The sequence below is a fragment of the Sphingobium cupriresistens genome (genome assembly GCF_004152865.1).
GTDB lineage: Bacteria > Pseudomonadota > Alphaproteobacteria > Sphingomonadales > Sphingomonadaceae > Sphingobium > Sphingobium cupriresistens.
In genome coordinates this window covers 1-97,553 of the sequence record NZ_SEOO01000016.1, presented here as the reverse complement: position 1 = coordinate 97,553, position 97,553 = coordinate 1, and the positions used below count along the sequence as shown (strand labels likewise).

The following is a 97,553-nucleotide window of genomic DNA, read 5'->3' as shown; positions in this document are numbered from 1 at the left end:
GCCTCCGGCTCCACTGCGCGGCACCCAGTCGCGCAAGGAATAGTCAGTGAGGGCGATGTCCTGTAGGGAGCATTTACGTGAGGCAATGGCTATGCCGCTCGGGAACATCGCTTAATGAGGCAACACGACCGGACTCCGTAATCGTCGCGCTACACGCACCGCACGAGTGTTCAACCCGTCTGCCTTGGCGATCATGCCCGCCAGATCCAGGCCCGGTCGATCGTCGCGTGCTCCCGATGCCTTATCAGTATGCAAATTACGCGGATCGACACCCGCCGCGACCAGAGCGTCGCGCTGAAGATCGACAGTTTGGCGATCATCGGCCGATGACACTCGCATATATCCGACCAGCATGTACGACAAACTCTCAAAACCACTTTGTCGTACACTACGTCAAAGCGACAGGGTTTGTCGACTATTCAGGCGCAGGATTGCCGACCAAAGCCGAGGGATCACCCAAGGGTTTCCGAAAACATGTGATTGACGACAGCAAGCGACTTACGAGCTACCGGCAGCAATCGACCAGAGGCCAACCATTGCATGCATCCACCAGAATTGCGGATCGGCGAAGCGATCCCACATCTGCGCTTGCGCCGCGAAACGGCCTTCGAGCTTGTGGAAAGCCGCGAGCCTGTCAGTTGGCGGATGCGCGGCGCGAATGGACGGCATCACCACGAGTGTCACAAACGCCACGCTGCCGATCCAGAGCAGAACCGCGAGAACATGGATCGCCCGAGCTATGGTGATGTCGTCCATAACGTCTCCCGTCAGGCTGCCAGAAGTTCGTCCGCCGGGCCGAAGAACTCGTAGTGAATTCGGTCGGACGGCACACCGGCGAGCGACAGGGTCGAAACCGCATGACGCAGGAACGGGCGCGGTCCGCAAATATAGTAGTCGGCCTCACCGACCGGCGTGTTGGCGACGAGCCACTCATCGGTGATGATGCCGGAGACATCATAGTCCTGGCCCTGCGTTTCGCCTTCCAGCGGAGTTTGATGGAAATCGGTAACCGACACCGCCCTGCCCTGCCCAGCTACGGTGCGGACATGATCGCGCATCGCATGGGTGTCGCGATCATGGGTTCCGTGAATATAGTGAACGGGCACATCGGCGCCGCTCTGCGTAAGCGCCTCGAGCATCGCCACCATTGGCGTCAGGCCCACACCGCCGGAGAGGAGGACCACGGGACGTTCGACGTGATCGGAAAGGAAGAACTCGCCCGCCGGCGCGGCGACCTTCAACACGGTTCCGGGCTTCACCTCGTCATGAAGCCATCCCGAAGCCAGGCCCTGCGATTCGCGTTTCACCGAAATGCGATAGGTTTCGCCATTGGCAGCCGCCGAAATCGAGTAGTTGCGCTTGACCGGCGGATGTCCGGGAATCTCGAGCCAGAAAGTCAGGTACTGCCCCGGCTTGTGGTGCATGACAGGTCCGCCATCGACCGGGCGGAGAACGAAAGAATTGATGACGGTGCTCTCACGCACGACGTCCTCGACGCGGAAGTCACGCCAGCCATTCCATCCGCCGTCCGCGTCTTTCTGCTCCGTGTAAACGCGCTGCTCTCGGGCGATCAGGATATTGGCGAGGAACCAGTAAGCCTCGCCCCACGCGGCAAGGATTTCGTCGGTCGCCGCGTCGCCCAGTACCGCCTTGATCGCGCCAAGGAGCGCTTCGGCAACGTGTGGATAGTGCTCGGGCAGAATCTGTAGACCCACATGCTTTTGCGCGATCCGCTCGACCGCTGGCGCAAGCGCACCTAGATTTTCAATGTTGCTGGCATAGGCGAGAATGGCGCCCGTGAGCGCACGGGGCTGCGAACCCGTGTCCCCATGATGCGACTGATTGAAAAGATCGCGGATTTCCGGGTTCTGAAACATCCGGGAATACATTTCGTGTACGATATCCAGACCGTGCGCTTCCAGCGCGGGAACGGTCGCCTTAACGAGCGCGATGGTCTGATCGTTCAGAGGCTGCGACATGAACTTCTCCTTTTGAAATGTGCTGGAATTTCCGAAATGTCAGCGCGCGGGAGGTTGATCGTAAAAATCGACCTGCATCTTCATGGGCCCCATCGGCGTCACGAAATGCGGCTGCTGCGGCAGAACCAGTCCTGGCTGATCCGCTGTCAGCACGATCTCCGATGGAGGATCGAGGTAGGTGAGCTTGAGCTCGCCCTCCAGAACACGGATGAGGCCCCACACACCAGCCTTGGTATCGTGCCGCGTCCGCAAGGCAGCCGGTAGCGTATCCTGGTCGAACACCGGCGTGGAACGATAGGGAAGGATATCAGGCATAGCTTCGCACTCTCCGCCGTGGGTAATCCATTGTATCGGAATTGGTCGCCGAGCCTTCCGCGCCTTGCCGATCGAGCCTAAAAAACATGGCGAGCTGCAGACTTTCGGCGATCCGCTTCGCTTTCGCCTGCAAAGCGGCGGCGGCTTCGGGCGACATCATTTCGCTGGTCGTCTCAGCCCAAAGCATTAGCCATCGCTCGAATAGCGCCGGCGTAATTCGCGACTTGTGCTTCAAATGAGCTGGCACTGGTTGGCCTTTATATCGGCCACTGGTGAGCATCACCGACGACCAGAATGCCGCTAGCTTTTCGAGATGTTCGGGCCAATCGGCGATCGCGTTGTTGAAGATCGGCCCCAGCTCGGCATCCTCGCGGACCCGCGCATAGAACTGCGTTACCAGACGGTTCAGCCCTTCCTCATCAATCTGCCTGTCGCCACCCATTGAACGACTCCAAATCATGTATGCTACATGTATCATTGACTTGGAAACATGCAACAAAAATGCATATATTAATGCAGCGTCGATCGGGCGCTGTGACCGGGAAGCGACATGAAGCTGACGCGCTACACCGACTATGCCCTTAGGGTGCTGCTTTACCTTGGAGCGCGGCCTGATCGACTATGCTCGATTTCCGAGATGGCGGGTGCGTATGCGATCTCGCAGAATCATTTGATGAAGGTGGTTCACGACCTCGGTAAAGCCGGTTTTGTGGCGAGCGTTCGGGGGCGTCTTGGCGGAATCCGGCTCGCGCGGCCGCCGGGCGAGATAATCATCGGATCGGTTGTGCGGCACACAGAGGATGGATTCGATCTGGTCGATTGCGGGAGCTGCATCATCGCGCCGGCGTGCGGCGTGACGGGGGTTCTTAGCGAGGCGCTTGTCGCATTCATGGCCGTGCTTGACGGCTACACGCTCGACGACATGTTGGCGAAGCGGGTCGATATGCTCAGTCTCTTTGCACCCGAAGCGGCATAGATTGTCTGTCGATGGAGAAGGAGTGCGCCCGTTATCGTTGTGAGGGAGATGATGGCTCCCCAATCACCGTTCTGGAGTTTCATCACTTCGATCGAGCCGAAACGAACGCCGGTCGACGCCACTACCCAGGCGCGCGGCGCCTAGCTCTCTCCACCGGAGAGCCTGTCCGGTATATCGACCCCGCCACTTTTGAGGTTATCGGTACCGGGGAGTTGCTCCGGCGATGCGACCGGCGCTGAGATCCGCGCCGCCCTTTGCCGGTTTTCTCGGCGAACCAGCTCCTCATAGCGGCAGAGCGGAATCGATTCCGGATCGTCGTTCATGCGCCGAACCCCTTCTCCAGACCAGCGACCAGATCATCCAAATGCTCAAGTCCAATTGAAAGCCGTAGCAGGCCATCGCTAATGCCGGCCATTTGCCGCGCCTCAACGCCCATGTCGGCATGCGTCATTGTCGCCGGGTGAGAGATAAGGCTTTCGACGCCTCCCAGCGATTCTGCGAGCGTAAAGGTGCCGATCGCGGTAATAAAGCGGCGCACCGCCTCGACCCCGCCCTCCAACTCAAAGCTCAGCATGGCGCCGAAACCGTGCTGTTGGGATGTGGCAATGGCATGGCCTGGATGGGAAGCGAGACCAGGATAGTGAACAGCACACACTCGGGCGTGCTGTTCCAGATATTCGGCAATCGCGGCGGTGGTCTGCTGCTGCCGCTCGATGCGTGGGAACAGCGTCCTCAACCCTCGTAACGTCAGCCATGCATCATAGGGTGCGCCTGTCACTCCAATGACATTCGCCCAAGCAGCGAGCTTCAGGGCTTCGTCGGCATCGGCCGCGATAACGGCGCCGCCGATCACGTCCGAATGGCCGTTGAGATACTTGGTGGTGGAGTGGATCACATAATCCGCCCCGAGTTCGAGCGGCCTTTGCAGCGCTGGCGAGAGGAAGGTGTTATCGACCGCAACTCGCGCGCCGGCGGCCTTGGCGAGCGCGCAGATCCCGCGAATATCGATGACCCGCATCAGCGGATTGCTCGGGGTCTCCACCAAGACTAGCGTCGGCTTGTCGGAGAAAGCAACGGCGAGCGCATCCCCATCCGATTGATCGATAAATGTTACCCGGAATTGCCGTTTTGCGGCTCGCGCCAGCAGGAGGCGGCGGGTTCCGCCGTAGCAGTCGTGAGGTGCCAACACGAGATCGTCGGAATCGATCTGCGCCAGAAGCAGATCGACAGCGGCCATGCCGCTTGCCGTAATGACCGCACCCGCGCCATGTTCGAGGCGAGCAAGCGCTTCGGCGAGCATCGCCCGCGTCGGGTTTCCCGCGCGGCCATAATCAAATTCGCGCGGCTGCTCGAAGCTCTCGAAAGTGAAGGTGCTTGTCAGATAGATCGGCGGAGCCACTGCCCCAAATGCCGCATCGGTTGCCACGCCGTACGTTGCGGCAATCGTCTCGGGTGCTTGTTCTTTCGTCATCAGGGCCTCTTAATACACTGCAGGATCGCACTCAAACCTTCGACCGTGTTATTTGGCCTCGGGTATTTCACCAATCCGTGTCGTCCACGCCAGATTTTTCGGCGCTCGTTTCGTGTCGGACTTTGCATGCTGGAGCGCCATTCTCAGATCCCCTTCGAGACAGTCTTATACAATCCTATCCGACAACGCGCGAACGGCGTGGAAGTCACCGGTGCCACTGAACACACCAGCACGCGCTGCCAGCAGGTAAACCCTTGGAACGGATGCCCAGAAACGCCCGTTACTCTGGAGAGCGAGGACCGTATGGCGCAATACTCCACAGGCGACCATGTAAGCTGGAATTCCGAAGCCGGCCATGCGAGCGGCAGGATCATCAAGCTGCATGAACGGGATTTCGATTACAAAGGCCACCGGCATCGCGCCTCGAAGGAGGCGCCCCAGTACGAGATCGCCAGCGACAAGACCGACCACATCGCGGCGCACAAGGAAGACGCGCTGAAAACGATCGACTGATGGCGGCGGCCTTCACCACCATCGGTCACCCGCAATGACCGCTCTCGGCAGAAGCCTCCGTTCGGGACAGTAGCTTGAATGCCTCCTTTGCCCCAAACCCCGCCATTTCTAACGGACGCACGACAAACAGGTGTTTCCCGACGCCCTCAGGCCTTAGACCCAATGACTGCCTGAGCCATGAGGGCTTTGATCTGCGATGCTTCACCTGCGGAGGGTCAGCAACGGAGATGATTGATGGCAAAGAGATTGAAGTACATCGGGCTGGACGTGCACAAGGAGACGATCGCGGTGGCCGTGGCGGAGGGCGAACGCGGCGGCGAGGTTCGCTTTCATGGCACGATCCCGAATGAAGACGATGCCGTACGCGGTATGGTCAAGCGTCTGGCTGGACCTGGCATCACCCTTGATTTTTGTTACGAGGCGGGACCTTGCGGCTACGGCCTGCAGCGCCTTCTGACCCGACAGGGGCAACCCTGCATTGTCATTTCCCCCTCAATGATGCCGAGACGTCCTGGTGACCAGATCAAGACCGATCGGCGCGATGCAATGACGCTGGCGCGCCTGCTCCGCGCCGGAGAGCTGGCCCCGATCTGGGTGCCGGATGAAGCTCATGAGGCAATCCGCGATCTCATCCGTGCGCGGCGGTCGGCGCAGGAAGACACTTCGGCTGCCAAGCAATCGGTGCGCAGCTTCCTGCTTCGCCATGATCGCAGATTTTCCGGAAAGTCGGCATGGACCAAAACCTACTGGCGCTGGCTGTCGGAGCAACGTTTCGATTTCGCGCATCAGCAACTGGCTTTCGAGGAGGCCAAGCGTCGTGTCCTGGAGGCGCAGGCACGAACTGCACGCCTCGAGGCGGCGCTCGTCGAAGCGGTCGATGGCTGGCGGTTCGCACCGCTGGTTCGCAGTTTGCAGGCCCTTCGCGGTGTTCGCCTGATTGTCGCGGCAATCCTGGTCGCGGAGGTCGGCGACTTGACGAGGTTTCAGAACCCCAAGCAGTTGATGGCTTACCTCGGGCTGGTCCCGTCGGAATATTCGAGTGGCGCGCGAGTTCAGCGTGGCCGGATCACGCGCGCCGGAAACGCTCATGCCCGCACCATGCTGGTCGAGGCGGGATGGACCTATCGACTTCCTGCCCGCGAAGAGCGACGTTACCGGGATCGCGTTGCGGATCTTCCCGAAGATATTCAGGCGATCGGTTGGAAGGCTCAGGTGCGGCTATGCCAGCGGTTCCGCCGCCTCTCGGCGACAGGCAAGCCGCAACCCAAGGTCAACACGGCGATCGCCCGTGAACTTGTGGGTTTCGCCTGGGACATCGCCCGTCGCGTGCAACCGGTGGTGGCGGTCTGACCCGCCAGGGGTAGAGCTTCGGCTCTGGCCTTTGGCGACATAGGCATGGCCGGTGTGTCGCGGGCGCCCGACTGTGATGGGCAATCCTCGGTGTACGTTGGGGCAGGCAAGTCCGATGCCCGTGCTTAGAGTGAGGAAGGTCCAGCGACGGAAACGGGTATTGCGGTAATCAATCCGCGGATGAGAGCGTGATCAATCGTCGTCGATCAGGAGCCCGCGGCACTCCGGCCATGCCAAATTCACCGCTAGCCCAAAGGCCAGCGAACGCGTAAACTCGCCTTGTAACGCAGATGGCAGTCATGAGAGCGTATATCTGTGCCCGTTTTATGTGACGCCCCCGATTATGCCCTGCGCGTGCTCATGACCCTTGCGACCGCCGACCGGCACCTGTCGGTCGACGAGATTGCCCAGCGCTTCCGGATTTCGCGCAACCACCTCGCCAAGGTGGTGCAGGGCCTGCAGGCCGCCGGGCTGGTCGAGACCTTTCGCGGCCGCGGCGGCGGGATGCGTCTGGCGCGGCCGGCGGAGACCATCACCGTGGGCGAGGTGGTGCGCCGGTTCGAGAACCTCGACGCCTTCGTGTCCTGCTTTGCCGCCGGATCGGGCTGCGTCATCAACGGCATGTGCGGATTGAAGCCGCTGCTGAGCGAGGCGATGGAGGATTTTCTCGCGCGGCTCGATCAGCGCCGTATCAGTGAACTTGTGCCCGATGTGAGGGCTTTCCGCGAGCGCCTGTTGCGCGAGCCGCAGCCGAGCCCCGCCTGACCCGCCAACGCCCCGCACATCTGCACCGAGGAGGACAGCCAATGGCCCTGCATCATGCCAGTTCAGGCGAAGTGATCGATCTTGCCGCATCGGCTGACCAGCCCGGCACCAGGGCCATCGTCAAGACCGACCGGTTCGAAGCCATCCGCCTGGCGCTGGGGCAAGGGGATACCATTCCCGCTCACCGGCTCGCATCGCAGATTACGCTGCACTGCCTCGAAGGCTCGGTGAGCGTGAAGGTCGCGGGCGGCATGCTGACGCTCGGAACCGGCCAATGGGTGTTCTTCGATGAAAACGCGGTGCACGGGATCGATGCCGTGACCGACAGCGTGCTGCTGATAACCATCATGTTGCCAATAGACACGCCCACCTAGACCGTTGGCGTGACTGCGCCCGCCAGCACGGTCTGATGCGCCAGCACGGCCAGCAGATCCGAGCGGGTAACGATGCCCATCAACCGGTTGCCATCCACCACCGGAGCGGCCTGCACCCCGCCATCGGCGAGCAGTTGAACCAGCACCCCCACACCGTCATTCGGCGCGACGGTCTTCAGCCGCGTCGTCATGATGTCGCTTGCGCAAAGCGCGCGGTTCGCCGGATCGACCATACCGCGGAGGCTCCCGACGAACCCGCCCGCAGTCGGCAGCGCCAGCGTGCGGGCGCGCTGGATCAGGTCGTTCTGGGATATGATCCCTTCAAGCCGCCCCCCATCGCCCACGACCGGCAGGGTCTTGAAATGGTGCTTGCGAAACAGATCGGCCACAATGCCCAGCTCGGCCTCCGGTCCGACCGAGACAATATCGCGCGACATGACCCCGCCGCAGGTCAGTCCGCCAAAGTGGCGGCGCGCCGCCTCGGCCTCGGCTGCGGCGAGGATGCGGCCAAAATCCTCGGCACCGATATTCGCCCCGAGATTGAAGCGCTCGAGCACGCGCTCCAACTCGTCGGGCGTCAGGCCGAGCCGCCGGTCGGGCGCGGCATCGCCGGTCTTATGCCCGCCTTCTTCCCCCGGCTGCCGAAACGGATAATGGCGACCGGTCAGGCGATTGTAGCCAATCGCCAGCAGCACCAGCAACGCCGTATCGAGCAACACCGGCGACAGGGCGAAACCGATACCGATGTCGCCGCCCTCGAGCGCGAACAGCACCGTTGCCAGCGCCACCGCACCACCGGGCGGGTGCATCGCGCGCAGGCTCGCCATGGCGATGATCGCGCCGCCCACCGCCAATCCCACACTGATTTCCGCAGGCAGGACGAATTGCAGCACCGCTAAAGCCGCCAGGGCCGAAGCCGTGTTGCCGACGACTGCCGACCATGGCTGGGCCAGCGGGGAATTGGGGATGGCAAACAGCAGAAACGCGCTCGCGCCGAGCGGGGCGATTAACAAGAAGCTCGCAAGATCGCCGCGCCAGGCACTGAGCACCACGAGCAGCCCGGCACTAAGCGAGAGCGCCAGCCCCGCACCCAAAGCCGCCCGCAGCGCCTGGCGCAGGCGCACATGCACGCGCATCTGGCCGGAAAGCGACAGCGGAGCCGAAGCGTCGCCTTTTTGAAGCAAGGCGTTACTGCCGGTCGGACTGGGTGTTTTCGGCGCCATCGGCGTTCTTTCTGGCATCATGAGCGGCAATTCGCCTGCCGTTCAGGCATAACGCACGAGGCACGATCGCGCACCGGACAAAGCCGATAGAAATTCTTTGCTGGCGAGCAGCGCGTAAGCAATCCCCCCGCTCACTCCAAAGTTCAGGGCGCGTTACCGATCACAGGATCGGACTGACCCCGAACAACAGCGGATGGATCAGAATCAAAACAAGGTAAAGCGCCCCGCCCGCTACCAGACGCAGCGGCTGTCCGAACATCACCGCCCCCGGCCCGGGCCGCACGATCACACGGTGCAGCCGCTGCCACTCGGGCCCCATCTCGCGCTGACGGCGACGGTCAATCAGCCGTCCTCCAAGCAGCGCGAAGGCGGCGAAAATGCCGAACATGACGACATGGGCGAGTGTCCCGTTGGCGAAGGCATGCGCCCCCGCCCACAGCGCGAGCGCGGCCAGCAAGGGGTGGCGCATCCAACCGACGATACCCGGCCGAGCGGGGTCGAACGCGGCAGCGTTCGCGCCGCCGAAGGAAAACGGATTGGGTCTGCCTATGGCGAGCACAAGGATCAGGCAGACAACTGCCATTACCGCCAGCACCAGATGGTTGTGCCAAGGCTCCCAAGCCCACAGCATGACAAAGGGCGCCCGGCCAGCCGCCGTAATCAACCAGGCCAGCAGCGCCAGCGACAACAGCGAATAGGCGATGCTAAAGCCGCGCTGACCCACCAGGCCTACCAGCCAGGGCTTGACCGGGGCGCGCACCGGAACGGCATGCGAAAGAAGGAACACGCCGAGCGCGGCAATGAACTCGGTCCAGGCCATGGCTAACCCGCCGCCTGACGCGGGCGCAGGAGCATCGGGCCATAAAGCGCCGCGAAGCCGGCAAACGCCCCGATCCAGCCCATGCCGGACAGGCTGTGCAATGCGTCCGCAGCCTCGGGCCAGGCGCCGGCCGCAATCCGTGCCAACACCGCAACGACTACCGCCGCATAGATGGCCATTGTCCCGCGCCCCGCGGTCAAGGCGCGGCCCGTGTGGCCCAAAGTCGCACGCGTCATCACCGCCAGCGTCATCAATCCCAAGCCACCCGCCGTCCACAAATGCTGCGCGCTGCCTGGGCCAATCCAGCTATATCCGAGAATCTCCACCGCCCCCACCAGCGCCCCCAGCGGCACAAAGGCATAGCCGACATGCAGCACCGTAACGAGCGGCTCGGCGAAGGTGCGATCCCCCGCCCAACGCGCCATACGCGCCAAATGCAGGCCCCCGGCAAGCGCCAGCGCCATGCCGGTGAAGGCCGCGACGGGCAGCACCACCCATGCCAGCAGTGCCGCCAGCAGCACGCCGAGCGCGGCCAGATCGAAGCGCTGCATCGGCGGTGTCGGCAGGCGGCCCTCGCCCTGTTTGGCAAGCCAGTTGCGCGTGAAGGACGGCACGATCCGCCCGCCGATCACCGCGATCATCATCAGCACCGCGGCGAGGCCGAGGCGCAGCCCCATGCCCTGCGCGGCATAGGCACCGGTCGCCGCCTCCCAGTGGAACAGCGCATTGGCGCAGCCGAACACCGCCAGCAAGCCCACCACCGGAAGGTTGCGCCAGTTCTTGCCGACCACGATCTCGCGGCCCAGCAGGAAGGCCAGCAGAGCCACCAGCGCCAGATCGGCCGCCGCAACCGCGAGCGGAGGCAGCCCTTGCGAGACACTCACCGCCGCCCGCCCTGCCAGCCATGCCGCGACTAGCCCGGCCAGCGGCCAACCGGTCACCGGCAAACCTCCCGTCCAGTTGGGAACGGCGGTCAGCAGGAACCCGGCAATGATCGCCCCGAGATAGCCGAACAGGAATTCGTGCGCGTGCCATGACACGGGATCGAAGGCGGTCGGGAGCGTCAGTCTGCCCGCCAGCATTGCCACCCACAGCCCCATCGCCAGCGCCGCCCACAGCGCGCCCAGCAGGAAGAACGGCCGGAACCCGAAGCTCAGCAGCGCCGGACCGCGCCAGGCGCGCTGGCGCTCCATCGTGGTGGCGGCGGCGTTCATGGGCGGTCTCCTCGAGGACGAACGGGCTGTCTGCGGCAGACGGGTTTGCAAGCGCGGCGATGCCGAGTAGGGCGGCGGCAACCACAAACCCGGATGTGCCCCTTCGCATGATCGCCCCGCCCGCCCCCGCTATCGTCATCGCCGCCGGGGGGGAAGGCCAGCGGATCGGCGGGGGCAAGCCGCTGCGCCTGCTCGGCGGCCAGCCGCTGCTGGCTCATGCGATCGCGAACGCCGCGGCGCAGTCGGACTGCATGGCGGTGGCGGTGCGCGAACAGGGCCGGATCGATGCGGGCGGGTTGCCGCTGCTGTGCGATGCCGTTCCGGGACGCGGGCCGATCAGCGCGCTTGCCAGCGCCTTTAGCTTTGCCGCCGCGCAGGGCCGGCCCGAGGTGCTGCTGATCGGCTGCGACCAGCCCTTCCTGCCGCGCGATCTCGCGGCGCGGCTCGGTGCGGCGCTGGGCGCGAACAAGGTCGCCATGCCGGTCAGCCGCGGCAAGTATCAACCCCTGGCGGCGCTGTGGCGTGTGGATGAGGCGGCGCTGGCCGATTACATCGCGGCAGGCGGTGCGTCGCTGTGGCGCTTCGCCGCCGTGCAGGGCGTGGTTCATGTCGCATGGCCCGAGACCGGCGCGCTCGATCCCTTCGCCAATATCAACGATCCCGATGCTCTGGCCGAGGCGGAGACACATCTCAGCCGCCTTGCTCGAAAGCCAGCGCGCTGACCGACGCACCTGCCGCTAGGGCAGGTGCGTCGGGCGCGCGGCGGATCAACCAATCCGCTCGGGCGAGCGGGCCTTGCGCGCCGCTGTCCTGATTGGTGAGCGGCACCAGCCCCTCATTCTCCCAAGCCGCGCGCACGAAGCTTTCCCGCCCGCCATTCGCAGGCAAGGGCGCGGCCAGCGGCAGGCGCCGCCAGCGCAACACGTCGCGGATCGACTGGCCTTGCAGAGCGCCGAGCAGCGGCGTCAGGAACAATCGCGCCGTGACCATCGCCGAGGTCGGATTGCCCGGCAGGCCTAGAACCCATTTTCCCTGCGCCAGCCCCAGCCATACCGGCTTGCCGGGCTTGATCGCGACCTTGGAAAACACCAGGTCGAGCCCGTGGCATTCGAACATCGGCTTGGCGAGATCGTGCTCCCCGACCGAGGCGCCGCCGGTGACGATCACGAGGTCGGCCTCCGCCAGGGCCGCTCCTGCAAGCTTTTCCAGATCGGGCAGGCAATCCCCGCCGATCGCCTGCCGCACGATCCGCGCCCCGGCCTGTTCGGCCATCGCCGCCACGCCGAAGCTGACGCTTTCGGGAACCCTGCCAGAGTGGAGATACGCTGCGCCTGGCACCGCCAGTTCGTCCCCAGTGGCGATGATCGCCACCTGCGGTCGCCGAATGACCGTGACTTGCGCAAGATCAGCGGCAGCCGCCGCGACCATCGCCCGCGCGCCAAGCCGGGCGCCCGCTTCGAGCAGGACATCTCCGGCGGCGAAATCGCTGGCCGCCGTGCGCACGTGCCAACCCGGGCCGTACCCTTCGGCAAAGCGCACGCCATCGCCCTCGCGCTGCGCATATTCCTGCATGATGCAGCGGTCAGCGCCGATCGGCAAAGCTGCGCCGGTGAAGATCCGCACTGCCTCGCCCGCGCCCAGCAAGCCGGAAAAGGCGGCACCCGCCCTCGCCTCACCGATCACCATCAGCGATTCTCCCGGCCGGGTCGAAGCGTCCAGCACCGCATAGCCATCCATTGCCGCCACCGGGACACGCGGGCTGTCGCTTCGCGCAGTGATTCTTGCAGCCAGCACCCGGCCCGCTGCCCCGGCAAGCGGCACCGCTTCCGCCCCGAGCGTCCGGACCACGCTCTCAAGCAGCGCCAAAGCCTCGTCGAACGTGATCACGCACACACATCCCTCAGACGCGGCAGTGCGCCCGCGATCGAACACGGCTTGTGGCGACTGTCGAACTCCAGCTCCAGCAGGCCGTCCCATGCATCACGGCACGCGCCGGTCGATCCCGGAACGCAGAAGATAAAGGCATCCCCTGCCTGCCCGGCAAAGGCCCGCGACTGCATCGAGGCAACCCCGACGCTGGTGAGGCTTTTCTGGTGAAAGGCGACAGAAAACCCGTCCATCTCGCGCCGCAGCAGCGGTTTGACCGCTTCGGGCGTGTTGTCACGCGGGGAAAAGCCGGTGCCGCCGGTGGTGAGGATGATCTCGATCTCGGGCCGCGCGAGCCACGCCTGCAACTGCGCGCGAATCTCGGCGATCTCGTCACGCACGATGGCGCGGTCGTGCAGGTGGTGCCCGGCTCCCTGCAACCGCTCGCACAGCAATGCGCCCGAGGTATCGGTTTCAAGGTTGCGGGTATCCGAGATGGTCAGCACCGCCATGCCCAGCGGGTAAAAGGTCAGGCTTTGGTCAATTCCCGGCATTGTCATTCACCTTGTCGCGCCAACGCTGCGCGTCTTCCCGGTCCCGCGCGGTCGGCTCGATCCAGGTCGAGATGCCATCATGCTCCTCGCGTTTCCAGAACACTGCCTCAGTCTTGAGCCGGTCCATGAGGTAGTCCGCCGCCTCGAAGGCCGCCCTGCGGTGGCGTGCAGCAGTGGCGACGAAAACGATGGGTTCGCCCGGCGCGATCGGGCCTGCGCGGTGGATGACGATACTGGCGGTAATCGCGAACCGGCTATGCGCGTCGGCCGCGATCGCTTTCATCGATTGGAGGGTAACGCCGCGATAGCACTCCAGCACCAGCGAGGAGACCGCCGCACCATCCGCGCCGCGCCCCCGGGCCCGCCCCGTGAAGCTGACAACCGCGCCTTCATCCTCGAGCGCCGCGGAAAACGCGGCCAGCCGCAGCGACGGTTCGAAGGGGGCCTGCGCCAATTCGACCTGCATCGTCATCCTCCCGACACCGGCGGAAAGAGCGCGACCCGATCTCCGGGGCGCACCATCGCATCATTGGCGACGATGGTTTCATTGATGCAGGCCCTGATGCGGATGCGACGAAGCGCCTCGCCAAGTGCCGGGTAGGCGCTGGCCAGATCGTCCAACATCGCTGTCACCGGCAGTCCGTTTTCCGGGACGGCGAGCCCCAGCACCGGCCCGCAAGCATCGGCGAGGCGCCCGCACAGTTCGATGTCGAGTCGCGCTTGTTTCATGATCATCCTCCGATGGACGCGAGATGCGGAGTTGCACCGCTGTTGCCCGAATGCAGCCGATGCGCGGGGGCCTTGGTGCCCACAACTGCGCGGATGCGGGTGATGAGAGGCGCGGGGTCATCAGCGGCGATGAGCGGGCGCAGATCGATCCCGCCATCGCCGAACAGGCACAGATGCAGCTTGCCATCCGACGACATGCGCAACCGGTTGCAGCTGGCGCAGAAATCCCGTGAATAGGGCGCGATGATGCCAATGCGTCCCTTGGCGTGGGGATGGCCGAGTTCAACCGCCGGCCCGGCGCCTGCCGCGCGCGGCAGTCGCTTCCAGCCCGCAGCCTCCAGTCGATCGATCACGCTTTGCCCTGCCACATGGTGCCGGTCAAAGAAGGCGGTGTTGTCATTGGTGCGCATCACTTCGATGAAGCGCAGCGACAGATCGCGGGTGGTGACGAATTGGACCATCGCCGCGAGTTCATCATCATTGACCCCGCGCATCAGCACGGCGTTCAGCTTGATACTCTCAAACCCCGCATCCCGCGCTGCCTCGATCCCGCGCAGCACTTCGCCCAGGCGGTCATGTCCGGTGATCGCGGCAAAGCGCGCCGGATCGAGCGAATCGACGCTGATATTGATCGCATTCACCCCGCAATCGCGCCACGCCTGCGCCCGCTCGGCGAGGCGATAGCCATTGGTCGTCATCGCCACACGGCGGATGCCGGGCACGCTGGAGACCGCGCTGGCGACATTCTCGAAATCGCGCCGCAACGTCGGCTCGCCGCCGGTCAGCCGCACCTTCCACAACCCCAGCTGCGCGAAAGCCGTCACCGCGCGGCGAATTTCCTCAACCGTCAGTTCCGCGGGACGCTGGCACGGCTTCTTGTAGCCATCGGGCAGGCAATAGGTGCAGCGGAAGTTGCACACTTCGGTCAGCGACAGGCGCAGGTATTCGAACCGGCGACCGATCGCGTCAGACAGCGGCAGGACATCGGGGGAGCGAGGGATGGTCACTGCACCAGCGGCCCGTCCGCAATCGGCAGGTCAACCCCTTCGACGGTGGTCTGGCTGGCGAGGATCGACAGGTATTGCGCCACCGCCTTGCGGGTGGTGGTTTCCTCCAGATAGTCGCGGATGGTCGCCTCCACGGCTTCGAACGGCAATTGCTGCCCCTCGGCCCGGCGTCCGGCGCGGATCACGTGCACGCCAAAGCGGGTGCGCACCGGCTCTGGGCACAGCTCGCCTTCGCCAAGGTCGAACAGCGCGGCTTCGAATTCGGCGACGGTCTGCCCCTTGCCGATCTGGCCGAGATTGCCGCCCTGTTCCTTCGACGGGCAGGCCGATTTGGCTCGCGCCAGCTCGCCGAAACAGGCCGGATCAGCTTGCAGCGCCCGGATCGCCATGCGCGCATCGCCGACCGCAAGGCTATAGGCGAATTCATCCGCCGGGTTGGCCGAGAACAGGATGTGCTCGGCCTCGACCAACGTTTCGGAGGCGAAGCGTTCGCGGTGGCGATCATAGAAGCGCCGCGCCTCGGCCTCGGTAGCCTCGGGCACGCGAACTTCGCTCTCCAGCAGCGCGTCGATCTTCGCATCATCCGCGGCGAGCGCGCGGCCCTGCGCGTCCTCGCGTTCGCCAGGATCGATCCCGAGCCGCTCGGCTTCGGCCAGCAGCAATTGCCGGATGGCGAGCGCCTCGGCGGCTTCGGTCCACGCCGTGGCGGCATCAGGCGCGGGGTGGTTCTGCGCTTCGGCGGCGATGGCGGTGGCGGGGATTTCCACACCGCCGACCCGCACTGCAGCCCGTTCGATCACCTCATCCATGGCTGAGGCTCCGGCGCGAGCGCACGATCTGATAGCCGCTGCGCCACAGGTAGCGCACCGGCGCGCTCAGCATGTGCACCAGCCGGGTGAAGGGGAACAGCAGGAAGATCGTCAGCCCCAAAAACAGGTGCAGTTTGAAGATGATATGCACATCGGCAATGTGGCTTGCCGCACCGCTACGGAAGGTGAAGATGCTCTGTGCCCAGGTCATGAACTTGACCATCTCGTGCCCGTCGAGATGCCCCGCCGACAGCGGGATCGTGGCGAGGCCCAGCGCCAGTTGCACCCACAGGATGAGGATGATGGCATTGTCGCTGAAGTTCGAGGCGGCCCGCACGCGCGGGTCGAAGAAGCGGCGATGGATCAGCAGGCTTGCGCCGATGATCGCGGCCACTCCCGCAATCCCGCCAGCGACGATCGCCAGCAATTGCTTGGCCCCGTGGCTGATGCCCAGCGCATCGAACAACGCAATCGGGGTTAAGAGCCCGACAAGGTGGCCGACAAAGATGAACAGCACGCCGACATGGAACAGCACCGATCCCACCATCAGCTGCTTGCGCCGCAAGAGCTGGCTGGAACCCGAACGCCAGCTGTAGGGCTCGCGGTCGAAGCGGATGATCGAACCCAGCGCCAGCACCGCCAGCGCGATATAGGGATAGATGCCGAACAGCAGATTGTGGAGGAAGTCGGCCATGGTTCAGCTCCTTTTCGCAAGGATTTCGGGCAGGGGTGCGCGCATCCGGTCAAGGATGGCGCTGACCTGCGGGCAGGCGGCGGTGGGATCGGGCGCGGCATCGGCGGTGAAGCGGATTTCCTCCTCCTCCCACTGCGCGTCGAGTTCTTCGAGGGTTTCGGGGTCTTCGGCGGGCGGCAGCGCGTTGACCGCCGCTTCGTCCATTTCCAGCCCGGCGATCTCGCACAGCAGCGCGAATACAGGGGCATAGTCCGATCCCTTGTCCGCCAGCCGCGCTGCCAGCGCGATCAGCACCACGCCGGGCTCGGCCAGCGTGTCGCGAGCCAGCGGATCGGGCAGGGTCGAACAGTAGTCGAGGAACAGCGGCAGGTAATCGGGCAGCTCATTGCCCGCCGGCTCCAGCCCTGCATCAAGGTAACGGGCGCGCAGATCGACCATTGCCTGCCCCCGGTCGCGGCTTTCGCCGTGAACGTGTTCGAACAGGTGCAGGCTGTGCGCCCGGCCCCGGTCGAACAGATCGACATAGGCTTCCTGCACATCATAGATGTCAGCTGTGGCAAGCCGGGTCAGCAGCGGTTCGCACGCGGCGACGGCGGCTTGCGGCAGGGCCGGATCGGTGCTGAGCCGCTGGCGGATTTCACCTGCCACCGCCTGCAATTCAAGCGAGGGATATTGCAGCAGCAGCGAAATGAGATGAAGGCTGTGCATCAGAACACCTCCGAAGGGGTCTGGAGTTTCTTGCGGGCCGGCGGGGCGCCGAACAGGTTGGTCTCGTTCGACCCGCCCGAACAGCCATTGCCGAAGCTGAAGCCGCAGGAACCGCGTTCCTCGAACATGTCCTCGGCATCCTCGCGGTGGCCGGTGGGGATCACGAAGCGATCCTCGTAATCGGCCAGCGCCATCACCTTGTACATCTCCTCGATCTGTGCGCCCGTCAGGCCGACGGCTTCGGCGATGCCTTCATTGTGCACACCCTCGATCGATTTCGACCGCATGTAGCCGCGCATTGCCAGCATCCGTTCAAGGCACAGGGCCACCGGTTCCTCGTCGCCTGCGGTCAGCAGATTGGCGAGGTATTTGAGCGGGATGCGAAGCGAGCGCACATCGGGCATGTTGTTGTTGACGCTGATCTGCCCGGCGCTGGCTGCGGCATTGATCGGCGAGAGCGGCGGCACATACCACACCATCGGCAGGGTGCGGTATTCGGGGTGGAGCGGGAAGGCGACCTTCCATTCCATCGCCATCTTCCACACCGGCGAGCGGCGCGCAGCCTCCAGCCAAGCTTCGGGCACGCCGTCCTTACGCGCCTGTTCAATCACCGCCGGATCATGGGGATCGAGGAAGATATCAAGCTGCGCCTGATACAGATCCTCGACATTTTCAGCCGATGCGGCTTCCTCGATGCGGTCGGCATCATAGAGCATCACGCCGAGATAACGGATGCGCCCGACGCAGGTTTCGCTGCACACCGTCGGTTGCCCCGCCTCGATGCGCGGATAGCAGAAGATGCACTTTTCCGATTTGCCGGTTTTCCAGTTGTAATAGATCTTCTTGTAGGGGCAGCCTGACACGCACATGCGCCAGCCGCGGCAGGCCTCCTGATCGATCAGGACGATCCCGTCTTCTTCCCGCTTGTAGATCGCGCCCGAGGGGCAGGCGGCCACGCAGGTCGGGTTGAGGCAATGTTCGCACAGCCGCGGGAGATACATCATGAAGGTGTTTTCGAACTGGCCGTAGATTTCCTTTTGCACCCCTTCGAAGTTGTAATCCTCCGAACGCTTGGCGAATTCCCCGCCAAGGATTTCCTCCCAGTTCGGCCCCCATTCGATCTTCTCCATCCGCTGGCCCGAAATCAGGCTGCGCGGGCGGGCGGTGGGGAAGGCCTTGCTCTCGCCCGCCTTTTGCAGGTGGGCGTAATCGAAGGTGAAGGGTTCGTAGTAATCGTCGATCTCGGGCAGATCGGGATTGGCGAAGATTTTCGCCAGCATCCGCCACTTGCCGCCCATTTTCGGGCGGATCGAGCCACCAGCAGTCCGCACCCAGCCGCCGTTCCAGCGCTTCTGGTTTTCCCAATCCTTGGGGTAGCCGATGCCGGGCTTGGTCTCGACATTGTTGAACCAGGCGTATTCCATGCCCTCGCGGCTGGTCCACACGTTCTTGCACGTCACCGAGCAGGTGTGGCAGCCGATGCACTTGTCAAGGTTCAGGACCTTGCCGATCTGCGCGCGGATTTTCATGCTGCGGTCTCCCCTTCAGCGAGGGCCCCTTCGAGCCAGTCGACCTTTGTAAGCTTGCGGACGATCACATATTCGTCGCGGTTCGATCCCACGGTGCCGTAATAGTTGAACCCGTAGGCGAGCTGGACATAGCCGCCGATCATGTGGGTGGGCTTCAGCACGGCGCGGGTGACGGAATTGTGGATGCCCCCGCGCTGCCCGGTCAGGGGCGATCCGGGGACGTTCGTGATCTTCTCCTGCGCGTGGTACATGAACAGCGTGCCTTCCTTCATCCGCTGCGAGACGACCACGCGGGCCACCAGCGCACCGTTGGAATTGAAGGTTTCCACCCAATCATTATCGACCAGCCCCGCCTTGGCGGCGTCCAACTCGCTCATCCACACAATCGGCCCGCCGCGCGACAGCGTCAGCATCAGCAGGTTGTCGGTATAGGTCGAGTGGATGCCCCATTTCTGGTGCGGGGTGATGAAGTTGAGGATCACGTGCGGCGCGCCCTTGGCTTCGTCGAGCATCGGCTGCACCGCCTTGGTGTCGATCGGCGGGCGGTAGACGCAGAAGCCCTCGCCGAAGGCGCGCATCCACTTGTGATCCTGATAGAGCTGCTGACGCCCGGTCAGCGTGCGCCACGGGATCAGCTCGTGGACGTTGGTGTAACCCGCGTTGTAGCACACGTGCTCGCTTTCCAGCCCCGACCAGGTGGGCGAGGAGATGATCTTCCTCGGCTGGGCCTGAATGTCGCGGAAGCGGATCTTCTCGTCTTCCTTGGGAAGCGCCAGATGGGTGTGATCGAGGCCGGTCTTCTTGCCCAGATCCGCCCACGCCTTGACCGCGACCTCGCCATTGGTTTCGGGCGCAAGCATCAGGATCACTTCGGCGGCATCGATCGCGGTTTCGATCTGCGCCATGCCCTTGCTCGGCCCGTCCTTCTGCACCGGGCCGTTGAGCTTGCGCAGCGCTTCGACTTCGTGATCGGTGTTCCAGCCGATCCCCTTGCCGCCATTGCCAAGCTTTTCCATCAACGGGCCGAGCGCGGTGAAGCGGTTGTAGAGATTGGGGTAATCCCGCTCCACCAGCGCGACATTGGCCATGGTCTTGCCGGGAATCGGCTCAGCCTGTCCCAGCCCCCAGTCGGCCACGTCATAAGGCTGTGCGATCTCGTTCGGGCTGTCGTGCTGGATCGGGGTGAGCACCACGTCATGTTCAACGCCGAGCACCTCGGGGGCGACTTCGGAGAACTTCTTGGCGATGCCCTTGTAGATGTCCCAGTCGCTGCGCGATTCCCACACCGGGTCCACTGCCGCCGAGAGCGGGTGGATGAAGGGGTGCATATCCGAGGTGTTGAGATCGTCCTTCTCGTACCAGCTCGCTGTCGGCAGGACGATGTCGGAATAGACGCAGGTGGTCGACATGCGGAAGTCGAGCGTCACCAGCAGATCAAGCTTCCCCTTGGGCGCTTCATCGTGCCACTTCACTTCCTTGGGCTTGACCGCGCCGGTTTCGCCCAGGTCCTTGCCCTGCACGCCGTGGGCGGTGCCGAGCAGGTGCTTGAGGAAATATTCGTGGCCCTTGCCCGACGAACCCAGGAGGTTCGAGCGCCACACGAACATGTTGCGCGGCCAGTTGGCGGGATCATCGGGATCAAAGCACGACATTTCCAGCGTGCCGGCCTTGAAACCTTCGGCGACATATTCGCCCGGGGTCTTGCCGCTGGCCTTGACCGCCTTGCCGACTTCGAGCGGGTTGGTCTTCAATTGCGGCGCGGATGGCAGCCAGCCCATGCGTTCGGCGCGCGCGTTGTAGTCGATGAGGCTCGCGTCCCAGTCGCCATCAGGCGCGGTGGGGGAAAGAATTTCCTCCACCCCCAGCGTCTCGTACCGCCACTGATCGGTGTGGGCGTAGAAGAAGCTGGTCGAGTTCATGTGCCGCGGTGGGCGGTTCCAGTCGAGCGCGAAGGCGAGCGCGGTCCACCCGGTCTGCGGGCGCAGCTTTTCCTGCCCGACATAGTGCGACCAGCCGCCGCCCGACTGGCCGACACAGCCGCACATCACCAGCAGGTTGATAATCCCGCGGTAATTCATGTCCATGTGATACCAGTGGTTGAGCCCTGCGCCCAAAATCACCATCGACTTGCCCTTGGTCACCTCGGCATTCGAGGCGAATTCGCGGGCCACGGTGATGATGTGATCGGCCGGCACCCCGGTGATCTTTTCCGCCCACGCCGGGGTGTAAGGCTCCATCGCGCCGTAATCGCGCGCGACATGATCGCCGCCCAGCCCCCGGTCGAGGCCGTAATTGGCGCAGAAAAGATCAAACACGGTGGCGACAAACGCCTTGCCGTCCTTCAATTGCACCTGCCGCACCGGCACCCGGCGCTTCAGCACGCTGGGGTGATCGGTGCCCTGGAAGTGATCGTGCTCAAGATTGCCGAAATAGGGGAAGGCGACCTCGATCACCTCGTCATGCTGGCCATCAAGGATATTGGTGAGGCGCAGCCGGGTGGCATTGCCGCGCCCGTCCTTTTCCTGCAGGTTCCACTTGCCTTCCTCGCCCCAGCGGAAACCCGCCGAGCCCGACGGCACCACCACTTCATCGGTCGCCTCGTCGATGGCGACGGTTTTCCAGTCGGGATTGTTGGCCTCGCCCAGGCTGCCGAGGAAATCGGCGGCGCGCAGCAGATTTTCAGGCATCCATGCGCCGTCCTTTTCCACCAGCTTCACCAGCATCGGCATGTCGGAATATTTGCGGCAGTAATCCTCGAAATATTCGGCCTGCCGGTCGAGGTGATATTCGCGCAGGATCACATGGCCCATCGCCATCGCCAGCGCCGCATCGGTGCCCTGCTTGGGGTTGAGCCACAGATCGGCAAACTTGGTCGCCTCGGCGTAATCGGGGCTGACGACCGCGACCTTGGTGCCGCGATAGCGGGCCTCGGTCATGAAGTGCGCATCGGGGGTGCGGGTTTGCGGGACGTTCGAGCCCCACATCATCAGGAACCCGGCATTGTACCAGTCGGCGCTTTCGGGAACGTCGGTCTGTTCGCCCCAGGTCTGCGGGCTGGAGGGCGGCAGGTCGCAATACCAGTCGTAGAAACTCATGCAGGTGCCGCCGAGCAGCGAGAGATAACGTGATCCGGCCGCATAGCTCACCATCGACATCGCCGGGATGGGCGAGAAGCCGATGATCCGGTCAGGGCCGTAAGTCTTGGCGGTGTAGGCATTGGCAGCCGCGATGATTTCGTTCACTTCGTCCCAGGTCGAACGCACCATGCCGCCATGGCCGCGGATCGCGGTGTAGCTTTTGCGCTTGGCCGGATCCTCGACGATCGAGGCCCATGCCGCTACCGGCGTGCGCAGCACCCGGGCCTCACGCCACAGTTTCAGCAGGCGCGAACGCACCATCGGATATTTCAGCCGCTGGGCGGAATAGATGTACCAGCTGTAGCTTGCCCCACGCGGGCAGCCGCGCGGTTCGTGGTTGGGAAGGTCAGGCCGGGTGCGCGGATAATCGGTCTGCTGGGTTTCCCAGGTGATGATCCCGCCCTTGACGTAGATCTTCCAGCTGCACGATCCGGTGCAGTTCACCCCGTGGGTGCTGCGCACAATTTTGTCGTGCTGCCAGCGCTTGCGATAGCTGTCCTCCCAGTCGCGGTTCTGGTTGGTGGTGACGCCGTGTCCGCCGGCAAAGGCCTGCTTGGGCTGGCGGAAGAAGGTCAGGCGGTCGAGAAGCTGGCTCATGCAGCGGCTCCTTTCAGGGGTGCAGGTTGGACGGCGGGAGCAGGCGTGCGCCCGCGTTCGATATCGTGCAGCAGGCCGCCGCGGCGGGTGTAGATGAACCACGTCAGCGCGGCGCAGCTGGCGTAGAAGATGAAGAAGCCCCATAGGGCCGCCATCGGCGATCCGGTTGCAGCAATGGCGCTGCCGAAGCTCTTGGGGATGAAGAAGGCGCCGTAGGCCGCAATCGCCGAGGTGAAGCCGACGATGGCCGCCGATTCCTTCTCTGCCTGCTTGAGCGCCGCATCGGGGGTGAGTTCCGGCATCAGGCGCGGAACTTCCTGCCGCATGATGTTGGGGATCATCTGGAAGGTCGAGGCATTGCCGACCCCGGTCATGAAGAACATGAAGATGAACATGCTCAGGAAGCCCCACCAGCTAGCGGCCTGGATAAAATACATGACCCCGAACACGCCCAGCATCATCAGCACGAACACCCAGAAGGTGACCCGCGCGCCGCCCCACTTGTCCGACACCCAGCCCGTGCCCGCCCGGCTCAGCGCGCCGACGAGCGGGCCGAGGAACACGAATTGCAGCACGTCCACTTGCGGAAACTGCTGCTTGGCGAGCAGCGGCAGGCCGGCCGAAAAGCCGATGAAGCTGCCGAAGGTGCCGGTATAAAGCCAGCACATCAGCCAGTTGTGCTTGCGCTGGAAGATCACCGCCTGTTCGGCAAAGCTGGCCTTGGCATCGGCGATATCGTTCATCCCGAACCACGCCAGCAGGCTGCTGGCAATGATGAAGGGCACCCACACGAACCCGGCGTTCTGCAGCCACAGCTGGCCGCCTTCCGCGGTCTGCTGGGCCGCCCCGCCCAACGCGCCGAACACGCCGGCCGTGATGATCAGCGGTACCGCGAACTGCATCACTGAGACCCCAAGGTTGCCGAGGCCCGCATTGAGCGCCATCGCATTGCCCTTCCGCGCCTTGGGGAAGAAGAAGCTGATGTTCGACATCGACGAGGCGAAATTGCCCCCGCCGAACCCGCACAGCAGCGCCAGCACCAGGAAGATGATGTAGGGCGTCTGCGGGTTCTGGACCGCATAGCCGATGCCGAAGGCCGGGATCAGCAGCGAAGCGGTGGACAGCGTGGTCCACAGCCGTCCGCCGAAGATCGGCACCATAAAGCTGTAGAAGATCCGGAACGTCGCTCCCGACAGCCCCGGCAACGCCGCCAGCCAGAACAGCTGATCGGTGGTATAGGCGAACCCGACCTGCGGCAGCTTGGCGACCACCACCGACCACACCATCCACACCGCGAAGGCGAGCAACAGGGCCGGGATCGAGATATATAGGTTGCGCCGTGCAATACGTTCGCCCGTCGTTTCCCAGAAATCGGGATCCTCGGGCTTCCACTCAGCCAGCACCTTGCTCGGCTGGGCGGCAGCGTGGCGGGTTTCGTCGTGCAGGCCCGCCATTTCCGGGAATTGCGGCAGGCTGCGCGCGTCGATCCCGCTCGCTTTCTGCTCCATCTGGCGGATGGCAATGTGCATCCATGCCAGCGCCACGCCGACCAGTGCGAACAGCACCATGAAGCAGCTGGTCCAGATGCCGGTAAGGTCGCTCACCGCGCCGAACACGATCGGCAGCACGAACCCGCCCAGGCCGCCGACCAGGCCCACCAGCCCGCCGACCGCGCCCACGTGATGGGGGTAATAGACCGGAATATGCTTAAACACCGCCGCCTTGCCCAGCGACATAAAGAAGCCGAGCACGAACACCGTGATCACGAAGGGCACCAGCCCCATCGAGGTCGAAAACGCGATGTCACCCTCGATCCCGTGGATCACGTAATCGGTCGCCGGGTAGGACAGCATGAACAGGCACACCAGCGACACGCCAAAGGTCGCGTACATGATACGGCGTGCGCCATACTTGTCCGACAGCATCCCGCCATAAGCGCGGAACAGGCTGGCCGAGAGCGAGAAGGTCGCGGCCAGCATGCCGGCGGTTTTGACATCAACCTGATACAGGCTGACCATGTATTGCGGCAGCCACAATGCCAGCGCGACGAAGGCCCCGAACACGAAAAAATAATAGAGCGAGAAGCGCCACACCTGCTCGTTCTTGAGCGGTTCGAGCTGGTCCTTGAGAGTGCGCGCCGGGATGCCGCCGGCCTTGCGCGCGGCATATTCGGGATCGTCCTTGGCAAGGATGAAGAACAGCACGGCGACCACCGCGAGCACGGCCGCCCATACCTGCGCCACGCCCTGCCAGCCGATCGCCACCATCACCCAGGGCGCAAGGAACTTGGTCACCGCCGCGCCGACATTGCCCATCCCGAAGAAGCCGAGCGCCGAGCCCTGCTTTTCGAGCGGATAGAACTTGGAGACATAGGCCACGCCCACCGCAAATCCGCCGCCCGCCAGCCCGAGGCCGAGTGCGGCCAGCAGCATCAGGTAGTAATTGTCGGCATAGGACAGCAGGAAAGTCGATGCCGCCGAAGCGAGCATCGTCAACGGAAAGACGATCCGCCCGCCGAACTGGTCAGTCCAGATGCCCAGCATCAGCCGCACCAGCGATCCGGTGAGGATCGGTGTGCCGATCAGCAGGCCGAACTGGGTGTCGTTGAGGCCCAGTTCCGCCTTGATCTCGATCCCGATGATCGCGAAGATCGTCCACACCGCAAAACAGATCGTGAAGGCAAAGGTGCTCAGCCCCAGTGCGAGGCCTTGTTCACCTTGCGTTGCTGTAACCCCCGGTCCCATGTGCAACTCCCATGCCGATCATCATCGCGGCTCCACCGCAGTCCATCATCATGTTCAGCTCCTACGTTCGAGGCTGGAAATTCCCGCTTGCTGGTTATGTCATCTGCGGCTTGGCAGCCGACGCGACGTCGGGCTGCTTTTGATCCACGGCCTCACGCATGAACTGCTTCACGCCGAGGAGCTTGTAGATCGCAGGGAGAACGAAGAGGGACAGGAGGGGCGCCGTGATCATGCCGCCCACCATCGGAGCCGCCAGACGCTGCATGATCTCAGAGCCGGTGCCCTCGCCGATGAGCAGCGGAAAAAGACCAGCGAGGATGACCGCAGCCGTCATCGCCTTCGGCCTCACCCGTAAGACCGCGCCTTCCATCAGCGCGTCCTCGAGATCCTCGGTTTTCGAGAACTTGCCGGCCTCAATCCGCTCCTCGATCGCCTTGTCGAGGTAGACCAGCATGATAACCCCAAACTCCGCAGCAAGCCCGGCAAGAGCGATGAAGCCGACCGCTGTTGCCACGGAGATCGCGTGACCCATCAGGTAGATGAGCCAGACTCCGCCAATGAGCGCGAACGGAAGCGCGAGGAGGACGATGAGCGGCTCACGCACTCGCTTGAAGGCGAGGTACAGGAGCAGGAAGATTACGCCGATGGTCAGCGGCACGATCACGGCCAACCTCTTGGAAGCACGCTCGGCATATTCGAACTGACCTGACCAGGTGATCGAATAGCCCGGAGGCATCGACACCTCTCGAGCGACCTTCTGGCGCGCTTCATTCACAAACCCGACAATGTCGCGGTCGCGAACGTCGACGTAGACCCAAGCGGAGGGCCGCGCGTTCTCGCTCTTTACCATCACCGGACCGTCGGCGATCTGCACGCTTGCCACGGCACCCAGCGGCACGATTCCGCCTGTCGGAGCGACAATCGGCAGACTGCGCAGAGCCTCGACGCTGCCGCGCATCTCGCGCGGGAAGCGCACGTTGATCGGGAAGCGAGCAAGCCCCTCGATCTTCTCATCCACCGACATGCCGCCAACCGCACCGGCAGCCGTGTTCTGCACGTCCTCAATGGACAGCCCGTATCGAGCAGCGGCCAGGCGATCGACCTTGATGTCGATGTAGCGGCCGCCGAGGATCCGATCCGAGATAGCGGAGGTTGTGCCGGGAACGGTCTTCACCACCTGCGCGATTTTAGCTCCGAGCCGATCGAGCGTGGCGAGATCAGCTCCGCTCACCTTCACGCCAACGGGGCTCTTGATGCCCGTCGCGAGCATGTCGATCCTGTTCCGGATCGGCGGCACGAAGACATTGGCCAGGCCAGGCACCTTCACGCGTGAATCGAGCTCGGCGATCAACTTCTCCATCGTCATCCCTTCACGCCACTCGCTCTGAGGCTTGAGCTGGATAACCGTTTCGAACATTTCGATCGGCGCAGGGTCGGTTGCGGTCTCGGCGCGGCCCGCCTTGCCGAACACCGTCTTCACCTCCGGGACCGTCTTGATCATGCGGTTTGTGATCTGAAGGAGCTCAGAGGCTTTGGACGCAGACAGGCCTGGAAGCGCCGTCGGCATGTAAAGGAGGTCGCCCTCCGCCAGCGCGGGCATGAACTCCCCGCCGAGGCGAGAAAGCGGCCACGCCGTCAGAAGAAGCGCCCCGATAGCAAGACCAAGGACGAGCTTGGGCCACTTCATGACCCAGACAAGGGCGGGCCTGTACGCCGCGATCAGCCAGCGATTGATTGGGTTCTTCTCTTCGGGGCGAATCTTGCCTTTGATGAACATGATCATCAGGACCGGGATGAGCGTGACGGAGAGCCCAGCGGCCGCCGCCATTGAGTAAGTCTTGGTGAGCGCAAGAGGCGTGAAGAGCCTGCCCTCCTGAGCCTCCAGGGAGAAGACCGGCAGGAACGAGAGCGTGATGATCAAGAGGGAAAAGAACAACGCCGGCCCGACCTCAACGGCCGCGTCCACCAGCGTTCGCTTGCGCAACTCCTCGGTCATGCCCCCATGCTCGTGCTCAGCGTGCTCGAGCTTCTTGTGAGCATTCTCGATCATCACCACGGCCGCATCGACCATGGCGCCGATCGCCAGCGCGATACCTCCAAGCGAAAGGATGTTCGCGTTAACCCCCTGATAGTACATCACGATGAACGCGGCGACGATTCCTAGGGGGAGCGTCAGGATTGCCACCAGTGCCGAGCGCAGGTGTAAGAGGAACACCACGCACACGAGCGCAACGACGATGAACTCTTCGACAAGCTTATGAGAAAGGTTCTCGATCGCGCGTTCGATGAGCGATGACCGGTCGTAGACCGTCACCACCTCAACGCCCTTGGGAAGAGCCATCTTGAGTTCCTCGAGCTTCTCCTTGACCGCCTCGATTACCGACCTCGTGTCGGCTCCTGCACGAACGACGATCACACCGCCGGCGACTTCTCCCTGGCCATTGAGTTCGGCGATGCCGCGCCGGAATTCGGGAACGATCTGGACGCGCGCAACGTCACCGATCGTGACCGGAACGCCGCCGGCGCTCACCTTCAGAGGTATGTTTCGGAAATCGTCGAGGCTCTGCAGATAGCCACCGACACGGATCATGTACTCGGCTTCCGCACGCTCAATAACCGAGCCGCCAGTCTCGTTATTTGCCGTTTGCAGCGCTTCCATCACGTCGCTGACGGACACTCGATATAGCTGAAGCTTCTCGGGATTGACCTCGACCTGGAACGCGCGGACCATGCCGCCAACGCTGGCGACCTCGGCAACGCCGGGGACTTCCTTGAGTTGGTATCGCAGAAACCAATCCTGCAGCGCACGAAGCTGACCAAGATCGTTGCCACCGGTGCGGTCGACGAGCGCGTACTGGTAAGCCCAGCCGACGCCCGTCGCATCAGGGCCAAGTGCCGGTGTAACCCCCGGCGGCAGCCGGCCCGCCGCCTGGTTCAAATATTCGAGAACCCTCGAGCGAGCCCAGTAGAGGTCGGTCCCGTCCTCGAAGATGATTGTGACAAACGAGTCTCCGAACATGGAAAAGGCGCGGACTGCCTTCACTTTGGGCGCCGACAGCATCGTAGTCGCGATCGGGTAGGTAACCTGCGCCTCCACAATCTGGGGCGCCTGCCCTGGATAGGGCGTACGGATGATGACCTGGACGTCGGAGAGGTCGGGGATAGCATCGAGCGGAGTCCGGCTCACCGTGTACAACCCGGCAGCCGTGATGAAGGCGGCCGCAAGAAGAACGAGCAGCCGGTTCGCCGCCGACCATCGAATGATCCGCTCGATCATTGCGCCGCCTCCGGAGCGATGCGCTCGATCACGGGCGTTTGACCCTGCTGTGGCCTCTGAAAGGCGAACATCACTCGTTCGCCAGCCTTACGGCCGCGCAGCAGCGAACGGTCCTTCACGGGGAAGGTCATCGTCATGGCCGGCCAGTTGATCGCCGCCAACGGCTCGTGAGCGAGAGTGATACGGCCACCTGCCGCGTCCACCGTCTTCACGACTCCGCGACCCTGGATAAGCTCGTCTTGCCGCTGCTGTTGCGCGGCAGGCGATTGGCCTCGCGATAGACGTTCGACAATGCCGGCGAGTGAGGCCTCGGAGTCGATCAGGAACTGACCAGAAACAACGACAATGTCGTTGAGGTTGAGCCCCCTGCGGATCTCGGTTCGGTCGCCAACCGTGCGCCCAAGCTCAACTTCGACCGGAATGAAGCCGCCATTCCGCTGCACGATAACAACGTTGCGCCTTCCGGTGGAGATAACGGCCTCGGACGGCACGACGAGACCGCCTGTTGCCGCACCACCGATGGTGAGGTTGGCGAACATGCCGATCTTCAGCCGGCCGCCCGGGTTGGGCAGCGTGACACGAACTCGAGCAGTACGCGCTTCGGGATCGAGCGTCGGGAAGATGTAGTCGATCCGGCCCTGAACCGTCTCGCCGCCATAGGCAGGAAACGAGATCTCCGCCGGCTGTCCGATGCGGATCTGGCCCAGCGACACTTCCGGAACCTCGGCCACAACCCACACTTGCGAGAGATCCGCCAAGGTGATGATCGACTGTCCGGGCTCCACCCGCGCACCCGGCCGCGCGCCTATGGCGGTCACGATCCCGGACCGAGGAGCGAACACTCCGTACGTGCGCTGAGGGCGCCCGCCCCGATCCAGGTTGCGAATGGCCGCCTCCGGCAGGCCAAGCAGCTGCAACCTCTGGCGCGCTGCACTGCGCAGGCCCGGCGTAATCGTCGAACGGCGTATCTTCAAAAGGGCGGCATACTCATGCTGAGCGCCAAGCAGCTCCGGCGAATAGACGCTCGCGACCCGAGTCCCTCTGCCGACCTGTTCCCCGACAGCGCGGACGCTGAGCTGCTCGACGAAGCCGGGGGTTAGGGTCTGGACCTCGACAATGCGGCGCTCGTCAGTCTCAACGCGCCCGACCACCGCAATCGCCGCCGCCAGATTGTCGAAGGTTACTCGCGCAGTGCGGACGCCGAGGTTCTGTTGCACCTGTGGCGAGATCTGAATGCCGGCGCCGCCGCCCTCCTCAGCATATTTCGGCTGAAGGTCCATGTTCATCGACGACTTGCCGGGCGCGTTGTAGCGCTCCATCGGCAGCATCGGATCGAACCAGTAGAGAACGGTTTTGCCGGAGCCGTCCTGCACGACGCCGTTGACGAGCTCGCCCTTCGCGGCGCCCGCTCCAGCGTCGCCATCTCCTGATAAAACAGCATAGCCGACGCCCGCTCCAGCGAGAGCAAGCGCGACACTGCCGGCGAGGATTTTCTTATTCCTGGATGTCCCCAGCCCCGTGCGGACAACGAGCAGTCTTTCCTTGATGGTCATCGCGCGACATCCTGCGTGAGGTAAATGAGCTCGGCGGCCGCGCGAGCGCGTCGCCCCTGCTGCTCGATCGCTTGAATGTGAGTTTCGACGTACCGGCGGACGATGAAGAGCGGCATCTCGAGAGTCGCCTGACCCGCTCCATAGCGAGCTTCTGCCGCCTCGAATGAAGCCTCAAGAGACGGAATCGCCTGGCTGGTGATGATCGACAGCTGCGCCTCGGCGCTCTTGTAGTCGGCCAATGCGTCGCCATAGGTGCCGCTCAGCTCGCGTTGCGCATCCTGCGCTCGGAGCCGAGCAGCATCAGCGCGAGCCGAAGCCTCGGCGATCCGCCGGTTCTGCAATCGGTTTTTGTTGATCTGGAGCGGGATACTGACGGTGGCCGACAGCATATCGCCATAATGGGGACGGTAGCCGTACATCACGGACCAACCGAAATTCGGCTTTCGATCTTGCCTGGCCACGTCGACAGCCCTTTGCGCCGCTCGCTCCTGCGCCTCGGCAGCCGCGATCGCCGGATGTTGCGACAGCAGCGCTTGGCTCGCTGCAGGCGCTTCAAGAGCTGGGACCGTTTCCGGCAACGGGCGCTGCGCAGCAGCACCTATCCACCGCGCCATCTCAGCCCGGGCTCGTGCCTCCTGCCCACGCGCATCCTCTTGCATCGCCTTGGCAAGCGCGACTTCCGCCTGGGCCTGGAGCGCAAGAGAGGGCGTGGAAGATCCCGTTGGAATGCCGGCTTCCATGATCTGGCGACCGACGTCGAGATCGTTGATCAGGCGGTCCAACAATCGCTGTTTGGCTCGTGCTTCCACGGCGTTGATCCAAGCGACCATGACGTCCCGCTGAATGCGCCGCTCCTGCGCACTCGCCTGCGTCCGACTGACAACTGCCTCTGCGGTGAGCCTCGCAGCCTCGGCTTGACGTCTGGAGCGGCGAACCTGCTCCCGCATCACACCGATCGTGTACATTGTCATGCCGTCGCGAGTGGGGTTGAACGCCATGTTCCCGGTCACCGGTAAGTTCTGGATTCCGGCGGTGATCGTCGGATCAGGCAATGTGCCTGCCGCAATCGCAGCCTGTTCCGAGGCTACCGCTTCGCGCTCAAACGCGCCCAGGGTCGGCTGATCACCACTCGCCAGTGCCGCAGCCTCCTTGAGACTAAGCGTCGGTCCGGCAGCAGGAGAAGTCGCGGGCTGTTCCGTCGCCGTGGCATGATGTGCCTGCGCTAAGGCAGGCGCGGGCGCCGCCAGAATGGTAAGAGGCACGACGCTCGCCGCTGTGAGATGCCGAGCAACATTTGCTCGCCAATTAGCCAGGCGCGCGCCCTGATCGTGCGCCCGCTCCCCACGCCCCGTGATGGTGCTGAACATATGTGAATTCCTAGGATCAGGCGGGTGCGGTCGCACGGACGCGACCGCACCTCATCCGTCACTGCTTTGAGATCGACGTCAGCGTCGTCGCGCCATCACCCTTGGTGAAAGCGAATGACACACGGTCACCGGGCTTGATGCCATTCGCCAGCGCCGGATCGGCGGCCGTGAAGGTCATCTCCATAGCCGGCCAGCCGATCGACTTGATCTCCTCATGGGCGATCGTCACGTCGCTTCCGGAGATGCTTTTCACAGTGCCGGTGCCGGAGTGCGACTCGCTGGCGCTCGCCGCCGGAGCTGCTCCAGCGGTCGCAGCATTTTCGCTGGTGCCGCTCCTGCTCGCGTCCTCGGCGCCGCAGGCAGCAAGCGTAACAAGCGTGGCGAGCACGCCCGCCTTCATAATCATGTTCATGTTCGTACTTTCTTCGCGTCCTACGCAGTTCGCGTCGGCAGGCCCAAGCATGATGCTCGGCCGCAGGAGACGCGCTCTACGTGTTTATCTTCGAGACAGCGCTGAATGCGCGACTCGCCCCGCGCAGCATCGCCGCGCAGACACTGATCAGGCGAAGAAAGCTCGCGGAGGAGGATCGTCCGTGGACAGAATAATTGACGGCAGGCTGCCAGGCTCCGGCCGCGCGTTGAGGAGCGCAACGGGATCTACCGCGTCCTCATCGACATCTGCTCCCGGCAAGACGGCTGCTGGTGCAGGAGTTGCACAATCAGGCGTGCAGCAGCCCATCTTCTCGTGGTCAGGGGCCATCCCTTCGTCCGCGCCGGCCATCGTACAGCTTACCGACGGCGCGGCTCTCGCCGCACCGGGGCTGCCGATGAACGACAGCGCTATAAGAATGGCCACGATGAGCTTCATCACGATCCTAATACACATATGCTGGGCGTCAAGGAAGGCCGCACCCCATGTTCCCGCCGAAATCGGCGAGCACCCATCGCGAGGACACGTTCATCTGCTGCCATAAGCATTCCCCCTTTGTAGACTCAGATCCATGAAAGAGATTTCCACTTTCGCGATTTCTCCCCCTCATATGGTCCTTCCCACCGTTGGAAAGTCAAGCGCTATTTTGTTGCAGCGACCGCAAATCTCGCTTGCTGTCGGAAACCACCGCCCACCACTACCGCCAGTCACCGGCGCCTGCGCCGCGTCCTGTGCGTTGATGGAGCCCGACTGGATGACCTGCGGGACAGAGATTTCGAAGCGGCCGCAACGCGCGCGGGAACGGACAAATGACGCTGCAGCCCGCTGTCGGCTGCGGAAAGCACCGCTTCGAGCCTCCTCCTTAGGAGCGGCTTCCCCAGGGATGCGATAACGCCTCCGCACGTGAACGAATGTCGCAGCAACGTCCGGCCGTGGGCCTCCTCATGCTTGGAGCCTCGCCTCAGGCAAGAACGTGCTGTCGGGCCACATCATCGTTCGAGACTTCAGCTCCGATGGAGAGCGAGTTCTGAAACAAGCCGGGGAGCTGCTGAAGCGAGATCATGACATCTACTTCTCCACCCTGCAGGTGGAGAGCCGGCGAGCCTCGGTCGAGGAAGGCGCTGAGGAGATTGACTGTTCCCCGTCAGCACCAATGGCACAGATTTGAGGTTGTGATTTAAGGAGTGTTGGGGCTTCGTCGTAGTGACGAAGGAACGAAGATGAAGTCCCAACACTCCTTGAAAAAATCGCCTGCCAAGGCCCCTGCTGAGCGGGTGGTGAAGGACATCCGGCGGCAGACCCGGCGGCACTTCTCGGCCGAAGACAAGATACGCATCGTGCTCGATGGGCTGCGCGGCGAAGACAGCATTGCCGAACTATGCCGCAAGGAAGGCATTGCACAGAGCCTGTATTACACCTGGTCGAAGGAGTTCATGGAAGCGGGCAAGCGACGCCTGGCGGGTGACACGGCTCGTGCCGCGACCAGCGGCGAGGTGCAGGACCTGCGCCGCGAAGCCCGCGCTTTGAAGGAATGCGTGGCCGACCTGACCCTCGAGAACCGTCTGCTCAAAAAAAGCATGATCGCGGATGGGGGCGACGACGAATGAGGTATCCCGCATCTGAAAAGCTCGAGATCATCCGGCTCGTCGAGCAGTCGCATCTGCCGGCGAAGCTCACTCTCGACAAGCTGGGGATCGCACGCCGGACGTTCTACCGTTGGTACGACCGGTTCCTCGAAGGCGGACCGGAGGCGTTGGAGGATCGGCCATCGGCACCGAGCCGCGTATGGAACCGGATCCCGCCTGACATCCATGATCAGATCATCGAACTGGCGCTGGAGCAGTCCGAGTTGAGCCCACGGGAGCTGGCGGTGCGCTTTACCGACGAAAGGCGTTACTTCGTGTCGGAAGCCACGGTTTACCGCCTTCTGAAGGCCCATGACCTCATCACCAGCCCAGCCTATGTCGTGATCAAGGCTGCCGACCAGTTCCACACCAAGACCAGCCACCCGAACGAGATGTGGCAAACTGACTTCACCTACTTCAAGATCATCGGGTGGGGCTGGATGTACCTGTCGACCGTGCTCGACGACTTCTCACGCTACATCATCGCCTGGAAACTGTGCACCAACATGCGCGCCGAGGACGTGACTGACACGCTGGACATGGCACTGGCCGCATCGGGCTGCGACAGCGCCACGGTGCTGCACAAGCCAAAGCCCGCTCGATCGACTCCGTGATGGGCCATATCTGCAAAGCGGCCCTGAGATCAGCCGGGCCATCGACCGACTGACCGAAATCCGTACATTCACCACAGGCTTGCCCGAACTCGACCGCGTACCGCCCGGCAAGGCCGCCGCATTAGCGCGATTTGCCGGCGCCGCGAAAGCGCAGGCCGTCGCCCGGTTGCCGGACGATCGCCGCGCGGCGACCCTGGTTGCCTTCATCCGGACGCTTGAAGCGTCGGCCAGCGACGATGTCATCGACCTGTTCGACGCCGTGTCGACCAAGATGTTCTCCAATGCGCGCATCAACGCCAAGGAGGCGCGGATGCGCTCACTGCGCGATCTCGACGCCGCATCGCTCCGGCTTCGCGATGTCGGGGCGGTGCTGCTCGATGACAGTATCGGCGACACCGAGGTCCGCGCAGCCGTGTTCGCGCTCGTCGACCGGGCAGCGCTGACCGAGGCCGTCGCGCAGGTGAACCTGCTCGCCCGGCCGACCGACGAGAGCTACTTCGTCGAGTTGCGCCAGCAGACTGGCACGATGCGCTATCTGCCGAAGATGCTTGCTGGGCTCGATCTTGCGGCGGCGCCAGCGGGGCAGCCGCTGTTGGACGCGGTCGATCACCTGCGGAGAGTTCACCAGGGTGAAAAGCGCCGTGGACCGGTACCAACATCTTTCGTACCCAAGGCCTGGGCCCGCCAGCTGAAGACCGCGGACGGTGCATTCGATCTGATCGGATACCGGCTTTGTACGCTCGACCGACTACGCCGCGCCATCCGTCGCCGCGACGTCTTTCCCGTTCGCTCACTTCGCTATGCCGATCCTCGCAAGGGCCTACTGACGGGAGCTGGCTGGGAGGCGGCGCGACCGACGGTATGCCGCACGGTCGGCGTGGCGGTCGCTGGCGACGAGGAAATCGCCAAACTTTCGGCGCGGCTCGATCTTGCCTACCGCGAAACAGCCGCGCGCGTGCCGGACAACGATGCGGTGACAATTACGAAGACCGCGAGCGCCGCCGACCTATCAATCGCACCGCTCGATAAGATCGACGAGCCATTGAGCCTCACCAACCTGCATAATGCGATCGATGCGCGACTGCCGCGGCTCGATCTCCCCGAGCTGATCCTGGAGATGCACGCGCGAACGGGGTTCGGGGCAGCGTTCACTCATGCCAGTGAGGGCAATGCGCGCGCTGAGGATATAGCGACCACGATCTGTGCAGTGCTTGTCGCGGAGGCAACCAATACCGGGTTCGAGCCGCTTGTCCGCTCGGAGGTCCCCGCCTTGCGCCGGTCGCGGCTGAGCTGGGTGAAGCAGAACTTCATGCGGGCCGAAACGCTGACGGCGGCCAACGCGCTACTGGTCGCCGCGCATAACAGGATTCCACTGACCCGTGCCTGGGGCGGCGGCGAGGTCGCCTCGGCCGATGGGCTGCGATTCACCGTGCCGGTCCGCACGATCCACGCCGGCCCGAACCCGCGCTATTTCGGGCGCGAACGCGGCGTCACCTGGTACAATCTGGTTTCCGACCGTTTTTCCGGGCTGAATGCCGTGACGGTCCCCGGTACGTTGCGCGACAGCCTCCATCTGCTGGCGGTCGTGCTCGACCAGGAAACCGAATTGCGGCCAAGCGAAATCATGACCGATACGGCCGGCTATACCGACACGATTTTCGGCGTTTTCTACCTCCTCGGGCTCCAGTTCTCGCCGCGCATCGCCGATATCGGCGGCGCGCGGTTCTGGCGTGTCGATGGAAAGGCCGATTACGGTGTGCTGGACGACCTCGCGTCGAACAGGATCAACACCAAGCTGATCGTCGAGCACTGGGATGACCTGCTGCGCCTGGCCGGATCGCTGAAACTCGGCGTCGTGCGCGCGACTGGGCTCACCCGTGTCCTTCAGACCAACGATCGCCCGACCAAGCTAGCGCGCGCGCTCCAGGAACTTGGCCGCCTCATCAAGTCGCTCTACATGCTGCGGTTCATCGATGACGAAACCTACCGGCGACGCATCCTGGTCCAGCTCAACCGGGGCGAGAGCCGTCACCAGCTCGCCCGCACCGTATTCCACGGCAAGCGCGGTGAGCTTCGTCAGCGTTACCGCGAAGGGCAAGAAGATCAACTCGGCGCGCTTGGGCTCGTCGTCAATCTGGTCGTGCTCTGGAACACGATCTACATCGACGCCGCGCTCAACCAGCTCCGCACCGAAGGTCATGTGATCCTCGACGAGGACGTCGCGCGCCTCTCGCCGCTCGGCTCCCAAAACATCAACATGCTCGGGCGCTACGCCTTCACCATCCCCGACATGGTCGCGCGCGGCGAGCTGCGGCCGCTCCGTGATCCCAGCGTCACGGGCATCGACGATGCCTGAAGCCGCGCCTTATGTAGGTTTTCTGTTCCGTTGCTACTCAACCCCCGACGATGGCAAGGTGGGGAGCCTCACGCTCGATCGCACCGTCGAGGAGAAATGAGCGGGAACCGGGTTCGGCATCACCGAATTTGTACTGCGGTCGTCGGTCAGCGAATCCTGGAAGGCTGCGCGCACGCGCCAGCAGCAAACGTGGCAGCCCAGGTTCTGACGGCAGAGGAAATCACATCGCGTTTCAGTTGGTCCAGCCTCCGCCAAGTGTGAGGAACAGCGTAATCTGATCGTCATTGATCGCCGCGCGCGCCTCGGCCGCCGCCTGATCCGCCGCGATCCGATCACGTTCAGCCTCGAGCGCGGGCAACGCGGCGATCTTGCCTCCACGCCGCAACTGACTTATCCGCATCGCTGCTCGCATGGCATCTTCGGATGCACGATCCAGGCTTTCCTGCTGCTCAAGCCCAGCTTGATAATTGGTCAGCGCCGTCTCAACCTCTCGCAACGCCTTGATCACCGCGCCGTCAAACGCGGCGAGGTCGCCGCGACTTTGGGCCTCAGTTGCCACAATGCGGGCGCGAACGGCATGTCGGTTGAGCGTCCAACTGATCAGCGGCCCGAGACCAAAACGGTTGGTAAGCGGTGACAGGAAATCGGCGGCAGCCCCCGTGGAGCCGATCGATGCCCCCAGGCGGATGTCTGGATAGAGATCCGCCGTGGCGACGCCGATCCGCGCCGTCGCCGCGGCGAGCCGGCGCTCGGCCATGCGGATGTCGGGCCGACGCTTGAGCAGCGCGGCACCGTCGCCAACGGGGATCATGCGTGTCAGCGCAAGCGGGGCATGGCACGCCAACAGGCCGGGGTCCGCGTCGCTCGGCATGCGACCGGCCAGCGCTGTGGCACGGAAAAGGGCGTTGCGTTGGCGCGCCACCAATTGTGGGAGCCGGGCCTGGCTCGCTTCGAGCAACGCTTGTCGCCGGTCCAGTTCATAGGGTGCCGCGCGTCCATGCGACACCATGATCCGGGTTAATCGAACACTTTGCTCTAGGACAGCAATCGCACGACCCAACACATCGCGCTGATAGCCCGCGTTACAGATGTCGGCATAGGCGCGCGCCGTCTCGGCCGCGACGGTCACACGCACCAGATCGCGCGCCGCCACGGCAGCGTCGGCATCGGCACTTGCTGCCTCGATCCCGCGCTTTATTCCGCCGAACAGATCGAGATCATAGCTGGCCCCGATGCCCATATTGTAGATTTGCCGCGTCGGCGGCTTCACATGGCTCAACTCGGCTTCCGCCGAGCGCTGGGCCCAGCTTGTTTCGGCGTTCGCGCTGCCCTGAATTTCCCGGCCCGCATTGCGCTGGTCGAGCAAGGCCAGACTGCGTTCGAGATTGGCCTCGGCCACTCGCAGATCCGTATTGGCGGCGAATGCCTGTTCGATCAGCCGGTCGAGGGTCGGGTTCTCGTAGAGCCGCCACCAATGATCGGGCAGCGGTTCCTGCGTCGTGGCCGCGCCTATCGACTGAAACGCGCCTTGCGCCGCAGGTGCCTTCACCATCGCGGCGTCAGGCACATGATAATCGGGTCCGACCACCGTGCAGCCGCCCAGCGCGGCTGCAGCCGCCAGCACCAGCGCGCGCCTTACCATGGCAGGCTCCGGTGTACGCTGCGCCCATCATCGCGCGGATGAACGACAACCGTGGCCGTCTGGCCCGGAATCATCCGTACATTAGGCGGTATTCTATCAATCGTGACACGCACGGGAATGCGCTGCGCGAGGCGAACCCAGGTGAAGGACGGGTTTACATTAGCCAGTTGCCCGTCGGTTCCGGCCCGCTCGCGATCCTCGACACCGCCCGCAATGCTCTGAACATGCCCCTCGATCTCGTCAGCAACGCCCATCAGGTAGATGCTTGCACGGTCGCCGACGCGGATCGCCGGCAATTTTGTTTCCTCAAAATAACCTTCCACCCGGAGCGAGTGGTCATAGACGAGCGCTAACGCGGCTTTGCCGGCCGTCAGATAGACCCCGGGCTGGAGCGACATGTTGGACACGGTCCCGTCCACCGGTGCACGCACGATGGTTCGTTCCAGATTGAAGCGAGCCAGGTCGCGCGCTGCCACCTCCTGACCAATCGTCGCCCGCAGTCCTTCGACCCGCGCCGTGCCTTGTTCGATCACTTCAGCAGCGATCACTTCGGGCATGGCCCGGTTGCGCCGATCCTCACGGACAGCTTGCGCGAGCGCGGTGCGCTGGCTTGCCACGTTGGCCTCGGCCTGTTCCAGCGCAAGCCGGTAGCGCGGACGGTCGATGATGAAGAGTATCTCGCCCTTTCGGACCTTCTGATTGTCGGCGACCTTCACCTCGGTGACGAGCCCACTGACATCGGCGGCCACCGGCACCATGTCCGCGCGCACCTTGCCATCGCGCGTGACCGGCTCGACCTGATAGCGCAGCCACAGTGCATATATCCCCCCCAGAACTACGAGTATGACGAGGAGCGTGGCGAGCGATCGCAGGAGATTTTGTCGGTGCAACATGTCAAGACGCGACCCATCGGTAGAGGACACTATCGGCGAGCGCGCTCAGGCCCCACCACAGCAGAATGAAGAGAGCGAGCTCGAGCAGGCTTGGGTGCCAGAGCAGTCGATAGCCCGGCAGGCGCTGCAGGAGCCCGCGCACAATATAGACGAGCACCGCGGCCAGCACGCCCCAGGCGAGCGCCGCCGGCATATAAACGCCGAGCACATTGATCTCCTCGATCATGCGCTTTCCCCAGCTCTTGATGAAACGATATGGGGCGCAGCGGCAGTCGGGAAGAGATTGCAGCGCATCCCTACCAGCGCCCGCAAGGCAGGCCGGCGATGCTCATCGAGCGGCAGGCTGAGAAGCGCTTCCAAGGCCCGGTCGATCGGATCGAGCAAGCCGGGCGGCGGAGCATCCGCATGGCCATGGCGCCAGCGATCCCCATAAAACACCGCCAGCACGGCAAGTACCGCGCCCAGGCGGTGCCGCACGTTATGCGGGACATGAGACAGCGCCCGGCGGATCGGAATGATGTTGCGGCCGATCCTGAGGTCCGCCAGACCGTCAGCGGCACGGAGTCTATCGCCGGCGGGTGCCACCGCCATGCGTGCAGCCACCTGCCCGAGCCGATCGACCGCTCTTGCCGTCCAGCGGTCCGGACGGAACGGCCGACGAATGTCCGCAAGTAGGGCCAGTTCACCCCAGTTCGCGCGCAGGATACGCCGGGCGGTCCACAGGACATTGGCCGATCGGAACATGCGGGTGACGGCAAGCGTCGCTACAATTCCACCCAGCTGGGCCAACCCCGTGTTGATGAACAGTGCAAAATCCGCCTGAAAACGCGCGAGAAAGCCCATGGCGACAATGAAGCAGGAGAACATCGGCAATGCCTGCGGCGAACGTGCGGGATCGGCCTGGATATAGCCCATCCACAGCAAGGCTGGCGCCAGGGTGACGATCAGCATTTCATAGCCATCGACCCGGGGCAGGATCACGAAAAGATAGAGGGCCGCCAACGGAAAAGTCTTGAGCGTCGCCACGAGATAGCGACCGATCACCGGCGCGGGATCGTCCTGTGCGGCAAAAGAACAGGTAATGAGCGCGGCAAAGGCCGCGGTCGCCGATCCATTAGGCCAGGCGAGCAGGATCCAGACGGCGCAATAGAGCCCGATTGCCGTGGCGGTCGCCAGGCCCGCGAGCGCAGCGACGCCATGATCGCGGGCAAGCGAAAAGGATTCTGCGGCAAGAATTTTAGCGCTGGGCCGACCCGGTGACCCGATCCTGTCCGCCAGCCTTCGACTCGCGGCCAATGCGGTCAGGAACTCGGCGATGCGGATGCAGGCGCTCGCGGTCAGCAGGTCGTTCCAGTCGCCGCGCGCCTCAGCGGCAGCCGCCAGCGCCTCGCACCGCCGCACCAGCGATCCCACCCGGTGCAGCTCGCTTTGCTCATCATCCAGCCAGTCGGTGACGTCGGCCAGCAAAGCTTCGAGCTCCGGGGGGAGATCGCCAGCTTCGCGAAGGCGGTCGAGCCGGTTCGCCGCAGCCGAGGCAAGTGGCAGGACGGTGGCGAGCTGCTGTTGCAAGGCCGTAACCCGTCGCCGAGTCGCGGGAGCCCAGCGCTGATCGAACGGCAAATGGACCGCGATCATGCCGAGTTCGGTGACGTCCGCCGCCAGTGCGCGGCGATGCGCGTCCTCGAGACGGGTATGTTGACTGCCAAGCGCCTCTGCCGTCCAGCGGCGGGCGTGACCCAAAAAAGATTGGACACGGGCGCGAATAGCCGGCGTCGCGCTCCAGGGTTGGAGCAGCGCATGAACCGCCGTCACGCACAGGATAGCAACCGTCATCTCCTGCACCCTCGCGGCCGTGGTTTCGAAAATATTCCCCGGATCATCGAGATACGGAAAGCTGATCACCGCTGAGCTGAACGCCGCCATCTGGAACAGGAAAGCACGCGGGGTGCGATCAAGAACCGCAAGATAGATGCAGAAACCTGTCCAGGCCGCGAGGCACAAGACCAGAAGTTCGGGCGAGTTCTGCAAGTTGGGAACGAGCAGGATCGTGACAGCGGCACCGGTTAGTATGCCGCCCAGACGGTAGAGAACCTTGGGCCGAAAGGCACCGGCCATGGGTTGAGCGGTAACGTATACCGTCAACAGAGCCCACCAGGGGCGCGGCAAACTGGCTGAGAAGGCTATGGCCAACGTAGCGGCTGCCGCCAGCAAGCTGCTGAGCGAGAAGAGCAGCTTCTGGGGGTCAACCACCAAGGGAGAGGCTGGCAGGCGTTTCCCGCCTGCAAACGCAACAAGCATCACTGACAACCATGACAAACGGGATTGTCACGATCGACAGCGACCGTGGTCATTACCTCCCATGGATATGAGAAAGCTCTTTAACCGAGCCAGCGCCCTAAACCGTAAATCAAAATATTAATGGATAAGCGCAAATATTTTGCGTTTAATTCTTTCTTGTGGACGCGCGCGAATTGGTGCCCTGGTCTGTCTTGTTCGAACCATCAGACATGTCCTGCCCTTTGCCCGACACAAAGAATGCGGCGATCGGTACGGCGAGGAAAATCAGCAGCATAGTCTGCTCCTCACTGAGGAGGCGATATTCGCTGAGGCAATAGAGAGCAAAGGCGAGCCCAGCGAACAGAAGCGTCCACAGAGCCCGCGACCATGTAAAAACGGCCTGTGTAGCAGGGTCGCCCGACATAAACCTCTTCATGCGGCATCCTCTCCTGTCGATGCTCGCTCGCAACCAGCTATCTTCATGGTTTGATAGAAGCAGGGTGAAAGAATGCGCACTGCGTCGCAAACGAATGTTTTTGCAGGTTAAGCGCAAAAACTCTGAGGTCGCGCAAACGGGGCATCAGCATAGCACGCAGGGGCGTTCGCAAAGCGAGAGTAGGAAGCGCCTATTCGTCCGCTATCAACTGAGGAGTTGGCGCTTTCAAAGCCGCTTCGATCAGGCGACGCACCTTCCCTCGGCGTGCTACGTCCGAACCCCCAGCTGCAGCGGCTTCACGCCGGGCTCGTCGAACGAAACTGCGCATTTCAGCAAAGCTCGGCCGTCTATTCTGGCCTAGAACCGCGATGAGGGCAGGATAGATCCAGATCTGCGTTGCCATCAGTGCTTTCCTTTAGCCCGCCTTATTCACCAAAAGTGTCCTGAAGGGTTGGCGGGAGTGGCGTAAGCCTCTGATCTGAATTAGGAACTGGGTGTCTAAGCCGAACCTGCCGCAGGGCAGAAAATGCCACAGGCCACACCCGCCATGAACGACGATATCGCAAGCTCATTTGGATTCCCAGCAGTCGGCCGCAAGAAAATAACAGCTGCGTTCGACGGTGGCCGGCTTACCTCGGATGGCGGTGTTCTACTGCTTGCACAGGCCGAGCGCGCGATGGGGATTTGCCAGCGCCTGGCGGCTTGTATTGCCGATCCGCGCGATACGGCGCGGGTGATCCATCGCCTGGATGACATTCTGCGTGCCCGTGTGTTCGCGATCGCGTGCGGCTATGAGGATGCCGATGATCTCGATGCTCTGCGCGACGATCCAGGCTTCCGCCTGGCGCTCGGCAAGCTGCCGGAATCGGGCGCGGGGCTGGCCAGCCAACCGACGATGAGCCGGTGGGAAAATGCACCGACTACGCGCGAACTGGCCAGCATGATGGCCGCGATGATCGACATCTACTGCGCCAGCTATCCCGCCCCACCGACAGCGGTCACGCTGGATATCGACGACACGTGCGACGTCGTGCATGGCTATCAACAGCTCTCGTTCTGGAACGGGCATCATGGGGAGCGCTGCTTCCTACCGATCCATATCTACGACACCGCGACCGGCAGGCCGGTGGCCATGCTGCTGCGCACGGGCAAGACGCCTTCTGGAAAAGAGGCGGCGGGGCACATCCGACGCCTGGTGCGTCACCTGCGCCGTAACTGGCCCGATACTCACATCACCATCCGCGGCGACGGGCACTATGGTCGACCCGAGGTCATGGCCTACTGCGATGCGACCCGCGTCGATTACGTGTTCGGCCTGCCCACCAATGCAGCGCTGCGCGCCGATCCCGCCATTGTTGCGGTCGCCGATGCCTGCGCGGTCAAGCGCGCCCAGCGTCAGTGTCCCGTCCTGCGCAACTATGCAGAGACCCGCTATGGGGCAAAGACCTGGAAGTGCCAGCGTCGCGTCGTTGCACGGATCGAGGCCAGCACGTTGGGCATGGACATCCGCTATGTCGTCACGTCGCTGACCGGGGCCTCAGCCGAGCACATCTACGATACGCTTTACTGCGCGCGCGGGCAGGCCGAGAACCTGATCAAGCGGCACAAGGCCCAGCTGGCCAGTGATCGCACCTCGTGCCGCTCGGCCAATGCCAATCAGATGCGCCTGATCCTGCACACTGCCGCCTACTGGCTGCTATGGCGCATCCAGCAGGTGATGCCCAGGACCACTGCTCTGGCAAGCGCCGAGTTTACAACCTTGCGCCTGCGGCTGCTCAAGGTCGCTGCGCGCGTCGTAGAAAGTGCTAGCCGCATCCGCATTGCCTTCGCTTCGGCCTGTCCGGATGCCGACCTGTTCCGCGCCCTCGTTCTTCGGCTCAAGCCTGCGCCGACGTAGCCCATGCGGCAGCGCCGCAGAACTCCGAGCCCAGCCCTTCAACCCGAAAAGCCCATCAATCCGATCGCGGTGAAACAAACGCCAGCGATGCCGGTCGTCCGCGCAACACCGCCAGCGGCAGCAAATGCCCAGAGCGGGCCTGAAACCGAGCGTCGTGAATAAGAGAGGTTAGCAGGCTGCGGAAAAAGGCGCTTGCCTTGATGTGGCATTGCTGATTCCAGGATCCCGTAGAGGGATGTTGAAGGGATCGGGATGCGCGGCGGTGATGAACGGAGCGAGGGGCTGTTCTCGTACGTGAGTTGCGAGGCTCGGGTGCCGGCGAACCATGCTCTTCGCGCGATCCGGGCGATTGTCGATGAAGCGCTCGAAGTGCTGTCCGCGGACTTCGACGGCCTGTATTCTCGTATCGGGAGGCCGTCGATCCCACCCGAGAAACTTCTTCGGGCCTTGCTCCTGCAGGCCTTCTATTCGATCCGCTCGGAACGCCAGTTGATGGAGCAGATGGACTACAACCTGCTCTTTCGCTGGTTCGTCGGCCTGGCGATGGATGCGCCGATCTGGGATGTCACGGTCTTCACCAAGAACCGCGAGAGGCTGCTGTCCGGGGACGTTGCCGCCAAGCTCCTGTCGGCCATCATCAACCAGCCACGCGTGCAGGCTCTTCTTTCGGACGATCATTTCTCGGTGGACGGCACGTTGATCGAAGCGTGGGCAAGCGCGAAAAGCTTCAGACCCAAGGATGAAGGCGGCCCCGGAGATGACGATGACGCCGGGTTGGCTTCCAGCCGCAGCGAGCAGGCAGCAGCGCCGACCGACCGTAATGCCGAACGCGATTTTCGCGGCGAGAAGCGCAGCAATACAACCCATGCATCGACCACAGATCCTGATGCCCGACTATTCAAGAAGGCGCGCGGCCAGGCAGCGAAGCTGTGCCACATGGGCCATGTCCTGATGGAGAACCGCAACGGCCTCGTCGTCGATGCGATCCTCACCCACGCCACCGGCACCGCCGAACGCGAGGCCGCGCTGACCATGTTGGGCCGCATGGAAGGACGCCACCGGATTACACTGGGCGCGGACAAGAACTACGACACCGCCGCCTTCGTCACGGCGCTGCGCGAGATGGAGGTCACCCCGCACGTAGCCCAGAACAACACCAACCGGCGCTCCGCCATCGACAGGCGCACGACACGCCATCCCGGCTACGGCCTCTCCCAGAAAATCCGCAAGCGGATCGAGGAGGTGTTCGGATGGACGAAGACCTGCGGCACCATGCGAAAGACCCGCCATCGAGGCCAGGACCGCGTCGGATGGTCCTTTACGCTCACCGCTGCCGCCTACAACCTCATCAGACTGCCCAAACTTCTGGCCGCGGCTTAATCGTGTCGCTCACGTCACCACGACCGCGCCAACGTGGCCGGTATCTCCGAATTTCACCCTGAAACGAGCGACAGACCAGTCCCCCTCCTTCGAACGCAGATCGACGGTGACCACTGCGGCGCCTTTTTCCGCAGCCTGTTAGAGAGGGCGGAGCGGCCCGGCTTGGTATCGCGCGAAGATCCTCCATCCCGTTCTTCCCGGCCTACCAGATAGAGCAGGCCTGCCCCAACCAGAGCGAACACGGTGGCCATCTTCACGAACTCACTTTGCCCTAACGCAGCCAGCCAGGTGCCACCGACTATGATGAGCAGAAAAGCCGCGCCCCAGCGCGGATGATGAACGCGGGTGGCCAGCCACCAAGCCAGACAGGACAGCGATATCGCGACCAGCAAGCTGCCCAACGTCAGGCCGACAGCCGTGACCAGGATTTGCAACATCGGCATATCTGCCTCCATCGACATCCCCTCCGCGCCCTTCGTTCCAATATATCGTGTTGCGATATATTTACAAGGACCCCGCTCATCACTTCCAGCATTCAAGGCACGATGGTCTGGTTAATATATGGTGCGCGCGCCAGGTGCCGAACTACCGTCCAAACCAGAGGAAGGAACTGCCTTCATTCCGTGGCGAATTGGGGATGCCGCAGCGCCCAAATCGGTACTCGCCCATCTGTCGCGGACTGATAGACGTCAGGGTAGCGGCTCAGCGCAGCATCGACGGCACCCGGATGAAAGGGGGCGTCGGGCTCGAAGCTGTCGAAGCCGCAACGCCGCATAAAGAATACGAGATCAATGAGCACGTCACCGATCGCGCGGATTTCGCCTGTGTAGCCCGCCTCGCGCAATATGCTTGCGCTGGAAAAACCACGCCCGTCGCGAAACCGCGGAAAGTCGATCTCGACGAGCCGCACGCGGCCAAGTTCGGGTAACAAGGCGCGGACATCATCGCCCGCCTCGAGAAGCACTGAGGTTGCGTCCTTCTGATTGAGAAACGCATCCAGGGAAACTCCCGGCTCATCCGGTGCCGGATCGTCCCGGAAGCGTAACGGATCACCCATAAATAGCCTCCTTGAACGGATCCATGCCAACGCGGCGATAGCAATCGAGAAAGCGTTCACCTGGCTCGCGAATCTCACGATAGCGTTCGATCGTGCGTTCGACGGCATCGACGATCCCGGTCTCGTCGAAGCCCGGCCCGGTGATCTTGGCCTGCGAAACATCCTCGGCCCCGGACCCGCCAAGCAGCAACTGGTAGTTCTCTGTGCCCTTACGATCGACACCAAGGATACCGATATGGGCCGCGTGGTGATGACCGCAGGCGTTGATGCAGCCCGAAATCTTGATCTTGAGTTCGCCGAGGTCGAGCTGACGATCGAGATCGGCAAAGCGCTCTGCGATCTGTTGGGCGACGGGTATCGAACGCGCGTTGGCCAGGCTGCAATAATCGAGTCCGGGACAAGCGATGATGTCCGTGACGAGGCCGAGATTGACGCTTGCCAGCCCCGCCGCGTCCAGCGCCTGCCAGACCGCATGAAGATCCCGCTTGCGCACATGGGGCAGCACGAGATTCTGGACATGCGTCGAGCGCAGGTCATCGAAGCTGTAGCGTTCGGCAAGGTCGGCCACGAGCTCCATCTGCTCGGCTGAAATGTCGCCGGTTATACCCCCGTCGGGTTTGAGGCTGATATTGACGATGGCATAACCGGGCGCCTTATGTGCGGCGACCTGGCGATCGACCCATAGCGCGAAGTCGGGATCGGAGCGGTCGAGCTCCTCGGAAAGCCCGGTCTCGAACGGCGGCGGGTCAAAATGGGCGGCAATCCTGTCATACTCGGCCTGCGGAAAATCCCGGCCCAGCGTCAGGATGTGCTCGAACTCCATCTCCACCTGACGGCGGAACTCTTCTTCCCCCAGTTCATGAACAAGGATCTTCATCCTCTGCTTGTGGATGTTGTCGCGCCGCGCATGCCGGTTCCACACCCGCAGGATCGCCTGGATATAGGAAAAGATCTGGCCTGCCGGACAGAACGTCCTGATCGGGAAAGCGATAATCGGCGTGCGCCCCATACCGCCGCCAGCATAGACCTCGAACCCCTGCTCACCGCTCTCGTTCTTGATGATGCGCAGTGCACAGTCGTGCCAGCGCAGCGCGGCACGGTCTTCCTGCGCGGCGATCACTGCGATCTTGAACTTGCGCGGCAGATAACTGAATTCTGGATGGAACGTCGTGGCCTGGCGGATCAGTTCGGCCCAGGGCCGCGGATCGCATATCTCGTCGGGAGCAGCTCCAGCATAATGATCCGCCGACAGGTTGCGAATGCTCTCGCCGCTCGTCTGGATGGCGTGCATTTCCACCGTCGCGAGCTCAGCGAGGATGTCGGGCGCATCCGCCAGTTTGATCCAGTTATATTGGATGTTCTGTCGTGTCGTGAAATGACCGTAGCCTCGGTCATATTTGCGCGCGATATGCGCCAGCTTGCGCATTTGCCGCGAATTGAGCGTGCCGTAAGGCACCGCTACGCGCAGCATATAAGCGTGCAGTTGCAGGTAGAGCCCATTCTTGAGCCGCAGAGGCTTGAACTGGTCTTCGCTGAGATGGCCTTCGATCCGACGGCGCGTCTGGTCGCGAAACTCTTCGACCCGGGCATCGACCATGGCCTGATCATACTCGTCGTATTTGTACATATCAGCCTCTCACGCCCAAGGGGACATCAGGATGGCATCACGAGCACTCATGCACAAAATGACTTTTAATGCAGCGATACATCAAAATAATTGCTCGATAAGGCCGGTCGCTGCAGGCCAACAACCATGGGCCGATCGTTGCAAGCCGGCTCGAGGGCGATCCCGGCCTTAACATGTCTGTGACATACAGGTATGGTGTTGCAGATTGGTTCTCGGGAGTTCTGCGTGCGGCTGACACGCTACACGGATTATTCACTGCGGGTCTTGATTCACCTGGCCCTTCACGAAGAGCGCCTGTGTTCGATCGGCGAAATCGCGCGGGCTTATGATGTCTCCCACAATCACCTGATGAAGGTCGTCAACGCCCTGGCGCACGACGGCTTCATCGAAACCGTTCGCGGTCGCGCCGGCGGCATGCGTCTCGCCCGACCAGCGGATGAGATGACCGTCGGCGAGGTCGTCCGCCGCACCGAGGAAGGCTTCCAACTCGCAGATTGTTCCGGGTGTGCGCTGTCTCCCGCATGTGGACTGACCGGCGTGCTGGCGCAAGGCATGCAGGCGATGATGGCGGTATTCGATACCTACCGGATTTCCGATCTCCTGTCCGATCGTGAGGCCATGAAGCGGCTGATTAACCGCCAATCACCGCTCGGCGTCGGCATGGACTAAATGATACAGCCTACGGATTTCCGCGCAGGTCAATGCTCCGCTTCAAGATGCGCTGCGGCGCGGTCGATGTTGACGCGATGGCTCTCGAGCATCTCGCGAAGATCGGCATGCAATGCCTCGTCACGAACCCTAGGGGTCAGAGATTCCAGTTTGCGAACCACCCAGGCTTGTCCGCGGTTGAGAAAGGCGAGCCTTTCAAGCGGATCAGGGATTGCCAACGCCTTCTTGTAAAAGGCGCCGGTCTTGCGTGAGGGCGCTGCGCCCAATCGCCTGATCTGCCTCGAGAGCATCGCGCACCAACGTGCTTCGTCGGCACGGACCGATCGCATCAGTTCGGCGTAGTCGGGATCGTTCGCCGACTTGGTGCTGGCGAGGGCGACGCGGGCGCCGGCCCGTTCGGCTTCCAGCAGTTCGTGGAGCGCCGCGAGGATCTCCTCGCGACCGGCAAAGCCCATGTAAATGTCATCGGCTTCGCTGGCGTAACAAACGGGCGAGGATGGTTCGTTCACGGTCATGCTGTAATCGCCGCGGCCGCCTTGAGGCCGGCACGAATGCGGTCCATCACGCCCGGGTCGGCCTTTGTGCTGTGGACGACATAGGCCGAGTACGAAAATTCAGGACTTCCGGGGACGAGAGCGAGGCGGCCTTCCTCGAGATAGGAGCGGATGAAGCCTTTGCGAAAATAGCCGCTACCCCCTGTCGCCAGGATATAATCGAGCGCGAGCGGACCATAGCTTATCGAAACGACGGCGTTAGGCTGATCCGGGAAAGCGGCGTGATAGCTCCCGGCAAACTCCTCACCCCAATCGATCTGAACATGATCTTCCGGTGCGAGAGGGCTGCTGGTTGGCGTGGTCCGCACCAGGACCAACTTTTCCTCGAACAAGAGTTCGGCGATGATCCCCGGACGGCTCGGCGCGGCATAGAGCACCGCCATATCGAGTGAGCCATCCTGGACCTGCTCCATCAGGCGTTCGGATGTGTCGATATGGGTGCTTACCGCGATTTCCGGACATTCCCGACGCATCCAGAGCAGCCAGTGCCGCAGCAAGGGACTCCACAGACTGAGCTCGGCGCCGACCGTTACCACGGTCTCCCGTCCCGGCGGGAGCGCGACGGCGCGGCGCGCCCGATCCCAGACCTGCACCATGGTGGTTGCAAAGCGCAGAAACTGCTCGCCCGCCGGTGTCAGCTTCGCACCTGCCTTGTTGCGGATGAATACTGGCCGATCGAGCAGGTCCTCAAGCACCCGGATGCGGGCACTGACTGCGGTCTGCGTGAGGTGAAGGTTCGACGCAGCGTTCACAAAACTGCCGGTTTTGACGACTTCCAAGAATGTGCGCGCAACATTGATATCCATAAGCCATCATCCTTGCGCTCAATGCGCAATAATATTCATTTGCTTGCTTCATGGTAGCGGGCCGATGATGGGATCACAAGGCAAGACCCGTGTGATCGACCCTGGACAGGCACCAACAACCATAAGGCGTCCAACGGTTTGGGCGAACTTTCAGATGAAACCTTTAGGCCGCTTCACGCCCGAACCGCCGCCGCCGCGGGCCGAAATCTGGAAAGTCAGCTTAGCGCTGGCGTTGCTGGTTTTAGGGATAGGCATAGCACTTTTCAGTTTTTACGACGCTGGTGCGATCAGTGACGATGTCTTCGTTGCCGTGGTGGTCTTCGTGGTCGCGGTTTGTATCGGTGTGATCCTCTCTCTCGATTGGGAACAAACGGCACATCGCCGAGTGCGTCAGCCCTGGCAGGAAGTGCCCCCTCCGTTTGACTTCATTGCGCTGTGGTCATCTGAAGACCGACAGCCGTCGGGTGAAGATGCCCCTAATCTTCAGGAAACCTGCCGCCGCAAACCGCCTCCCTCGTCACGGACAAAGCTGCCGTGAAGGCTGACAACGATGATGACCGACAAGCGCGTGGACCAGAGCGCCCGCCCTCCATGTCCGGGCTCTATCTGATTTTCGCCGCAAGCATCGCCTTCGTCTCGATCCGCCTTTTTGTCGATTTGCTCCGCCAAAACGGCTTCGTCGCCGAAGGGGACGGCAACGGGATAGTGCTGTTCGCCATGCCGATAGCCCTCCTCGTGATCGTGGGGCTCGGACCGGGAACCCGGCGCTAATTTATATCCAATATCTTTGCTGATAAATAATAATAACATTCGTTTGTATGATACTTCGTCCATCTCCACATCAGATCTGCGATATGAAGGAGTTCCCATGGCCATTCAGCTCGGGCAGATCGCCCCCGATTTCGAGCAGGACAGCACGCACGGTCGCATCAGCTTCCACGATTGGCTCGGCGGAAGCTGGGGTGTCCTGTTCAGCCATCCCAAGAATTTTACGCCGGTCTGCACGACGGAACTGGGCGAGGTTGCCAAGCTCCGGTCCGAATGGGACAAACGCAACGTCAAACCCATTGGCCTCTCGGTGGATCCGGTCGAAGCCCATCACAAATGGGAGCTCGACATTCACGAAACCCAAGGGACGAAACTCGACTTCCCGATGATCGCGGATGCCAACACCAAGGTGTCGGCGCTCTACGACATGATCCACCCCGAGAGCGACCCGACGGTCACTGTCCGTTCCGTCTTCGTCATCGATCCGTCACGCAAGGTGCGGCTGATCCTGACCTACCCGCCTTCGACCGGTCGGAATTTTGCCGAGATTCTCCGTGCCATCGACAGCCTTCAACTTACAGATGCCCGTAGCATCGCAACGCCCGTCAACTGGGAACCTGGCGAGCCGGTCGTCATATCGCCGAAGCTGTCGGACGAGGAGGCATCCCGGCAGTTCCCACAAGGCTACAAGACACTGAAGCCCTACCTTCGGGTCGTCGATCTGCAGGCTCCCGGGCAATGAGGCAATTGGAGGAGAGTGGAAAAAGACAGACCGCCGCCGACGGAGCAGACGACGGCGGCCTCTCCGACCTGTTGGCCCGCAACCGCGTATGGGCTGACGCCAAAACCCTGATCGATCCCGGATTCTTTAAACGGCTCGTAGGCCAGCAGCGGCCACGCTACTTCTGGATCGGCTGTTCGGACAGCCGGGTGCCGGCCACCGAAATCGTCGATCTCGATCCCGGCGAGATGTTTGTTCATCGCAACGTCGCCAATCTCGCCACGCCGAGCGATCCTAACTTCGCCGCCGCCTTGGAGTTCGCGGTCGATGTTTTGAAGGTCGAGCACATCATCATCGTGGGCCATTACGGGTGCGGCGGGATTCAAGCGGCAATGGCACCGGACAGGGACGACGCGATCGGGCTTTGGCTCGCACCGGTGCGTGAGCTCTATCAAACAGTCTGCTGCACCCCGGATACCAATGCAGACCGTTTGTGCGAACATAATATCCGCGCCCAGGTGAAAGCACTCGCAGCCAACCCATTGGTTCTTCGGGCCTGGGCGCGGCACGCTGCGCTAACGCTTCACGGTTGGGTCTACGCCATTGGAGACGGCCTTCTCCAACCGGTCTGCTCACCCGTCAGCCGCCACCCCGATGAGGCAGTTCCCAAACTCCGGATTGCAGGCGCGTCATGATCGCCGTGCGCGCCCTGTGCCGCGTGAGGGCGATTGGCCATGACGACAGCCTCGTCGACGCCATCTCCGCCTGCAAGGGCGCGAGTGAACCCGATCGCGACATTGATGCACGGATTGCGCTGGCCGTATTTCCGGCACTGCGCAGCTTGACCGTTATTGCTCCGGGAGTCTGGCTGCAGGACGACGGCAACCACGTTCGGGCACTGCTCTACACGGCGACTTGCCGCGCTGCCGCTATGTTGGTGCCATCCGGCTATTGGATCGAAGCCGGCCCCCAGGGAACCACCGTGGTGGGCGAGCTTGGCCAATGGACAGCCCATCACCCGGTTGAGGCAATCGCCCTGTGCATGGCCGCGCTCGATGCGCGAAGGGCGGAGCTGTCCTATGCACATTGACCGTTCTCACCAAAGACCATTGCAGCGCCCTGTGCGGCTGCATCAGCAATGGTCCCGCAGCGCTCATCATCAGGGCCTTCCTACCGACTTATCTGCGCCGGATGGTGCCGCATCATCACGCCTCGGCCGAAACGATTTCCGGCGCTATTTCTGCTCAAGGAGACAAGCGATGGCTGATCAAAGCCGCAATGCTGTAATAGCTCAATCCGACCTTGAGAGGCTCGTCTTCGAATTGCCTCCCCTGCCCTGTGGGACCAAGGATCTCGAGCCTGTCCTCTCGGCGGAAACACTGGAGATCCACCACGGCAAACATCACGCACGCTACGTGGAAACGCTCAATCGGCTGCTGGCCGAGCAGAATTTCTCGGCCCACACGCTCGAGGAAATCATCCGCATCGCGCACGGCAGCGGCGCGAAGGGCGTCTTCAACAATGCAGCCCAGGCATGGAACCATAGCTTCTTTTGGGAGAGCATGGCGCCGAAAACGGTTAAACCTGCCGGGCGGCTCGCCAGCGCCATTTCGTACGAATTCGGGAGTCTCGAAACGCTCAGACAGCGTTTTTCCGCTGAAGGAACGGGCCATTTCGGATCGGGTTGGGTCTGGCTCATCGCGAAGCGCGACAAGCTCGAGGTGATCTCTACCCACGACGCGGGTAGCCCAATCCTTGAGGAAGGGGTGACGCCGCTGCTTGCTTGCGATGTGTGGGAGCATGCCTACTACATCGATTACCGCCAGGATCGCGCGGGCTGGATCACGTCCTGGTGGAACAGGCTCGCAAATTGGAGCTTCGCCGAAACGCAGTTCGACGCAGCGATCGGCCAGGGCAAGCCGTGGCGCTATCCACCATCACAGACCGCCCGTTGAATAAGGAGGAGAAGTAAATGCTCGTTGACGTTTTGGCTGGCGATAGCAGTTCCCCAGCAGCCCGGGGCAGTTTTCACTTCGCGCGGTCACCCCAGGCAGGCGAAGAGATCGAGATCGACGGAACGGTCGTCGTCGTGACGCGGGCCTGGCATCGGCCCAGCATCTATTACCAGGGTGCCAAGTTCGCGATTCTCGTCGAGGAACCTGTCGCTGACGCCCAAGTGCGTCCAGAAGTCCGAGATCACGCCGACATGGCGGTTTGAGTAGACGCGGAGAAGGGCGATGTCGCCCTTCTCCGCGCTCAGTCAGGCGGCGAGCAATTCGTCCGCCGGACCGAAGAATTCATAATGAATGCGGTCGGATGGGACGCCAGCCAGCGACAAGGTCGAGACGGCGTGCCGCAGAAACGGGCGTGGTCCGCAGATATAGTAATCGGCCTCACCTACAGGCGTGTTGGCGACCAGCCATTCATCGGTAATGATGCCGGCGACGTCATAATCCCGTCCTGCGACTTCATCTTCGAGCGGGGTCTGATGAAAATCGGTGACGGTGATTGACTTGCCCCGCCCAGCGACAGCGCGAACATGATCACGCATTGCGTGGGTATCGCGGTCATGAGTTCCGTGGACATAGTGCACGGGGACTCCCGCCTCGCCCTCAGCAAGCGTTTCGAGCATGGCCACCATCGGGGTCAGCCCCACGCCGCCCGACAGGAGGATCACCGGGCGTTCGACATGCGCTGCCAGGAAGAATTCGCCTGCAGGCGCGGCAACTTTGAGCACCGTCCCCGGCTTGGCTTCATCATGAAGCCAGCCTGACGCAAGACCAAGCGGCTCACGCTTGACCGAAATGCGATAGGTTTCGCCGTTGGGGGCTGCTGAAATCGAATAGTTGCGCTTGACTGGCGGATGTCCCGGAATTTCAAGCCAGAAGGTCAGATATTGCCCGGGCTTGTGCCGCATGACGGCCCCGCCATCAACGGGGCGCAGAACGAAGGAATTGATGACGCTGCTCTCACGCACGACGTCCTCGACGCGAAAATCGCGCCAGCCATTCCATCCGCCGGTCGCATCCTTCTGTTCTGAGTAGACTCGCTGCTCGCGGGCGATCAGGATGTTGGCCAGGAACCAGTAGGCTTCGCCCCAGGCAGCGAGAATTTCATCGGTGGCCGCATCCCCCAGCACCGCCTTGATCGCCCCCAGGAGCGCCTCGGCAACGTGCGGATAATGTTCGGGCAGAATTTGCAGGCCAACATGCTTCTGCGCGATCCGCTCGACCGCCGGGGCAAGCGCACCGAGATTTTCGATGTTGCTCGCATAGGCGAGAATGGCGCCGGTCAGTGCCCGCGGCTGCGAACCGGCATCACCATGGTGCGATTGGTTGAAAAGGTCGCGAATGTTCGGGTTCTGGAACATCCGGGAATACATCTCGTTCACGATGTCGAGGCCATGCGCTTCGAGCGCGGGGACGGTCGCCTTGACGAGCGCAATGGTCTGATCGCTGAGGGGCTGCGTCATCAACTTCTCCTTTTTGAATGCGTTGAAAATCCCGGAATGTCAGAGCTTGGGAATGTGATCGTAAAAATCCACCTGCATCTTCATCGGCCCTGTCGGCGTTACGAAATGCGGTTGCTGAGGGAGAATCAAGCCAGGCTGGTCAGGCGTCAGGACGATCTCCGAAGGTGGCTCGAGGTAGGTTAGCCGGAGTTCGCCCTCGAAAACCCGGATCACGCCCCAAACACCAGCCTTCGTGTCATGTCGCGCGCGCAAGGCAGCCGGCAGAGTGTCCTGGTTGAACACCGGCGTGGAACGGTAAGGCAAGATTTCAGCCATGGGTTTGCCCTGGTCGCTCGATGGCATCCTTACGTTCCGCGTTGGCGACCGATGCAGCACTCCGTTCCTCCAGTTGGAAGAACATCGCCAGTTGCAGGCTCTCGGCGATGCGCCGCGCCTTCGCTTGTAGCGCCGCTGCCGCTTCGGGCGTCATCCTGTCATTGGTCGTTTGAACCCAGAGTGCGAGCCACCGCTCGAACAGCGCGGGCGTTATCCTGGCCTTATGCTTCAAATGGGCCGGCACCGGTTGCCCCTTGTATCGGCCACTGGTGAGCATGACGGAGGACCAGAACGCAGTCAGCTTCCCAAGATGCTCCGGCCAGTCATCGATCGCATCGTTGAAAATCGGCCCAAGCGCGGGGTCGGCGCGGACCCGCGCGTAAAATTCCTCCACCAAAGGAGTCAGCTCTTCTTCTCTGATTTTCGAGACACCGTCCACGACTCGCGCTCCAATCATGTATATATAATACATCTATCATGATTGCGCATAAACGCAAGGCTAGCGCATATTTCCAGGTCGTCGGTCGCGGCGATGTACACAGCCTGAGAAACTGCTCAGCCCCGCTAGTTTAGCCTTGAATCCGAAACACGAAGGCATAGCATCAGCCAGCGACCCGAAGGAGTCTCGGTAAGACGTAGACACCTTTCCTTGCCCGCCCGTCAAAAGACGGGCGGGTTTTCTTTTCCGATTCCGTCGGACATTCGCTGGAACGCTAATCCGCGTGATCTGGCGCACTCGGAATTTTCAAACACCGTCACAAATACCTAATTGTGCGCAGCTCAAGATCTAATCACCCGATTTTCGCGATCAAGCGGCCGGCGGCACCCTGCTCTGCCGCCAGATTGCGATTATAGGCGAGCGGCATCCGGGGACTCTTCCAGCGTAGCGCATCCATGATCCCCGCCAGATCCTCGCCGCTCGCAAACAGATCCTGGTTCAAGCCCACCCGCGTCGAATGCGCGCTCACGCCCTTGAGCAACTGCGCCAGATCATCGGCGGTGAGGTCGCTCAGCGCGCCCTTGTCGAAGGCGCGCCGGATCATTGCCCGCCAGATCGGCCCGATCGAACCCGGGTGCAACGCCCCCTCTCCCACATCATATTCGGTGCGCGCCAGCACCGCCGACTTCGGCAACGTCTTGCGCAGATCCCAGCTTTCGCGGCCAGAAATCGTCTCGATCCGCCGCCCCTTGACCGCGGCCCGCGCCTTGTAGCGGCGCACCTGCACCCGGCGAAACAGCGGTCCCTCCTCGATGTCGGCAGCCGCAGTCCAGGCGGCGATCGCCCGCACCGAGCGCGGGCTGAGGAACGCGGTCGCGCCCTTTCCCTCCTGATCGCCCTTGCTGCGCGAAATCGTCAGCAGCCGCGCCTCGGGATCGATGGCGTCCACAATGTGCTCGACCTCGACCGCGACCAGCTCGGAGGCGCGCAAGCCCGTGTCGTAGGCGACCGACAGCAAAGCCCGATCCCTGAGTCCCGGCAAATCATCCGCGCAGGCCTCAAGCAGCCCCCGCACATTAAGCCCCCGGGGTGCGTCCCGCTCGACATTGCGCACCGGCCCCTTGAACCGCAGCGGCCGCGCCTGGGCTTGCGTGCTGCCCTTCTCCCGGCGGATCGCGCGGAGCCGCAGCTTGACCAGCTCGGCCTGGGTGGGATCCTTGATGTCGAGCAGCTGGTGGATCTTGGCGATCGACGCCTTGTAGCGACCGAGCGAGGCGGGTTTCGCCCCCTGCCCTGCCCGGGCATCGAGATAGTCGGCGACCGTCTCGGGAGTCGCCGGCAAGGTCACGCGCCCGTTTCGGCGGCACCAATGGTCGAACGCCTCGATGTCGCTGGCAAGCGCGCGCAGGGAATGCGGCGAGGATGCCGCCTGATAGGCGGCGATCAGCTCGGCGTTGATCGTGATTGGCGATCGGCAGTTCAGCTTGGTCACCTCCCAGGCGAGGTCGACGGCCTGTCGGCCTCGCCGGCTGCTGATGGGCGCTGGGAGGCTCATCTGGACAGCGCGACAATCTGGTCGAAGCTGTGCGGTTCGACCCCATAGATAGCCTCACGCGTCACGCGCCCATCAAAATCGCTCTGCCATGACCAGAATATCGTCTTTTCAGTGTCCAAATGCCCTGCCCTCCGCCGGGATGCACATACCCACCTTATAGAAAGGCGTCAATTACGCTTATGTGATAAGTGCAATTATCGTACGTTCGTGTTTTTGAATATCCGAAGTAACATTTTAATATTGCGCAACATGTAGATAATGATTCATCGAAATACATCTTTGCCAAATCTCACACGAAGATGCGTCGCGACAGAGGTCGAATATTGCCGTTGCCGCCATAAAGTCGGGCTATGATAGACGCCTATCGCCTTCCAATAATCTCCAGTCGAATTCAGCGCCGACAAAAACACCCAGCGCGCTGCCTCAGCATTGAAGCAGGCATCAGAACGCAGCCAATTACGAACCTGACCTTCTGACCTGCCCATGCTCGCCGCGATGCGAGGCACCCACCAACTGTTGATCTGCAGTGGCCCCAGATCGTGCGAACCATTGCTGTTGCGAACTTCCGCGCCGAGCCAACCGGCCTCCTGATCGCGAAGGCCCCACAGCGTCCGTTCGAGCCATGGGTGCCCAAGCGATGCCTTGCGGATGCAGGCACCAATGATGCGCTCCTCTACCATGTTTCGAGACCGTGCAGTCGCCTGGCCTGGCGAGAGCGCAACGCTGACCATAGACGCGAGCATGAGCAGCCAATGCTGAGGCATCAGTCACTTCTCCTTTTTCCTGGCATCGAAACGGCCGGTTCAATGACTTCACTCAGACCTTGTATCGCTTCACCGTTGAGCAGAGCCAGCAGCTCTCGTCCGGAAGTGATCCGGACAGCGCCGGAGTGACTCACAGCCCTTCGGCTTCGAGGCCGGTCCGTCCCGTATGAATGAACAGGCTGCGGCATCCGCGGGACTGGCACAGCGTCTGGAAGGCAACGACATGATCGGGCCGAATAGTACCCGCGTAGCGTTTCGCCTGAATCAGCCAGATGGCGCCCTCGATTACGACCTGACCATCGATGCCGCCATCGCCTGTGTAACGATGGTTCCGGGTCACCTTGTGCCCTCGCCTCTCGAGACTCTCGAGCAGCAGTTCCTCGAAGGCGAGTGGATCCATAGCCCGCAGGCGCGCATAGAGAAGCTGCGGCGGTTGGGAACGATCCCGGCCGCGAAGCTGCTCGGCCATGGTTCGCGCCTGCCGCCTTCGCCAGCGATGCCGCACAGGTATGCGGGAACGGCGGACCACAAACGCCAGCCAGAGCAAGGCCGCGGCGGTCAAGACCATCAGCGTAAAATGAGATGTCATCGTTCGACCCCTGGGTAAGGTTCGGGTCGATGCGTGGGCGCGGTTTCCTGTCGTGGCGGTTGCGCTTCCGGTCCGCCTTTCGCAACGCGGGCATGATCGAGGATCCCGCCAAGCAAGCGATCGAGCGCCTGAGACAGACTTCTCGCGCCTTCCGTCAGATGCTCAGCAGGTCCGCGAGGTGGCCTCTCGCGGCGATCGAGCTGCCGCTCCAGCGTCCGGTCGCGGCGCTCAGCGCGTGCTCGTTCCTGATCTGCCGTGAGACCTGTGAGGCGGTGATCCTGTCTTCTTGCGAAGGAACCAACGCTGTCATGCTTGATACGTCCCATCCCCTCCTGCGATGAGGTCTTTTCACCGGAATGGCGCTCCAGTTTGGAGATCAGTCCCTTGACGTCGTTGGTCCACAGCCTCACGCCGTACATGGCGCGGGTTATGGCGGTGTAGAAGTTCTGCGCGTTCACTAGCGGGGATTCGACCGGAGCAAGCACGAACACTCGGGGATAGGTCTTGGACTGCGAGGAATACACGGTTTCCGCGTAGCCATGATCCCAGGTCTTATACCCGGACAGATCCACTTGCTGCACTCGGCCGTCCCGGTCCCAGCGGATCGTCGCCATCGTGCCATCGAGCTTATCGACGGTGCCGCGCTCGGCATTACGCACATCAATCTCGCGGCTGACGAGACGCCACTGGATGCGATCGCCTTGGCTCAGGTCGCGTTCCTCGAGATTGAACACGTTGATATGGCGAGCCGGCGTTTTCTGCGGATCCCAACGGATCGTGCGTCCGCTCTCATCGACAAGCCGAACGACCTGCCGTCCGTTGCTATCCCTTCCCAGCCCGGTGACGCGGTAATCGGCGCCGCGTGCCACGCCAAGCTGCGTGACGTCGCGTTCGAAGCGCACGACCTGCCCGGTCGTATAGAAACGCGCCATGTGCTTCTCGACATCGGTGAAACCGACCGGCGCGAGAATAGACAGACGGCTCTCTTCGGCGGCCAGGCCCCCTTCGCTTCTGAGAGCTTCGCGGATCTTGCTGTTGACGACGAGCCGCGTGGCGTTGTCGAGAACGAGGATGTTCGTACCTGCGCGCGAGCCGGGCTTGAGACGGATCCAGCTTTCCACGACCTGCTCGGCCATCTTCTCGCCGTCCTGCGCCGTGTTGACGCCGTCGAGTTTCGCGAGTGCCTGCGCAAAGTTTCCCGCGCGCGCCTGCGCGACTGCGGTCTTGATGGATCTGGTTTCCTGACGCACCGCTTCCGTCAATTCGACCGTCGGCAGTCCAAGCCGGCGCATCAGCCAGAACGGCTTGCCCTGTTCGATGGCGCCCGTCTGCTTTTCGTCGCCCAGAAGGAGCAGCCTTGCGCCGGTCGCCCTGCTGATCTCGAGGAGCCTGCGCGCCTGCCGGTTGCCGAGTTGCCCGGCTTCATCAAGCACGAGCACGTGGCGATCGGTGATGCCATGCCCCCCGCGGGCGACGAAGCCCGCTACGGTATGCGATGATATACCTGCTTTCTGGCCCAGTTCCGCAGAGGCCGACGAGGTCGGGGCAAGTGCGATCAGCGTCGTGCCCGGCTCGGAAGCTTCGCCAAGAACTCTCACAAGAGTGGATTTGCCGGAGCCGGCGACGCCATGGATCGCGGTAACGCGGTCGCGGGTAAGAGCGGTTTCGACCAATGCGCGCTCCTGCTCCGGATTGAGGCCGGCTCCTTCCAGCGCGGCCAGGACACGGCCGCTGACCGCGATCGGGTGCGCATCACCCAGTCCAAGCGCGATATGCTGGGTCAGCGCGAGTTCCTGTCGCCAGGATCTGCGGCTGGTGCGTCCGCGTGTCAGAATCTGGTCGCCGGTCTGCTCGTGCGTCGGGAGAAGCTTGCGCACGGCTTCATGGTTCTGGATCGCGGGGCGGATATCCTGGAGCCGCACTTCGCCCACATGCGCGGCAAGGCCTGTGCGAATTATATCGCCGAGGTCATTGACTGCTTCCGCTGTCTCCAATTGCCGCAAGCCGAACAGCGCGGCCCTCGCCGCAATGCGGTCTGTAGGCGCACGATGGCCGCCTTCCTCCTCGCGGGCGGCAGCGGCGATCTGTTCGAGCGGGCCGAGAAACTTTCCGGACCGCTGATGCCATTGACCCTTCAGCGTATCGTAGCCGATCTTCACCTTGGCACTGCGCGTGGCATAGAAGGACGCACGCTGCGCCTTCTGGCCGACCAGACCATGTTCGCGGGCATGTTCCTCGATCTGCTCCGCGCGCCGTGAGAAAGTCTCCATCAGTTCCTTCGGCACGCCGCGCATTTCGAAAAGGCCCGTGCGAGGATCGAAGTCGATCCGGTAGCCCGCCTCGCGCAGGCCGAATGCGAGCGCATTGCGATAGATCTGTCCGGCGACGCGCTGCTCCCCGTACATGACCCGGCTTTCCAGGCTGACCATTGGATCGCCGTCCTCGCGATTGGTCATGTTGAGGACGACCAGGTGGGTGTGCAGATGCGGATCGAGTTCGCGGCTGCCGTGCTCGGTAAAGCGCGCGACCAGGATCCTCCCGGTCGTTTCATGGATGATCTTGCCTTCATCCCGCCGGCGCAGCTGCGCCTGTTCCTCGAGGTACGATATAGCATCGGTCACGGCGCGCTCATGGGTGGCGAGCACACGCTCATCGCCTACCACCAGCGCCATGATGGAGACGGATTTGGGCGCGTTGACAGCGAAGTCCCATCCGGGGTGATGCTGGATTTCGCCGTTGGCCCTGTGACGTCCAAGCTGCTGGTCGCCGATCTTTCCGGCGAGAAGATCTCGCAGGACCCTCGGATCGACGGCGCCGGAAAGACCGAGATCGGCCGCCAGCTTCCCAGCCCATTCGGAAGGTTCGTTCCCGCCCTTGGTGTAGTAATCGCCCACTGTGTAATAGCGGGTGATGTTGGCGGGTTTGCCATGGAGGCGCTGGGGCTGGATCATGCCGGCTTCGCCGGTTCACGCGGCCCGTCCCCGCGCCCATGCTGGACGAGATCGGAGCGGATTTCTCCCTGCCTGCCCGCAAGTATCGTCCAGAGCATGCGAGCGGGCGCGGGAAGTTCCGTGCTCTCCTCGTTCAGCAATATGTCTTCGACGCGCTGCGGGTCGATGTGCGGAACCGGCGGCGTGAACAGGTCCGGCTGGGACGGTGGCGGGGCGGCGACATTCGGAATGTCCGAAGGTTCCGGCGCAGACTGGCCGCCGCCGTCTGGGGCAGGAGTAGGCGCCTGCGCCGCCTCGCGTTCGATCGCTTCACGAACGCGCGCCTCTGCATGAGCGATGCGCACGAGCGTCTTCGCCTTGTCGATCTGATCGGGGGGTGTCGTACGTTCGATGAACGCGGGCCCTAAGGAGGGCACATCGTTGAACCGGCTGTCGAAGCGCACCACGGGCAGGTTGCGACCGAAGCGCAGGAAGCCGACGAGGTTGGGCAGGTTAGTGACTTCGGTCGGCATCACCAGCGGCCGCGTCACCTGCATGCGCGACAGGTTGACGCCGTCGCGCATGTCGTTGACGCCGTAGGACATGCCCTCGTTCGCTTCGACCTGCTCGACCTGGCCGAGATTTTCAGAGACGTGCCTGGCGGTCGCGGTGTCATTCGCCCGCAACGCAACCCAGGTAGAGCAATAGCCGGTGATCGCGGCCGCATCCTGGATTCCGTAAGTGGCTTCGAGTTGCGGATAGGACTGAAAACCCAGTATGCCGCAGCCGCCGTACTTACGCGCGCGGGCGAGAAAGTCCGATAGGCTCGGCAGCTTTTGCAGCGTCGGCAATTCGTCGATCACGCAGTAGAGCCGCCGGTCGCGATCGGGCGCCAGGCTCATGATCGCACTGATGGCGATATCGAGCCAGACCGTGATCAAGGGACGCAGCGAGGGAAGCTGGTCGGCCTTCACCGTGATGAAGAGCCAGCTTCCTTCCGCACCCTTTTCCACCCAGTCGCGGATCGAAAAGCCGTCCTCGGTATCGTCCAGATAGCCGAAGCTGCGCATCACCGAGGCGAGTTCTGCCTGGATACCGGCGGACGTCCGTTCGCCTTCGGAGCTGATGAAGGCAGCCGCATCGGTGCCCGAGACGAATGCCGCGAGGTCCTTGAGCTTCGAGCGGAGCAGCCGGTCCAGCAGGACCGAAACATAGGTATGCTTCTGGCGTGCGAGCTTGCGCATGACCGCGACCAGCGTGCCGCGCGCGGCCTTGGCCCAGAAGGGATCGCCATGCTTGTCGGGGATCGTGGACTCGGCGATCTGGTCGTAGTGATAGTCGCGCGGGACATCGACCCACGGCGACCAGCGCGCCGTGCGCTGATCGAGCGGATTGAGCAGCATGTCGGCGCCCTGCCGGTAGAACTTCTCGACGAAAGTGCCGGCCGTATCATAGACGATGGCTCGCCTTCCCGACTTGCGGATACCCTCAAGCATGCCGACGATAAGGTTGGTCTTGCCCGTTCCGGGAGCGCCGCACAGGAGAATATGTTCGGGCTCGTAGGCCTCCGGCACCGGGACGTTTCCGATCGACAAAGGCCCCTTTGTCTGTCGCCACAGCGCACGCTTCACCTGTCGGATCGTCCCGAAGCGGGCGCCGCGCAGATATTCGTTGGAGCCGAGCCCCCTCCCCGTGCGGGTAAAGTAGAACCATGCCCAGCCCAGCATGACGAGCGCGAACAGGCCCGAAATCAGCGCACCGTGGAGCAGATAGACCTCGAAGGCGTGGAGAGTCTTTTTCGCGAGGGTCGAGGCGACCAGCCAGTCGGCCGAGGTCCAGTAATCGCGCCCTTGCGGAGTACGAAACCGCACCGGATCATTGGTGCCACCAGCCGCATCGACCTTGATCATCGCTTCGGCGAGCTTGACCAGAACGAAGCGCTCGTATTCGCTCGACTTCTCGAACGCATACCAGACGGTGCCGACCAGCCAGATGATTAGCCCCGCGAGCAGCGTCTGGTAAAAGACCTGCGTGGTCATGCGGACATTGTGGACGATGGCCTGCCCTCCGCGTGTCCACGAGCCCAGCGTGTCGTTGCGAAAGATGCTCATTGCGCCTCCTCCTCGCCGAGGAGGCCACGCTCGGCGAGGATAGTGCGCGCCTGCGCCATCCCCTGCTCCAGCGTTTCGGGCGAGCGTCGTCCGACCGATGTCGCCAGGATCGAGAGGATCTGGATGGAGGTTGCGAGGATTTCGTCTTGCGACGAAAAGACGTATCGTTTGCGATTGTCGACTGCCTGTTCGAGCGCCTGGCGAATGAAGGCGGACAGGCTGAGATTGGCTCCATACGCCCGTCGCTGCAGGGCGTCGTGCAATGCCGGATCGACACGAAAATTGACTTTTGTCACGCGAAAGGTCTCCGCTGCCGGGAGCCTTCGCAGATGTCATGAAGCCTCTGTAATATAGGCTCTCATCAGAATGGCCGCAAGGGATACCAAACCCCCGAGTACCCCACCTCCGCTCGAGGCCGATCAGCTCGCTCGCCGACCATCCTGCCGATCAGCCAAGCGGTCAAAGATCAGTTTCCCCTGATTACGATCGACGAAGGAGGACGGGCGCCAGTCTCGGCGCGCCTGCGCCGAATATCGGCAATGTTGAGTCTGATCTTTTTCGCGATGATGTCCGACATACGCCGCACTTCCGCAGGGGTACGAAGGTCGGGCACACCTTCGACGAATTCCGACAACAACAGCACCAGCGTTTCGCTGACTTCGGCAGATCCGATGAAAAGCGTATCGCCCTTGTGCCCTGAGGCGGCCTCTTGCCGCTGCGCCGACACCTTGCAGATCGCCTCGACCAATGCCCGGCGAAGATCGATGATGTAGCTTTCATTCAGGTCCGCCATGCCGTTCCTTCCGGTCGCACTACCCTGAGAGAGGCGGGAGCACGTTTCATGCCGCGCTTCCACGTAAATGCCGCTCAATTCCACCTGCCTCCTTCCTCACGAAAGGATGGCAGTAAGGCACGGATTACAGGAAATTCGGCGAAATTTCAAAGCCGTGGCCAGGCAGATGGTTTGCTGGTGAACCCCGCCATACATGCGGCGAATTCATGCCTGCGCTGTAAGGCAGATCTATCGATCTGATTATACTATGAAAATCACCCGCAGCACCCGTGCGTAGGGTCCATTACAAACGGCCTCGCGCCGTGCGTCCCGCCTTACGCAGCGCATTTGCGCTGCGAGGCCTCGTGCCGGAAGGCGCGCGGCAATTCTTCTGCCGGTTGGCGGCTTGAGAAATGCGGCGTGAAACCGGCGTCGTCTGCATGGGCATGGTGGGTTCCTCTGGCATAAAAAAGGGGACCGGACGCGAAGCCCGGTCCCCGGAAAAATGAGGTCGGTGTGGTTACGATCGGAGTTGGTCGTGCGCCATGTAAACAAGCTGGGCCAGTTCGTCGGACCTGCCCTGCGCACGCAAGATTTGATATCCGTTCGACTTCGCAATAATGCGGGCCAAAGCGCGGGCATCGTTCATGGCAGATTCGTATTCCTCCTCGCACTCCCCGGTGATGACCAGATCGTGCGTGACGGGATCGGTATACCCGGTGTAGCGACCGGCATAGGATTTGGCCTCGCTGAGGCAGTCGTCGATCTCGCGAATGAGCGCAAACCCGTGCGCTTGCGCGCGGAAATAACCGGGCTCATGCGGCTCCACGAAGCGATCGAATTCGGATTGCGATGTTAACATGGGGCTCTCCCTTGGCTGCAGGCAGGATATGGGGGAATGGAAGCGTGTGGGCGGAAGAAGCAGGTTCGGGATGGCGCGCCAGGTCGAGCCATGCGCCTGCCGGTTCCGAAGGAAACGGCAATCCTCGCTTGCCTTGCCTTGTCGATCTGGCACAGTGGCGCATGACGGGCAGGCCATCGGGGAAGGACGATGGAAAATGCCAAAAATGACGGAACGGGATCGGCTCGCCGATCTGGAAGCACGTCAGCGCAAGATCAGTGATGAGCTGGAAAGCGCGCGTCGTGCCTTACGAGGTAAATATGCCGTGACGATAGCGGAGATGCCGGTGGAAAGGCTCACGGAAAAGGACTTCCGTAAGCTTCTCACGCAAGCGATCCGGGTTGGCGGCAGCGCAGCGCTGACGGCGCTCAAGGGATTGCCTGCTGCGACCTGATTGCGCCGCAGGCAATCACAGGTTCCGGCAGGGATGTGCCTCGAGAAAACTGTCCCTGTCGGAATCCGATCGGAGGGTGACGAACCGCTCTTCGGGTCCAAACCAGATGAGAATGAAGCACCGGCGCGCTGCCAGTCGGTGGATGTTGGCAAGGCTACCGCGGCTACGACCATCCCAGATCACGAACCCGCAGGAGGCATAGCTCGCCATCGCCTTGTCTTTGGGCGTGTGGTAAGCGCCGGTGCCCTTCGGGCCGGAAGACGGGATGTTTCGGGTGGGCCATTGTCCGAGATTGTTGCGCGGCCCTTCGCCGGAACAATAGACTTCGACGGCATCGATATTGCGCTCGCAGAGGAAGCGCTGGACAGTGCGATCCGCGCCGCGTGCATCGCCGATCAGAACGGGGAGCCGGCGCTCGAGGATGGCTTCGATCCGTGCGATAACAGGGGCGGGAAGCGACGTGATCGACAGTGATCCCGAAATGAAGACGGCCGGGCTGGTGGATGGAAGAGTGTGGTCGGACATGACTTTCGATCTCCTGATTGAACTCCCCTTCCCCGCCCCTCCTCTCCTCTGGTCATCTCGCGGTACCCTGCCGAAAGGATTCCAATCCTTTCAGGACTGCACCCGAAGGGTGTCCCTGCGACGAGCACGGCGAAGCCGCGCGCAGGAGGCCGGGACCGCCCTGGCGGTTCCGCATCGGCCCCGCGACGGACCCGCCTGCGGGTCCCTGAGCGGGGGCGAGTGCTACGCGCGAAGAAAGAAATGAGGACCGGCCCGGTGAACCGGACCGATCCTCTTTGGGAAGCTTACTGCGCTTCCCATCCCTGATCGCTGAGCCTGACGAACCGCGCCGGGATACGCTTCTCCTTCACGAGACGCGCGAGGTGCGATTGCAGTCCCGATCCTTCGCAGACCAGCGCTTCGACGGGTCGGAGGCCCACCATCTGCTCGTTGCGCACGAACCCCGCTCGCTTGCCCAGCTTTGCGCTGAGGCGAAACGTGATGAGCTTCACCTTGCGGGATGCTGCCCACGCTGCGGCCATGGCGTCACACCCCTTGTCCTGTGCGGTCGTCGCCAGCACCATCAGCGGATTGCGGGTTTTCGCTTCGTCGAGTTTCGCCCAGATGAGGCGGTCGTCGAACCATGTGTCCGCCCCGCCTGAGAAGATCACGACGGGCCCTTGCGGGTTGTGTGCGTCGGTGCGGCGCTGGCGGCGGGCGGCAAGGAAATCGGTGGCGGCTATGACGGAGGCGGTGCGCTTGCTCGACACCAGCGACCCCTTCGGCGCGGACCACGGCCGTCCGGTTTCGGTGTGGAAGACGTCGGCGGCATGGTCGCGCATGCACCGCAGAGCGTCGGTGGCTTCGTCGAGAAATTCCAGAGTGTCGCGTGCCTGCTCGAGTTCGACGCCATGGATTTCGCTGCCGTCGACGCACCGCAGCAGGTCCTGAACATCGCGGGTCGCCCTGTCGGCCTGCCCCTCCCATTGCTGGGCGACGTGATGGAAACTGTTGACGATGCCCCATGCGAGGCGTTCGGCAGCAGGCTGCAACCGGGTGTCCCGCAGCACGTCGAAGAGCGTCGTGACGATGAGTTCGACGGCAAGTTGCGCTTCCCTCGGATCAGGCATGTCGGTCGCCATCTCCTCCTCATCGCGCCCGATGCGGATACCCTCGAGATTGGAGGCGAAGGCGGCGTGGAAATCGTCGGTGGTGGCGGTCGTTTCCTGCGCGATGAATTCGGCGATATCGGAGAACGGGCGGACGGAGCGGTTGATAGTCGTCATTGGAACCTCCTGTTGAAACGAAAGAGGTTCCCCCTTGGGCACGGGCTCCGAGCGGCGGGGTCAAGGATCGCGGAACGCGACCGGCGCAGCCGGCGATGGGGGTCACGATTTTTTTGGGCGGCCACCATCATGGCAGGCCAGGCGCAACGCCCGACCCGCCCAAAAAAATGGTGGGGCCCCGTCGTCCTTGAGGCCGACGCGGTCCCGTGCCACCATAGGAATTCTTGAGAGAGAGAAGAGGCTTTGCGAATCAGGGGCTCGATGCCCCTGATTCGCAAATGGGTGCCTCCAGGCGCCTCCCTAAAATCCATGGACGGTGAGGGCCGGGGTCAAGGACCGCGGCACGCGGCCGCAAAGCGGCGGTGGGGGCAACGATTTTGCGAAGCAAGATGGTGGGGCCCCGTTGTCCTTGACGCCAACCGACGCCTCCATGACGATCATGGAAATGGAAGGGTATTGCGAGCTTGCTCGCGATGCCCGCACTCCCTTCCATGTGATTGAGGGCGTGCCCTGCTCAGGGCGCTGGCGGCACATAGGCGGCGTAGGGATCGCCCTGATGCAAGTGCCCGAACGGCGTGAACACATACTCGTCCCCGCTCCGGCCGACGGCGCAGACCACATAGCGTGGTTCGCCGGAAACCGCATCCAAGCACTCCATCAATGCGAGATTGCCGTCCATGGCGGCATGCAGCAAAGTTTGAAAATTGGTTCGGTGATGTTCGGGTATCGCCATGACACGCTCCCATGAAAATGGGGACAGCGCAAAGCGCCGTCCCCGACAGGATGAATGAGTTTTGCGGATGTCACGCCGCCCGACGGAGCCGTCCCCGTTGCGGCGGAGCGATCTTCTCGACCGGTGCCTGATCGGCCTTTCGGAAGGCATGGATAGGGACACCCGCCTTGCGCAGGGCCTGATAGAGGTTCGCCTGAATACCCGACCCTTCCCCCAGCAAGGCCTCGACGGGCTTCAGGTCCACCAGCTTGCGGTTACGTGCGAAGGGCGCGCCGCGTCCCGAGCCCGTCAGCGAATAGGTCACGAGCTGAACCTCGCGGTTGCCTGCCCATGAGGCAACGATCGCATCGAAGCCCTTGCGCTGCGCGGTCGTAACCAGCGTCATGTGCGGAATGCGCTCGTGGATCGTGTCGAGCCGGTCCCACAGAAGCTGCCAGTCATGCCATTCCGCGTGACCCGAAGCGACCACGATCGGTCCACGCGGGCGGTAACGCTCGCGTTCGGCCAGTTCACGCACGCGCAGAAAATCCTGTATCGATACCTGTGTCGCGGTGGCAGCCTTGGATACGCGTGATCCGCGTGCAGGCGACCATGGGCGGCCCGAAAGCACCCTAAAGGTGTCGGCGGCATAGTCGCGCATGCATTCGAGCGCCTCGCGCTGTTCGGTCAGCGACTGGCACAGGAGCTGCTTCTCTTCCAGTTCGGTGTTGAAGACTTCGGAGGGTTCGATACGGCGGATCATGTCGCGCAGTTCATCGGCCAGCAGGTCTTCCTGCCGTTCGAGCTTACCCGCGACGAAGTGGAAGCTGTTGACCATGCCCCATGCGATCTCGGGCGCGAGCGCGTCGAGACGGGTATCGGTCAGCAGGTCGAAGATGGTCGCGATTATGCCGGCACAGTCGGCTTGTGCATGGAGCGGTTCGGGCATGTCATGCTCGCCGGGTTCATCGCCCGGACTGATGATCGAAAGTGGAATGGGATCGCCAAAGGCGCGCTGGAATTCCGGGGTAGCCGTCACTTCGGCGAACAGCGCCGGCAGGTCTGCGAAGCGGCTGATGCTGCGCGAATGCTCTCGGGTCATGGGAGTTCTCCCTGTGATGGAAAAGGAAGAGGGGCGCGAACGCGCAATTGCGTCCCGCCCCCCGGTGGTGTCGGATCAGTGCCTGCGCGTTTGAATGCCGGCGAAAGCGGTCGTGCGCCTCAGGACGGCATCGACGATTCCGCTCGCATGCGGGGCAAGCGGCGTATCCTCGAGTAGGTCGTAAATGGCGGCGATGATCTCGCCGCATGGAATTCCGACTGCCACATCAGGCATGCCGGGGATGTCGGGAAATCGGGGTGCGATCAGCCCCTGGATGGAAGGGCTGGTCATGATCGCGATGGACAGCGCGGAGAGGTCGGCCAGCGGCACGAGATCGTGCAGTGAAGTGCGGTGCATGGGATTTCTCCTCATGGGCGGACAAGAAAATGGGCCGGGGAAGCCTGATGCCTCCCCGGCCCGAAGTGGCTCCGATCAGCGCTTGATCAGAACGGGTCTTCCCCATCGAACGGGGCGCCCGCGCCGGTCAGTTCGCCGCTGGCACCCACGGTGCTGTCGCCGAAGCCGCCCTCATCGCGCGGACCGCGATCATCGTAGTTGGTACGGCTGGCGCCCATGCCGCCGCCGAAGTCGGAGCGCATGGTGTCGCGCCGCCAGGCGACCATGTAGCCGCCATGATCGGCCGGGAAGAGCGCGATCGGCAGCGGCTCGGGCAGGCTGGGGTCGTCGATATTGCCGGCAAGGAAGACCTCGCCGGTGCGCTTCGACGCAGCCTCCCACAGCGCGCCGATCTGGACCCAGCGACGCGCCACGTTAAGCGCAAGGATTTCGAAGACAGGCGCCTTCTCATTCTCGCTCATCACCTTGCGCAGGCCGATACGGGGAAGGTCGATCGTGCGGGTAGCGATCGAGCCCGTCAGGCGGCCGTTCTGGCGGAAGATTTCACCGATGTTCATCGTCTTGACCTTTCGAATGTCGCTCGAAATCCATTTTCCGGCGACACCCTCCCCGGTCCTTCTCTCCTCTCTGTCCCGCCCTCGCCCCGCGCACCGTCCGCCCGGGGGCCAGGCGCTCCCCAACCCCCGGCACGACGCCCCCCGCCTTCACCCACGCACAACGCTGCGGTCGCCCCGCGACTCCGCGCGAACGCACCGGCATGGCGAGCGGCTGAGGTGCGGTTCGGGTGGTGCCGAAGGTGAATGTGGCGCGAGGTCTGCGGCGCGGCGGTAGCCGCGCTGGAGTTATGCTGGTGGGAGTCACCGTAGCGGAGATCCGCCGTGTGGATGGGCGGTCGTCACAGGCCCATTCGGGGCGCCAGGATGCCCGGCACCGCCCGGTGCGTTTCCGGTATCGGGAGCGGTCAGCGGATAGCGGCGGGCCGCGCGGCGGAATTCGTTATTTCACGGTTCCAGGAAACCAAGCCTTGCAAGCTGGCTCTACGAAGTGCGTCAACGTGCGGATCATGGCATTTCGGACCGGCATGACCATGCGCATCCACGCATGGCTATCTGTTCGCGGGATTGATAGACTCGGCTGGCACACCCGTTCGATGGCAAACAAGTGGTGCGATGTAGGTGCTGGCAAATTCGATGAACGTTCTGGCCTTGGTCGACAGGCGATGGCCCGGAGGCCACGTCATGGACAATCGCAACGGCTCAATCATGACCCCAGGCAGGATATGCACGAGGGTTCCAGCAGCGACGTCGCCTTGTATCTGGAATACAGGCAGCAAGCCTATCCCCAATCCGGCGAGGACGGCCTGATGGGCGGCTTCGCTGCTGTTGCATGTGAAGCGAGGATCGATAGGAATTGCCTTATTCTCGATCGTCCAACTGCCCGGCAGCTTGTCGTAACAATAGTCGACCAGTTCATGGGAACCCAGTTCGCTTGCTGTCCCTGGAAAGGCTCTATCCCTGAGATAACGAGGGGATGCCACCAGGCTGCGCGCGACATCTCCGATCCGCCGCTGGATCAGACTGTCCCCCGATATTTCGCCAATGCGAAAGGAGATGTCGATTCCTTCTTCGACCATGTTCGCGGGAGCGTCGGACATCAGCAAATGTATGCGTAGCCGCGGATGGAGTTCGTAAAGCTTCCCAAGCAGATTACGGGAGAAGAACAATCCAAGCGCCGTCGTAACACCGATGCGTAGCAACCCTTCTGCATCCGAGCTTCGCTGGCCCAGTTCGGTTTCGGCAAGATCGATATTCGCCAGGATCGAGCGCGCGTGGCCAAGGAGACGCTCACCATCATCCGTCATTTTCATATGCCGGGTGGAGCGCTGGAATAATCTTGCCTGAAAGCGATCTTCCAGAAAGTCGATACGACGTGCAATCGTCGTATGACTGGCATGCATTTCCGACGCGACGGCCGAAAAGCTGCGGCATTCCGCGACGCGGATGAATGTCGAGAGTGCTTCGATGAGATCTGCCATAAGTGCGCCATACGCACAGGTGATGTGCCTGTCTCGCTAATTGTCCTTCACCCGTAGGCATCTCATATGGGTATGAGAACAAGGCATTAAAATCGTTGGCATCGACGCTCGAACCTCTACCAACGGGGAAAGCGCTACTTCTCGACGCCAACTCGGCAAAAGAGAATTGGCGAATGTTCGAAACGACCAACCCCTATACCGGTGAGACCCTCAAGAAATTCGAAGCGGCGACCGAAGCTGAAATCAGGCAGGCAATTGGTGACGCCGATGCGGCGTTCCAGTTGTGGCGCCGAACGTCTTTTGCAGAACGCTCAGAAGTCATGCGCTCGGCGGCGGCCATCCTGCGGCGGGACACTGATAAATATGCCCCGCTGCTCACCCTGGAAATGGGCAAGCTGATCTCAGAGGCCCATGCGGAAGTTGAACTCTCGGCAGCGATCTTCGATTATTATGCGGACAACGCCGAGCGTCTGCTGGCGCCCGAGCAGTTGCCCGTTTCGGATTCGGCGGAAGGCGACGCCATCCTCGTCCATGACCCGCTGGGCGTGCTGCTCGCAATCGAGCCCTGGAATTTCCCTTATTACCAGATCGCCCGGATCATCGCGCCGCAGTTGTCGGCTGGAAACACGATCCTGCTAAAGCACGCGGCGAACGTCCCGCAGTGCGCAGCGATATTCGAGGCGCTCATGCTGGAAGCGGGGCTGCCACGGCACGCATTCATCAATCTCTATGCCGGCCATGATCAGGTGCAGTTGATCCTGGAAGATCCTCGCGTCCATGGCGTTGCATTGACCGGGTCGGAAGCCGCCGGTGCTGCCGTGGCTTCGGTCGCGGGCAAGGCACTCAAGAAATCGACGATGGAACTGGGCGGGGCCGACGCCTTCATCGTCCTGAAGGACGCCGACCTGGAGAAGACGGTAAAATGGGCCGTGTTCGGCAGGCACTGGAATGGTGGCCAGGTGTGCGTTTCATCCAAACGGATGATCATTGCCGACGAAATCTACGATGAATTCCTGGAAAGCTACACCAAAGGCGTCGCGGCTTTGCGCATGGGAGATCCGTTCGATCCGGAGACCACCTTGGCGCCCCTTTCGTCGCAGAAAGCTGCTGACGGCCTCAAGGACATGATTGCCAAAGCCGTCGAACATGGCGCGACCGCAACGACCGTCGGCCCCGAGGTTCCCAATCAGGGTGCATTCGTGCAGCCCACCATCCTGACAGATGTCAGCGAGGACAACCCCGCCCGCCATTGGGAATTCTTCGGCCCGGTCTCAATGCTGTTTCGTGCCCGTGATGAGGACGATGCCGTACGCATCGCCAACGACTCGCCCTTTGGCCTGGGCGGCTCTGTGTTCACTGCCGACGCGGCCCATGGGGCCGAAGTGGCGCGCCGGGTTTCGACAGGCATGGTTTTCGTCAACCACCCCACCATGGTGAAGGCCGATCTCCCGTTCGGCGGTGTGCGTCGATCCGGTTACGGGCGCGAACTACTCGGTCTTGGTATCAAGGAGTTCGTCAATCACAAACTGATCGACGTCGTCGATATCGACGCGCCCTTCTAAGCGGCGAGATGTTGAACTGCGTGCACCGGCCATGCCGGTGACGCCTATTCTTGTGAAGCGAGACCCCAATGCAGAGCACTATGAAAGCAGCGGTTGTCCGGGAATTCGGGAAGCCCCTCGTAATCGAAGAGGTGCAGGTGCCGCGGCCCGGACCCGGGCAAATTCTCGTCAAAATCGCCGCGACGGGTGTTTGTCATACCGATCTTCATGCCGCCGAAGGAGACTGGCCGGTCAAGCCGAACCCGCCCTTCATCCCGGGACACGAGGGTGCAGGCCATGTGGTAGCCGTTGGTCAGGGCGTGACTCATGTGAAGGAAGGCGACCGCGTCGGCGTGCCTTGGCTTTACTCGGCTTGCGGCCACTGCGTACACTGCCTGGGCGGCTGGGAAACCTTGTGCCATGAGCAGCAGAATACAGGCTATTCTGTAAACGGCAGCTTTGCCGAATATGTACTGGCCGACGCCAATTATGTGGGGCACTTGCCCGACAATATCGGCTTCGTCGACGTCTCGCCGATCCTGTGCGCGGGGGTGACTGTCTATAAGGGTCTCAAAGTCACGGACACAAAGCCGGGCGACTGGGTAGCGATATCGGGCATTGGCGGCCTTGGACATATGGCGGTGCAGTACGCCAAGGCGATGGGCCTCAATGTAGTTGCCGTCGATATCGACGATGCAAAGCTGAAGCTCGCCCAATCTCTGGGCGCGTCCCTCACGGTCAACGTGCGTGACGTCGATCCCGTGAGTTTCATCACCAAGGAGATCGGTGGCGCGCAAGGGGTCCTAGTTACTGCCGTCTCGCCAAAGGCCTTTCAGCAAGCGATGGGCATGGTCAGACGTGGCGGAACCGTGTCGCTGAACGGCCTGCCGCCCGGCGATTTCCCGATGTCGATTTTCGACACGGTTCTCAACGGTATCACCGTGCGGGGCTCTATCGTCGGAACCCGGCTCGATTTGCAGGAATCGCTCGATTTCGCGGCACAGGGCAAGGTGAAAGCAACCGTGACGACAGACAGCCTCGAAAATATCAACGATGTCTTCGCACGCATGCACAAAGGCCAGATCGAAGGACGTGTCGTTCTCGATCTTGAGAACGCATAAAGATAGAATTCAATCTTACGTCACTTTCCTCGGAATACTACAAAAGCTGTCTAGCGCATGACACGCTCAAGCTCTTTGAGTTGTGTGCCTGGGCGGCTGGGAGCAATGGCGATCTCTTGAAGAACCAGTAGCAGAATATCTGGTACTGCCCGGTGCGTTTTCGGGATCTGTCAGCGGATAACGGCGGGCCGCGGGTCGGAATTCGCCATTGCACGAACCTTTGCAAGGCGCGGCGCATATCTCCCCGGCGGTCGTCGCCCGATTGAATGCAGTCCGTCTCGCAGTTGCGAGCGATAGTTTCTCATGCCTTGCGGTTATGCTGCGGCATGGAGGCAGATCGCAGCTTGCCGATGCCTGGCTATTCAGGCGTGGTGCTCGCTCCCATCGCGTCGGCAAGCATCCCCAGCAGCCTCGTGAGCTGATCGAAGTCCTCGCTGGCCCAGTTCGCGAAGGCCTGGACCGCCATCCGCTCGCGGGCCCTGTCGATGGCATCGGTAGAGGTCTTGCCCTTGGCCGTGATGGTCGCCTCGCGCACCCGTTTGTCGCTCGCGTTGTTCTGGCGGGAGACAAGCTCGAGGTCTTCGAGCCTGGCGACCTGGCGACTGACTGTCGTGTAATCGCGCCCCAACCGTCCGGCGAGATCGACTACGCCGATGGGGCCGAGCCTCTCGATAGAGGCGAGTACCGGAAAAAGGGCGCTGTCCAGCCTCAGCCCTGCAGCAGCGACCATGGCGGCGTCGCGATCGGGCCGGTTCATGATGCTCACGATCTCGATCAGCGCTCGGTGCAAATTGGGAAGCTGGGCACGAATATGTGCAACATGCACATGATTGGTTGACATGGATCTATCCTGGCTAGAATACGTGCGTGATACACATAATTTGCAGGAAGTGGAATATGCGGACCATTGACGTGCTGACCTGCGGCGCGGGCGCGGCCGGCCTTGCGCTTGCGATCGACCTGGCGCGATGCGGCGTGTCGTTTCGTTTGATCGAAAAGCGCGAGGCCCCATTCACCGGTTCGCGGGGCAAAGGCATTCAGCCCCGGACCCAGGAGGTGTTCGAGGATCTCGGCGTCATCGACCGACTGATGGCCATAGGCGGCGTTTACCCGCCGCTGCGCGAATATCGGGACGACGGCAGCTTTATCGACAAGGAGATGTTTACCGAGCAGCCTTCGACAACGGCCGAGCCGTACACGACGGCCCTAATGGTCCCTCAGTTCCTGACAGAGCGCATCCTTCGCGAGCGGCTCGCCGAATTCGGGCGGCAGGTCGAGTTCGGGTGCGAGTTGATTGCGTTTACGCAGGATGAGGACGGCGTTACCGCCCGGATCGCGCGAACCGACGGGGAGGAAACGATCCGCGCGCGGTATCTCGTCGGGGCGGATGGCGGCCGCAGCTATGTACGCGACGCGCTTGGTATAGGATTTCCCGGCAAAACATTGGGAGTTCGCGCCATGATGGCCGATGTCATGCTTGACGGGCTCAGCCGGGATGTCTGGCACCAGTTCAATGAAGGCGACATGGCTTGGCAGATTTCTGCGTGTCCGCTTGCCGGGACCGATCTGTTCCAGCTTCAGGCGCCCGTTCCCCTTAATGGCGATGTCGATCTGTCGGTCGAAGGTTTGAACCGGATGCTCGGTGAGCGCACAGGCCGAAGCGATGTGCGGGTCTTCTCGATTTCCTGGGCTTCAGCCTATGTCATGAACGCACGCCTTGCCGACAGATATCGGGTCGGCCGTATTCTGCTGATCGGAGACGCGGCCCACATTCATCCACCGACCGGGGGCCAGGGGCTGAATACCAGCGTACAGGATGCCTATAATCTCGGGTGGAAACTGGCGGCCGTCCTTGGCGGAGCACCCTGCCCGCTTCTGGAGAGCTACGAGGAGGAACGCCGGCCGATCGCGGCCGCCATGCTGGGTCTGTCGACGGTCTTGCTGGAACAGGCAAAGCGAGGGAACATGGTGCGGGGGCGTGAAGTCCGACAACTCGACCTTGGCTACCGAGGATTATCGCTCGCGCTGGACGCTGTCGAAGCGAAGTCTGGCCCCACTGCCGGTGATCGCATGCCGGACGTTGTTCTGCGGGGCGCCGGTGGGCAGACACGGCGATTGTTCGACCTGATGCGTGGTCCGCACTGGACATTGCTCGTGGGCAGTAGCCAGCAGGCGCTGCCAGTGAGTCCGCGGCCAGGATTGCATGTCTGGAGCCTTGGACCGGGCGGGGCCATTACCGATCCGGATTCTGGGCTTGGGCTCTGCAATGGCGAGGCACTGCTCATACGTCCGGATGGCTATGTGGGCGCTCGAACAGTCGCCCATCAGCAGGATCGGCTGGAGGCCTATCTGGAGAGTGTTATCCCGCCGCCGTCGACATGACGGTCGCCAGCGCGTGAAACATGTGGCGGGCCTTCCTGCGCTGTCGCGGCCCTGACGACGTTAGAACCCCAGACTGCCCCCCTCGGGTGCGCAAGCGGCCGTGGGTTGGGTTATCAAGTCACAGGGGTGATTTGATCTCCGCGACCATCGGTATGATGCATGTTGCGGCCGCGAAGGGCAAGACCCTCGATGCGACTGCTCCGTGCTCTGCACGATCGTCCCTCCCTGGTTCGGAGAATTTCAGCGCCGGTATATCAGGAACGCATGGAGCTTGGAGGTAACACGGCTGATGGTGAGGAATATCGGCGTCCTTGTCGTCACCGATCGCCAAAAAAGCGGAAACGGCCCACCACAGGTTGGGGATCTGTGGCGGGCAGGTTTCAGGATGTCTGGAGGAAGGTTATCACAATGTTTTTGCCTTGCAAGCTCATGCTGCAACGCATCAAAAACATGCGTTTTTTCCGTCGGCAGCGACATCGTGAATGGCGAGCGAGGTAAAATCTAAGCCGTCATGCTGCACGATGAGCGAGACCCGCATTGAAGCGGTCCAGCCATTCGCGCATGTGGGGTCGCATTTCGGGCGAAATCGTCGCGGCACCGCGCTGAAAAGCCAGGAGGTCCAAGGGAGCCGACGCAATGATATGATCGATTTCATGTTCATCGAGCAGTTGCTCGCTACGAATGAAGGCGGTCATCGATCCGGGCCTTTTACGTGTCGATTTGCGCCATAGTCCCTCAATGGTTTTCAACCGCGGGGCAGCGCGGGCTTCTAGAAGAACGATGAGGCGCAACTCCTCGCGCGTTAGTGCCCTGACCTCCTCCGGCTGCATCGCCGTGCAGAAAAAACATGAGCTTTTATAAAAGCTTGGAAGGCCTTCATCGAAAATAATGCGCTCGCAATCCTCTCGAGTCAAACCCCATTCTCGTAGAGGATATCGGTAAGTGAATAGCGGATCGACATGCCCAGCACGATGAGCATAGCGCTGGTTGTCGCGTGCCGAGCAATCGTAGCCAATGAGGCGGATGACCTTCTCGCCATGCGCCCAGGTATGTTGCGCCGGCGGCCAGGCCTTGACCCATTTGTCCTGAGGCGAAATTTTATGGCGAGACGAACAGCTGTGAAGCCCGAATGCGATCGAGGGCAAGGTGCCATTCGTCAGGGACGCCTCGAGCAGCGACCCATAAGGTGGCCAATGCTTGAAGAAACGTGCCTGATATTCGACGATCTCATTGGGTACGCCATGTTCGTCCATCCACTGGCGAAATATCGGGATGAGCCGGCGTGTATGTGGCTGTTCCGGCATGGCGGCCAGCAGGACCATGTCCGGGATTTCGCCGCGCCGGACAAGTTCGATAATCATGGCGGTGGAATTGGTGCCGGCGCCCCAGGCCACGACGACGGGCGATCGTGGCGCCATCATCATGCCACCATCGCCAGCCAGCGGTCAGGCCATGGCGGCGGCTGTGTCGTGACCCGATAGGCCTGGAAAGGCGCGATGCCGTGCACGACATAATGAGCAACGCCGGTTGCTCGCCGCAGGTTCAGCGCAATTCGATAGGCTCGATCGAAGGAGGATAATTGGCTTCTCAGCGGTGAGAGGCAGGCGGGCAGGACTGACAGAGCCATGGGGACCTCCGGAGGGAGCTGACCGGGAATGGAAATCGATCAGGCCGCGATCGGCAGATCGGGTGGATCGAGAGCGAGGAGACTTTCCAAGGTCACCGGTGTGCGGCTGGCCCGGCGCGTTCGCGGTCCCCGGCTTGGCCGCGCGGGATCATTGAACCGGTGGCCTAGCCGCGCCGCATGCTTGCCGATCACCGCTGGATCGCGGCCGAGCGCCTGCGCGACATCGACCATCGAGACGCCATGGAGCCAGGCGTTTCGGATAGCCCGGTCTTCATCACTGCCGAACGGGCGCATAAACCCGTGGACGAGGCCCAGATGGTTTGCGCGGTAGAGCACGGCACGAAGCCCACGTCCCAGTGTCTCGGCGATTTCGCGCGTCGGGATTTTGCCATAATCGGCGCGAAGACGCGCTTCCTCCTGTGCAGTCCAGACCGGCCCCTGTCGAAATCCATCGCGGCGGACATGCGTACCGCGAAGCTTCAGGGCTTCGGCACGCCACCGGATGGAATGGGAAGAACGGCCGAGCCTTTTGCGCAGCGGCGTCAGACTGGCGCCTGTCGTATAGGCGTGGCGGAGGAGATCATCCTCTTCGGCGATCCACGCACGTCCCCAGCCTCGCCCATAGCCGAGCTTGCGAAGGTGCTGGCCCAGGCTACGGCTGTTGCGCTCGGGAAAGCCTTCTTCAACCAGCATTTGGGCAATGGCCATATAGCGCGCGCCTGTGGCGGCGAGTGCGAGGGCGCGTGCTGTCTCGGTATCGCTCCAGTCGTCCGGCTGGCAGGCATGACGCAGGCCCAGCATCGATGCGCGCGAGATGACGCCGCTTAGCGGTCGTCCGATGAGGCCGGAAATCTGCGCGACGGGAACGCCGCGCGTATAGCCGGCCCGGATCTGCACGTCCTCCCATGCACTATAGGGCTGGGCGGCTGGTTCGCTGAGACCAAGAAGTTTCGCCCGGGCGTAGATCGCACTGACGCCGCGTGCCAGACGGGCCGCCAGTGTTGCGGTTGGTTCATTGCTGTAGCAGCACGCCAGTTCCTCGTCTTCCCAATCGCACCAATTGCGCCTCGAATTTCGGCGGAGCCCCAAGTCATGGATTCGCGTCGCCACGGCGGTTCGAGAGCGGCCAAGAAGCCCGGCGATCTCGTCGAGCCCATGGTCCTGGACGAAGGCCGCCTTCAATTGCTGGGTTTCGCCGGGAAGCCATGCATCGGCACGAAAGGCGATTTCGGCCAGCGGCGTGGTCTCGCGTGCCTCGGCTTCCGGTACGAAGGCGGCCAGTTCGACGATATCGGCGTCGAGATCACAATGTGTACGGGTCATGGCGCGTACTCAGGCCAAACCGACGACGGGCGTATCGACGACCCGCAGTCTCAGCCGCGCAGAGAGCCGTGCAATGCGTGTGTCGCCGCGCGGCATGGTGTCCGATGCGCCGATCGCGGCGAGTAGATCAAGGCCGGCGGCGACATCGTTTGCCGGCAGCGCGAGATGACGGGAAAGATCGTCCGCCGTGGTGGCATTGGGTGCGATATTGCCAAGCGCCGCGACGATGCGGGCCGCATAAGGCGCTGCCGGATCGAGCAGGAAGGCATCGAGCGCGCGTACACCGCGCAAGGCCACCTGTCCTGGCTTTGCCGGCGACATTTCACGCAGGGCTTCAAGGTCGAGCAAGCTGCGGCTCTGGGCAGGATCGAGATCGGCGGCCGCCACAAGATCGGGCGTACGACCGATATGCGGCGTGATCGTCGGATCTATCTTGGCGAGGACGGGAGCTGGCGTCAGCGCCGGACCGAAGGCAAAGAATTCGCCGGGCGGGAGCTGGCGAAGCAATGCGGCCTGATCGCTGCCGAAGCCTAACAGGTCAGCGGCACGCGCGACGTCGCGGTCGAAGATGTTGAGGCCGATCAGGTGATTGTGGAGTTCGGAGACTACCGAGCTTGCGAGCTTGGCGAGACGCTGCGTGGCGATGATCGTACCGATCCCGCGTTTGCGGCCCCGGGCGCACATATCGGTCAGTGTTGCGACGCCAAGCCGGCGGGTCTCTGCGTCGCGTGCCGATGCTGCCATGTGCGGTGCCAGTAGGTGCGCTTCGTCGATGCACACCAGCACGGTATTGGCCCAATGATCGCGTGGAGCCGACAGGAGGCCGGCAAAGAAGGAGGCGGCTTTTTCGATGCGGTGATCGGGTTCGAGATCGCTCAGGTCGAGATGGAGCGCGATACGATGCTGGCGGCTGCGCAGCGCCAGCGCGGTAAGGCCGTCATTGGCATAGTCGCGCGCGGCCACTGTGGTGGCTCCGATATGGTGGGCGAGATTGGCGAATTCGCCTTCCGGATCGACGATGATGGTGGTGAGGTAGTCGAAGGCCTCCTCGATGATCCGGCGCAGGGTCTGGCTCTTGCCCGCCCCGGACGATCCCTGGATGAGGCAGCGCCCCGACATCAGCCTGCCGAGATTGAGTTCAAGAGGTCCGGTAGAGCCGTGTCCGAGGGGAACCTTGACGTCGCGGACGAAGGCGTGGGCGGCGATGGTCATCAGGCGCACTCCTTTGTACGGCCGCGCGGGACGGCGGCCCGAAATGTTGGCGAAGGGAGAAATTGGTAGGAGGTGATGGGATGCGCGGGCGCCCGGATCGCGCGCCCTATGGAGCATCGCAATCAGCTATTGGCGCGCAATCGATCGGCATCGTGGGCGCGGATTGCTGTCCGCGAAACGCGCAAGCCGCTCATGTTCGGCGATGCGCCTTGGGATCAGGCAGGCATCTCCTTGAGAGAGGCCAGCGGTACCTCGGCCAATGATGTGTCGGCTTCGCAGAGATTGCAGAAGGCGGCGTCGAACATCGATCCGAGTGCCCATTGTTGGGCATTTTCGTCCCACTGTGCCCAGGCATCGCGCATGACGTCGTCGCTTCCGCAAATTCTGCATCGCATTGCGATGGATGGGTTCGGGCGTTCGATTGAAGGGTTTCGGTGCAATCGACGCAGCGTGTCTGCGTATAGCTGGCGGGCTAGCTGAAACATGGGAACAACTCCTTGTGGAAGGGACAATCTCAATCCTGCGCCCCTTCCCTCCCGCTCCTCTTTCATGTGCTGCAGCGCGCAATCGATGATATGCAGCGCAAGACGGCTGCGGCGGCAAGCTCAGGCGGCTTTCATGGTCGGACAGCCAGTAGCTCGCGAAGGCATCGTCATGGCCCCCGGGCGAAGGTCTCTCACCAGTCATGAACCGGCAGTTCGTCCGCTCTTTCGCCGTCGCAGTCGAACAGCAGGAACTGGAAGGCACGATCCCGTCCGAAATCGATGAGCCGCAACAGATCTTCGGGGAGTTGCCCACGCCGATCATCGTCAAGGGGCCGTGCGGGGACGAACCAGCCATATGTCGAGGCGGCGATATCGATCGGGCGATCGGTCGGAGGCCAGGTTGCCCATTTGTCGAGGAGATTGGCGGTATGGACTGTCAGGTGCGCGGTCGAGAGGACGCAATAGCGACCTTCCTCGAGCGATGGCTCGGGTTCGTCCGTGGGCAACAGCGGGAACGTGACTTGCGCCCTGTCCTTGACCAGGCTGTCGGAGGAATGCTGCTCGAAATAGGCCCTGATGACCTCTTCGTCGTCGAGCGAGAGCGGATCGCGGTCATCGCGAATTTCTTGCCACCAGATCCGGCACCATGCGGCGAGCTCGGCATCGAGCGTGGCTTCGTCAATCGCCGCGTGGATATTGGCGCCATGCCGATGCAGGATCGTGGCGGCATGGAGGTCGGTCGCCCCCCGTGGGCGAGAGCCGCGGTCACCCGGTACCGGAATTGCCGGGTCGCCAGGTTGCGGGATGGAATTGCATGGGGTCTTGGCAATTCCGGAAATCCCGTGGCGGATAATCGGGTTGCGGGGATCGGACCAGTCGATGGTATCGCAAATCCATTGCGGGACGAAGTCCCAGTCGAAAGACGAAAGGTCCGTATCGTTCGCGTTGCGCCAAGCGGTTTCGACCGCAGAGGTCCAACCCACCACGATGAGCCGCAGCGTGGCGGTGCCGAGTTCATTGCAGGATTTGCGGATCGTCATGGCCCGCGTGATCGCGTCCGGATCGGTGACGGGCATGTCGCGCAGATGCAGCACCGCCTCCCACAGGCAGGCGGCGGTCTCGAGATCGATATGCGTGTAACTGGTCATGAGCGGATCTCCCACCTCAGGCTGCGCAGCGTCCGTGGGTTTCGCGCAGGTCGAGATCTTCGGGTCTGAAGTCATCGATGCGCGACGTGAGCCAATCGAAACTGCCGTTGATGTCGATGATGGTGCCCTGGTGGACGACGCTTCCCGGATCGTGCTCCACCAGCAGCATGGGAGGCGTCAGATAGGCGACCATCTCGGGAAAGTTCGATCGCAGGAGGATCGCTTCGAGCCGTCGCGCGACGAGTCCGAGCCTCGCGGCCAGTCCGCAAGGGACAGCAAGATGTCGCTCGACCCAGCGATCGGGCGCGATCACGTCCGCAATCCGTGCGCATGGGATGCGGCGCTGCGATGTTGCAACGTGGAGAACAGGGACACGATGTCGGCGCGCGGGATCGAGGTCGTCGAGGCGAACAAGTGTACGATAGGAATAATAGGGCACCGATCCTGAAAGGCGTGCACGGCTGGTGAATATCTCCATGGGGAAGCTTCCTTCGGTAGAGGAAGGGCGCTGCCGTCCGGGCAGGCCCTCGCACACGCCTCCTCCCTCCCCTTCATGGTTTGGCGATGCGCGGCTCGCGGATCGAGAAAGAAGCCGGGACGGCCGACAGTCGGCATAGCCGGTACAGAGCTGCTACGCGGCGAAACGGCCATGCTGATTGTCGTAGATGGGGGCGTCGCCAGGCCGCCATATACCGGGAAGCCATATCCGGCCGTTATAGCTGATCCGTGCGACCACCTTTCCCGCCAGCATTAGGTGCGCTTCGGGAAACCGGCTGGCGCCCTCGTCGCTCAATTCGCGACGCTGGCAATAGAGCCGCGACGCTTCGGCCCATCCTCGAGCGTCTATATCGGGAAATCCGGACTGTCGCAGGACCATCGAGAGCCTGTCGCGGCTTCCTCTCCTGTGAACGACCCGGGATATGTGACCGCTATAGACGGCGACGGCCGACCAGTAGCTCGCCATGACGGCCTTGTGACCATGCCAGCTTCGGTCGGCTCGCTGGCGGGCGTCATGCTGAAGGTCCCGAAGCAGAAAGGCGAGGATCGCACGGGCGTCGGGTTCCAGAGCCGCGATAATGCGGGCGGCGGGCAGCGCCAGCACCGGGTTGCGGACCTCAGCCCGGTTTGACCGGGGTTCCGCTTGGTGGATCGCCAGTGCATCGATGCTCGTCCTGACAGGCAGGAGGGTACTGTCCTTCATTGTGACCTCATCAAGATGCTATGGGACCAGGGATTCGGGGCGCGCCTTATCGATCTCGTTCGCGGGCGGTGGGGTATCGTTTGATCCGGGTTGCGGGATTGCTGCGGCGAAACGGCGCAGCATGGCCGTCATTTCCTTGCGCAGATGGGCCTTGTTGGAGATGATCGCCTCGGGCAGCAGCGGCTCCCCCTGCGGGGTCATGAAGCCCGTAGCGAGAACGCCGTCGGCCAGTTGCACGATTATCCGATGACGGCGAGGCCCCTCAGGTCCTGCATAGCGCGTCACGAATTCACCAAGCCGTCCGGACAGGCCCTTTGCCATCTTGGACCAGCGGATATGGCCGCTCGCTATCGTTTCGCCGGCATCGAAACCGCGCTCGAGCCAGACGCGGAATTGCGCACGTTGTTGGATGGCGGAATTGCGTGTTCGTTCCATGGTCCGGCAAAGCGGGAGAATATTGGCGTGCCGGTCGATCCAGGTGAGATCTTCACCATGCGCGACGATGAGAAGATCATCGTGCTCGCTCCCTGCGAGCAATGCGCGCAATTGATCCGCCGGTTGCTTGATTTCCGGGTTGGGAGCCGCATTCCATGCTTGGAAGCCGTGCCCGGCCGCGGCTATGATTATTCTCAGCTCACGGTGCCCTGGGTGGGACTGTAGCATGTCAAGCATAGCGGCGCCGTTCTCCAAGGCCGTACCGATGATGAGCATGCGTCTGGACCATCGTACGGGGCGCGGTGTGTCGGTCGGTATCGGCCAACTGCTAGGAAGCGGTCTTGCAAGCTGCGGACGGGCGGGTGCTGTCGGCAAGATCTCCTCGCGTGCGGCGGCGGCGTAAGAGCGTCTGGCCACGTCGAACAGGTCATCGAAACGGCCGCCACCATCGCGAAACCCCTGGGCGTAGGCAGGCGTGGTTTGACCCGGCGGAGCAGAGAAATCGCGCGGCTGCCAGCCTGCTTCAGCTGCATAGCGCGCTTGCGCATAGCGGACCGAAGTATCCCAGTCATAGCCATGATGGGCCTGACCATGGAGGATCGCGAGGTCAAAGGGCTCGGCTGCGTTATTCGCGACTCGCCTCTCGATGCTGGCAAAGTTTGCCCGCTGTCTCTCGCGTTCGGCCTCTTCGCGGATCGCGTCGTTGAATGGTCGCAGTGCTGCGACCCTGGCGCGGCTACGAGCCATGCGGGCAGCGAGCGGCACATCGGAGGGCAGGTCTGGAAGGTCGGTCCATACCGCTGCCAGCAGCGCTGCATGTTCGGGGCGGCGGCCATGGGCGATCCAACAGGTGGCATCTGCCGGATCGAATGGGGTAGAATTGGCGGTCATGCCGTACGATCCGGCATCGATGCGGCAGCGAATGCGTCAGGCGTTTGCTGCAGACGGCAAAGGTGAATGTGCCTGGACTGGTTGTATGGGATGAGCATGGGGCGATCTCCATGGGATCACCTGTACCCTCCCCCTCCGCCTTCCTACTCGCGACTATTGCGAACCAGATCGGCCGTGTATGACCCATGCATTCCATCGCATGGTCGTGTGCCGGCCTGGAATCAGGTGGCTCGAAGCCAGTTCACCAGTTTCAGACCCTCAACGCGTTCGAATTCGCGGATGTTGTCCGTAACGAGGGTCGCGCCGATTGCGAGAGCGTGGGCGGCAATCAACATGTCGTTAGCGCCGATCGGCGTACCGCGGCGCTCAAGCTCCGTCCGCAGACGTCCATAGCATGCATCGGCATCGTGCTTGAGCGGCAGCACCGGAATGAGGGACAGTAAATCCTCGATTCTGCTTTGCAGGCCCGGCGATCCGCGCTTTTCTCCGCCATAGCGCAATTCGCCGGCAACGATGATGCTGGTCGCAACCGCATCTTCTCCGACCTTGGCGATAGCGTGAGCCACCATGCCATCGGGCTGCCGGATCAGGTCCGACAGGATGTTGGTATCGAGCAGGAACATAGGTCAGATATCGACCGGCTCGGCAGGACGGTCCTCGATCGGACCGATGTCCTCATCGAGCGGTTCCCATGTCTTGAGGACGGCAAGAAGCGAGCGCGGCCGGGCGGGCTCGATGATAAGGCGCGATCCCTCCTTGCGGATAATGGCATCCTCTCCCGGAAGTTCGAACTCACGGGGAATGCGAACGGCCTGACTACGACCATTCTTGAACAGTTTGACGTGGCGCTCGAGGTTCATGGCGACTCCTTGGCATATGACATAGCCTATGCAAGCCCGGATTGCGAGGTAATCGCTTCTTCGGCCTTTTTAACTGATATGCCGCCCGAGAAGGTAAACGGGATGGCGACAGTCTGACCGCTGACAAGATTGATGAAGGCACCGGCGTGTCCGATCGAACCGCGCCCGAGAAGATCGAACAGAAGGGCGAGCGCGTGACTGGCCAGAACGCGGTTGATGAACAATGATTGGCGGTCGAGCGCTTCGGCGACCGAGCAGGACGGGGCGTCGTCTTCGGCCAGGCTCTCGTCAGCGAGTTCCGGAAAGGCTTCGAGCACGGTCGCAAGACGGTGCTGATCGTCAGCGGCCGTGCGCCGCGGGCAACCGATCAGATATTGGCCGTCACTGGCGCGATTGCCGAGGTCCATCCAGTAGGTGGGCGTGGCGCGGCCATTTTCGAGCGCCGCGCCCAGTGCGCGCCGGGCCGAGGCGGTATCGACACAGGTGATGAGGAGGTCGGTGTCGTCGAGGCGGATGGCGCCTGGGGCGCGGCCGTGAACGGCCTTCCAGGCAAGCCCGTGCGCGAGGTTGATCCGTTCGGTCAGGGTGCGCGCCTTTGAATTGCCAAGGTCGCACCGATAGAATGGCTGGCGGCCAAGGTTCGCCTCGGTAACGATATCGTCGTCGACCACGGTGACGTCGAGCGAGCGCGACGAAATGGCGCGCAGCGCCGTATCGAGCGAGGCAAGGCCCATCAGCATCTGCGCGCCGTTTCCGCCGCAGCCGACCAGCAGGATCCTGATCGCGCTATTGTCGAAGGTCGCAGGCAGATAGTGGCGGCTGCGGAGGTCAGGTTGCATGTCGATCTCCTGCGAAGGGGCTTTGCGGTAAGGCAAGGAACATGCCGCCTGCGCACAGGCGCGCCGCCATTGACGGGCCGTCTGGATGCCCGAACCGGCCAAAGACCAGGGATATCTTGGTGGCGTGGGCGTCGTCGCTGTCGTCGGTGGCGCTGAAAAATGCGGGACCCGCGCCATGGCTATGGATGTCACAGATGACATGCCAGTCGGGCTGCAGGATCGGAGGGCGGTAGACGAGACGCGTGGGCGTGGCCTGGTCGATGTCGGGGAAATGCACCGCGAATGCCCTGGTCGTCTCATTCCAGAGAATGAAGGCGCCTTGCTCGTTGGGTAGGCTGGCCCGGAAATTGTCGAGTATCTCCTCGATATGGCCGCGAGGTATGAGACCACAGCGCAAGTCGGCTCTGGGCGTGCCGATGCTGCCATAGGGAAGATAAGCGGAGATGGGCGGCGTGACGGGCACGTCGAGCGCAAGCCATGGTCGGCGCAGGATGAGCATCATGCCGTCCGCGCCGATGGCAAGGCCATGACCGGCACGGGCAGCGCGAAGCGCCTCGATGGCAGGTGATGTGCCGTGCGGCGGGACCGGGAAACAGGGCATGGCGGCCAGGACGGCAGCGGCTGTCAGATCGTCGGCGAGCATCGTCATGACCTCGAGCTCATCGCGATGAGGCTCGCCACCGTGATCGTGTCGGCTGCGCCGGTTCCCATCGGGCGTCCTCGCTGCGCGCGAGCGGCGGCGCCGAACGGTTTGAGCCGCTTCACAGGAAATCGGGTAGCCTGGCGGGCAGCGAGACTGTCCCAGAGCCTGACGAGCCCGCCCTTGCCGGTGACGGTTCGTTCCTGGCCGGGATTGGGGTGGGTCGACCAGGAGTCGAATACCGCGCTTTCATATTGCGGGATCGAGGCGATGGAGAGCAGCCTGGGTTTGGGGATGTCGCCCCAGCAAAGGCGACCGTTGACGAAGACATTGAGGATCGGCGAGTGGAGCAGCGGGGTAGCGGCAGTCGGGCGCTCACTCGCGCCAAGGGCATAGACGCCAAGGCCGGACCGCGTGGCGATGAACAGATGTGCGGGATAGGGAACCTGCACGACCGTCCTGGCGGACAGAAGCCGCAGACCCGCAGGAGGGTTCGACAGTGCGAAATACGCCCCGCGCACTTGTGCCGGCCGCCACCATGCGAGCATATCGGGATGAGCGACCAGAATATTGTCCGGCAGGAATTCGGGCTTGGCGGTTCGCCCCAGAGCCTCGCTCCATTGGCGCAGATGCGCTCGGGTCAGAGAGGTGCCCGCGGCGATCACGGGCTGGCCATCGTCGCCCTGCTCGATCCCATGGATACTGGCGAACGCGGGTGCTGCGTGGTGCCGGCTATCATGGTAGTGGGCGCCCCGCGCCGTCGCCGTGCGGTAAAGCAGGATGGCGTTGGTGAGCACCAGCCCCGCGCCCGTCGCTTCGAAGAGAGTGCTATGGTCAGGCATTGCGTCCTCACAGACTATCGGGGTCGAGCAAGATGAGATCCTGGACCGCGGCAAGAAATTGCGCGCCGAGCCGCAGCGAAGCGAACCAGTCATCGATGCAGGTCGCATCGGGCAGCGGACAGATGCCGGCAAAGTCCATGAAACCCATTTCCATGCCGTGGCGGCCGATATCGTCGAGCTCTCGCGCGAATTGCTCCATCGGCACGAGTGTCAGCGGCAGCGATATCGAGCATTCCTCGATGCCGGGGACATATTCATAGAGAATGTCTCTATCGAGCTGCCATGCACGGCGTTCCGGATCGAAGCTGCGCAGAGCCTTGTGCGCCGTGCGGACCCTGTTCAGGGCCTTGCGCAAGAGGGGCGGAAGCGCCCGGGGCCGTGCCCCGTTGGTGCCGATCATCCAGGCCGGTCGCCGTGCATCGATCGCGGACGGCAGCATGGAATCATCGATCTCTTCATCGTCGGCGCCGTGATAATAAATGAGGGCCTGGCGCGCGCCTTCGTCGTCGGTTTCGCCGTCCCAGTAGTACATTGCCATCTCGTCGATGAGATAGGCATAGTCGAACACCGGGAGAGCCAGGATGAGCGTTTGCTCGAGCAGCCGGTATGCGCTGGCCCGCCAGGGAATGGGAGCATCGCTGGTCTCGATCCATCCCAGGTCCAGTTGCCCCAGGCTCTCGCAAATGATCGCGATGGCCGGCGGGCCGCATTCCTCGCCGTGCAGGACGGCGATGCGCAGATCGGCAAGTTCAACGCTGTCGAGGATTTCGTGGACGGCCGCATCGAAGACCCGTTCGATATGCTGGCGTGCCTGCGGCCGGGTAAAATGCCTCGAGAGCCCTTGCTGAAGTGCGACCCAGCGGCCGATCAGCTTGTGATGCGGCGCCAGCGGCGCGTCGAAGAGGACCGGTACATCGCAGGATATCGCAACGGATCGGCCGGCAAGCTCAACCGAGCGGGGCGAGATGCAGGCCGGCAGGGGGCTGGAGCGGTCCAGGGCTCGCTTCACTGTCCGCCTGGGCGTCGAGGTGAAGCCGCGCGTGGAGCGCCTGGGCTTGCCTGCTGCAGGCAGGTCGGTTGAGGCCGGTTTGGTCGCCATCGTCTGTCTCGATCCAGTCGAGGAGGGTTTTGCGCGGAGCGGCGGGGATGGCCGCGCTTTTCGAGCGAGGCATTTTCAGCCCTTGGTTCCGACTGCGCGGCGATACTCGATGATATGGGCTGCGCCCGATATGCCGGCATCGATCGCTTGCGCGTTCAGGATCGCGGGATAGAGCGTCGCATGATAGGCGCGCAGGCCCGCCGCGTCTTCGGCCAGATGCGGCGGAACCGGAAGATCGATACCCTCGTACCGGTAGGTTTGCGTGAGATGCTGGATCTGCATGGGATCATCCCTTCTGGGTTGCAGGCAAGTTTTCTGGGGCAGGATAGCGAGCCAGCTCCTTACCAGAGGCTGGTGGGTTCATCGGCGTTGGCGTCCTGCGGCGGGCTGGTGGGTGCCGGTGTCTTTGTGACCCTGCCCGGAGCTTTGGCGGCGGGTACCCTGGCTTTTGCTGCCTCGGCGGCAGCGGTCCTTGCCGCTTCGGCCACCTCGCGCTGCTCGGCGAGCTGGTCGGCCAGGGTTTTGCGCGCGGCAACGAGTTCGCCAAGGGAACCGCCCTCTCCCCGGGCAAGTTCGGCATCGATCTCTGCCGCGCTCGCCGTGATCGAGATCGGACGGGCCTCACCGCTTTCCAGATTATGGGCCGCGCCATCGGGCTTGCGGGGAATCACGGCCAGGGTGACGGTATCGTCGGGGCCGGCAACGAGGTCGAAACCCAGCGAATAGCGCCTGAGCAGCGGAAGCAGGCAGGTGATCAGCATCGCGATTGGTCCTTTGCTGTGAGGATGGGAAAAGGCCGCTTCAGGCAGCCATTTGGGGGATTGAAGCTTGTGCCTCGCGAGCAGCAGCGGTCGGTGGCGGGCCATATTGGCCATCGAGTGTCATGGCGCCCGGAAGGCGCCCGGCCCAGGCGAAGCCGAGCGCGTTCAGCATGCCGGCTACGAGGTCGTTCTTCTTCGAACCCAGCAGCCTGGCGAACGCCTTTTCGCCCATATGCGGCACCAGGCCACATTCGCGGGCGATGAAGCTGAGTTCGTCCTTGGAGAAGTGTTCGAGGAACCCCTTGTCGACGTGCCAGGTGGCGCGCAGATCGACGTCGAAGGCCTGTGCAAGGTCCGCGACATGGTCGAAACTGGCCACATCCTTGGCGTAGGCAGCCCCGATCGCGGACAATATGGTCATCGCCTGAGCATCCGGGAGTTCGCGGATCGCGATGATCTTCGCGCTGAAGTCGAGCTCGGGGAAGGACGTGCCAACCAGCAACCCGGCGCGCGCCTTCAGGGTTTCGGCCTTGATCTCGCAAAGCGTGCCGGTCATCGCCGCGACCAGGATCGCAATATGAGCGTTCGCGCTATTGGCGGCCAGCGCTCGGGCAAGCGCGGTGCGCCACGCAGCCTCGCGCACTTCCCTTGTGCGGTTGGCGATGGATCTGGCGATATCAGTGGTTTTTTGTGCCTGGGTCTTCGCGCCGGAACCACGGATCGGGGCGATGCCTGCGGGTGGGCGATTGCCGGTCGGTTTGGTCGCTGCGCCGTCATCGAGCGAGAGATGGCTGGATCGAGGCGTGGAGCCGTCGATCGCGTCATCATGCTCGTCATCATCACCGACATCGTCGGGATCATCGGCATCCTCTCCATGATCGTCGTCGGGCGCCCCCGTGGCCCTCGCTACCTTCGCCGCGCATTCCTCCACCTCGAAGCGGATCATCTCGGCGGTCTGGGACTTGAGTTCGAAGCAACCGGCGTTGGTGCAGTGTCCTTCGTCGATATGGGTTTCGAACAGAGCCCGCTGCGCCGCCGAGTTGAACGGACAGGTGGTGCATTCTTTCTTGTCGAAGCACGCATCGGCGAGGCTTTGCGTGACCCGCATCAGCAGATCGCGCGTTTTCCCGACGTCGAGGCCGGAGGCAATTATCGTCTCCAGCGCCTTCTCCTGCTTGTCGGCAGGGACGGCTGCGAGCAGTTCGGCATGCCCGACCTTGATCCGGCGTTCGTCGAGCGCGAGCTTGACCGGTTCGCAGAGGCCGGCGAGCGCCAGTCGGCGATCGAGTTTGGTTTTCGACCAACCGAGCCGGCGGGCCGCTTCGGCGCGGTCGTCCCGGCAGGCGGCGAGGACACGCACGGCGGCGTCCGCCTGCTCGGTTTCCGAGGCATCGTCGCGCACGTCGTTTTCATCGATCGCGGCTTCCAGGGCCTCCTGATCGGTCATCTCGCGGATAACGACGGGTATCTCCCCGTCAGGTCCGAAAGCTTCCAGGGCGGCCCTGTAGCGCCGGCCGCCGGCGACGATGAGATAGCGGTCGTCGGCGTCCCTTGCCGGACGAACCAATATGGGCTGGAGCATGCCGCGCAGGCGCAGCGAGGCGACGAGTTCGCCATGCTTCCTGCTGTCGAAATAGCGTCGGGGATTATAGCCCGCCAGGATGCGCGAGAGCGGCAGCGTGGTGGGCGGTGTTGATGGTGCTGAGATCAAGGCGGAGATCCCTGTGTGATGGAGCCGGGCGCGGGTCATGGGTCAGACCGAACGGACGGTGGCGGACCGGCTGAGGTCGGGGATGCGCGGATTGTCGTAGACGCTGTTTATCGACATCTGCAGCGCCTGCTGCTCGGCGCTGAACCAGGTCGATGCGCGAAGCGTGTAGCTCTGCGTCGCATACTGTTCACCCCCGCTGAAGAAGGCGATGTCCACGGTGAAGTCGTGCAGGGAAGCGTGGGATTGGGCGCGCATGGCCTTATCCTTTCATGAGCGATCGTCCGCCTCGTTCGGTGAACGGGACGGAAAACAAGGGATTGCGGTGGTGCTGCTACGGCGCGTTCAGGCCAGGCAGGTCAGAGGGCTTGGGCGAGCAGCTTCTTCGCCTTGACCTCGAGTTCGAGGCGGCTGTCCTGGTGCGGCTTGCCGCGGGCGACAGCGGTAATGCCCTGGACGAAATCGTAGAGGCTTTCGGGCGGATGCCCCTCCTCGGCCAGCACCGTCTGGATGATCTTCGTGGTCTCGGCCTTTGAGAAGCCACGCTTGCGCAGGAAGGTCTCGCGGTCCTCGTCCTTGCGCGCGACGATCCGCTCGCGCGCCGCCTTGATGCCGGTGATGAAATGCTGCGGCGAGGATTCCGCGAAGTGCTCGAGCGCGGGCGCTGCCTGGTGCGCGAAGCGGGCGGCTGCGAATTTCGAGTGGCGGATGTTCACTTCCTCGAAATTCTCGACGCCCCACAGGCACCGATTGGCGCACACGCCGCGCAAGTAGAAGGTCGCGATCCCCAGCGTCTTGGAGCCGACCTCACTGTTCCACGCATAGAAGCCGCGAAAGTAGAGATCGGGATCGCCATTGGGCAATTTGCCGGCCTCGATCGGATGCGTGTCATCGACCAGGAACACGAAGACATCCCTGTCCGACGCATAGAGCGTGGTCGTATCCTTCGTGATATCCACGAAGGGATTGTAGGTCATGGAGCCCCACTGGATCGTGCCCGGGACTTTCCAGCGGGTGTCGCCCACCCCATCGCCTGCGAATGCCATGATCGCCTGAACCAGCTCGTGGTCGAAGATCCTGCCATACTCGGCCCCGGTAGCCGCGCGCAGTTCGCTGCGGCCATCCTGCGTCTGGAGGAGTTTGACCTGTTCGCCGCGATGGGTGAGCAGGCCGTGCTGGAGATTGATACCGGCGAGCGCGGCCGGAAGCTGGCGCAGATAGGAAGCCGGCGCGCCAACCAGGCTGGAGACCTGGCCGAACGACCAGTTCGTCGGGGCTATGGGGCACTCGTCACCTGGGGCGATGAGCATGAGACGTTCGGGATTGTCGCTTTTCGCCTCGACGCGGATCGCCCGGCTCTCGACGATGCGCGTCGTGGACCGTTCGGCGCGGCGGCGTACCATGTCGTGCAGGCTGGAGAGCGAGAGGAATTTCTCGTCGTCGGGACGCGAGAACCATTCGGATGACACGCGGCTGCTCATCTGGCCGCGCGACACATCGATACGATAGCGAGCATTGACGCGGGGGCTGTCGTGCATGGGGGCAAGGGTCGCCATGGGAACCGTCTCCTTGGGATGAAGATCGACGGGCGCTCCACGCCCCCGTCACATTCCCGTTCCCCCCTTTCCTTTCCTGCCGCCTCGCGATCATCGCTTCGCAACGCCCTGCTTTCGCGCTAGGATGGCGACCGCGTTCCAAGTCCTCCTTCTGGCTGATCAATCGATTGCCAGGAGCCATTGCCGTGACGACATTGAGGATATTGGCCGAGCTTGGACGGCTGATGGTCTCTGCCTCGTTGGGAACGAGGCAAAGCCTGATGCGGGCGGGTGCGCTCGAGGCCATGGTGATCATCATGGGCGTTGCTGGCCCTTATGCCCTCAAGCTGCTGATCGACGCGCTGGATGGCCGGGCTGGCAATGCCCTTCATCTCTCCTTCTATGTCGTGGCGTTCGTAGGCTGCTGGGCAGGCGCCTCCATTGTCGAGACCGCCCGGCTCGCCTGCACTGCGGACATGGTCGAGGCGCTGACGCGGCGCTTCACGATCGATGCGCTTGGCTCGACCTTGCCGGCCATTACCGCGGCGCGGGACAGCAAGGGTGGCCGGGTGCCCGGCATGCTGGAACGGTTGCCCTTTAGCCTGACATTGGTTGTCGAAGGCCTGCTCTGGCGAATGGCGCCGGTGGTCCTGCAGGCGGTCGCCAGCCTGGCGGTGGTCGCCGGGCTCATTCCCCCGCGCTATGTGCTGATTCTCGCGGCCACGCTCGGTGGCTTCATCGTGGCGACCTGGATCGGGGCGGTTTGGCATCGGATCCATGCCGACGCTACCAATGCGGCCGCGTCGGGCGTCTCTGGCACGATCGGCGATCTTGTGCGCAACGCTCGCCGTGTGGTGCTGAACGGCGCTCTCGATCGGGAACTGCTTGATGCGCAATCCATCTTGTCGGTGAAGCGCGGCGCCGCGCAGCGCATGTATCGCTCGCTCACCGTCATGGCCGTGCTGCAGTTCGGCATCGTCGGCCTGGGTCTCACGGTGCTGCTGCTGTTCGCCGGTCTCGACGTTGCGCAGGGCAGGATGACAACGGGTGATTTCATCCTGTTGCAAACCTACGCGTTCCGGCTGACGGTTCCGCTCAGTTCGCTGGGCTATATTCTCGCACAGGCCGGCGTCGCGATCGCCAATATTCGGGATGTTATGGGGTTGCGCCAGGTTGCGGTCGACGACGAAGGCCTGCCGCCAACCCCAGTCGGCAGCGCAGAGGTGAGGCTCCGGGCGGCCAGCTTTTTCTATGGCGAGGGCATGCCAGGGATCTCGGATATCTCTGTGCGTATCGGCCCCGGCCGCTTCGTGGCAATCGTCGGCCCCAATGGTTCGGGCAAATCGAGGCTTGCGCAAATCATGGCCGGCGTACTCACCCCCATATCGGGCAAGGTCGAGGTTGCAGGCGTCGATATCGCGACGATTCCATGGCGCGAGCGGCATCGGTACGTCCTCTATGCTCCGCAATTCATCGGCCTGTTCAATCGATCGTTGCGAGACAATGTCCTTTATCCTCCCACGACCCGGCAGGCGGACGATGTCGAGGCGCTGCTGAGGCGCTGGCGCTTCCATGAGTCCGGGAGACCGCTCGATCTGGACCTGGAATTGGGCGAACAGGGAGAGCGTCTGTCGGGAGGCCAGATCCAGAAGCTGGAACTTGCCCGGCTCGCGGGTGTGCAGGTGCCGATACTGATCCTCGATGAAAGCACCTCTGCGCTCGATCCGCGCAGCGAGGCGGCTGCAATCGCGACATTACGACGCCGTACCGACGATGCGACAACGCTCATCATGATCACGCATCGTCTGGAGACAGCGCAGGCAGCCGATCAGGTGCTGTTCATGCGAGGCGGCCGTTTGGCCGCTAGCGGACTCCATGAAGAACTGATGGATCGGGACGCCTCGTACCGGGAGCTCTGGGACATGGTGGCCCCTTCAGCGCAGTCGACCACCGTGCTCGACGGTCTCGGGTCACCCCTCGATGGAGCCGGACAGGAGTAGCACAGCCGTGTCAATGATCGGTTGACACGGAGCGCCGTGTCGCCTATCTGTTGACACATGGAAATCGAGAGCATCAGACATAAGGCGCTCCGCAAACTGGTCGAAAAGGGAAGCGTGAAAGGTCTGATCGAGGCTGAGCGTATCATCGATATGATCGCGTTCATCGCTTCGGCATCTGGCCTCGATGAACTGGTTGTACCGCCGAACTTCGGCTTCCATCCGCTTACCGGGGACCGCAAAGGCACTTATGCCATGACGGTGACAAAGAACTGGCGGCTGACATTCACCATGGCCGATGAGAACAGTATCGCTGATCTTGATCTGGAGGATTATCACTGATGGCTATCAAGATTCATCCCTCGATCCATGTGCACCCGGGCCCCTGGCTCAAGCGGCAGATCGTTGATCCGCACGGCGTCAACGTGAAGGAGCTGGCCCGGCATTTCAGTGTCTCGCGCCAGAATCTGAGCAATGTGCTGAACGGGCACACCGGGTTGACGGCCGATATGGCCATCCGCTTCGAGAAGGCTTTTGGCCTCAAGGCGGAAACTCTGATGCGGATGCAGGGCGCCTATGATCTTGCCCAGGCACGCGGGCATGAGGACGAAATCAAGGTTACAGCGCTCGCCACGGCGGCTTGATCCAGCGGACATCGGATAGGAGTTCAACACGGCAAATGAGCCATCTGCCCTTAGCAGCGCTGCGTGAGGACGTCAGAAGAGGCTGAGTTGACGCGGCATCGCAAACGGGGCGTTCGGGCGCGCTGCATCGTTTTCTCGAACGGCTTTGGATTGAACCGGTGTCACGGGCGGGATCGTCTCGATCGCTGTCCTGCGGCTGGGCTGTGAAGCGAGCCGCGCCGTCCATCCGCCCAGGATATGCGCAGGCGTGAACCATTGTTCCTGGATTTCGCCCGACAGGGAATTGCCGACGATCAGGCGGGCCGGGACGTGGAGCAGGGACAATTGCGCATAGGCCATGTGAATGGCGCGCGGGTCGATATCGATCGCGGTGACGTGGAGGTGGCGCTGATAATTGATGCCCTGCGTCCGCAGCGCATCGGCGAGCGCGACGACCATGGTTCCCGAGCCGCAGGCCGGTTCCATTGCCGTGAGATATCCGCGTTCCTCGATGGTGGCCCGCATCGTTGCCGGATCGCCGAGAAGCATGTCGGCCATGGCTCGGCTGAGGGGATAGGGCGTGAAGAACTGCCCCCTCGCCTTGTTGTGCAGTTCGAGATCGTGGAACAGGGCGCCCAATACATCGCCGAGTTCGCTTTCCAGGGCCATGACAAGTTCGCCCATGATCCGGGGAAAGGTCGCGACAATGTCCGCGCCGTATTTTGCGACGATTTCGAGATAGCGGGTCTCGCGCCTTTCGCGTTGGCGCAGGTCCACGCTGTTGGCGATAGCGATCGCGATAGCCTCCATGCAGTGTCCGAAGACTGTGTAGAGGTCATGGCGCGGCTGGCAGCGTTTCAGCAGGCTCGACATCGCCTTGCGATGAGGTTCATGCATGGCGCAGGGCACCGAAAAAGCCCAAGGCTTTTGGATCCCTGGTGAGGAAGGTCACGGTTCAGGCAGCCTTTTGCCGTTGCCACTCGTACAGCAGATGGGCATCCGGGTCATCGTCCGAGCCGATGGATATGCGCACCAGCTTGCCGTCGCAGGCGAAGGCGGACGCTCTCGGGAAAGCGAGATAAGAACGTCCTTCCAGGATGAGGTCGCCCGAACGAACCTGTGTAATCAGGCGTGTCGTCCCCAATGATCGGTGACCGGTGGGTGCATCGAGCAGCTTCAGACTGTCGCCGGGCTTCACGCGCTTCTTGAACGCGGCAAGCGACAGGCTCGGTTCGACGGGGTTCCTGGACCCAAGCCTTTTGGCGAGCGCCGACCAGTAGGCCCGACCGATGCGCGCCTCGCAGAAGAAGGAGCAGCTATGAAAGTCCTGCAGCAGGTTCGACCGCGTATAACCGAAGCGTTCCATCTGATCGCGCACCTTGGTCAGGAACGCATTCTGGTCATCGCGCGCGGTCAGATCACCGGGCGCATCGAGGATCTCCGCGAGGATCTTGCGGCCGCCGGCGAACTTCTGGGTTGTGACGGCGAAACGCGTTTCTACAAACTGGTCGGTGAGATGCCGGGCTATACGGGAGGCGAGGGAGGCGAGGTCTTCGCCAGCGCGGTAGAGATCGCCCTGATAATGGAAATTGCCGCGTGCGACGTGAAGTCGCTTAAGTAATTGTTTGAAAGGAGTTATCTCATGAATCAAACCTGATGTTCCGTCATCAGTAGCCTACCGGCACATGCGGGACTGGTAACGGTTCGGTGTGAAGCTGCCGG

At 62.6% G+C, this 97,553-nt stretch carries 99 protein-coding genes and 4 pseudogenes; 26 read left to right on the top strand and 77 right to left on the bottom strand.

Features of this window, described 5'->3' with window-relative positions:
- Positions 1-174 precede the first annotated feature (174 nt).
- The 5 genes and pseudogenes from EWH12_RS22470 to EWH12_RS11425 all read right to left on the bottom strand — a co-directional run.
- Positions 175-354: pseudogene (locus EWH12_RS22470) on the bottom strand (recombinase family protein); the annotation flags it as partial.
- Positions 355-510: 156 nt separating this feature from the next.
- A pseudogene (locus EWH12_RS11440) lies at positions 511-756 on the bottom strand (hypothetical protein); the annotation flags it as partial.
- A gap of 11 nt (positions 757-767) precedes the next feature.
- Positions 768-1,979, bottom strand: coding sequence for an NO-inducible flavohemoprotein (hmpA, locus tag EWH12_RS11435; RefSeq protein WP_129926640.1), 1,212 nt, complete (start codon positions 1,977-1,979; stop codon positions 768-770).
- Between the two features lie 39 nt (positions 1,980-2,018).
- Positions 2,019-2,294 (bottom strand): TehB family protein, encoded by a 276-nt coding sequence (locus EWH12_RS11430; protein ID WP_129926639.1) that lies wholly within the window; start codon positions 2,292-2,294, stop codon positions 2,019-2,021.
- Positions 2,287-2,736, bottom strand: a complete 450-nt coding sequence (locus EWH12_RS11425) for a group III truncated hemoglobin (RefSeq protein ID WP_129926638.1) — start codon at positions 2,734-2,736, stop codon at positions 2,287-2,289. The genes EWH12_RS11430 and EWH12_RS11425 overlap by 8 nt, the downstream gene beginning before the upstream one ends.
- Positions 2,737-2,844: 108 nt before the next feature.
- Between EWH12_RS11425 and EWH12_RS11420 the strand changes: the two genes are divergently transcribed.
- Entirely contained in the window at positions 2,845-3,270 is a 426-nt protein-coding gene (locus tag EWH12_RS11420) for an Rrf2 family transcriptional regulator (protein ID WP_129926637.1), read from the top strand.
- 140 nt (positions 3,271-3,410) lie between these two features.
- On the opposite strand, the gene EWH12_RS11415 is transcribed toward EWH12_RS11420, so the two are convergent.
- Both EWH12_RS11415 and metB read right to left on the bottom strand, forming a co-directional pair.
- Entirely contained in the window at positions 3,411-3,593 is a 183-nt protein-coding gene (locus EWH12_RS11415; RefSeq protein WP_129926636.1) for a hypothetical protein, read from the bottom strand.
- On the bottom strand, positions 3,590-4,741 hold the full coding sequence (gene metB, locus EWH12_RS11410) for a cystathionine gamma-synthase (protein ID WP_129926635.1): 1,152 nt from the start codon (positions 4,739-4,741) through the stop codon (positions 3,590-3,592). The genes EWH12_RS11415 and metB overlap by 4 nt, the downstream gene beginning before the upstream one ends.
- Positions 4,742-4,867: 126 nt before the next feature.
- Here metB and EWH12_RS22655 point away from each other — a divergent pair, with 126 nt between their 5' ends.
- The 4 genes from EWH12_RS22655 to EWH12_RS11390 all read left to right on the top strand — a co-directional run bounded on the left by EWH12_RS22655 (position 4,868) and on the right by EWH12_RS11390 (position 7,743).
- Positions 4,868-5,254, top strand: coding sequence for a hypervirulence associated TUDOR domain-containing protein (locus EWH12_RS22655; protein WP_242496027.1), 387 nt, complete (start codon positions 4,868-4,870; stop codon positions 5,252-5,254).
- A 234-nt stretch (positions 5,255-5,488) separates the two neighbouring features.
- Positions 5,489-6,604, top strand: a complete 1,116-nt coding sequence (locus EWH12_RS11400; RefSeq protein ID WP_129926634.1) for an IS110 family RNA-guided transposase — start codon at positions 5,489-5,491, stop codon at positions 6,602-6,604.
- A 315-nt stretch (positions 6,605-6,919) separates the two neighbouring features.
- Entirely contained in the window at positions 6,920-7,369 is a 450-nt protein-coding gene (locus tag EWH12_RS11395) for an RrF2 family transcriptional regulator (protein ID WP_277986025.1), read from the top strand.
- 41 nt (positions 7,370-7,410) lie between these two features.
- Positions 7,411-7,743, top strand: coding sequence for a cupin domain-containing protein (locus EWH12_RS11390; RefSeq protein ID WP_129926632.1), 333 nt, complete (start codon positions 7,411-7,413; stop codon positions 7,741-7,743).
- Here the strand turns inward: EWH12_RS11390 and EWH12_RS11385 are convergent.
- The 3 genes from EWH12_RS11385 to EWH12_RS11375 form a co-directional block, all read right to left on the bottom strand.
- Positions 7,740-8,966 (bottom strand): HPP family protein, encoded by a 1,227-nt coding sequence (locus EWH12_RS11385; RefSeq protein WP_165363615.1) that lies wholly within the window; start codon positions 8,964-8,966, stop codon positions 7,740-7,742. The two genes, EWH12_RS11390 and EWH12_RS11385, sit on opposite strands and share 4 nt — an antisense overlap.
- A gap of 160 nt (positions 8,967-9,126) precedes the next feature.
- Complete coding sequence (locus EWH12_RS11380; protein WP_129926630.1) at positions 9,127-9,786, bottom strand: NnrU family protein; 660 nt, start codon at positions 9,784-9,786, stop codon at positions 9,127-9,129.
- A 2-nt stretch (positions 9,787-9,788) separates the two neighbouring features.
- Positions 9,789-11,000 carry an NnrS family protein gene (locus EWH12_RS11375; protein ID WP_129926629.1) on the bottom strand — a complete coding sequence of 404 codons (1,212 nt, stop codon included), beginning with the start codon at positions 10,998-11,000 and terminating at the stop codon, positions 9,789-9,791.
- Positions 11,001-11,107: 107 nt separating this feature from the next.
- Here EWH12_RS11375 and mobA point away from each other — a divergent pair, with 107 nt between their 5' ends.
- A complete protein-coding gene (mobA, locus tag EWH12_RS11370) occupies positions 11,108-11,722 on the top strand; it encodes a molybdenum cofactor guanylyltransferase (protein ID WP_165363614.1) in 615 nt (204 codons plus the stop codon).
- On the opposite strand, the gene EWH12_RS11365 is transcribed toward mobA, so the two are convergent.
- The 16 genes from EWH12_RS11365 to EWH12_RS11290 all read right to left on the bottom strand — a co-directional run bounded on the left by EWH12_RS11365 (position 11,691) and on the right by EWH12_RS11290 (position 32,439).
- Entirely contained in the window at positions 11,691-12,887 is a 1,197-nt protein-coding gene (locus EWH12_RS11365; protein ID WP_129926627.1) for a molybdopterin molybdotransferase MoeA, read from the bottom strand. The two genes, mobA and EWH12_RS11365, sit on opposite strands and share 32 nt — an antisense overlap.
- Positions 12,884-13,420, bottom strand: coding sequence for a molybdopterin-binding protein (locus EWH12_RS11360; RefSeq protein WP_129926626.1), 537 nt, complete (start codon positions 13,418-13,420; stop codon positions 12,884-12,886). Before EWH12_RS11360 ends, EWH12_RS11365 begins: the two co-directional genes overlap by 4 nt.
- On the bottom strand, positions 13,407-13,886 hold the full coding sequence (locus tag EWH12_RS11355; protein WP_129926625.1) for a molybdenum cofactor biosynthesis protein MoaE: 480 nt from the start codon (positions 13,884-13,886) through the stop codon (positions 13,407-13,409). Before EWH12_RS11355 ends, EWH12_RS11360 begins: the two co-directional genes overlap by 14 nt.
- A gap of 2 nt (positions 13,887-13,888) precedes the next feature.
- On the bottom strand, positions 13,889-14,149 hold the full coding sequence (locus EWH12_RS11350) for a MoaD/ThiS family protein (RefSeq protein WP_165363613.1): 261 nt from the start codon (positions 14,147-14,149) through the stop codon (positions 13,889-13,891).
- 2 nt (positions 14,150-14,151) lie between these two features.
- Entirely contained in the window at positions 14,152-15,156 is a 1,005-nt protein-coding gene (moaA, locus tag EWH12_RS11345; protein WP_242496026.1) for a GTP 3',8-cyclase MoaA, read from the bottom strand.
- Entirely contained in the window at positions 15,153-15,965 is an 813-nt protein-coding gene (locus EWH12_RS11340; RefSeq protein ID WP_129926623.1) for a peptidylprolyl isomerase, read from the bottom strand. Before EWH12_RS11340 ends, moaA begins: the two co-directional genes overlap by 4 nt.
- The gene (narI, locus tag EWH12_RS11335) at positions 15,958-16,659 is read right to left on the bottom strand and encodes a respiratory nitrate reductase subunit gamma (protein ID WP_101794589.1); all 702 of its coding nucleotides are present in this window, start codon (positions 16,657-16,659) and stop codon (positions 15,958-15,960) included. The genes EWH12_RS11340 and narI overlap by 8 nt, the downstream gene beginning before the upstream one ends.
- Before the next feature lie 3 nt (positions 16,660-16,662).
- A complete protein-coding gene (gene narJ / locus EWH12_RS11330; RefSeq protein ID WP_129926622.1) occupies positions 16,663-17,367 on the bottom strand; it encodes a nitrate reductase molybdenum cofactor assembly chaperone in 705 nt (234 codons plus the stop codon).
- A complete protein-coding gene (gene narH / locus EWH12_RS11325; protein WP_129926621.1) occupies positions 17,367-18,896 on the bottom strand; it encodes a nitrate reductase subunit beta in 1,530 nt (509 codons plus the stop codon). The genes narJ and narH overlap by 1 nt, the downstream gene beginning before the upstream one ends.
- On the bottom strand, positions 18,893-22,630 hold the full coding sequence (locus tag EWH12_RS11320; protein ID WP_129926620.1) for a nitrate reductase subunit alpha: 3,738 nt from the start codon (positions 22,628-22,630) through the stop codon (positions 18,893-18,895). The genes narH and EWH12_RS11320 overlap by 4 nt, the downstream gene beginning before the upstream one ends.
- The gene (locus EWH12_RS11315; protein ID WP_129926619.1) at positions 22,627-25,374 is read right to left on the bottom strand and encodes a nitrate/nitrite transporter; all 2,748 of its coding nucleotides are present in this window, start codon (positions 25,372-25,374) and stop codon (positions 22,627-22,629) included. Before EWH12_RS11315 ends, EWH12_RS11320 begins: the two co-directional genes overlap by 4 nt.
- Before the next feature lie 94 nt (positions 25,375-25,468).
- Positions 25,469-28,651: an efflux RND transporter permease subunit gene (locus EWH12_RS11310; protein WP_004212996.1), complete on the bottom strand. Its 3,183-nt coding sequence runs from the start codon at positions 28,649-28,651 to the stop codon at positions 25,469-25,471.
- Positions 28,648-30,204, bottom strand: a complete 1,557-nt coding sequence (locus tag EWH12_RS11305; protein WP_083629936.1) for an efflux RND transporter periplasmic adaptor subunit — start codon at positions 30,202-30,204, stop codon at positions 28,648-28,650. The genes EWH12_RS11310 and EWH12_RS11305 overlap by 4 nt, the downstream gene beginning before the upstream one ends.
- Positions 30,201-31,571 (bottom strand): TolC family protein, encoded by a 1,371-nt coding sequence (locus EWH12_RS11300; RefSeq protein WP_129926618.1) that lies wholly within the window; start codon positions 31,569-31,571, stop codon positions 30,201-30,203. The genes EWH12_RS11305 and EWH12_RS11300 overlap by 4 nt, the downstream gene beginning before the upstream one ends.
- 58 nt (positions 31,572-31,629) lie before the next feature.
- On the bottom strand, positions 31,630-31,983 hold the full coding sequence (locus EWH12_RS11295; protein WP_157225237.1) for a copper-binding protein: 354 nt from the start codon (positions 31,981-31,983) through the stop codon (positions 31,630-31,632).
- A 147-nt stretch (positions 31,984-32,130) separates the two neighbouring features.
- On the bottom strand, positions 32,131-32,439 hold the full coding sequence (locus tag EWH12_RS11290) for a hypothetical protein (protein WP_129926617.1): 309 nt from the start codon (positions 32,437-32,439) through the stop codon (positions 32,131-32,133).
- A gap of 782 nt (positions 32,440-33,221) precedes the next feature.
- Between EWH12_RS11290 and EWH12_RS11280 the strand changes: the two are divergent.
- Positions 33,222-34,219: pseudogene (locus tag EWH12_RS11280) on the top strand (IS3 family transposase); the annotation flags it as partial.
- Positions 34,215-36,596: pseudogene (locus EWH12_RS11275) on the top strand (Tn3 family transposase); the annotation flags it as partial. The pseudogenes EWH12_RS11280 and EWH12_RS11275, both read left to right, overlap by 5 nt.
- 232 nt (positions 36,597-36,828) lie before the next feature.
- On the opposite strand, the gene EWH12_RS11270 reads toward EWH12_RS11275, so the two are convergent.
- From EWH12_RS11270 to EWH12_RS11250, 5 genes are all read right to left on the bottom strand, one after another.
- On the bottom strand, positions 36,829-38,238 hold the full coding sequence (locus EWH12_RS11270; protein WP_015449302.1) for an efflux transporter outer membrane subunit: 1,410 nt from the start codon (positions 38,236-38,238) through the stop codon (positions 36,829-36,831).
- On the bottom strand, positions 38,232-39,131 hold the full coding sequence (locus EWH12_RS11265) for an efflux RND transporter periplasmic adaptor subunit (protein ID WP_129926616.1): 900 nt from the start codon (positions 39,129-39,131) through the stop codon (positions 38,232-38,234). The genes EWH12_RS11270 and EWH12_RS11265 overlap by 7 nt, the downstream gene beginning before the upstream one ends.
- Before the next feature lies 1 nt (position 39,132).
- The gene (locus tag EWH12_RS11260) at positions 39,133-39,357 is read right to left on the bottom strand and encodes a DUF1656 domain-containing protein (RefSeq protein ID WP_015449300.1); all 225 of its coding nucleotides are present in this window, start codon (positions 39,355-39,357) and stop codon (positions 39,133-39,135) included.
- Entirely contained in the window at positions 39,354-41,429 is a 2,076-nt protein-coding gene (locus EWH12_RS11255) for an FUSC family protein (protein WP_165363616.1), read from the bottom strand. The genes EWH12_RS11260 and EWH12_RS11255 overlap by 4 nt, the downstream gene beginning before the upstream one ends.
- A 145-nt stretch (positions 41,430-41,574) precedes the next feature.
- Entirely contained in the window at positions 41,575-41,844 is a 270-nt protein-coding gene (locus tag EWH12_RS11250) for a hypothetical protein (RefSeq protein ID WP_100239764.1), read from the bottom strand.
- Between the two features lie 547 nt (positions 41,845-42,391).
- Between EWH12_RS11250 and EWH12_RS11245 the strand changes: the two genes are divergently transcribed.
- Together EWH12_RS11245 and EWH12_RS11235 are read left to right on the top strand one after the other, a co-directional pair.
- Positions 42,392-43,741 (top strand): IS1380-like element ISSp1 family transposase, encoded by a 1,350-nt coding sequence (locus EWH12_RS11245; protein ID WP_422917728.1) that lies wholly within the window; start codon positions 42,392-42,394, stop codon positions 43,739-43,741.
- 252 nt (positions 43,742-43,993) lie between these two features.
- A complete protein-coding gene (locus EWH12_RS11235; protein WP_129926613.1) occupies positions 43,994-45,121 on the top strand; it encodes an IS5 family transposase in 1,128 nt (375 codons plus the stop codon).
- Positions 45,122-45,174: 53 nt separating this feature from the next.
- Here EWH12_RS11235 and EWH12_RS11230 read toward each other — a convergent pair whose 3' ends face one another.
- The 3 genes from EWH12_RS11230 to EWH12_RS11220 form a co-directional block, all read right to left on the bottom strand.
- Positions 45,175-45,564 (bottom strand): hypothetical protein, encoded by a 390-nt coding sequence (locus tag EWH12_RS11230; RefSeq protein ID WP_242496024.1) that lies wholly within the window; start codon positions 45,562-45,564, stop codon positions 45,175-45,177.
- A 173-nt stretch (positions 45,565-45,737) separates the two neighbouring features.
- Positions 45,738-46,178, bottom strand: a complete 441-nt coding sequence (locus EWH12_RS11225; protein ID WP_020820542.1) for a DUF934 domain-containing protein — start codon at positions 46,176-46,178, stop codon at positions 45,738-45,740.
- Entirely contained in the window at positions 46,171-47,805 is a 1,635-nt protein-coding gene (locus tag EWH12_RS11220) for a nitrite/sulfite reductase (RefSeq protein WP_100239765.1), read from the bottom strand. The genes EWH12_RS11225 and EWH12_RS11220 overlap by 8 nt, the downstream gene beginning before the upstream one ends.
- 225 nt (positions 47,806-48,030) lie before the next feature.
- Between EWH12_RS11220 and EWH12_RS11215 the strand changes: the two genes are divergently transcribed.
- Complete coding sequence (locus EWH12_RS11215) at positions 48,031-48,474, top strand: Rrf2 family transcriptional regulator (RefSeq protein ID WP_029986492.1); 444 nt, start codon at positions 48,031-48,033, stop codon at positions 48,472-48,474.
- Positions 48,475-48,503: 29 nt separating this feature from the next.
- Here EWH12_RS11215 and EWH12_RS11210 read toward each other — a convergent pair whose 3' ends face one another.
- Entirely contained in the window at positions 48,504-48,989 is a 486-nt protein-coding gene (locus EWH12_RS11210; RefSeq protein ID WP_056379653.1) for a DUF6306 domain-containing protein, read from the bottom strand.
- Entirely contained in the window at positions 48,986-49,834 is an 849-nt protein-coding gene (locus EWH12_RS11205; RefSeq protein WP_054435103.1) for a LysR family transcriptional regulator, read from the bottom strand. Before EWH12_RS11205 ends, EWH12_RS11210 begins: the two co-directional genes overlap by 4 nt.
- Before the next feature lie 64 nt (positions 49,835-49,898).
- On the opposite strand from EWH12_RS11205, the gene EWH12_RS11200 reads away from it, so the two are divergent.
- From EWH12_RS11200 to EWH12_RS11165, 8 genes are all read left to right on the top strand, one after another.
- A complete protein-coding gene (locus tag EWH12_RS11200; protein ID WP_129926612.1) occupies positions 49,899-50,372 on the top strand; it encodes a hypothetical protein in 474 nt (157 codons plus the stop codon).
- 53 nt (positions 50,373-50,425) lie between these two features.
- Positions 50,426-50,605 (top strand): hypothetical protein, encoded by a 180-nt coding sequence (locus EWH12_RS11195; protein ID WP_020820536.1) that lies wholly within the window; start codon positions 50,426-50,428, stop codon positions 50,603-50,605.
- 97 nt (positions 50,606-50,702) lie between these two features.
- Positions 50,703-51,344 (top strand): peroxiredoxin, encoded by a 642-nt coding sequence (locus EWH12_RS11190; RefSeq protein WP_008828739.1) that lies wholly within the window; start codon positions 50,703-50,705, stop codon positions 51,342-51,344.
- Positions 51,341-52,018, top strand: a complete 678-nt coding sequence (locus EWH12_RS11185; RefSeq protein WP_207212391.1) for a carbonic anhydrase — start codon at positions 51,341-51,343, stop codon at positions 52,016-52,018. Before EWH12_RS11190 ends, EWH12_RS11185 begins: the two co-directional genes overlap by 4 nt.
- Positions 52,015-52,413 carry a hypothetical protein gene (locus tag EWH12_RS11180; protein WP_020820534.1) on the top strand — a complete coding sequence of 133 codons (399 nt, stop codon included), beginning with the start codon at positions 52,015-52,017 and terminating at the stop codon, positions 52,411-52,413. Before EWH12_RS11185 ends, EWH12_RS11180 begins: the two co-directional genes overlap by 4 nt.
- Complete coding sequence (locus EWH12_RS11175; protein WP_021318857.1) at positions 52,410-52,610, top strand: hypothetical protein; 201 nt, start codon at positions 52,410-52,412, stop codon at positions 52,608-52,610. Before EWH12_RS11180 ends, EWH12_RS11175 begins: the two co-directional genes overlap by 4 nt.
- Positions 52,583-53,278 (top strand): superoxide dismutase, encoded by a 696-nt coding sequence (locus EWH12_RS11170; RefSeq protein WP_129926610.1) that lies wholly within the window; start codon positions 52,583-52,585, stop codon positions 53,276-53,278. Before EWH12_RS11175 ends, EWH12_RS11170 begins: the two co-directional genes overlap by 28 nt.
- 17 nt (positions 53,279-53,295) lie before the next feature.
- The gene (locus EWH12_RS11165) at positions 53,296-53,541 is read left to right on the top strand and encodes a hypothetical protein (RefSeq protein WP_020820532.1); all 246 of its coding nucleotides are present in this window, start codon (positions 53,296-53,298) and stop codon (positions 53,539-53,541) included.
- Positions 53,542-53,583: 42 nt separating this feature from the next.
- Here the strand turns inward: EWH12_RS11165 and hmpA (EWH12_RS11160) are convergent, their stop codons facing one another.
- From hmpA (EWH12_RS11160) to EWH12_RS11110, 11 genes are all read right to left on the bottom strand, one after another.
- Positions 53,584-54,795: an NO-inducible flavohemoprotein gene (hmpA, locus tag EWH12_RS11160; protein WP_004206960.1), complete on the bottom strand. Its 1,212-nt coding sequence runs from the start codon at positions 54,793-54,795 to the stop codon at positions 53,584-53,586.
- Positions 54,796-54,834: 39 nt separating this feature from the next.
- Positions 54,835-55,110 carry a TehB family protein gene (locus EWH12_RS11155; protein ID WP_020820531.1) on the bottom strand — a complete coding sequence of 92 codons (276 nt, stop codon included), beginning with the start codon at positions 55,108-55,110 and terminating at the stop codon, positions 54,835-54,837.
- Positions 55,103-55,582, bottom strand: a complete 480-nt coding sequence (locus tag EWH12_RS11150) for a group III truncated hemoglobin (RefSeq protein ID WP_017503290.1) — start codon at positions 55,580-55,582, stop codon at positions 55,103-55,105. Before EWH12_RS11150 ends, EWH12_RS11155 begins: the two co-directional genes overlap by 8 nt.
- A gap of 319 nt (positions 55,583-55,901) precedes the next feature.
- Positions 55,902-57,104, bottom strand: a complete 1,203-nt coding sequence (locus EWH12_RS11145) for a tyrosine-type recombinase/integrase (RefSeq protein ID WP_129926609.1) — start codon at positions 57,102-57,104, stop codon at positions 55,902-55,904.
- A gap of 263 nt (positions 57,105-57,367) precedes the next feature.
- Positions 57,368-57,868, bottom strand: a complete 501-nt coding sequence (locus tag EWH12_RS11140) for a lytic transglycosylase domain-containing protein (protein ID WP_337770755.1) — start codon at positions 57,866-57,868, stop codon at positions 57,368-57,370.
- 130 nt (positions 57,869-57,998) lie between these two features.
- Positions 57,999-58,337, bottom strand: coding sequence for a restriction endonuclease (locus tag EWH12_RS11135; protein ID WP_242496022.1), 339 nt, complete (start codon positions 58,335-58,337; stop codon positions 57,999-58,001).
- A 116-nt stretch (positions 58,338-58,453) separates the two neighbouring features.
- Positions 58,454-61,408, bottom strand: a complete 2,955-nt coding sequence (mobF, locus tag EWH12_RS11130) for a MobF family relaxase (RefSeq protein WP_129926608.1) — start codon at positions 61,406-61,408, stop codon at positions 58,454-58,456.
- Entirely contained in the window at positions 61,405-63,498 is a 2,094-nt protein-coding gene (locus tag EWH12_RS11125; protein ID WP_129926607.1) for a type IV secretion system DNA-binding domain-containing protein, read from the bottom strand. Before EWH12_RS11125 ends, mobF begins: the two co-directional genes overlap by 4 nt.
- Positions 63,495-63,794: a ribbon-helix-helix protein, CopG family gene (locus EWH12_RS11120; protein ID WP_129926606.1), complete on the bottom strand. Its 300-nt coding sequence runs from the start codon at positions 63,792-63,794 to the stop codon at positions 63,495-63,497. The genes EWH12_RS11125 and EWH12_RS11120 overlap by 4 nt, the downstream gene beginning before the upstream one ends.
- A gap of 170 nt (positions 63,795-63,964) precedes the next feature.
- Complete coding sequence (locus tag EWH12_RS11115) at positions 63,965-64,291, bottom strand: hypothetical protein (RefSeq protein WP_129926605.1); 327 nt, start codon at positions 64,289-64,291, stop codon at positions 63,965-63,967.
- Positions 64,292-64,790: 499 nt separating this feature from the next.
- Entirely contained in the window at positions 64,791-65,132 is a 342-nt protein-coding gene (locus tag EWH12_RS11110; protein WP_129926604.1) for a hypothetical protein, read from the bottom strand.
- Between the two features lie 196 nt (positions 65,133-65,328).
- Between EWH12_RS11110 and EWH12_RS11105 the strand changes: the two genes are divergently transcribed.
- Positions 65,329-65,565, top strand: a complete 237-nt coding sequence (locus tag EWH12_RS11105; protein ID WP_165363612.1) for a hypothetical protein — start codon at positions 65,329-65,331, stop codon at positions 65,563-65,565.
- A 15-nt stretch (positions 65,566-65,580) separates the two neighbouring features.
- Here EWH12_RS11105 and EWH12_RS11100 read toward each other — a convergent pair whose 3' ends face one another.
- The 7 genes from EWH12_RS11100 to EWH12_RS11070 form a co-directional block, all read right to left on the bottom strand.
- Positions 65,581-66,090, bottom strand: coding sequence for a hypothetical protein (locus EWH12_RS11100; protein ID WP_129926603.1), 510 nt, complete (start codon positions 66,088-66,090; stop codon positions 65,581-65,583).
- Positions 66,091-66,374: 284 nt separating this feature from the next.
- Positions 66,375-67,355, bottom strand: a complete 981-nt coding sequence (locus EWH12_RS11095) for a DUF2493 domain-containing protein (RefSeq protein ID WP_129926602.1) — start codon at positions 67,353-67,355, stop codon at positions 66,375-66,377.
- A gap of 514 nt (positions 67,356-67,869) precedes the next feature.
- Positions 67,870-68,088 (bottom strand): DUF6117 family protein, encoded by a 219-nt coding sequence (locus EWH12_RS22465; RefSeq protein WP_129926601.1) that lies wholly within the window; start codon positions 68,086-68,088, stop codon positions 67,870-67,872.
- A 70-nt stretch (positions 68,089-68,158) separates the two neighbouring features.
- Complete coding sequence (locus EWH12_RS11085; protein WP_129926600.1) at positions 68,159-69,169, bottom strand: DUF2493 domain-containing protein; 1,011 nt, start codon at positions 69,167-69,169, stop codon at positions 68,159-68,161.
- Between the two features lie 75 nt (positions 69,170-69,244).
- On the bottom strand, positions 69,245-69,526 hold the full coding sequence (locus tag EWH12_RS11080) for a hypothetical protein (protein WP_129926599.1): 282 nt from the start codon (positions 69,524-69,526) through the stop codon (positions 69,245-69,247).
- Between the two features lie 86 nt (positions 69,527-69,612).
- Positions 69,613-70,083 carry a DUF736 domain-containing protein gene (locus EWH12_RS11075; RefSeq protein WP_129926598.1) on the bottom strand — a complete coding sequence of 157 codons (471 nt, stop codon included), beginning with the start codon at positions 70,081-70,083 and terminating at the stop codon, positions 69,613-69,615.
- A gap of 548 nt (positions 70,084-70,631) precedes the next feature.
- On the bottom strand, positions 70,632-71,561 hold the full coding sequence (locus EWH12_RS11070; protein WP_129926597.1) for a LysR family transcriptional regulator: 930 nt from the start codon (positions 71,559-71,561) through the stop codon (positions 70,632-70,634).
- Positions 71,562-71,734: 173 nt separating this feature from the next.
- On the opposite strand from EWH12_RS11070, the gene EWH12_RS11065 reads away from it, so the two are divergent.
- A complete protein-coding gene (locus tag EWH12_RS11065) occupies positions 71,735-73,123 on the top strand; it encodes an NAD-dependent succinate-semialdehyde dehydrogenase (RefSeq protein ID WP_129926596.1) in 1,389 nt (462 codons plus the stop codon).
- Positions 73,124-73,191: 68 nt separating this feature from the next.
- Positions 73,192-74,223, top strand: coding sequence for an alcohol dehydrogenase AdhP (gene adhP / locus EWH12_RS11060; protein WP_129926595.1), 1,032 nt, complete (start codon positions 73,192-73,194; stop codon positions 74,221-74,223).
- A 358-nt stretch (positions 74,224-74,581) separates the two neighbouring features.
- On the opposite strand, the gene EWH12_RS11055 is transcribed toward adhP, so the two are convergent.
- Positions 74,582-75,064, bottom strand: coding sequence for a MarR family winged helix-turn-helix transcriptional regulator (locus EWH12_RS11055; protein WP_129926594.1), 483 nt, complete (start codon positions 75,062-75,064; stop codon positions 74,582-74,584).
- 56 nt (positions 75,065-75,120) lie between these two features.
- Between EWH12_RS11055 and EWH12_RS11050 the strand changes: the two genes are divergently transcribed.
- Positions 75,121-76,605, top strand: a complete 1,485-nt coding sequence (locus tag EWH12_RS11050) for an FAD-dependent oxidoreductase (RefSeq protein WP_129926593.1) — start codon at positions 75,121-75,123, stop codon at positions 76,603-76,605.
- Between the two features lie 509 nt (positions 76,606-77,114).
- On the opposite strand, the gene EWH12_RS11040 is transcribed toward EWH12_RS11050, so the two are convergent.
- The 20 genes from EWH12_RS11040 to EWH12_RS10940 all read right to left on the bottom strand — a co-directional run bounded on the left by EWH12_RS11040 (position 77,115) and on the right by EWH12_RS10940 (position 93,232).
- On the bottom strand, positions 77,115-78,029 hold the full coding sequence (locus EWH12_RS11040; protein WP_207212389.1) for a hypothetical protein: 915 nt from the start codon (positions 78,027-78,029) through the stop codon (positions 77,115-77,117).
- Positions 78,026-78,232 carry a hypothetical protein gene (locus EWH12_RS11035; protein ID WP_129926591.1) on the bottom strand — a complete coding sequence of 69 codons (207 nt, stop codon included), beginning with the start codon at positions 78,230-78,232 and terminating at the stop codon, positions 78,026-78,028. Before EWH12_RS11035 ends, EWH12_RS11040 begins: the two co-directional genes overlap by 4 nt.
- Positions 78,233-78,271: 39 nt before the next feature.
- Positions 78,272-79,555: a hypothetical protein gene (locus EWH12_RS11030; protein WP_129926590.1), complete on the bottom strand. Its 1,284-nt coding sequence runs from the start codon at positions 79,553-79,555 to the stop codon at positions 78,272-78,274.
- 9 nt (positions 79,556-79,564) lie between these two features.
- Positions 79,565-80,767, bottom strand: a complete 1,203-nt coding sequence (locus EWH12_RS11025) for an ATP-binding protein (protein ID WP_129926589.1) — start codon at positions 80,765-80,767, stop codon at positions 79,565-79,567.
- A gap of 215 nt (positions 80,768-80,982) precedes the next feature.
- Positions 80,983-81,252: a hypothetical protein gene (locus EWH12_RS11020; RefSeq protein ID WP_129926588.1), complete on the bottom strand. Its 270-nt coding sequence runs from the start codon at positions 81,250-81,252 to the stop codon at positions 80,983-80,985.
- 191 nt (positions 81,253-81,443) lie between these two features.
- Positions 81,444-82,475, bottom strand: coding sequence for a DUF5983 family protein (locus EWH12_RS11015; protein ID WP_242496021.1), 1,032 nt, complete (start codon positions 82,473-82,475; stop codon positions 81,444-81,446).
- Positions 82,417-82,878: a hypothetical protein gene (locus EWH12_RS11010; protein WP_129926587.1), complete on the bottom strand. Its 462-nt coding sequence runs from the start codon at positions 82,876-82,878 to the stop codon at positions 82,417-82,419. Before EWH12_RS11010 ends, EWH12_RS11015 begins: the two co-directional genes overlap by 59 nt.
- A gap of 153 nt (positions 82,879-83,031) precedes the next feature.
- Entirely contained in the window at positions 83,032-83,601 is a 570-nt protein-coding gene (locus EWH12_RS11005; RefSeq protein WP_242496020.1) for a hypothetical protein, read from the bottom strand.
- 18 nt (positions 83,602-83,619) lie between these two features.
- Positions 83,620-84,927 carry a hypothetical protein gene (locus EWH12_RS11000; protein WP_207212388.1) on the bottom strand — a complete coding sequence of 436 codons (1,308 nt, stop codon included), beginning with the start codon at positions 84,925-84,927 and terminating at the stop codon, positions 83,620-83,622.
- 221 nt (positions 84,928-85,148) lie between these two features.
- Positions 85,149-85,550: a type II toxin-antitoxin system VapC family toxin gene (locus tag EWH12_RS10995; protein WP_129926586.1), complete on the bottom strand. Its 402-nt coding sequence runs from the start codon at positions 85,548-85,550 to the stop codon at positions 85,149-85,151.
- A 3-nt stretch (positions 85,551-85,553) separates the two neighbouring features.
- Positions 85,554-85,787: an antitoxin gene (locus EWH12_RS10990; RefSeq protein ID WP_129926585.1), complete on the bottom strand. Its 234-nt coding sequence runs from the start codon at positions 85,785-85,787 to the stop codon at positions 85,554-85,556.
- Positions 85,788-85,813: 26 nt separating this feature from the next.
- A complete protein-coding gene (locus tag EWH12_RS10985) occupies positions 85,814-86,626 on the bottom strand; it encodes a PRTRC system ThiF family protein (protein ID WP_129926584.1) in 813 nt (270 codons plus the stop codon).
- On the bottom strand, positions 86,616-87,275 hold the full coding sequence (locus EWH12_RS10980) for a PRTRC system protein A (RefSeq protein WP_165363610.1): 660 nt from the start codon (positions 87,273-87,275) through the stop codon (positions 86,616-86,618). The genes EWH12_RS10985 and EWH12_RS10980 overlap by 11 nt, the downstream gene beginning before the upstream one ends.
- On the bottom strand, positions 87,272-88,108 hold the full coding sequence (locus EWH12_RS10975) for a PRTRC system protein B (protein ID WP_129926583.1): 837 nt from the start codon (positions 88,106-88,108) through the stop codon (positions 87,272-87,274). Before EWH12_RS10975 ends, EWH12_RS10980 begins: the two co-directional genes overlap by 4 nt.
- A 7-nt stretch (positions 88,109-88,115) precedes the next feature.
- Entirely contained in the window at positions 88,116-89,207 is a 1,092-nt protein-coding gene (locus EWH12_RS10970; protein WP_165363609.1) for a hypothetical protein, read from the bottom strand.
- 75 nt (positions 89,208-89,282) lie between these two features.
- Entirely contained in the window at positions 89,283-89,489 is a 207-nt protein-coding gene (locus tag EWH12_RS10960) for a PRTRC system protein C (protein WP_129926581.1), read from the bottom strand.
- Between the two features lie 59 nt (positions 89,490-89,548).
- A complete protein-coding gene (locus tag EWH12_RS10955; protein WP_129926580.1) occupies positions 89,549-89,968 on the bottom strand; it encodes a PRTRC system protein E in 420 nt (139 codons plus the stop codon).
- 40 nt (positions 89,969-90,008) lie between these two features.
- A complete protein-coding gene (locus EWH12_RS10950; RefSeq protein ID WP_129926579.1) occupies positions 90,009-91,718 on the bottom strand; it encodes a PRTRC system ParB family protein in 1,710 nt (569 codons plus the stop codon).
- Positions 91,719-91,721: 3 nt separating this feature from the next.
- Entirely contained in the window at positions 91,722-91,934 is a 213-nt protein-coding gene (locus EWH12_RS10945; protein WP_129926578.1) for a hypothetical protein, read from the bottom strand.
- Between the two features lie 101 nt (positions 91,935-92,035).
- Positions 92,036-93,232, bottom strand: coding sequence for a DUF932 domain-containing protein (locus tag EWH12_RS10940; RefSeq protein ID WP_129926577.1), 1,197 nt, complete (start codon positions 93,230-93,232; stop codon positions 92,036-92,038).
- A 185-nt stretch (positions 93,233-93,417) separates the two neighbouring features.
- Between EWH12_RS10940 and EWH12_RS10935 the strand changes: the two genes are divergently transcribed.
- From EWH12_RS10935 to EWH12_RS10925, 3 genes are read left to right on the top strand one after another with little or no spacing between them, the layout of a single operon-like run.
- The gene (locus tag EWH12_RS10935; protein WP_129926576.1) at positions 93,418-95,211 is read left to right on the top strand and encodes an ATP-binding cassette domain-containing protein; all 1,794 of its coding nucleotides are present in this window, start codon (positions 93,418-93,420) and stop codon (positions 95,209-95,211) included.
- Positions 95,212-95,268: 57 nt separating this feature from the next.
- Positions 95,269-95,550: a type II toxin-antitoxin system RelE/ParE family toxin gene (locus tag EWH12_RS10930; protein ID WP_129926575.1), complete on the top strand. Its 282-nt coding sequence runs from the start codon at positions 95,269-95,271 to the stop codon at positions 95,548-95,550.
- On the top strand, positions 95,550-95,852 hold the full coding sequence (locus tag EWH12_RS10925; protein WP_129926574.1) for a HigA family addiction module antitoxin: 303 nt from the start codon (positions 95,550-95,552) through the stop codon (positions 95,850-95,852). Before EWH12_RS10930 ends, EWH12_RS10925 begins: the two co-directional genes overlap by 1 nt.
- 72 nt (positions 95,853-95,924) lie before the next feature.
- On the opposite strand, the gene EWH12_RS10920 is transcribed toward EWH12_RS10925, so the two are convergent.
- Positions 95,925-96,728, bottom strand: a complete 804-nt coding sequence (locus EWH12_RS10920) for an N-6 DNA methylase (protein ID WP_242496019.1) — start codon at positions 96,726-96,728, stop codon at positions 95,925-95,927.
- A gap of 58 nt (positions 96,729-96,786) precedes the next feature.
- Entirely contained in the window at positions 96,787-97,482 is a 696-nt protein-coding gene (locus EWH12_RS10915; protein WP_129926573.1) for a hypothetical protein, read from the bottom strand.
- Positions 97,483-97,553 lie beyond the last annotated feature (71 nt).

Coding starts and splice junctions, on each gene's coding strand:
- EWH12_RS10975 (WP_129926583.1), bottom strand. CDS start 88,108: ATGCCTGACCATAGCACTCTCTTCGAAGCGACGGGCGCGGGGCTGGTG.
- EWH12_RS11430 (WP_129926639.1), bottom strand. CDS start 2,294: ATGCCTGATATCCTTCCCTATCGTTCCACGCCGGTGTTCGACCAGGAT.
- EWH12_RS10985 (WP_129926584.1), bottom strand. CDS start 86,626: ATGCAACCTGACCTCCGCAGCCGCCACTATCTGCCTGCGACCTTCGAC.
- EWH12_RS11390 (WP_129926632.1), top strand. CDS start 7,411: ATGGCCCTGCATCATGCCAGTTCAGGCGAAGTGATCGATCTTGCCGCA.
- EWH12_RS10940 (WP_129926577.1), bottom strand. CDS start 93,232: ATGGCGACCCTTGCCCCCATGCACGACAGCCCCCGCGTCAATGCTCGC.
- EWH12_RS10990 (WP_129926585.1), bottom strand. CDS start 85,787: ATGAACCTCGAGCGCCACGTCAAACTGTTCAAGAATGGTCGTAGTCAG.
- EWH12_RS22655 (WP_242496027.1), top strand. CDS start 4,868: ATGCTGGAGCGCCATTCTCAGATCCCCTTCGAGACAGTCTTATACAAT.
- EWH12_RS11100 (WP_129926603.1), bottom strand. CDS start 66,090: ATGTCCGACCACACTCTTCCATCCACCAGCCCGGCCGTCTTCATTTCG.
- EWH12_RS11020 (WP_129926588.1), bottom strand. CDS start 81,252: ATGTTTCAGCTAGCCCGCCAGCTATACGCAGACACGCTGCGTCGATTG.
- EWH12_RS11250 (WP_100239764.1), bottom strand. CDS start 41,844: ATGAAGAGGTTTATGTCGGGCGACCCTGCTACACAGGCCGTTTTTACA.
- EWH12_RS11385 (WP_165363615.1), bottom strand. CDS start 8,966: ATGGCGCCGAAAACACCCAGTCCGACCGGCAGTAACGCCTTGCTTCAA.
- EWH12_RS10980 (WP_165363610.1), bottom strand. CDS start 87,275: ATGACGATGCTCGCCGACGATCTGACAGCCGCTGCCGTCCTGGCCGCC.
- EWH12_RS11110 (WP_129926604.1), bottom strand. CDS start 65,132: ATGTTAACATCGCAATCCGAATTCGATCGCTTCGTGGAGCCGCATGAG.
- narH (WP_129926621.1), bottom strand. CDS start 18,896: ATGAAAATCCGCGCGCAGATCGGCAAGGTCCTGAACCTTGACAAGTGC.
- EWH12_RS10960 (WP_129926581.1), bottom strand. CDS start 89,489: ATGCAGATCCAGCATCTCACGCAAACCTACCGGTACGAGGGTATCGAT.
- EWH12_RS11070 (WP_129926597.1), bottom strand. CDS start 71,561: ATGGCAGATCTCATCGAAGCACTCTCGACATTCATCCGCGTCGCGGAA.
- EWH12_RS11295 (WP_157225237.1), bottom strand. CDS start 31,983: ATGAACATGATTATGAAGGCGGGCGTGCTCGCCACGCTTGTTACGCTT.
- EWH12_RS11010 (WP_129926587.1), bottom strand. CDS start 82,878: ATGGAGATATTCACCAGCCGTGCACGCCTTTCAGGATCGGTGCCCTAT.
- EWH12_RS11145 (WP_129926609.1), bottom strand. CDS start 57,104: ATGAGCCTCCCAGCGCCCATCAGCAGCCGGCGAGGCCGACAGGCCGTC.
- EWH12_RS11415 (WP_129926636.1), bottom strand. CDS start 3,593: ATGAACGACGATCCGGAATCGATTCCGCTCTGCCGCTATGAGGAGCTG.
- EWH12_RS11135 (WP_242496022.1), bottom strand. CDS start 58,337: ATGGCCGAGCAGCTTCGCGGCCGGGATCGTTCCCAACCGCCGCAGCTT.
- EWH12_RS11015 (WP_242496021.1), bottom strand. CDS start 82,475: ATGACTTCAGACCCGAAGATCTCGACCTGCGCGAAACCCACGGACGCT.
- EWH12_RS11375 (WP_129926629.1), bottom strand. CDS start 11,000: ATGAACGCCGCCGCCACCACGATGGAGCGCCAGCGCGCCTGGCGCGGT.
- EWH12_RS11350 (WP_165363613.1), bottom strand. CDS start 14,149: ATGAAACAAGCGCGACTCGACATCGAACTGTGCGGGCGCCTCGCCGAT.
- EWH12_RS11150 (WP_017503290.1), bottom strand. CDS start 55,582: ATGTATTATATATACATGATTGGAGCGCGAGTCGTGGACGGTGTCTCG.
- EWH12_RS11075 (WP_129926598.1), bottom strand. CDS start 70,083: ATGAACATCGGTGAAATCTTCCGCCAGAACGGCCGCCTGACGGGCTCG.
- EWH12_RS11255 (WP_165363616.1), bottom strand. CDS start 41,429: ATGCTTGTTGCGTTTGCAGGCGGGAAACGCCTGCCAGCCTCTCCCTTG.
- EWH12_RS11420 (WP_129926637.1), top strand. CDS start 2,845: ATGAAGCTGACGCGCTACACCGACTATGCCCTTAGGGTGCTGCTTTAC.
- EWH12_RS11065 (WP_129926596.1), top strand. CDS start 71,735: ATGTTCGAAACGACCAACCCCTATACCGGTGAGACCCTCAAGAAATTC.
- EWH12_RS11425 (WP_129926638.1), bottom strand. CDS start 2,736: ATGGGTGGCGACAGGCAGATTGATGAGGAAGGGCTGAACCGTCTGGTA.
- EWH12_RS22465 (WP_129926601.1), bottom strand. CDS start 68,088: ATGGCGATACCCGAACATCACCGAACCAATTTTCAAACTTTGCTGCAT.
- mobF (WP_129926608.1), bottom strand. CDS start 61,408: ATGATCCAGCCCCAGCGCCTCCATGGCAAACCCGCCAACATCACCCGC.
- EWH12_RS11000 (WP_207212388.1), bottom strand. CDS start 84,927: ATGACCGCCAATTCTACCCCATTCGATCCGGCAGATGCCACCTGTTGG.
- narJ (WP_129926622.1), bottom strand. CDS start 17,367: ATGCACAGCCTTCATCTCATTTCGCTGCTGCTGCAATATCCCTCGCTT.
- EWH12_RS11290 (WP_129926617.1), bottom strand. CDS start 32,439: ATGAAGCTCATCGTGGCCATTCTTATAGCGCTGTCGTTCATCGGCAGC.
- EWH12_RS11035 (WP_129926591.1), bottom strand. CDS start 78,232: ATGGCTCTGTCAGTCCTGCCCGCCTGCCTCTCACCGCTGAGAAGCCAA.
- EWH12_RS11380 (WP_129926630.1), bottom strand. CDS start 9,786: ATGGCCTGGACCGAGTTCATTGCCGCGCTCGGCGTGTTCCTTCTTTCG.
- EWH12_RS11355 (WP_129926625.1), bottom strand. CDS start 13,886: ATGCAGGTCGAATTGGCGCAGGCCCCCTTCGAACCGTCGCTGCGGCTG.
- EWH12_RS11005 (WP_242496020.1), bottom strand. CDS start 83,601: ATGAAGGACAGTACCCTCCTGCCTGTCAGGACGAGCATCGATGCACTG.
- EWH12_RS11260 (WP_015449300.1), bottom strand. CDS start 39,357: ATGATCGAGGAGATCAATGTGCTCGGCGTTTATATGCCGGCGGCGCTC.
- EWH12_RS10970 (WP_165363609.1), bottom strand. CDS start 89,207: ATGGCGACCAAACCGGCCTCAACCGACCTGCCTGCAGCAGGCAAGCCC.
- hmpA (WP_129926640.1), bottom strand. CDS start 1,979: ATGTCGCAGCCTCTGAACGATCAGACCATCGCGCTCGTTAAGGCGACC.
- EWH12_RS11300 (WP_129926618.1), bottom strand. CDS start 31,571: ATGTTCAGCACCATCACGGGGCGTGGGGAGCGGGCGCACGATCAGGGC.
- EWH12_RS11165 (WP_020820532.1), top strand. CDS start 53,296: ATGCTCGTTGACGTTTTGGCTGGCGATAGCAGTTCCCCAGCAGCCCGG.
- narI (WP_101794589.1), bottom strand. CDS start 16,659: ATGGCCGACTTCCTCCACAATCTGCTGTTCGGCATCTATCCCTATATC.
- EWH12_RS11030 (WP_129926590.1), bottom strand. CDS start 79,555: ATGACCCGTACACATTGTGATCTCGACGCCGATATCGTCGAACTGGCC.
- EWH12_RS10950 (WP_129926579.1), bottom strand. CDS start 91,718: ATGACCCGCGCCCGGCTCCATCACACAGGGATCTCCGCCTTGATCTCA.
- EWH12_RS10995 (WP_129926586.1), bottom strand. CDS start 85,550: ATGTTCCTGCTCGATACCAACATCCTGTCGGACCTGATCCGGCAGCCC.
- EWH12_RS11245 (WP_422917728.1), top strand. CDS start 42,392: ATGAACGACGATATCGCAAGCTCATTTGGATTCCCAGCAGTCGGCCGC.
- EWH12_RS10920 (WP_242496019.1), bottom strand. CDS start 96,728: ATGCATGAACCTCATCGCAAGGCGATGTCGAGCCTGCTGAAACGCTGC.
- EWH12_RS11095 (WP_129926602.1), bottom strand. CDS start 67,355: ATGACGACTATCAACCGCTCCGTCCGCCCGTTCTCCGATATCGCCGAA.
- EWH12_RS11305 (WP_083629936.1), bottom strand. CDS start 30,204: ATGACCATCAAGGAAAGACTGCTCGTTGTCCGCACGGGGCTGGGGACA.
- EWH12_RS10955 (WP_129926580.1), bottom strand. CDS start 89,968: ATGCTGATCACCTGCCTGCTTCCGCTGCTCAGGCGCTATTCGCTGGGT.
- EWH12_RS10930 (WP_129926575.1), top strand. CDS start 95,269: ATGGAAATCGAGAGCATCAGACATAAGGCGCTCCGCAAACTGGTCGAA.
- EWH12_RS11140 (WP_337770755.1), bottom strand. CDS start 57,868: ATGCCTCAGCATTGGCTGCTCATGCTCGCGTCTATGGTCAGCGTTGCG.
- EWH12_RS11265 (WP_129926616.1), bottom strand. CDS start 39,131: ATGTTGCACCGACAAAATCTCCTGCGATCGCTCGCCACGCTCCTCGTC.
- EWH12_RS11270 (WP_015449302.1), bottom strand. CDS start 38,238: ATGGTAAGGCGCGCGCTGGTGCTGGCGGCTGCAGCCGCGCTGGGCGGC.
- EWH12_RS11220 (WP_100239765.1), bottom strand. CDS start 47,805: ATGTACAAATACGACGAGTATGATCAGGCCATGGTCGATGCCCGGGTC.
- EWH12_RS11080 (WP_129926599.1), bottom strand. CDS start 69,526: ATGCACCGCACTTCACTGCACGATCTCGTGCCGCTGGCCGACCTCTCC.
- EWH12_RS11235 (WP_129926613.1), top strand. CDS start 43,994: ATGCGCGGCGGTGATGAACGGAGCGAGGGGCTGTTCTCGTACGTGAGT.
- EWH12_RS11205 (WP_054435103.1), bottom strand. CDS start 49,834: ATGGATATCAATGTTGCGCGCACATTCTTGGAAGTCGTCAAAACCGGC.
- EWH12_RS11055 (WP_129926594.1), bottom strand. CDS start 75,064: ATGTCAACCAATCATGTGCATGTTGCACATATTCGTGCCCAGCTTCCC.
- EWH12_RS11085 (WP_129926600.1), bottom strand. CDS start 69,169: ATGACCCGAGAGCATTCGCGCAGCATCAGCCGCTTCGCAGACCTGCCG.
- EWH12_RS11360 (WP_129926626.1), bottom strand. CDS start 13,420: ATGCCGGGAATTGACCAAAGCCTGACCTTTTACCCGCTGGGCATGGCG.
- EWH12_RS11320 (WP_129926620.1), bottom strand. CDS start 22,630: ATGAGCCAGCTTCTCGACCGCCTGACCTTCTTCCGCCAGCCCAAGCAG.
- EWH12_RS11155 (WP_020820531.1), bottom strand. CDS start 55,110: ATGGCTGAAATCTTGCCTTACCGTTCCACGCCGGTGTTCAACCAGGAC.
- EWH12_RS11340 (WP_129926623.1), bottom strand. CDS start 15,965: ATGGATGAGGTGATCGAACGGGCTGCAGTGCGGGTCGGCGGTGTGGAA.
- EWH12_RS11310 (WP_004212996.1), bottom strand. CDS start 28,651: ATGATCGAGCGGATCATTCGATGGTCGGCGGCGAACCGGCTGCTCGTT.
- mobA (WP_165363614.1), top strand. CDS start 11,108: ATGATCGCCCCGCCCGCCCCCGCTATCGTCATCGCCGCCGGGGGGGAA.
- EWH12_RS11105 (WP_165363612.1), top strand. CDS start 65,329: ATGCCAAAAATGACGGAACGGGATCGGCTCGCCGATCTGGAAGCACGT.
- EWH12_RS11195 (WP_020820536.1), top strand. CDS start 50,426: ATGTCCGGGCTCTATCTGATTTTCGCCGCAAGCATCGCCTTCGTCTCG.
- EWH12_RS11025 (WP_129926589.1), bottom strand. CDS start 80,767: ATGACCATCGCCGCCCACGCCTTCGTCCGCGACGTCAAGGTTCCCCTC.
- EWH12_RS11170 (WP_129926610.1), top strand. CDS start 52,583: ATGGCTGATCAAAGCCGCAATGCTGTAATAGCTCAATCCGACCTTGAG.
- EWH12_RS10945 (WP_129926578.1), bottom strand. CDS start 91,934: ATGCGCGCCCAATCCCACGCTTCCCTGCACGACTTCACCGTGGACATC.
- EWH12_RS11180 (WP_020820534.1), top strand. CDS start 52,015: ATGATCGCCGTGCGCGCCCTGTGCCGCGTGAGGGCGATTGGCCATGAC.
- hmpA (WP_004206960.1), bottom strand. CDS start 54,795: ATGACGCAGCCCCTCAGCGATCAGACCATTGCGCTCGTCAAGGCGACC.
- EWH12_RS11315 (WP_129926619.1), bottom strand. CDS start 25,374: ATGGGACCGGGGGTTACAGCAACGCAAGGTGAACAAGGCCTCGCACTG.
- EWH12_RS11210 (WP_056379653.1), bottom strand. CDS start 48,989: ATGACCGTGAACGAACCATCCTCGCCCGTTTGTTACGCCAGCGAAGCC.
- metB (WP_129926635.1), bottom strand. CDS start 4,741: ATGACGAAAGAACAAGCACCCGAGACGATTGCCGCAACGTACGGCGTG.
- EWH12_RS11400 (WP_129926634.1), top strand. CDS start 5,489: ATGGCAAAGAGATTGAAGTACATCGGGCTGGACGTGCACAAGGAGACG.
- EWH12_RS11230 (WP_242496024.1), bottom strand. CDS start 45,564: ATGCCGATGTTGCAAATCCTGGTCACGGCTGTCGGCCTGACGTTGGGC.
- EWH12_RS11040 (WP_207212389.1), bottom strand. CDS start 78,029: ATGATGATGGCGCCACGATCGCCCGTCGTCGTGGCCTGGGGCGCCGGC.
- EWH12_RS11185 (WP_207212391.1), top strand. CDS start 51,341: ATGAGGCAATTGGAGGAGAGTGGAAAAAGACAGACCGCCGCCGACGGA.
- EWH12_RS11050 (WP_129926593.1), top strand. CDS start 75,121: ATGCGGACCATTGACGTGCTGACCTGCGGCGCGGGCGCGGCCGGCCTT.
- EWH12_RS11125 (WP_129926607.1), bottom strand. CDS start 63,498: ATGAGCATCTTTCGCAACGACACGCTGGGCTCGTGGACACGCGGAGGG.
- EWH12_RS11225 (WP_020820542.1), bottom strand. CDS start 46,178: ATGGGTGATCCGTTACGCTTCCGGGACGATCCGGCACCGGATGAGCCG.
- EWH12_RS11200 (WP_129926612.1), top strand. CDS start 49,899: ATGATGGGATCACAAGGCAAGACCCGTGTGATCGACCCTGGACAGGCA.
- EWH12_RS11115 (WP_129926605.1), bottom strand. CDS start 64,291: ATGGCGGACCTGAATGAAAGCTACATCATCGATCTTCGCCGGGCATTG.
- EWH12_RS10925 (WP_129926574.1), top strand. CDS start 95,550: ATGGCTATCAAGATTCATCCCTCGATCCATGTGCACCCGGGCCCCTGG.
- EWH12_RS11190 (WP_008828739.1), top strand. CDS start 50,703: ATGGCCATTCAGCTCGGGCAGATCGCCCCCGATTTCGAGCAGGACAGC.
- adhP (WP_129926595.1), top strand. CDS start 73,192: ATGCAGAGCACTATGAAAGCAGCGGTTGTCCGGGAATTCGGGAAGCCC.